The following is an 83,343-nucleotide window of genomic DNA, read 5'->3' on the forward strand; positions in this document are numbered from 1 at the left end:
AAAGCAGGTTAATCCGCAAGCAACGACAAGGAGGTGTGTCACAAGATTGACTTGAGAGTGATCTATGTCACTATCTGACAAGTGTGCTAATGATATATCGATACATTAATTAATATTATTTTACATAGTAGTGTGTTTTTTGTGCGGTTAGTCGGCCGGTTAATGGTAAATAGCGCTTGGCTTGCCATGATTAAATCAACAAGCGCTTCGAGGTTATCAAGCACAAACATACCCCATATAGCGATGAAAATCGGAGTATCACTTGTCTCAAAACCTTGCTACCGTCAGTCAACGAGCTTTGCTACCTGAACGTATAGCCAGCCTCATCAATGCGCTTTCTAGCGGCGTGTACGAACGCGAACATACTATCAAGATGTGTTTGTTGGCGGCGCTTGCCGGTGAAAGTATCTTCTTACTGGGTCCGCCAGGGATTGCGAAAAGTTATATCGCTAAACGATTGATTGAGGCATTTGATAACAGCCAGTTTTTTGAATACTTGATGACTCGATTTTCCACGCCGGAAGAAGTATTTGGCCCGCTCTCGATTCAGGCGCTGAAAGATGAAGGTAAATATGTACGCTTGACCGATGGCTATTTGCCCAATGCCGACGTGGTCTTCTTGGACGAAATATGGAAAGCAGGGCCGGCGATCCTCAACACCTTGCTGACCGTGGTCAACGAACGCACCTTCAAAAATGGCGAGCATGTTTATCCTGTTCCTATGCGTTTATTAGTGACCGCGTCCAACGAATTACCCGAGCCGGACAGTGGGCTCGATGCCTTGTACGATCGCATGTTGCTACGAGTGTTCGTCAATCGGATCCAAGAGAAGAAAAACTTCAAACTGATGCTTACCGAGCCCAGCCAGGATGAGGCAACGGTGGCCGATAAGTTGAAAATTAGCCATCAAGAATATCAGCATTGGCAGACTATTATTCCCACACTGGATCTGCCCGATGCGATATTCGAAAAACTCTACACCCTAAAACAACGGGTAGAAAATGCCGGCAGTGAGCAATCACAGTTTGATCCAAGTGAGCTTTATGTGTCGGATCGCCGGTGGAAAAAAGCAGTGCGTTTGCTAAAAGCGGCCGCTTTTTTCAATGGTCGTGACGAAGTCGCTCCACTGGACTTATTGTTACTGGAAGACTGTCTATGGCATAGCCCAGAATCGCGCGATGTAGTGCAAACCGTGATGCAGGCATTTGCCAAAGAGGTGCTGTTCGATCAACAAGAAGTACTCGCCTTGATCGATGACGTCAAAGTGGCGTTAGAAGAGATTGAGCAAGATACGGCTGAGGCGCTGACTTATAGACAAGAGACGGCCACCGCTGGACTCACGCGCAAAGCAATGATTGACGTGAGTCAGTCGCCTCGCTTCACGGTCAACCAAAGTCGAGACTTGGTGCGTTTTGTCCTACTTAGGGCCAACCCATCGGTGTCAGAGCAAGAAAAAGGTGACAGTCGCTGGGTGTATCTCGATGCGGCCGACATTGAGAAAAAGTTGAAAACAGGCAGCACAGACTTGTATGGCTATGTGAATAAAAACAATCACCTGTGCCGGCTCACGTTAGAGTGGGATGCGCAGCACGCCTTGGTCATTAAAGATATCGCTAATCGGCCGGTGCCGATGGCCTTGGTGGGGGTTAACGATCCCAGCGAATCGCAGCTAGCAGATTGGAAGCAACAAACCGATCAGGCGCTTGAGCAATTGCAACACGCACAGTTTTTAATTCGTCGCGCGCGCAGTCAACTCAATGCTGGGTTACCGCATTTATTTGCGCAACCGGATCTGCTGGAAATCGCGTCAGCGAGTTTGGTAGATGTTGAACATGAGGTTAAAACGCAGATCGATAACCTAGAGCGCCAAGTTAATCGTTTAGCGCGCTTAGGTGAGTTCTTCTCAGGGGCGAGCCATGCTGAGTGCTGAGAGCCTGAATATGGGGTTGATGCTCGCCGAGTCTGGGTTACTGGATGCGGCGATGACAGAGTTGATGTCTCACCCCCAGTTGCTGGTGTTGACGGAACGAAGCCCTGCGATTAAGCGAGCCGTAAAAAAACAGCTTCACCGCTGGCGAGGGCAAACAAAACGCAAGCTGGTGCAGCAAGGGTTGTCAGCCTCCCTGAAGCAAGAAATTCAATACTACGAGCAGGCCACCGAAAAAACCGCACGCGCGTTTGAAAAAGAGATTGATACCTTACTGAGTCAGTTAAAATCGGTCTCTTCGTTCTATCCGCAGGCGGAAAAGCTCGCCGCCCATCAAGCTCAGCACGCCGACCCGATGTTTCAGTCGTACTTTTGCAACAAATGGCATGCGCATTTAAAAGCGGAAATACAAAAAAATCAGTCCGACAGTGTTGAGGCGCAAAAACAAAAGCTACTTGAAGACTTGTATCGGCGAATAGCCACCTATCAGCAAATGGATGGTGTCGATCAGTCGGGCGATATCAGCAAAGTGGGACGGCTGTGGGATATGGCGGCAAGCTCTCTTTCTCAGCAAGACGTCACCTTGCTTAAACGGTTTATTGCGTTTCTAGAGAAAAACCCGGAGCTTCAAGCTATTGCGGAACAACTCGGGCGCATGGCCAATCAGGTGAATCTTTCTGGGCCCAGCCAACAGCCCACTGAAACCCTGAAAACCAAACCAGAGCGCCAGGTGGATGTGCCGGACGATATCACGGGGATTTGTCAAAGTGATCGGGTTGATCGCTTGTTGCCCAATGAAGCAGTGTTGCTCGCGGATCCGGCGCTTGAAGTGGTGTTTTACAAGCAACTGGTCGACAAACAGCTCCTTAATTATCAGTTTTCCGGCAAGGCTTATCGTCGAAAAAAAGTCGAGACACAGGCGCCGAGTCAATCTAAGCCGGAACAAAAGAAAGGGCCGTTTATCATTGCCGTGGATGCCTCAGGCTCAATGAGTGGTTTTCCAGAGCAGTGTGCTAAAGCCCTCGCGTACGTGCTGATGCGAATTGCCGCCACCGAGCACCGAGACTGCTACGTGATGCTGTTTTCCACTGACCATATTAGCTACGAGTTAACCGGTGAGCGTGGTTTGCAAGAAGCGATGAGCTTTCTCTCCTACCGTTTTCATGGCGGCACAGATATGACGCCAGTCATTGATAAAGCGCTCAATCTGATGGAAAGCGATCGCTATCAAAACGCCGATCTAGTGGTGGTGTCAGATTTTATCGCGCCTAAGCAATCGGATGCGATGATCAACAAGGTTGAGACACTGAAAGCCAACCACAATCGCTTTCATGCCGTCAGCCTGTCCAAATATGGCAATCCCAGCCTAATGGCTATGTTTGATTATTGCTGGCGGTATCAGCCGTCGTTGGGTGGCAGGTTGCTTAATCAGTGGTGGCCGAGTAAATCACTTACAGCGCAGAAGTAGGTCTGGCACGGGTTTTTAGTCCCAACCAGCGGCCAATGCGCCGACCTAATACTGACAGGCTCAAGCCAGTAACAATCAAGGCCGCCCCAATCCACTCGATCAGCGATAAGGATTCTCCCAACCCGATCGATGCGGCCGCCATACCGACAATCGGGATTAATAGCGCAAACGGGGTGACCGAGGCCGAGGTGTGCTGGTTGAGTAACCATCCCCAGATAGCGAACGCTACCAGTGTAGACAAGTAACCCACATAAGCAATTGATATCCATCCGGATAACGGTGTCGCTTGTAATAGCGCAAGAGGTTGATGACTCTCAAACCAGTACGAAAGGGCAAACAGTGGCAGCGGTGGGATTAAGCTGACCCAAACCATAAAGTGCATCAGGTTGACGCCTGGCATTTGTTTCATCACCATGTTGGCGATGGCCCAGAAAAAGCCAGCGGCAACGATCATTGCGACCCCTGTGAGTGTTGCGCTCCCCGTTGACGTGACGAAGAAGAGCCCAAAGCCGACAAAGGCAACAGCAAGTCCGATGCGTTGCGGCAAGGTAATATGTTCTTTAAGGAGCAGGGCGCTTAACGCAATGGTAAAAATCACTTGTGATTGTAATAGCAACGAGGCGATACCCGCTGAGGCATCGTCCTGCATGGCAATAAACAACAAACTAAATTTAATCACGCCCAGGCTTAGTCCTACCGCGAATAGTTGCCAAAGTTTTACCTTAGGACGCGGAATAAAAAATACCGCCGGCAAGGCGACGATAAAAAATCGTAACCCTGAAAACAAAATGGGTGGGAGGGTTTCCAGCCCAACTTTAATGACGGAAAAGTTGACGCCCCAGATCAGCACCACCAATAAAGCGAGCAGAACGCTTTTAATGTTCATAGCCAGTCCCTTACTAAGATACCGCTACCCTAGCATGGAAGACTGGCTATCACGAAAAATCTGGCAACCAGAATAGAAAATTGGGCGCTTATTCGGGAATAAGCGCCGTCTGTTGTCCTTGAAGTGAAAGACTGTGTCAGCCGAGCAGCAAGCTGTCGTCGGCAAGGGTTTCGCCACGCACTTTGTTGAACATTTCCAGCAGATGTGGGACATCCATATTCTTGCGTTCATCACCGTGTACGTCGAGGACGATATTGCCTTGGTGTAACATCACGGTGCGATCGCCACAGGCCAAGGCATCTTTCATTGAGTGAGTGACCATCATCGCCGTGAGGTTAAACTCATTGACGATGGTTTTGGTCAAATCAATCACGAACGCCGCCATACGTGGATCCAGGGCGGCAGTATGTTCATCAAGCAGTAAGAGCTTACTGTCTGATAGAGTGGCCATCACCAAACTGACCGCCTGGCGTTGGCCTCCTGAAAGCAGGCCGATGCTGTCACCGAGCCTATCTTCTAGCCCTAACCCCAAAATCGCAATGCGCTCTTGGAATAATTGACGCCGTTTACTGCCTAGCGCACGTGTCCAGCCACGCCCTTTTCCGCGCCGAAAGGCCAGGGCTAAGTTTTCTTCAATGGTTAATGAGGCACAGGTGCCTGCAAGTGGATCTTGAAACACGCGCGCGGCGAGGGTGGCTCGTTGGTGAACGGCTTTTTTCGTCACATCGATGTCGTCAATCATAACCTGACCACCAATCATCGGGGTTTCCCCTGTCACTGCCCCCAGCAAGGTCGATTTCCCCGCGCCATTGGAGCCAATAATGGTGACGAACTCTTTTTCAGGAATCGTGAGGTTGACGCCTCGTAACGCGCGGTTCTCCAGCACGGTCCCAGGATTAAAGGTGACTTGAATGTTGTTAAGCGTGATCATCCTGACACCTCCGCCTGCTTGGCACGTTTCGACTTTTGATATTGCTGGCGCATTTTGGGTGCAATCAATGCGATGGCAACCAGTACCGCGGTCACCAAGTTGAGATCAGAGGCTTGTAAGCCAAACATGCCACTCGATAAGGCGAATGCGACGGCGAGACGATAGAGGATAGAGCCTAAAATAACCGCGATAACGGCCACCCAGACTCTACGGCCAGGGATCAGCGTTTGTCCCAATATCACCGCGGCGAGCCCTACCACAATGGTGCCGACGCCAGAGGTGACATCAGCAAAGCTATTGGTTTGTGCAAATAACGCCCCGGCAAAGCCGACAAAGGCGTTGGATAACGCCAGGCCAAAGTAGGTATACATCGCGGTACTCCCACCTTGCGCCTTTACCATGCGTGCATTGACGCCAGTGGCGCGTAGCCCAAGGCCGAAATCACTGGCTAATAAGCGGATCACGAGGAGGCCACTAATAATCACCAAGACACCCACCACTAAGGGGCGAAGATACGCTGGAGCAATCCCCAGTGATTCAAATGGTGTGAGGATGGTTTCTTCCCCGAGTAAGGCGATATTGGGGCGCCCCATGATGCGGATGTTGATAGAGAAAGCGGCAATCATGGTCAAAATACTCGAGAGCAAATTGAGGATGCCGCATTTTACGGTCAAAAAGGCGGTGACGAGCCCTGTGATCCCCCCGGCCAAAATGGCCACGGCCGTCGCTAACCATGGGTTATAGCCGGCAACGATCATGGTTGCTGCCACGGCAGCGCCCATTGGGAAGCTGCCGTCAACGGTCAGATCGGGAAAATCCAAAACACGGAACGTTAGATAGACCCCGAGTGCGACCAAGCCATAGATCAGCCCAACCTCTAAGGTGCCGAAGAACGCAATTGCAGTCATTTACTACTCCAAGACTGATACAAACTAGTCTACGATGCGTGAGGCGCGATCTAAGAGAGACGCAGGCACCTCAAGGCCGAGTTTCTCAGCCGCTGCGCGATTGACAGCAAGGTCTGATCCTTCCGCCACTTTGGCTGGCAATGATGAAATCGGTTTGCCTTCCAACACCGCGGCAACATAATCTGCGGTTTGTACCCCAACCGAGTAGTAATCAAAGCCTAATGCCGCTACTGCGCCGTTGGGAATATAAGACGTCGAGCCACCGATAACTGGTGTGTCCGCTGCGTTAGCAGCGGCGACTAAGCCATCAATAGCGCTAGCGACTGTATTGTCTGTTGGGGCATAAATCACATCAGACTGTGTCGCCACGACCTGTGCGGCTGACTGGACGTCAGCACTTTTTAGTGCTGTCCCTTCGATCACTTTAATCCCATGTTGCTCAGCGGCTTCTTTTAGCAGCTCAACTAAGGTGACGGCGTTTGCTTCGCCTGGGTTGTACACCACGCCAATAGAAGAAAGGTTGGGTAAAAGTTCTTTGGCCAGTGCGACATGTTGTGCAACGGGAGAAAGATCAGACAGTCCTGTTACATTGCCGCTAGGGGCATCCATGTTTTTGACCAGCTTTGCGCCGACAGGATCGGTCACGGCGGTGAAAATCACTGGTACATCGCGGGTAGCGGCCGCGAGCGCTTGTGCAGAGGGGGTCGCAATCCCGACAAGGACATCCGGCTGTTCGCCGACATACTGGCGAGCAATTTGTACCGCAATCGCGGGGTTACCTTGCGCCGTTTGATATTTAAAATCGAGATTCTCGCCCTGGGTATAACCTTTGGCAATCAGGCCATCCAATAGACCATTGCGGGCGGCGTCAAGCGCAGGGTGCTCCACAATCTGAGAGACGGCGACACGCGCCGTTTCAGCCAGGGTGGAAGTGGTCGTTCCCACTGACAACGCAGCCGCGCAGACAACGGCCGCGAGTTTAGATGCTTTCATAGTGACTCCCTTCTTTGAACTGTGCATCCCAGCAAGATAGCAATGATGCGTTTGCGATGTTGTTTAAGTGTTATTTTTTGGTTTTTTCAATGAGGATGACTAAAATCATTCACTTTTTGTTTAAATCTAGTCGATTTTTGCCGACTATGACAGCGATTACCAACGAGTAAGTTGATATTATTAATCTTGACAGTAACCCATGTCACCTCTTTTTTACGGTTGAAACGTGCTTAGTAATAGACGTTAACGCCATATTTGTTAATATTATGTTCGTTTTTGTTCTGCGGTGTTCTATCCGTGCAAAATAAATAATTGATACATTGCACGATTGCCACAGAGCACGCTTTTTAAACTGTCTTTTAATGGTGAGAAAGGTGTCACTGCGCCGAGGCGACGCGATGTGTCTCTATGGTGGGTGGTCGGTCAATAAACAGTCGGAAACAGGCTGATTAACATGACGTAATTGTCATATCAGAAGTAAGGAAACAACATTTGGAGGCTCAAGGATGAAGCGTTTGGTTGCGGCGTTGGCGATGGTATCGCCAACGGCTTTTGCCGCTACAACAGGACAAGGGCTGGATTTAACTCAGTCCTGGGTGGGCTATGCGTCTTTGGCAATCTTTGCGGTTGCCTACAGCTTAGTGATGCTAGAGGAAAAGCTTCACTTGCGAAAATCGAAGCCTGTTTTGCTGGCGGCGGGCTTGATTTGGCTGCTCATTGGTTTTGCCTACTCTCAATGGGGCAATATGGCACCGGCGCATGCCGCGCTAGAGCACAATCTGTTGGAGTATGCCGAGCTATTGCTGTTCTTGTTGGTGGCCATGACCTACATCTCGGCGATGGAAGAACGGCGTTTATTCGATGGCTTGAAAGCGTGGATTTTGAGTAAAGGCTACGATTTGAGAAGCCTGTTTTGGATTACTGGGATCCTATCGTTCTTTATCTCGCCAGTGGCGGATAACCTTACCACTGCGCTGCTGATGTGTACCATTGTGCTAAAAATTGGCGGTGATAACCCTCGGTTTATTAATCTGGCTTGTATCAACATTGTTGTGGCGGCAAACGCCGGCGGTGCGTTTAGCCCCTTCGGCGATATCACTACCTTGATGGTGTGGCAGGCGGGCAAAGTCACCTTTGCCGAATTCGGCGCTTTGTTTATTCCGTCTGTGGTCAACTACGTGATCCCTGCCTTTATCATGTCGCTCTTTATCCCGCGGACGCAGCCGGATGTGATGCAAGAGCATGTTGAGCTAAAGCGGGGCGCGCGCCGCATCATGGTCTTGTTCTTGCTCACTATCGCTACGGCGGTTGCTTTCCATGGCTTTATCCATTTCCCGCCGGTGATGGGGATGATGATGGGATTGGCTTATCTGCAGTTTTTTGGTTTTTATCTGTGCCGCACCCTGCCGCGCTCGTTAGCGCGTAAACGTGCTATCGCTGAGGCGAAGAATGACGAAGCGGCATTACGTCGACTGGGGTCAGTGGTACCCTTTGATGTCTTCCGCCGCATTTCCCACGCTGAGTGGGATACCTTGCTCTTCTTCTACGGGGTCGTGATGTGTGTTGGCGGCCTTAGCTTGATTGGGTACTTATCGTTAGTCTCGAATGTGATGTATCTCGAGTGGAATCCTATTTGGGCGAATACACTGGTAGGGGTTTTATCTGCGGTAGTGGATAACATTCCGGTCATGTTTGCGGTATTAACCATGAGCCCTGAGATGTCCCACGGTAACTGGCTATTGGTGACGTTAACAGCGGGTGTGGGGGGGAGCTTGTTGTCCCTTGGCTCTGCGGCCGGTGTCGCGCTGATGGGGCAAGCCCACGGCAAATACACCTTTTTTGGCCATCTAAAATGGGCACCGGTGATTATGCTCGGTTACTTGGCCTCTATCGGTGTCCACCTGGTACTGAATAGTCATTATTTCCACATGCAATAAAAGCGCTGGAAACAGTGAAAAAAGGCCAGCATCTCTCGATGCTGGCCTTTTTCTTTTTGTGAGGACTGGGTGTGAACGACAACGTGTGAAAAAACGCCATCACAGGCGGTTAAACCACCATCGTAGGGCAATGTGCCCGCCCCGCCACACGATGGGAGACACTGCCAAGAAACATTCCGTCTTTGTCTGAGTGGGTGCCATGCGCGCCCATCACAATCAAATCAACCTCTTTGTTTTTGGCAAACTTAATAATGGTTTTGGAAGGGCGCCCGCCTTTGACAAACCCGCGTACACTTTCGCCACCGTTCTCTAGCGCATGTTGTTTGGCTTGCTCAACGATGTTGCGCGCGTATTCGCTCAGGGTCTGATCTGGGATTTGCAACCGATCGGGGCGAACCATCGATAGTGACGCCTCAAACAAACTGTGATGTTTAAACACACACAATAAGTAAAGTTCAGCATGAGTGAGTTGTTGCAACTCAATCGCTTTATCTAACGCATTTAACGCAGAATATGAGCCATCGACGGCAACCAATATTCGTTTAAACATCCAATTACTCCTGTTGTTTAGTTACCCAAACGCGATATCACGTAGGAATAACGCAATCTGCGGGAACATCACCAACAGCGCGGCTGATAGAAGCAGCATGGCGATAAATGGCCCCGTTCCTCGGATAACTTCCCAATAGGGTTTTTTGAAAATCGCAATAGCGGTGAAAATATCACAGCCAAACGGAGGCGTTGCTGAGCCGATCGCCACTTGCAAGGTGATCACAATCCCGACGTGCACAGGATCAAGACTAGTGGCTTCTATCGCAGGTGCAAATATAGGCGTGAGCACCAGGATCACCACAATCGGATCAACGAACATACAGGCGACAAAAAAGGCAATGGAAATAGAGGCTAGCACGCCCATCGGACCCATTTCACTTATCCCGACTGCCTCGAGAATAGTTTGCGGGATTTGCGCGAAAGAAATGATCCAAGAAAAACCGTTGCCCACGCCGACCAGAATAAAGACCACAGCCGTAATTAAGCCTGTTGAGCGTGCGATGGTGAACACATCTTTGCTGCTAAGTGAGCGAAAGACACCAAATTCCAAGATCATCGCATAAAGCACACACACCGCGGCCGCTTCTGTGGGACTAAAGACACCGCCATAAATCCCGCCGACGATGATCAGTGGGAACATCAGTGGCCACAAGGCTTTTCGAGTGGCGGTAATCCGCTCACTCCAGCTCGCTTTAGGCTCAGTCGGCACTTTGTGGACAGTGGCGTAATACAAGCAGTAGAGCGAGAAAAAGGTCAGAATCATCAATCCAGGGCCGATCCCAGCGATAAACAGTTCGGCGATAGAGGTTTCTGAGATCACCCCGTAAATGATCATCCCGATGCTGGGAGGAATCAAAAAGGCGATATCACTGGAGTTGATGATTAACGCGAGCGAAAAAGAGTCGCTATAGCCGGCTCGAAGCAGCTTTGGACGCAATGCCGAGCCAACGGCCACCACGGTTGCCTGTGTTGAGCCAGACACGGCACCAAACAGGGTACACGAGGTGGCGGTACTGATCGCCAACCCGCCGCGAATATGACCAATAAAGGTCATGACCATATCAATCAATCGGTTAGCGGATTGCCCCCGCGTCATAATGTCGGCGGCGAGAATAAACATAGGAACAGCAATCAGTGAGGCAGGGCGGATCCCTCCCAGCACTTGCTGAATAAACGTGTCCATTTGACCCACGCCGCCAAACATCATGTAAAAACCGGTTAGCGCGGCAGTAATCAAAGGGACCATCATTGGAAAGCCAAGCACAAGCAAGACAATCATGATGAACATTAACGTCATGGCCATAGTGGTAGGTGCCTATTTAAACTTCACTTTCTGTCTCAGCGTAACCATCGAGGACGCCAGCGGAGAGGTAAACATCGGGCGAGGTGAGATTTTTATAGACAGTCAACCCGTACTGAATGCCGGTGACGATAAAGCCCAGTGGTACCCAGATATAAATCCACCAAATCTCGAAGCCAAGTGCTGGCAAAATACGACCGCGGTCATAAACGGAGACAATGTATTGATAAGAAAAATACGCCAACACCAGCATGATAAGGCCTGTGATCAGCGCGATGCTTGTCATTAAGATTTTTCTGCCTTTGAAAGGCAGAGTGTCATACAGAGCAGACATACGAATGTGGCGACCATGTCGCGCCGCGTAGCCAATCCCTGCAAAGGTGATTAAAACAATTAAAATACGATTGATTTCGCCAGAAAAAAACAAGCCCTGCCCAAAACCAAAGCGTGCAATGACGTTAACACAGGTATTCAGGGCCATTAGGAGCACACCAGCGGCCAGCATGAAGGATTCGATTTTACAAATCAGGGTATCCAATTTGCCAAGAAGGCCAGGAAGCTCGGAGTGGTACGTGAGAGAGTCGGAATCGGTCATTACGCATTCCTCAGGTAAAACAGGCACCGTGTGACACGGTGCCTGAGTGATTAGCGACTAGTTAGTAACAGCGTCCAAGTCTTTCTTAAACTGGTTAAGAAGGGCTTTGCCGCTTTCGCCAGTCATTTCGTAGAAGGTTTCCTCTACCTGTGGCGCACGTGCTTTAAACTTCTCGATTTGCGCATCAGTCAAGCGAGTCACAGTGACTTCATCACTCGACGATTTGATTTTCTCGAGTGATTCATCAGCCAAGCCGCGGATGTGTTCAACGGTTTGGTTAAATGCATAGTCAGCGGCATCGCGGATCATCGCTTGCTCGTCGGACGACAAGCCGTCAAAGAAGTCCTTATTTGCCATTGAGGCGGTGGTAAACCAGCCGTGGTGCGTAAAGATTAAGTTAGGTGATACTTCATACAAACCGCCTGACTCAATCCAGAAAATTGGGTTTTCTTGACCTTGAATCATATTGGTTTGGAGTGCACCGTATACTTCACCCCATGGCAATGGCGTTGGCGTTGCACCAAAGGCTTCATACGTCGATGAAAGCAGTGGGTTAGTCATGACGCGAATTTTCTTACCTTGAAGATCGGCAGGCTCAGTCACAGGCTCGTCCGCTGTCATCACCATCTCGCCTTCAGGATACATTTTGAGCAGCTCGAGACCTTGCTCTTCATACAACTCTGGGAAGTCTTCATTCACCGCTTTACTCTGACGGAAGAACTCAATCACGGTTTCCATATCCGTCGGCATCAGGTAAGGGATAAAAAAGATTTGTGCTTCTGGGATCAACGAACCGGTAAAGCCAGGTGATTGGTTAACAAACTGAAGGATACCTGCCTGCGTTTGTTCCATGATGTCGTCGGATTCACCGAGTTCACCGAAACGATAAATTTGCAGCGTATGCTCAGAGTTGTCCTCAATATACTCCTTGAACTTGTGTGCATAGACGTCTTGCACGTCACCTTCGTACTCCTCGTGGGCATAACGCCAAGTGTCGGCATTGGCCATGGCTGAGAAGCCTAGCGCGGCGGCAACGCATGAAATTGCAGTCAATTGCTTAAGGTGGCTGTAAATGGACATCATGTCCCTCCGATATGTGGATTAGCTTTCACTCGTGGTTAACGAGAGTGTGATTGAGATCTGTTTCTCATCGAGTGAGGTGGCAGTACGTGCCTGTCTCTCCTATACCCGTAAAAGCATCTGCCGATGTTTTTAAACAAATAGCAGATAATACAGACAGCTTAACCATCAGAGGTGTAAATATTAAAGTCAGATGAATATCAATGTGCCAGCAGTGTGACTTAGATCTCTTTTTGATGCTTTTTGTGATGATAAACGCTGCTTTCTCCAATCTGTTTTTTTACATCAAAATGCGATCAAATCAGCGTTTTAAGGAATTTTTTAGCCATGGCGGCGGAAAGAAATTAAACGTACTTGGTTATGACGAAACTGAATAGAGCTGGCAGCGAAAAGGCCGGACAGGGGGAATTTTATCTATTTTATTCTTCCACCCCTAATGAATTTTCGCCGGCTTTTCGCGCAACGCCTCTCTCGCCTAGACTCACTCCCTCTGCATCGGTTGTGGTCGCCTTATTATGGCTGTTATCCAGTAACAGAAATCCGGTATACTGAGCGGCTTTAATTTGATGAGATAGCTCGATGGCCAAGAAAGCAGCAGCCCTTCATATACTGGTGAAGGATAAGTCGCAAGCAACCTCTTTGCTTGATCAGCTTAAAAAAGGGGCAAATTTTCAAACGCTCGCGAAGAAGCACTCGCAATGCCCGTCGGGTAAGCGAGGCGGTGATCTAGGCGAATTTCGCCGCGGTGACATGGCACCGCCTTTCGATAAAGCCGTTTTCAGTGGCGAGTTATTGCGCCCGCTTGGGCCGATAAAAACTAAATTCGGCTGGCATATCATTAAAGTCTTGTACCGCAACTAATCCTATCGCTCACGATCGGTGAATAGCGCAAGCGCGCCGAAACTGTCATAAAGATTAATCGCCATAAATTGAAGCCGCGCACATTGATTACCGGTAAACGGCCACGGATAAAGTGGTAAAATCGAAGTGCGCCCTAATTAACGTATCGCTGATGTTTAAACTTGATGCACCGACACTGCTCATTACGCTGACTGCAATCCAATGGCTGCTAGCGGGTTTTTTGTTGGTACAAAACCGTAAAGAACCTGGTATCAATGGGTGGGCAGTGTCCCTGTTTATCCATGGTTTTAGCAACCTATTCTTATTTGCCCGCCCGCACCTTCATCCTTACATCGGGATCGTTTTTTATAATGCTTGCGTGATAGTGGCCTTTTCGTTTAGCCATTGGGCGCTGGGACAAATTTTTGCGCGCGACGTACCGCGTTGGCAGTTGATGCTACCTGTTATCCTGTCCGTGATATTTATGGCATCGCACCTTGATGACATCGGGAGTCGCGTGGTTTACGCGAGCTTGATCGTCAGTATGCAGTTAGGGCTGATGACACAAACCATTGTGAGTAGTACGAACACCGGCGGCCAGCGCTTAAAACGTTGGCTGATGATGGTGATGGGGGGATTCAGTGCTGCTTATGTCGGCAGAGCGACATTTGCCCATCTCTATCCTGATCTATTTACGCAACTGCTGGGCACCTCGCTAATACAAGCAGGGCTGATTCTATCGGGCATCGCCTATAGCGTGATTAACACCCTGATTATCTTTCTGTATAAGCTGGAGCGCGTGCACGAGAAGCTCCAACGCGAAGCGACTCGAGATAGCTTAACCGGACTGTTTAATCGCCGCGCCTTTTTGGCGAGAGCGAAACGGCGTGTTGAGACCGCCGCTTTTCCAATCAGTGTGTTGATGATTGATTTGGATGACTTTAAAGCCATCAATGACTCATTTGGCCACTCGGTCGGCGACAAAGTACTGATACATTGTGCTGAGACTTTTGAGCAAGTCGTTGATGATAATGGGATTGTCGGACGCTTGGGGGGAGAAGAGTTTGCGGTCGTGGTGCCTTACTGTGATAGTGCTAGTGCGCAACAGTTATCGGCAGAACTGCTCCGCGCGGTTCAAAACAGTGGCTCAGCGCTTGAAATGACCCTCTCTGCCAGCATCGGGATGACCACCACCACCGAAGCGCTCGATATTGATTGCTTGTTAGCCCAAGCTGATGATGCGCTTTATCAGGCTAAGCATGGAGGAAAAAACACGTTCAAAGTGTTCCCCCTACGCTCTATTCCTTAGCCAAAGCGGGTTGCTAACCCACTTGAAGGCCCAACGCTGCTTTCCCCTAACCGCTATGAAGTCCGGTACACTGGGTAACGAGCGTGCCTGTCCCTTAGCTAAACACCCACTACGCCTTACTTATCATCCTTACACAAGCGGACAAAGGAGGAGGGCGGCACGTATATAGCGTTTATAATTTTGATCATTGAATAAGCCCATCTACAACGGAAACACGGTGATGCGCGAACGCGATAAGGAAGATATGAACGGTTTACAAGACACCCAATCATCAAGAGCCAACGTTATCTTGCATGCTTTTGATTGGAAGTACGCGGATATTGCCCAGCGCGCGGCGGAGATTAGGGCGTTAGGATATGGCTCGGTGCTGGTGTCCCCTCCGATGAAAAGCGAGCAAGATGAACGCTGGTGGCTTAGGTACCAGCCGCAAGATTATCGTGTAATTGAAAATGCGCTCGGAAACACAACGGATTTCAAAGCCATGGTGGCAGCGTTAAACCATGTTGGTGTGTTTACGTACGTCGATGTGATTTTCAATCATATGGCCAATGAAGCGCACGCTCGCACTGACTTGAATTATCCCAGCCAAACGGTGATGGCAACCTATCAAGCACATGAAGAGCGCTATCGCGAACTGACATTGTTCGGTGATTTATCTCAGCCACTGTTTACTGAGCAGGACTTCGTTGATGCGTTTGGCATACAAGATTGGAAGGACACCTGGCAAGTGCAAAATGGGCGTATTAGCGGCGGGCCTAGCGATCCAGGGTTACCAACACTGCGAGTGTGTGATCATGTGATCGCGCAGCAACGTGCTTACCTTAAGGCGTTGAAAGCAATTGGTGTCAAAGGGTTTCGGATTGATGCGGCCAAGCACATGACCTTAGAACACCTCAAACGCGTGTGGACCGATGATATTACCCATGATGCGCATATTTTTGGTGAAATCATCACCGACGGTGGCGCAAGCAAAGAAGAATATGAACTCTTTCTGGCCCCCTATTTACAAGAGACATGTTTAGGTGCCTACGACTTTCCGCTGTTCTCAACGCTTTATCAGGCGTTTTCCAACCAAGGCAGCCTCGAATCATTGATTGACCCTTATTGCTTCGGCCAAGCCTTATCGAAAGGGCGTGCAATCACGTTTGCCATTACCCATGACATTCCCAACAATGATGTATTCTTGGATTTGGTGATGGACGAAGCGAGCGAGTGGCTGGCTTACGCGTATATCTTGGGGCGTGATGGTGGCGTGCCACTGATTTATACCGATCTTGATACCAGTGGTATCAAAGGGGGAGACGGCCAACCACGATGGCAAAATGCGTGGCAAGATCCAAAGATGGTGCAAATGATCGCCTTCCATAATTTGACCCATGGTGAGCCCATGCGTGTCTTGGAGGCGACCGATGACTGGTTGGTGATTCAACGGGGAGAGGCAGGCATATTGGTGTTAAATAAATCCCTGGAGCCGCAATCACTCTCAGTGACGCTGGAAAATGATTGGCGCGATATGCTAACGGGCGTCACGGTCTCGAGCGGGCAGGGCATTGATGTCGCCGCCCAATCGGCAATGATGCTCGTGCCGGCGTAATGCTGTTGCGATCGGCCATTCTATTGGCGATAAAGTACTGATTCATTGTGCTGACGTGTTCGAACCAGTGATTGATGGTCAAGGTGTTGTTGGCCCAAGCCGATGATGCGCTTTATCAGGCGAAGCATGATGGAAAAAATACCTTTAAAGTGTACGTCTCGGCACTGGAAAGCGTCCCTCATGACGCAGAGCATATACCTAATATCGCTTGATGTGTGTATCAAGGCTGTATGTATAGGATTGACTTCACCTCCTCGGTTTATTACTCTCCGTCGCTCATGTTGATATTTCGACTCTCTATTATGGCTTATATTCTATTTAAGAACTTCGTAAGAAGGTTGGGCTTCGCGCAAATACACGATGAAGTGTTGCTCGGAGCTTAACATCAAATCTTCATCAGGTATTGTCATACGCCATCCGCGTAGGGCTCTCAGTATCTGATGTAAAGGCGCGATAGAGAGGTAGGCCGGTGATGCTTCATCACCGGCCTTTTTGCATTCTGATCACAGCAGAATGCATTCATTTTAATGATGACGAAAGGCCGGTACTTGTTACCGGCCTTTTTTTATGGAAAAGAAACATGAGTTTATTAGTGATTGAAAACATCTGTTTTCAAATTGAGGAAAAAGTGTTGTACCAAGGTGCGAGCGTGGTGCTACATCATGGTGAACATGTTGGCGTGACGGGTGCGAACGGTGTGGGGAAAAGTACCCTGTTAAAAATGCTGCAAGGGGAACTGCTGCCGGATAGTGGCGAGATTGTTTGGCAACCGAATATCCAAGTCGGTTATTTAGACCAGCATTTAACGATCGACCCAACACTGTCTATCTATGACTTTATGGCGTTGGCATATCGCGATCTTGTGGAGGTTGAGCGAGCGTTAAATGCTATCTACGCATCGATGTCGGTGGACACGTCAGACGCGGTGCTTGCCAAAGCGGCACGACTGCAAAGCCAATTAGAGGCACAAGATTTTTACCGTATCTCTCATCGTATTGAACAGGTAGCGGCTGGGCTGGGGATCGCGCCATTGGGCATGCAAACCGCAATGGGCCAGTTGAGTGGCGGTCAACGGCATAAAGTGATGTTGGCAAAACTACTGCTTGAACAAGCCGAGGTGATGTTACTCGACGAGCCGACGAACTTCCTCGACGCTGAGCACGTTGCTTGGTTGGCGGAGTTTCTGAACCACTATACGGGTACCTTTATGGTGGTGTCACATGATGAGGCTTTCCTTGAGTCGATCACGACAGCGATTGTTGATATCGACCAGAGCAAGATACGCAAATACAAAGGATCGTATCAGCAAGCGATGGCACAAAAAGCGCAGCAAAGTGAAACACAGCACAAGCAATACGTCGCACAGCAGAAAAAAATGGATAAGTTGGCCACGTATATTCGCAAGAACGGCGCAGGTGTGAATGCGCGTATTGCCAAGGGGCGCAAGAAACAGCTTGCGAAAATGGTGCCGATTGAAAAAAAACAGACGCGTGAGTCGATAAGCTTTGCGTTCCAATACAAACCATTAAGGTCGCAACATGTCTTGGCCGCCAAGGGCTTGCAGATTGGCTATCGAACGCCGCTTTTGCCTCCACTGTCACTTCAGATTCAACGGGGCGAAAAAGTCGCGATTATTGGCTTCAATGGCTTGGGCAAATCGACATTGTTAAAAACCTTATTGGGAAAAATCCCTGCACTACGGGGCCACATTGACACGGCAAACGGCATAAAGTGGGGGTATTTTGAGCAAGGCTTACAATGGCGCTATCCGGAAAGCTCTCCGGTTCAGGCCGTGTGTGGGGTGGGCGGCCAGCTCACAGATAAAACCGCGCGCCAGAAACTGGCTGAATTTGGTCTCAGTGGTAAAAAGGCGGTGCGGCCATTGCGTAGACTGAGCGGGGGTGAGCAAACCAAAGTAAAGCTTTGTTGTTTAGCCGTGATGGCAACCAATGTACTGGTGTTAGACGAGCCCACCACACACCTTGATGTCGATGCAAAAATGGCATTGCAACACGCGCTTAAAGCGTATGCAGGCACCGTGATTGTGGTGTCTCATGAGCCACAATTTATCGAGCACTGGCCGGATAAGGTGATCGATATGACCCAGCTCTAGTCGCTAACACGTCAGTAACGGCGAGGTCGCGTGATGCGGCCTCGCTTATCTTTTTGCTATTTATGGGTAAATTTGTATTTTTTGCCAAAAAAGGCTAAATTTGACGGGGTTGGTGAACAAGGATGAATGATGGTGACAGAAAGCAAGGCACCCATTGCGGTGATCAGTGGCGATCTGGTGGATTCGACTGCCTTAAATCGAGATGAGTATGAGCGAGTACTCGCGCAGATCAAAACCATACAAGCCCATATATCGCAAGCGCATCGCGCTAATCAGCACAGCATTATACGCGGTGATGAGTTTCAATCTGTGATCCATGATGTGGCGAACGTGCTTCATTATGTCGTGATGTATCGTGTTGCCATCAAAGCACTGGGAAAACCGTTTGATTGTCGCATCAGCTTTGCGATTGCTGAGCAAGCGGATTTGCGTGAGGTGGTGTCAGAGTCAATGGGGCAGGCGTTTGTGCTATCTGGTCGTGGCTTAAAAGCAATGAAACACCAGCAGCTGGTCTTTTTCTGCGCCAATACCGATCTTGAAGACAGATTTGCGTTGCTGATCCGTTATCTTGACCGGCAACTCAGCGATGTGACGTCTCGTCAATGCGAAATGATGTTGCCTTTGTTACAGCGCGATCGACCACTCCCGTACGGCGAGTTAGCGGCCGCGCTTGGGGTCGCGGATGCAACCGTGAGTAAGTCCCTTAAAGCGGCGGGCTGGGGGCTTATCGAGGCATTGTTGGCCGAGTTTCAGCAAGCCGTGGAGGCACACGTATGATGGCCTTCCTTTCCTTGCTGGTTCCCTTGTTACTGACCCACCTTATTTATGATTTCTATTTACAGCCTACGAGTTGGTGGACGAAATCGACACCACACGCGCGAATAATGGATTGGACGGTAGGACCGCTCCTCTACGGTTTATGTTTACTGGTGCCTGCGGTGTTTTGGACTCAAAACATCTCGCCGCTGTTGGGCGTATTGGCGGTGGGCATAATCACCAAGCGCCTAGTGGCCGTGCTTGATGGACAACTTGTCGCGCAGTCATCACTGGTCCGTTTCACGGTGAGCCAAGGCATACACCTTGTGGTACTGGGGCTAATTGCCGTGAGTTTTGTGGCGCAGCCGCCTTGGGTTGGACTGACCGAGATGCCTTTATTTAGCGAGATCGTCGTGATTGGTACGGGCTATTTATTGGTCTTAAAGCCGACATCGGTATTGATAAGTCACGTTTTACAGCGCTTTACGATCACGTTGGACTCACCTTCTGATCATCAACACGATTATCATGGCCTCGTGGCGGCGGGGGCGTTGATTGGCTATTTAGAGCGTATTTTGATCCTGACCTTTACCTTACTCGGCAGCTATACGGCCGTCGGTTTTGTCCTGGCAGCCAAGTCGATTTTCCGCTTTGGTGAGCTGACGCGTTCTGCCGATCGCAGCCTAACCGAATACGTTTTAATTGGTTCGTTATTGTCGGTAGTGATCACGACATTAGTGGGCGTTGTGATCACACAAAGCCTCACTTTGATCTAATTAGCCTTTTATAGCTAAAGTATAAAAATTAGCCTTTTTAAGCTTAAAAGATGGGCCGGTATTAAGAAACGATGCGTCAGCCAATCATTTGACGAACGATAAAAAGAAGATTGTTTATTGGAACTTGCTTGATGTCCTCAGGTCAGTAAAGAGATGCTTGTTTTTTAAATTACTGTTATGAATAAATAAACCTGAAGGAAAAGTATGTCCCGACACATTCTACTCACCGGAGCACTGGCGGTGTCTTTGCTCTCAGGGTGCAGTTTTCAAGGAGAGTCACACGTGAAAGCTTCCAGCCCAGGCGAACTGAGTGCGCCTGTCGCGAAAAAAATCCCTCATGAAATGACCATTCACGGCGACACGCGCGTGGATAACTACTATTGGATGCGTGACGATGCGCGCCAAGATCCCGATGTAATCGCCCATCTTAATCAAGAAAACGCTTATGCCGATCAGGTGCTCGCGCACACTGAGCCAATGCAGGCCAAACTATTCGATGAAATCAAAGGGCGTATTGTCAAAGACGATGCCTCGGTGCCCGTAAAAAAAGGCAGTTATTTCTATTCCAGTGAAGTGGAAGGCGACGATGAATATCGCACCTATGTGCGTGCGAAAGACTTTGCCGGCACCGACAAAACGGTAATTTTGGATGTCAATGCGCTCGCGAAAGGGCATGAGTTTTACAGTATTGGCCAACTGAGCGTCAGCCCAAACGAAAACCTATTAGCCTATGGGGAAGATACCCTCAGCCGCCGCGTTTATAGCATTCAAGTTAAAGACCTCACCACCGGTGAGTATTTCGATGATAAAATTGAAGGCGCCTCGAGCAGTATTGTGTGGCAGAACGACAACCAAGCCTTCTACTACATCAAAAAAGATCCGCAAACCTTGCTGGGGTATCAGGTTTATCGCCACCGTCTGGGCACGCCGCAATCCGCTGATCATTTAATTTACGAAGAAACGGATACCAGCTACTACACCGGCTTGAGCAAAAGCAAAGACGGTGAGCAAATCTTTATTTGGCACTCTAGCACTGAAACCAGCGGCGTATCGCTTGTGGATGCCAATGATCCGAATGCCACCGCCCAAGCGTTTTATCCGCGAGAAACCGGCATCGAATATGACGTGGCGAAGCGTGGCGAGTGGTATTACATTTATACCAACTACCAAGCGGTGAACTTCCGCTTGATGAAGGTTCATCAAAGCGAGCGTGACGATCGCAGCCAATGGCAAGATGTGATCGCGCCAAATGATAAAGTGCAGTTGGTTGATTTCACCTTGTTCGACAACCACTTGGTGTACGAGCAGCGCGAAAATGGCTTGCCGCGTACCACGGTGCGTAACCTCACCACTGGGGAGGAGTATCAGCTTACGTTTAATGACTCAGCTTATGCGTCCTACCTGACCGGCAATGCAGAGATGGATAACACCGCGGTGCGCGTCTATTACACCAGCTTGACTACGCCGGGCACCTATTACGAGTTTGACTTGGCGTCGGGCGAGCGTGAAATGCTCAAACAAAACCAAGTGCTGGGTGATTTTAATCCTAACAATTACCAATCAGAGCGTGTGATGATAACCGCGCGCGATGGTGCGCAAGTGCCTGTGTCTTTGGTGTATCGTAAAGACCGCTTCAAAAAAGATGGTACCAATCCGCTCTATCAATACGGTTACGGCTCCTACGGCGCCACTATGGAGCCCACTTTCTCCACCACGCGTTTAAGCTTGTTGGATCGCGGCTTTGTCTTTGCGATTGCGCATATTCGCGGCTCTGAAATGCTAGGACGCCCTTGGTATGACGATGGCAAAAAGCTTACCAAAAAGAATACCTTTAACGACTTTATTGATGTGACTAAAGCGCTGACCGCGAAAGGCTACGGCGATAAAGACAAGGTGTTTGCGGTCGGCGGCTCAGCCGGTGGCTTGTTAATGGGGGCGATCATCAACCAAGCGCCAGAGTTGTATTTAGGGGTGGCTGCGCATGTGCCATTTGTGGATATTGTCACCACCATGTTGGATGAGTCGATTCCACTGACCACCAACGAGTATGACGAGTGGGGCAACCCGAATGACAAAACCTACTATGAGTACATGCTCAGCTATTCACCGTACGACAATGTCAGCGCGCAAGACTACCCCAACTTGTTGGTCACCACAGGCCTGCATGACTCACAAGTGCAGTACTTTGAGCCAATGAAATGGGTCGCGAAATTGCGAGAGCTGAAAACCGATAACCATACGCTAGTGTTTAAAACCGACATGGAAGCCGGCCACGGCGGCGCATCGGGACGCTTTAAGCGTATTAAAGAAGACGCACTGGAATATGCCTTCTTCTTCGACTTGCTCGATAAGCAAGCAAAATAATCAAAGGGTAACCCCCTTAAACGAGAAAAGCGCCGATATCGGCGCTTTTTTTATGCGGGTAGAGACGCGATAAGCACGCTCACTGCAGGTGAAAAAAGGTGTTTAGGCCTACTGATTATTCTCCGCATCTTCACGCTTGATCACCTTGTGGCCTTCTTCGGTCACGCCATTTTTCCAATAGCTGCTGATGTAGATAAATTCACGCTCGACATCATGGTCATTGCGGAAGTATTGGCGCAGTGCGCGCATGCTTTCAAATTCACAGGCACACCACACGGACACTTGCCCGGCTAACCAAGGCTGTGCTTTTACTGTTTCGGCCAATGTCGGGGTGGTTAGCCAAATAATCTCCATGCCTGCGGGGGCGTCGAGTGGTTGGGCATCTTCCGCGGTATCGAGCTGGATCACCGCATAGCCTTTGGCATCGCGAGGTAGGGTTTTGATCTTGGCTGATAGTGCCGGCAACGCGGTCATGTCGGCAACCATAAAGAACCAATCCGCGTCGCGATTAATCGGCGCAATCGTTCCAGGGCCGGCAATGTTAATGGTATCACCCACTTGGGCATTCAGCGCCCAGCGCGCGGCAAAGCCACAGTCGGTTCGTTCGATTTGGTGGCGAACCATATCCACTTCAATTTGCTGCTGATCAGGCATAAAGCGGCGAATGGTGTATGTGCGCATCACGGGGCGCTCGCCCTCAGCTACGCTACTGAGTTCAGTGCGTCCCGCTTTATCAAACAGTAACTTGATATAGCCGCCTTCACAGTCAGCGGGGAAGTTCGCGAATGCGTCGCTTTGTAAGGTCAAGCGTTGCATATTGGGTGTGACGGTTTGGGTATCGATAACGTGAGTGAGGTGATAGTTTGGCTGTTTCATATTATCTAACTTAAAATCATTATCATTTACAATTAATCATACCATCTGGATGCGGGATGTGTAAGTGCTTTACATTGTTTTACGCTTCCATGCTAGGCAATGCGCCGAGAAGTGAGTAAGATACAGACGCATTATTATTACTAAAAAAACAATCACATGGAGCGAAAATGAAGAAAGTCATACTCACGGGCGCGATGGCGGTGCTGCTGTCGTTGAGCGTTTCAGCCTCTGAGCTTAAGCCGATCATGAAAGAAATGAAAATGACCTTCAAAGAAGCCGCCAGTGCACAAAGCATTGAAGCCATGCAAGCACCGGTCGCGAAATTAGAAACCTTGGTCGCGCAAGCCAAAGCCGGCAGCTACCCACCAGAAAAAGCGGATACCTTTATGGAAGGGTTCGATAAACTGGCGGTGACCCTGGATGAGATTGAGACGGCGCTGAGCCAAGGTGACCTCGACCAAGCAAAACAAGGCATGCGCCAAATCGATGCCTTGCGTGAAGAGTACCACGACAAACGCAACCCAAGCATTTGGCAGCGTTTATTCGGTTAATCGCGCAATTAGTGAACGAGACGACAGCGAGGGCATGACGGTGACTCAAAAAACGATTCTGCGCTATCCCTCGCTGTCGGTAGCATCTGCATTTGAGAAAGAGCAGGCGCTGATCCACCGAGTAGAGCAGAGCGAACTCAATGAGGCATTACTGCTTTGGCAGCCAGATGCGCAAACCTTGGTACTGCCAGCGGGCCAAAAATGGCCCCAAACGCCTGAATTACGCCGCGCATTATCGTCGTTAGGGTGGCAAGTGCAAAGCCGACGGACTGGCGGGGCACCGGTACCGCAATTGCCAGGGGTGATTAACGTGTCTTATCTGACGGTGTGGCCTGCTAACACGCCGTATCATATCCAGACGGCTTACCAGTATTTTTGCACCATTTTACAGTCTTTTTTCCATCAGTTAGGCATTGCAACGACGGTGGGCGACACGCCCGGTTCGTATTGTGATGGTGACTACAACCTCAATATTGCCGGCAAAAAAGTGGTGGGAACTGCCCAGCGTATCCTGCGTTTAGGTGCGGGCACAGGCGATGCCAAACAAACGGTGATGCTGGCGCAAGCGTGTTTGCTGATTGATGCGGATTGCCAACATATTGTTGCCCCTGTATCGCTGTGTAATCAGCTTTGTGGTCACCCCGATCGCATTGAGGCCGAGGTGCATACTCCATTAGCCGCGCACCTAGATGAACTGCCGGCAACCGAGCAGCTGTTTCAGTTGCTGACTCAAGCGTTTGTGGCGCGCCCGCCACTCGAGGTTGGCAAGGCTTGAGGCCGACGCTCAATATAGTATGCTTAGCCGCAATCGTGCGTAAAACAAATCCCAAGGAGTGAGGAATGCGCGTCCATCTTGTTATTCACGAGGCGTTTGAAGGCCCAGGTGCCATTTTAGATTGGTGTGACGAGCGAGCCTATCATGTGACCACCAGTCATTTGTATCGGGGCGAGCCGTTGCCAGAAAGCGGTGAAGGCATTGATCTACTGGTGGTACTCGGCGGGCCGCAAAGTCCAGATACGCCACAATCTGAATGCCCGCACTTTGATAGCCAGCGCGAGCAAGCGCTGATTAAGCAGTGTATCGAACAAGGCAGTGCGGTATTAGGGATTTGCCTCGGCGCGCAACTGATTGGTGAAGCCTTGGGCGCACCGTATCAGAAAAGTCTTGAGCCCGAGATTGGCTACTTCCCCATCCAGTTAAGCGAAGATGGCCATATCGACGAGCACATTCCACACTTCGCGCCGCAAGAAATTGTGGGCCATTGGCACAATGATATGCCGGGGCTGACACCAAATAGTCGTGTGTTGGCTAGCAGTGAAGGCTGTCCGCGCCAGATCGTGAAGTACGGACCAAGGGTGTATGGCTTTCAATGCCACCTTGAATTGACGCCGCTGGCGGTTGAAGGCTTACTGCAAGCCGCCTATCCAGAGGGCGAGGCCGCTAACAAGCGCTTTATTCAAGACCCTGCCTCCATTCGCGCCTTTGATACGGCTCCGATGAATGCGCACTTGTTTGCCTTTCTCGATAGCGTGCTGACTGACAACGATCTCGTCACTGAGTGGCTGTTTTAAGCAATTAGGTTAGGAGCACGGTAACCGCCACTGTGCTCCACCTACTAAGCGCCATTGTTTGAGCGTCATCGTCTGAGCGCCATCTACCGCGTCTTAGTGCAACATTCCTTCACACACGGCGGTGACATCATCATCCAATAAACTCAACTCGATGGCTATCTTCATCGCTGCCACCACATCAGCCACCGGCATGCTCGGGACGCGGTGTTTGGACGCTTGTGCTGGGCTGTAGGGAATATGAATAAAGCCGGCGCGTACCTCGGAATGATGAGCCAGCGCATGCATCAAGCCATAAAACACCTGGTTACACACAAAGGTGCCCGCGGTGTAAGAAATACTGGCAGGATGATGGGCTTCGTTTAACGCGTTCACTAAACGGTTGAGGGGCAAGGTAGAAAAATAGGCATTGGGCCCAGATGACACCACCGGCGTACCATGCGGCTGCTTACCGGCGTTGTCGGGAATGGGCGCGTCCTGATAATTGATCGCGACCTTCTCTAAGCTTATCTCGGCGCGGCCACCGGCTTGGCCAAGGGCGATCACCATCACCGGACTGAGCGATTCTAGCGCGCTGTGTAACGTCGGTAAGCTGTCTTCAAAGGTGCAGGGAAGACGCACGGCTTTAACGATGCACTCCTCATTAGGCTGCCAGCCTTCTAATGCTTTTGCCACTTGCCAAGACGGGTTATCGCTCTCGCCGCCGAAGGGTTCAAATCCGGTTATCAATATCGTATGCATCCAATGCCTCGCGTAAAAAAGCGGTAGAGCTGTACTCTACCGCAGGTTTCCAAGCCAATCACGCAAAGGTTGGTTTATTCAAACAGATAGAGATAATCTTCATAACCCGCCTCGGCCATTTTATCGACGGGCACAAAGCGCATCGCGGCTGAGTTCATGCAATAGCGCAAGCCGGTGGGGGCGGGGCCATCTTCAAACACATGGCCAAGGTGCGAATCGGCGACTTTGCTGCGGACCTCGGTGCGCGTGTAGAACAGGGAGTTATCCGGCTTGGTAACCACATACTGCTCATTAATGGGCTGGGTGAAGCTCGGCCAGCCAGTACCGGATTTGTATTTATGGGTGGAGGAGAACAGCGGCTCACCCGAAACGATATCCACATAAATTCCCGCTTGCTTGTTGTCCCAATACGGGTTTTGGAACGCAGGCTCAGTGCCGTCTTCTTGTGTGACTTCATATTCCATATCTGACAACATCGCGCGGATTTTCTCATCCGAGGGGCGCGAGTAGCGGGTGTTCGTTGATGTCATCTCTTCCGCTTTTTGCGCATCAATCATCTCACGCAAGGTGACCGGATTGTCTTTGCGATCATCACCAAAAATCTCGTCCAGATACTGGTCACGCCCTGATGCATAGCGGTAGTAGCTATAGCGAATGCTGTGGTTTTTGTAGTAATCCTGATGATAACTTTCTGCTGGCCAGAATTTTTCAAACGGGATCAACTCGGTTTTCAGCGGCTTTTTAAACACGCCTAACGCCTCAATCTCCGCCATAAAATCCGCGGCAATTTGCTTTTGTGTTTCAGAGCGATAAAAGATCGCGGGACGATATTGCGGGCCACGGTCAACGAACGAGCCTTGGTCATCGGTGGGGTCGATATGACGGAAAAACTGATCCAGCACCTGTTCATAATTCACGACGTTAGGATCATAGGTGACATCAATCACCTCAATATGCCCACTGGTGCCGGACGAAACCTCTTTATAGGTGGGGTTTTCAAGCTCACCGCCTGAGTAGCCAGACACCACATCAATCACGCCGTCGAGCTTTTCGAGATCAGATTCTGTACACCAAAAGCAGCCGCCAGCCAGGGTCGCCTTTTGGTAGCCTTGGGCTGAGGTGGCGGTATCTTTCACCGCCGCATAACTCGCTATCGATAGCAAACTGAATACTGTGAACGCGATGACTCGCCAAATTGACTTACGCTGTTTCATTATTGCCTCGTTATTAGAGTTTGTCTGTGTAAGACCTGCTTACTGCGCAGAAACTTTCATCAACTCACTCATTTTTTATTGATAGCAATAGATAGCGTACAAAGTCATACAAGGATCAATAAAGCGGTTAGGATCACCAAAGTAACTGGCCTAACACAGGTGCAAGCAGCACAGTGACCATGCCGGCAATCATCATCACCACGCTCGACACTACTCCTTCGGCATTACCGATTTGATAGGCTTTAGCGGTGCCCGCTCCGTGTGCCGACGCGCCCAAACTTGCGCCGCGTCCTAAGCGCGAGCGAATCGCAATCACGGTCAGAATACTTTCACCAATCGCCATGCCAATCACCCCAGTGAGAACCACAAATAGCGCGGTGAGATCGCTTTGCCCGCCAATCGCTTTGGTGGCTTCCACGGCAAAAGGGGTAGTAATTGAGCGCATCGCCAAACTACGTTGCAGCAGTTCAGACAGCTCAAACACCCGCGCTAGCACCACAGTACTGGTAATCGCGACTAGCACCGATACAGTCACGCCTATCGACAGTGACAACCAATGGCGGCGGATGAGCGCGCGGTTATCATACACAGGGATCGCAAACGCCACGGTCGCTGGGCCCAGCAGCCAAAGCAGCCAGTAAGATTGCGCCATGTAGTCTTGATACGGGATCTTAAACCCAACCACCACCGCGACAATCAGCAAGGGCGCGAGTAACAATGGCATCACCAGAATGGAGGGGTGGCGGCGATACAGCCATTTGCTCATGTAATAGAAGCCAAGGGTCATTAAAAAGCAAGTGACGCTCAATAACGAGGCATGAAGCCAAGTCGGTAAGGCAGACATCATGGCTTAGCACTCCGGTTTTAGATCAGGGTGGTGCGTGTGGTGGTGATTACTGCGGCGGCGCGCCATTTTAACCTCAAAACGATACACTTTATCGACCACCCAAGCGGTTGACGCAATCACCATCGCGGTGCTTAAAATCAGTACAACCATGATCTTACCGCCTTCTTGCAGCAATAAATCTTGGTAGTTGACCACCGCCACCACCGCCGGCACAAAAAACAGCAACATCTCGGCTAACAGCCACGCTGCCCCGCGGCGCAACCAATCGGCACGGACAATTTTCAACATTAATGCGCCTAACAACAGCAACATACCGGTGAGGTTGGCCGGTAGTGGAATAGCAAAGGTTGTGACCAACCAATCAGACAAAAACCAAATGCCTGCTAAAACAAAGACTTGCAGTAAGGTCAGTAAGGAGTTTTTAATCAATTGCATCGAAGGCGTGCCAAGAATCTGTGAGATGTCTCATATTTTACGTCTTGGCAGAGAGTGAATAAAGTGACTTTTTTTTATTTAAACTATGCCAAAATGGCATGATTTGTTGAGCGATAAAGCTGCGTTAGCGACGAACCAGTCCCGTGAGGAATCAGTTTTTCGTCATGCATGCCTAGCACTTAAAGTGAAACTATATTTTCATATATTTTCATAAAAATAATTTATAGTTTCATTTTATGGGAAGTCCGTCATGTTGGCTTCGGCAAAATCGAGTCCTAGCGGATTATCTTTGATTTCATTGTGATATGAAACTATAATTTCATAAATTTAATATTTATCGAGTTTTAGTATCATTATGATGAAGTATGATAAGGAAGCGCCGCCCAAGCGTGGCGCCACTGTGTTCCCGCGGCAGATGAAAATATTGCATCAATTGGGTGAAAACATCTTATTGGCGATGAAACGTCGAGGGATCAGTCAAGATAGAATGCATCAGCGCACAGGGATCTCGAAACCAACGCTACGAAAAATTACAAAAGGCGATCCGACAGTGTCGTTAGGCCATTATGTTAATGTGCTCGCCGTACTCGGTTTATTAGACGATCTGGGTAAAGTCGCGCTCGATGATGAGCTTGGTAGGAAGCTGCAAGATATCGAGTTGTTAAAAACGAGACGATAGGGCATCAAACGAATGGAAATCTTTGTCTACGCTGATTGGATTGAAGCTGAGCCGCCCTTGTTTATTGGGACATTGAGAGCATCGCGAATCCGTGGTAAAGAGCATTTCAGCTTTTGCTATGACAAGACCTGGCTTAAATCTAAGTATGCTTCTCAAATCGACCCTTGCCTTCATTTATATAGTGGCGAGCAGCACGCTGAAGATGACAAAAACTTCAAGGTATTCTTGGATTCTTGCCCTGATCGATGGGGACGCTTGCTGATGCAACGTCGAGAGGCTGTTATAGCCCGCATTGAGGGACGTAGAGCGAACACATTATACGAAACCGACTATCTCCTCGGTGTTCATGACTCTTTTAGAATGGGCGCTTTAAGGTTTTGCACCGAGCATGGTGGCAATTTTCTTGACGACAATGACGATCTGGCGGCTCCAGCTATGACTTCACTCGCGGAGCTAGAATGTGCAGCGCAAGGCATCGAGGACAAACCCGACTTTGATAATCCTGACTACCTCAAGTGGTTAAATATGCTTATCTCGCCAGGCTCATCGTTGGGCGGAGCTAGGCCGAAAGCTTCTGTAAGAGATATCGATGGTACTTTATGGCTGGCAAAGTTTCCAAGTCGGTATGACGATTATGATATTGGCCTGTGGGAATACTTGGTGTACCAAATGGCCTTGGACTCTGGGGTCAATATGGCTGAATGTAAAGTGCAGGCCATTGGTTCAGACCACCATATTTTCCTGACTAAGCGATTTGATCGTACCGATGACGGCAGGAGACTGCAATTTACGTCAGCAATGACACAGCTTGAATATTTCGATGGCAATGATGATGGAGCGAGCTACTTAGAGTTAGCGGAATTTCTTATCCAGAACGGCTCTAATACGCGGGCGGACTTGGCACAGCTTTGGAGGCGTATGCTGTTTAATATCATGGTTGCCAATAGTGACGATCACCTACGTAATCATGGCTTTATTTTTGACACGACAGGTTGGCGACTGTCACCCGCCTACGACATCAATTCAACACAACATGCCCACGGTCTGCACTTAAATATTGACGACAAAGATAACGCTTTAGATATTGACCTAGCGTTTGAGGTGGCAGAGTACTTTCAACTCGATGTGAAAACAGCTGACAAGATTTATCATCAAGTCGCCCAAGCCGTGTCGAAATGGGAGCGCTTGGCAAAAGAAGCAGGTATCAAACGCGGTGAGCGAGACTTAATGAGAGACTGCTTCATGCTGCCAAAGGTGTAACCAAGTGACGCATGGTAATAAGTGCCAGTTCCTCTGCTTTTTTCGCCATCAACTATGCCACAATGGCATGGTTAACGACTAGCTTTTAAGGGCCGTTTATGGATATTCGTGCGTTGCGCTATTTTATTGCCTTGGTGGAACAGCAGAGCTTTACTGCCGCATCGGCGTCGTTGCATGTGACGCAACCGACAATCAGTAAAATGGTGCGTAACCTTGAGCAAGATGTGGGTCAGCCGTTGTTGCACCGAGAGGGAAGGCGGTTTTGGTTAACCGATGCTGGCGAGGTGGTGTATCAGCGTGCGCAGAGCATTATTGCTGAGTTCGAGCAGCTAAATACCGAACTCGACGATCTCAACCAATTAGCGCGCGGCCAGCTTAGATTGGGGATGCCACCGATGATAGGGCCGCTGTATGCCAATGTGCTGCGTGAATACCGCCAACGCTACCCAAACGTGGCGCTTAGTATTGTCGAATACGGTGGGCGGCGCACCGAACAAGCGCTGATCAATGGTGAGATTGATGTGGCAATCACCATGCTCACCGACACCCAGCCTGAGTGCTTGCAAAGCTTACCCTTACAAACTCACCCCATCTATGCTGTGCTGCCTAATCAAGCCGCGTGGCGTGCGCAAAAAAGCCTGACATGGCAGGCTGTTAAAGACGAGCCGTTTTATCTATATAGCGCTGAATTTACCTTAAGCGATCGAATTATTGCCCGTTGTGAAGAGCATGGTTATCAACCCACCATTGCCGCGCGTAGCAGTCAGTGGGATTTTTTAGCCGCCTTGGTGAAAAGTGGTGCAGGGGTTGCGTTTCTACCCGCACCCTTATGCCAGCGCCTTAGTGCCAGCTTGGAAGACAGTGAGTTATTACTAGTGAAGCCGATAAGCCCAGCGATTGAATGGCAACTCGGCTTAGTCTGGCACGGCGAGCGTTATGTCTCACGCACCGCCGAGGCCTGGATGCAGTTGTGCCAGTCGACAGAGGTGCATCGATAGACTCAGTGCTTTGGTCCACAATGCCTTTTAGTACGCAATATGGTGGAGATCTTAAATTCGATGCATAGAGACGGCGTGATGTGGGATGAAAAAACTCGCTAGAATTTAGTGATTGAGGACATAGTTGATTGTTATACAACGCAATTCACACTAAATTGCCAGCTGCACACTTGAATTACATTATCTTATCCCTAACACTGCACACATTAGTTGGGCTGTTCTGTTTATCATTTGTCATTCCTTGCAAGCCAAGCACTAAATGATCTAGTATTCGCTGTAGAACAACATTGTTGAACAGAACATACGGCCTTTGGCGACTCCTCCCACCATACGGGATGTGACGACCCAGAGGCTTTTTCGTTTTATGAGGCTAAGATGTCCCGTCGTACTGTTGCAATTTTTGTTGATGCCGGTTTCTTTAATCGAATTTTTACATCGGCTGTTGATCCTGAAATGAAAATGGTTCCTGAAGATCTCGCAAAGAAAATGTGGCACTACTGGATAAAGCATGTCGACCGCAAAAATGGTGAAGATCTATACCGCATCTACTACTATGATTGCCCACCTCTAACGTTAAAGGCACACCATCCGATTACTAGCAAACAGATTGATTTTTCAAAAAGCGACATCACTAAATATAAAAATGATCTACATGAGGCTCTAACGCATCAACCGTATGTAGCATGTCGTATGGGCCATCTAAGTACCTCTGATAAGGAATGGGGTTTCATTCGTAAAGATAAGATACATAATTTCAATAAGCTTATCCGTGGTGAGGTTGATCCCAAAGATATAGACCCAAATAAAGTTTCTCTACGTCCTCGGCAAAAAGGGGTAGATATGAAGCTAGGTATCGATATTACCAGCGTAGTTTTAAAGAAACTCGCGAACAAGATAATCTTAATTTCAGGTGACAGTGACTTTGTCCCAGCAGCTAAATTAGCCAGAATAGAAGGTGCGCATTTCATCTTAGATGCAATGGGGCGAAAGGTAAAAGGCGATTTAGCGGAACATATAGATGGACTTAAAACCTTTATCTATCAAGTTACACCTCAAAAATAGCACCGGTAGCAGTCAGCCTAAAACCAAGTGTAAAGAAGCAGTTTAAACCAAACTCAATATGGTTCACGGATGCTTAACGAATAGAGGAATCCATGTGGCCCTGTTAAGGGATGGGTAACGCAGTACCAATTCCGCAGTGTACCACCTTAATTAATGAAACCAACGCACAGTATAAATGTCGCGCGTTGCGAACCCCTCTTGAACAGTTAAGCCTAAATTCCCACTAAGCTTTGCATTAATGCCCTCGTTGATTGTCTATAAAAATCACACGCAGATTCGATAATTTTTATTTCTTCTAAGGAAACTTCTAAATCATTAACTGATTTGGGATGTGTAAGTCGATTCCTTATACGGACAGCCTCTTTAAAAATACACCACTCATTACCAATGGTATTTAAGGGATTATCAATACATCTAGCTTTCGATGGAACTGAAAAAGAGAGCTTTACACTATCTAAAATCGAAGATTTAAGCGGCAGCTTCCTTCCATTCTCACCAAATTTATAACCATGAATTTTGTTTGTTTGCAGTTTCGTTAAAGCAAAAATCCCTGCTTGATGACAATCTAACCAAAGTTGATTTAATCGATAGGTATTGCCATCGATGAACGAGAAAACGGCTTTAACATAAGCTCTTCTAGAGTATGGCGTGCACTCTTTACCCCAAATTTCAGCGGCTTCACGGCAGTCAGCGACTAGAACATCGAAAAAGTCAGCATAATATCTAATATTCACGAATTCCCCATTTTAAAAAATTGATGCTTAATACCCAATTATAATAAATTTTCTATATGAATTTTAAAGCTATTTTTCTTCACGCAAGCTTTGTAAATCTCAACGTTACTATTCACAGTTTTAGCTGTTTCTATGAACATATCACGAAGTGACTCTGACTCAATTTTAGAACCAATAATTATTTTTTTCAAAGAGTTCGGGGTGTAAGAAACCAATCCAGATTTTTTAAGTAAAAATCTATATTCGTTTTCATAACTAAAGCAATTTGGCTTGTTAAAAATAAAGGTATTAATAGCCCGTTCAGTATTTCTATCTTGAAAACTAAAACCAGGTGCTTCTTCTATACCCATATGCTGACTAAATAGTTGATCAGTTGCGAGTAACTTTGGATAACCATACTCGACTTTTTGATGCGTCTTACAACCATGGTCTTCAAAACTTTTTTTAAAATTTCATCATCAAAAACCAGACAAATTCCTGACAATTCAGCCCCATAATGAGTCCACATTAAAAGATCAGACTCTAATATGAAATTTTCCGAGTCAGTACCCATACATAAAAGAGAACATTTTTGTAATTCATTGATATCAGGTATGACTCTAGGATCGATTTTTTCTTCGCTCGGCAAGATACCAAACATATTCTCTGTTGGATCGTTGAGATTCTCTAGCTTTGAAAAGAAAAGAGAATGTGTTCTCAAAGCAGTCAGAGAATTCATGTTTGCAGTTTGAAATTTATATAGTGCCATTGGATACTCCTAAGCTTATAACGAATGACATGGATTCCCCCTCTTGAAGATCTGCCACACTTAGGTGAGGCATTTAATAACGGAGGTAACCATGTCTACTCAATTCTTTTGTGGCATTGATCTCGCCAAGCACCACTTTTCTCTTCACGCGGTGGATGACCACGGAAAAGTCATTCTCCATAAATCTGTTTCACGCGCTAAGCTACTAGCTACATTAGCAAATATGCCTACGATGTGCATAGGTATTGAGGCCTGTAGTGGGGCACATTATTGGGCCAGAGAATTCAACAAGCTCGGCCACGATACCCGCATCATGGCCGCAAAGTATGTCGGTCCTTATCGCACAAAAGGAAAAAATGACCTGAACGATGCCGTTGCCATTTGTGACGCTGTTCAGCGTTCAAACAGCCGGTTCATTCCTGCTTAAGTCACCCGAACGCCAGGAGATTCTCGCGATTTATCGTGTACGAGAACATTGGCTCAATGAACGTACGCTTGGATTAACCGAATAATGTCTAAAGGCCCTGTCACATGATTGGCAGGCAGCGGTGAGACCACAGTAAGAGACCTTCTATATGTGTTTGCCGTAATCAATGCCTTAATGGCGGAAATGACAGAACGAAGTAGGCGACTTTGTTGTTCGAGAGCATTGGCTGCCGGCGCAGCCAAAAAATGCTATTGCCTATTGACCGGAGAAGGGCTCATAGGATTTGTGGGTTATTTAAGAATGAGGTTTTGTATTGACCACTAACACAGCCAATACTATTAATGATACTAGTGTAAAGAATAATTTCAAAATTGGCTTTGACTCAATGTAAACCAAGTATGCAGGCTTATAACTGTTACTTTCTGAACATAAAGAAAACCACCACACAAAAACATTTAAAAACAGGCTATAAGCTAAAAATATGCTTGCTAATATAGAGTGTCCCAACATACCCCACATGGAAATTGAGCCGCCACTCAAAGCAACTACAAACATGCCAACGAGTACCCCAAACATAAGTGCACCTACATCTGCTGCCATATTAAAAAGGCGGGTTGATGATGCTCCAGAAGCCTTAGCAATCGATTTGATCTTTAGTATGTCGCAAAGAGACGAAATCAATATTAGAATCGCGCCAAGAACAAACAGAACATTCCAAAACAACGGCGATACGGCTTGCTTTGTTGCGAAATATAGATAGTCATGACCAATTAAGTCGCGCGAATAGTAACTCACACATAGAGCGAAGAAACCGCAAAAGCTTGTTAGCCAATACTTAGATAGGTATTTCTTTAAAATTTCAAGGCTTCCGCACGGTGGAGCCATGGCGTTACCTTCTGAATCTAAACATGGTCCAAAAATATACTTTTTAATTTGATTCACCGAAATTACTCCTTTGAGCCACAACGCTCGTAGCACGGACGAATTTGGAGCACAGCGGAAATTTTTGTCCCAGTGCCTGCGCTTGTTATGTATATGCTTCGATGAGCCTTCTAGCATCGGCCGTTACCGAGTCTAATGAAATATCTTTGTGAGCTCTTATATCAACATCCCATGTATCTTGGCTCATCCAAAACTCACTTTTTGCATGTAGACGAACTGAAAGCTCCTTATCAATGCGTGAAATCAGAAAGGCTGCTTTTGACCATAAGTGAGCAATTTCCATCTCCTTTCCAAAGTTCCTTTCTTTACCTTGCGTACGATCATACAGATAAACATGTGTTTTCTCTGATGCTTTCAGGACTTCTTTTAGAGCTGCTACCGACTCATTGTTCTTGTTTGCTTTTTTAGCCTCCATGTAGGCTATGAAGGATGTGGCAAATGAAGCTATTGCTATCCAATCTGAAACTTCTATCTCCATGGCACTCTCCTGTATGCATAGCATTCTATTAGTACGCATGCGCGATTTCCCAAAACCGTTATACGCACTGTTTTTCATATAACTAACTGAAATAAAGAGATTTTATCGCCTCATGCATATCGCTTTTCCGAGAAAGCGTGCACGCCGCCTATCCCTACTCGGGCGTTCATACTATCCCCAAACGTTAAGCTGTAACCGATTAACTAATCGACGCTTTTAATCATCCATTCTGGGAAAGTGTGCACCTGTCACGGATAAAAACGACCGCTTTGCGTTTATCTAGCCGATAAACAGGTTAACCATCCTGTGTTTTTCCATGCTACCGCCAGTTAGTTGTCGGCACCTAACACGCTATTGAGTGGGTAGATTTGGGATTAGTCTATCAAGGGCTGTTTTGGTTTTCGTGTGCTATTGTCCAAAGTGTTAGATAAGCCATGTTTTGTGAGGTGGGTACAAGAAGTTGGTTAGAGCGCCAAGGAGCGAGTCGGGGAGGTGTGCGCGATTAGAACGAGGGCTCCGTTTCGCGCACTGCTCTGGTTGGGATGCGGTTATGTCCGTCGATAGAGAACATATAAGTGACTACAGTGGACTAAATACCCAACGCTGGATTTACGTCCATACTTTTATGCAGGATTCGAACGACTTTAATGTGATGATTACCCTTGGGTTGATAAAAAACAATATGGCTGCCAAGAGGAAATTTACGATATCCTGATCGGATGTCATCACATGGTTTCCCCATGTCTGGGTTTTCAGCTAATAACCAAAAGGTGTCATCGAACCGTTTTACATATAGATTGCGCTGTCCCTTTCCCCAACGACGTTGGGTAAACAACGCGATATTCCTTAAGTCCGTTTTAGCGGCGATAGTCAGCGTAAATGGCTTCATTGCGTATCTTCGGCATCGATTTCTTGGATAAAGTTATCGATGTCATACTCAGCATCGCCACTTTGTTCGCCCTCTACGAGAAGTTGACGCAGTGTATGCAGTTTTGTCTCTTGGTTTTCGAGTAAACGCAGTGCGGCGCGAACGACTTCACTTGTCGAGCTGTAACGCCCCGTTTCGATTTGGCTAGCGATAAATCCATCGAAGTGTTCACCTAGGGTAATACTTGTATTCTTTGCCATGGTTAGAACTCGTTGATACCAATATATACCTAATTATGGTATTTGGCGTGCGTGAAGGCAAGATGACGGCCATGGGCGATAAAACCTATGCGACGAGCAATGTGCGCGAGCTCTATCTCGCGCACTGCTGAGGTTGGGTGTTGCTGTGTCCGTCAATGCCGATCAGTGCGATTGCGCCGAATGGGTGGTGGTAGAGCGCGTTGCTTTTGTGGTTTGCTGCGTCGGCTGCGGGCGCTGTTGGTTGCGGTGGATTTGATATTGCTGCCATGCAAAGGTCACCACAAAACAGCCGGTGAGTAGCAATACAATAGTTGGGCCTGGCGCGCTGTCGAGATAAAAAGACAGGGTGACGCCACCCACGGCGGTGACTAAAGCGATCGCACAGGCAATCCATAACATGCGGCTAAATTGTTTGCTGAGCATAAAGGCGGTGACGCCCGGTGCAATTAACATCGCCACCACTAAGATGATCCCCACGGCATGTAAGCCCGCCACAATGGTAGCTATCATCACCGAGAGCAGGAGCCAATGAAGTTTCTGCACGGGGAGCCCAAGCACGCTGGCTTGTGCGGGATCGAACGAGAGCAGCATTAAATCTCGCCCTTTAAGCAACACCAGCGCAAGCACGACTAAGCCGGTAATGGCGGCGGTGAGCAACTGTTGGTGGTTAATCCCCAACAGGTTGCCAAATAGAATATGATCAAGGTGCAAATCAGACGGGAATTGGCCTTGCAAAATCAGCCCCAGCGCGAAAAAGCCAGAAAACACAATCCCCAGTAAGGTGTCTTCTTTCACACGACTATTTTGTTTGAGCCAATGCACACTGGTAGCGCATGCAGAACCGGCGGCAAAGGCACCGACAATCAGCGGCAGGCCAAATAAGTTTGCCAGTACCAATCCCGGTAGCACCGCGTGTGCCACGGCATCGCCAATTAATGACCAGCCTTTTAACACCAAATAGCAAGAAAGCAGCGCGCAGGGTAGTGCCACTAAGACAGCCATCAGCAGTGCATCTTGCATAAAAGTCAGTTGATACGGATTCATTGCAGTGCCTCCTGACGTTTGGCGCGCCGCGCGAGTAAACCGTGTTTGGGGCCAAATACAAAGGCGGCTAAGAAGAGTCCCACTTGGGCCAGCACAATCAGTGCGCCGGCGTTAAGGTTGGCGAAATAGCTGATATACACCCCAAACAGTGAGGTGAGTGTGCCGATGACACCGCTTAGCACCAACACGGGCCCGAAGCGATCACTCAGTAAATAGGCGGTGGCGCCGGGGGCGATCACCAAGCAAATCACCAAAAAGGCACCGACACTTTTAAGTGCCGCCATGGTGCAAGCGCTGAGCAGCGCAAAAAACAGCACCTTGAGCCCCACCACAGGTAAACCAATGCAGCGGGCGTGACTTTCATCAAAAAAGGTCAGCATAAAATCACGCCATTTCACCGCCAGTACGGTGAAGCTGACCAAGGCAATGATCAGCATTTGCGCTGCATCGAGTGGGGCAATGGCGAGCAAGTTGCCCAGCATAATTTGTTGAATATCGACCGCGACGGGCGAAATCGAGACTAAAAAGAGCCCGAAGGCGAAAAAGCTCGAGAAAATTAAACCGATGATCGCATCTTGTTTGATGTGGCTGCGTTGATGCAAAAACAGCATCACGCTCGCGGCCATGCCGCCGGCAGCAAAGGCACCGAGCGAAAAGGGCAAGCCCAGCATATAAGCGCCGGCAACGCCCGGTACAATCGCATGGGAGAGGGCATCGCCCATCAGCGACCAGCCTTTGAGCATCAAAAAGGCTGAGAGCAAGCCGCACACGCCGCCAATCAAGGTGGTGACCAGCAATGCCTTTTGCATGTATTGATAGGCGAGGGGGTCGAGTAAGCTCATTCGCGCCGCTCCTGCGCGCTTTGTTCGCGCTTGCCATATACCACCAAAGGTCGTTCATCGTCGGAAATGACCGACAGTTCGCGCGGATCGGCATCTTGATGGAGCTGATCGCTGGGCATCACATACTGGCGCAGTTTGCCGCCAAAAATGGCACTCAGGTTCTCGGTGGTAAACACATGCTCGGTGTGTCCGCCTGCCACCACTGCGCGATTGACCAACACGGTACGATCGCAAAAGTCGGGCACAGTGCCAAGGTTATGAGTGGCAATTAAAATGGTTTTGCCTTCGTCTTTGAGCTCGAGCAGCAAACGCATAATGGACTCTTCACTGGTAACATCTACGCCAGTAAAAGGCTCATCCAGTAAAATCAGCGGGCTGTGCTGAGCCAGAGCACGGGCGAGAAAAACGCGCTTTTTCTGTCCGCCGGACAGTTCACCAATTTGGCGCTGGCGAAAGGCTGTCATATCAACGCGGGCTAAGGCTTCATCCACCGCTTGATGATCCGCTGCTTTGGGGCGACGCATAAATGACATCTTACCGTAGCGGCCCATCATCACCACGTCTTCCACTAACACCGGAAACGACCAATCGATTTCTTCCGATTGAGGCACATAAGCGACTAAGCCTGCTTTTTGCGCTTGCTTAATGGGGGTCCCGTTCACCGCAATGCTGCCACTGCCGGGATTCACAAACCCCATAATCGCTTTAAATAAGGTGGATTTGCCGCTGCCATTGGCACCCACCAAGGCAGTGATGGTTTGCGCGGGCAGCGAGAAGCTGGCGTGTTCAAGGGCACACAAGCCGTTTCGATAGACGACACGTACCTCGTTGACATCTAACACACTGGGCGTGCCGTCGGTTAAATCATAGTGCGTCATGGCGCAACCCCGCTAACACGGTTTCTGTAGTCACTGTCAGTAAGGATAGATAGTCAGGCACGGGTCCGTCAGCTTGACTGAGCGAATCGACATATAAAATGCCGCCATAGTGTGCGTCGGTTTCCGCGGCGACTTGTTTGGCGGGCGCATCAGACACGGTGCTTTCAGAAAAGACAGCACGCACTTGGTGTTCTCGCACGGTATCAATCAGTGCGCGAACTTGTTGTGGTGTACCCTGGCGCTCGGCGTTAATCGGCCATAAATAGGCTTCGTTGAGGTTTAAATCACGTGCCAGATAAGAAAAAGCGCCTTCGCTGCTTACTAGCCAACGCTGTGATTCGGGAACTGCGGATAGCGCGTCTTGAGCACGCGCGAACACGGCCTGAATTTGTGCCTTGTAGGCTTTGGCATTGGCTTGGTAGTGCGTTTGATTGGCGGGATCGTACTTGATCAGGGCGCGCTCGATGTTATCAACGTATCGCATCGCATCCGATGGCGACATCCACGCGTGGGGGTTGGGTTTGCCACGATACGGGCCCGAGGCAATCACAATTGGCTCCACTCCCTCAGATAAGATCACATTCGGTACCTCATCAATGTGCTGGAAAAAACGTTCGAACCAACGCTCTAGGCCTAACCCGTTCCACATCACCACATCCGCACCTTGTGCACGCAGAATATCCCCTGGGGTGGGTTGGTAATTGTGGATCTCAGCGCCGGGTTTAGTGAGCGATACCACCTCGGCATGCTCGCCCGCCACGTTGGCGGCCATATCAGCGAGAATGGTAAAGCTGGTCACCACTTTTAACTTGTCCGCGTGTTTTGATTGGTCGGCGTGCGCCATCGGAGAGAGCAAGAGCGCGACGATAATGATGATGTTCTTCTTCATAAGCCTTTATCTCTTTTACTATGCGTGTGACTACGGCGTGAGGTCGCCAGCCGATCATACATTAAAGATAACGGTTATGATAATCATTCTCAAGTGAGTGTTAATAAAAAAGGCGCCGATAGCGCCCATTCATTGCGGCAATCGATCATTGCCACCGCCCATATAGGGTTGCTGACAGTGAGAATGCACACTCAATCACGAATGGTGTCGTGCCTGGCCCACTCCATTATAGTCCAATCTTTTTCTTGCGCATGCAGGCTTAAGTGTGGATCGGGGTTGACGGCAAATGCGTTATCAACTTGCTCGAGAAGCGGCACATCCCAGTGCGAATCACTGTAGCCGTAGGTGTGGCCAACGGTGTCATGGCGGTCAGATAGCCATGCCTGCATGTAGTCATGCTTGCCACGAAAATCGCGCACACAATGAGAAATGGAGCCGGTGTACACCCCATTTATGGTTTCCAGCTCAATCGCAATCACGGTGTCGAGCTTGAGTAGTTCGCCAATCGGTCTTGCCAGGTGTGCGGCGGTATTAGACACCAGCACACAGTGGTCACCACGGTTACGGTGCCATTCAATCCGCTCTAATGCTTGGGGGACCACTACTGGCGCGACCTGTCTATCGATAAAATCAGTGACCCAGCGCTCGACTGTTTGGGTCGATTGCCCCTTCACTGGCGTGAGCTGAACGTGCATGTATTGCTCAAGATTAATCCGCGCTTTTTTGAAATCGAGATAAGCTTGCCGTTCTTGTTCAACCACATTGTGTGGGGCGAGATCGCGCTGGCGAAGATACTCAAGCCACGCTTGCTTGGTGTCAGTGGCGATAAGGGTTTCGTCGAGATCGAAAAATGCGATGTTGATAGGTGCCGTCATAGCTACTTGCTGATTGTTTTTCATGCCGTCCATCCTAGCCAACAACTATGACGATTGGGTTTCACTCTGCAGTGGTATCGTCTGGTAAGATCAGCCCGTATTTCTTTTTCAAATCGTCAAATGTGCCATTTTGTTTGATTATTTCTAATCCGCGATTAAACGCTTGGATGTATTTGCTGGCGTTGGGGTTGGCTTTGGCGGCAGTGACATGGATGTGCTTTTTGATCATCGGCGTGGGTGAAAAGTGAAAATCATCAGCGTCGAGGTTTAACGGTTTGAGCTCTTGTAGCATCACAAAGCGATTGCCAATCGCAATATCAATACGATCGGCGGCGAGCATTTGTAAGCTCGACATCAGCGATGTTGTTTCCACTCGCTGAAAATATTCTGCGTCTAAAAACCATTGATCATAGCCGTAGTCACGTACACTGGCGATCCGTTTTCCCGTGAGGCTTTTAGGGCCGCTATAATCAAAAATTGTATCTTTTCGCATCATAATATCGATATTGGTTGCGAAATAGGGATCACTGTAAACGAGATATTCACTGCGTGCGTCGGTGTACCAGGTGGTGGTAATTAAGTCGATGCGTGCGTTTCTGACTTCGTGTAAGCCGCGCGCCCAAGGGAAGAGTAGAAATTCGATATCGTAGCCTTGCGTATGGAGTGCCGCGGTGACAACTTCAACAGAAAAGCCGGGTCTTGCATTATCGCGGGTGACGTAAGGTGGCCAGGCGTCGTTCACTGCGGTAATGATTTTCATCTTGCCATACGCAGAGAGAGTGAAGATACAGAGAGCAAAAACGAGGAAAAAACGCTTAAAAAAGGGGGGCCTCATAGACAGTCATCCTTATCGAACAATGGATATCATCGCCTGACCAAGGCGTCGCTTTTCATGAGTATAGTGAATGTTTTAGTGGTTGATAAAAAACACCCCAGCAGATGCCGGGGCGTTTGTATTCGGATGGTGAGAGACTCGCCGCCTATTGACGGACACCTTCGACGTGAAGCTCCATATCAACATAGGTGGCAGGGCCCATGGTAGGAATCCCGAAGTCTTCTAGCTCCAGGCGGGTGTTACCCATAAAGCCTGCGCGGTAGTTGCCCCAAGGATCCTCACCGTGACCAACCAGCTCTGCGTCGATTTCAATCGGCTTGGTTTGACCATGCAAGGTGAGATCGCCTGCAATGGTCATTGAGCCGTCGCCGTTGTCGGTGACCTTGGTGCTTTCAAAGGATGCTTGGCCATACTCGCCCACATCCAAGAAGTCACCGCTGCGAATGTGCTTATCACGTTCGGCGTGGTTAGAATCGACACTGGTGGTATCAATCGTCACCGACACGCTCGATGCGCCAATATTGTCTGGGTCGAATTCAAACTGGCCGTTAAACTGATTAAAGCGACCTTTGATAAAGCTGTAACCCAGGTGTGGCACTTTGAAGTTGACCGAGGCGTGTGCGCCCTTGGTGTCAATCATATAAGTGTCTGCCAGTGCAGGCCCAGATAAGAGTGTCGCGGCGCTCATTCCCATGGCTAACATGAGTTTTTTCATTTCGAGTTTCCTCCGATCATCTTCCGTAACGTGTTGTCTTTATCAATAAAGTGGTGTTTAAGTGCCATGAGTGCATGGCCAGCGGCCAACACAATCAAGGTAATGGCAACGTAGTAATGTACATCCCCAGCAATGTCTGACTGATTGGGGAAAAGCTCACCGGCGCTTGGCACGGTAAACCAGGTGAATACATCGATGCCTCGTCCATCTGATGTTGAGATCAGATAGCCGGAGACAAATAAAATAGCGAGCAACAAATAAATAGTATGATGCCCAGCCGTTGCCGCTTTACGCTCCCACGCTTTGCCCTCGACCGCCGGCATGGTGTGAGTGGCTTTCCACACCAATCTAACCAGCGTGGTGAGCGCAAGTAACAACCCGATTGATTTATGCCAATGCGGCGCCGTCTGGTACCAACTACTGTAATAACTGAGATCGACCATCCAGAGACCAACAGCGAAAAGGCCGATAATTACAATCGTTGATAGCCAGTGTAGCGTACGCATCACCAGATCGTAGCCCGTTTTCGTTGTCATCGTTGCTGCTCCTATTCACTATGCCAACACAGTATATAGGGTGAATGATAATTCAGAACCGTTTTCCCTTGAACAAGATGTTCGAATAATTCTAACGAACTCTTTGCTGGGTTACGACTCGTCGGCGGTCCAGCTTAAACTGAGTGAAACAGAATCGGCGAACCGGAGTGCGTGGGGTTTATCAATGGTGACTTGCGCATAACGCACCCAATGGTGATCACGCGCAATGTCTAGTACACCGGCGACAAGCTTCTCCAGCAATAAAAAACGACCATTTTCGACATAATCGATGATCGCTTTGGTGATCACTTTATAGTTAAGCGCATCATCCACGTTGTCTTCTTCACAGGCTTTGTGGCCGGGATAGTGGATCTCAACATTGATGACTACATCTTGTTTCTTCTCTTGCTCGTCAGGATTAAAACCAATGTAAGTACGCAGGCGCAGGTTGGTTACTTTAATAACAGCGTCGTTCATAATCTTTCCCTGGTCACAAAATTAAATGAGATGGCGTCCGCCATCCAACTTGATAGACTGGCCAGTCATATGCTGACTGGCGAGAATAAATTCGCAGGCGTTCACGACTTCCTGTTCACCCGGTACGGTACCCAAAATCGATTTACGGCGAGCTTTGTCACGATAGGCGTCATCATCTCCCTCGTTAAACATGATTAGCGCAGGTGAAATGCTGTTTACCTTGATATGTGGCGCTAGCTTTTGGGCGAACGAGAGTGTGAGATTTTCTAACGCGGCTTTGCTAGTCGCGTAGGCAGTATGTTTTGCGCTGCCCTTTTGTGCGACATAGTCGGTAAGGTGAATAATATCGCCCTGCTGCATCCAGCGCGACGCAGCCATATTTATGAGATAAGGTGTTTTGGCATGAATTTGCATCATGTTATCGAATAACGTGGCAATATCTTGGCTTTGCGTTTCGCTATCCCACGACGATGCGTTGTGTATCACGGTATCAAAGGTCGGATGCATCGCATCGAGCGACGTGATAAATGCGTAAACGCCCTCATCAGAGGAAAAGTCCGCTTGGAGGCAGTGTGCGCCGCGCGCCCGTAAGTCAGCTACTTGAGGCCGCTCGGTGCGATAAGATAGAGTTACTTGGTGGCCTTGATGAAGAAAGTGGCAGGCCAGTGCATAGCCGATACGCTGCCCGGCGCCGGTGATCAAGAAATGCTTTTTTGTCACGGGGTTTCCTTTCTGTTTATGAGTGTCATCAACAACACGGAGCAACTGGTTTATTACGTTTCAAAAACTTATCGCGATCAAAGATAGCGTGATCTTCCGAGAAACGATAGCCTTTACATGGTTAAGTCGCTGATTTCGTGCCACAAGCAACAAAACGTTGGCGTAAATTTGTATAACAAGGATGAGGTCAAAGATGGACATTTGCCAATGGGCACAACAAAGCGAGGCTGAGCGTGCGTACCACGATAGCGAGTGGGGCGTGCCAACGTTTGATGATCAAGCGATCTTTGAGTTTATTTGTTTAGAGGGCGCACAAGCAGGACTGAGTTGGCGTCTCATCCTACAAAAGCGTGCGGCTTATCGTGCCGCGTTCTCCGATTTCGACTTCTATCAACTCGCCAACGTGGCCGAGCCGAATATCGCGGCGATCATGGCCAACCACGAGATTGTCCGCAATCGCTTGAAAGTGGCCTCTGTGTTTACCAATGCTAAGGCGGCGGTGACGCTGGTGGAAGAGTATGGATCCCTAGCGAAGGCACTTTGGCAGTTTACCGGCGGTGTACCGATTGTTAATCAGCACCAATCGGATGCCGATGTGGCGACCGCGACCGACGAGTCCCACGCCATGAGCCGCTTTTTGAAAAAGCGCGGGTTTAAATTTGTAGGCGAGACGATTTGCTATTCGCTGATGCAAGCGCTTGGTATGGTCAATGATCATGTCGTCACGTGCCCGCGCTATCAACCCTGTTGCGAACTGGCGGATTCGGTAAAAGCACTATCTCAGAAATAACGGCGGAATTGCCAGAAGCGCGCTTGCCAATAGGGATTATCCAATCGTGACACTGTCACGCCTTTTGAGGCGGACGCATGCATAAACCGCTGTCCACCCAGAAATATGCCGACATGGCGAAGGCCAGGGCGAATATGAAAAAACACCAGATCGCCTTGGCGTGCAGATTGATAGTCAATGGCATAGCCGGTTTTTGCTTGGCCGTGGGTGGTGCGCGGTAGTGGCGTGGCGAGCGCGTCTTGATAAACGCGTTGCGTATACGCTGAGCAATCGATGCCTTGGCGTGAGGTGCCTCCCCACCGATAAGGTGTGCCTTGCCACTGACGATAAAGCTGATTGAGTACCTGGTCTAGCGCCTGATCGCGAATCGTTTTGTCCGAACTAGGCATGTCACCTGTCGTTGCCGCGTCACGCTGCGTCGCACAGCCTGCCAGAAAAACGGTAAAAACAAATATCACTAACCAATGTTTCATACACTGCCCTTAATGCAGTTACGCCCGGCCTCTTTGGCTTTGTACAAGGCTTTATCTGCCAACTGTAATACCTCGTCGGGGGTGTCGGCTTGCGAGGCATCAGCATAGCCAATGCTGACCGTTATATTGACCGGTTTGTTTTGGCTTGCATATCCGCGCTTTTGCCGGCCTTGTTTGTCATCATGGGGACGAGACGCATCACGTAGAACCAAGGGGTAATTGGCGATATCCTCACGCAGGGCGTCAAGAAACGGTAGGCAGTGTTCGGTGGTTTTTCCTTTAAACAACAACGTAAATTCTTCACCGCCGTAACGAAAGGCACTGGCGCCTCCTTCACAATGTGCCATATGTTTGGCGACGAGCTTAAGGACATCATCGCCTGTTTCGTGACCGTATTTATCATTAAATTTTTTAAAGTGGTCAACGTCGAGCATCGCGAGGGTATATTGGCGGCCCAGATGTTTGAGCTCGTCTTCAAGTGCGCGACGCCCCGCAATTTCGGTAAGCCCATCAATAAAGGCCAGTTGGTGGCTGAGCGATACCTGGTTGGCAATCAATAACACGCCCGCCAACGAAAATATCAGCGAAGAAATGAAAGGCACGTTAAAAAATACGAGGGTTGTGACACCGCATAACACGCTGACAAAAGCAGCATGATCCTCAATGCTATTTTTGCGCAACAGTCGAATGATACTGACACAGACCAAAATAGAAAGCAGCACGATCAGCAGCAGTGGCATGGGGCTCACTGACGTTACTCTGACTAATACCGGGTGTTGATGGAGAGAGATAGACAGCTCACCGAATTGCTGCACGAGAAGCGCACACCAGCCGATTTCCATACCAATGGCGAGGAAAAAGAACAGGCCAAATCGAGAGGTGAGTTTTTGATCGCGCACGATGATCATATACAGCAAGTTAATCGGTAGCGCGACCGTGAGCAGCAAGTACTCCATATAGGTCGTGCCATGATTGAGTGGCGATTGTAGTCGCGTGAGGATCACTGTGTATCCCACTAATAAGATCACCACCATCATACCGACGCGGGCGCTTTTGAATAAGTGGCTTAAAAGGAGCGCGGTGAATAACAGAAAATACGGCGCTGCGTAAATTAAGTTGTAATAGGGAGCTAGCGAGGCAATCAAGGGTTGATAGCTCGCGGCAAGCAGCAGCAGTAAAACAATGGGCGTCCCCATACGGACCACGGATGAACGCAAAAATCCCATGAAACCTCTTATTGGGTTGAGGTAACACCATTAACGTACCACGGATAGCTGCTTAGGGGGTGGCCTGACGCTGAGAATGTGATAACTGCAATGGTCTAGCGAGTCAGTTTATTTTAATGATTAGACTATCATTTTAGAGGCAAAAAGAAAGCCAAGCGATGCTTGGCTTTCTGCGGACATTTTGCACGACGGGCGTGGTTAGAGCGAGAACAGATTTATTCGCTCTGTGACGCCTCAGGCAGGGTAAATACTTGGGTTGGCTTAGCCACAATCGAGCGCGTTGTCTCTTTAATATCGGCGATAATGACTTCTAGGCTATCACCGAGCTTGAACTCAATATTCCCGTCGATAGTCACTGTGCCCGTCTCTTTATCACAAGCAATCCGCGTTTTGTTATCCATAATCAACGACGATGGAATAAAGGCAGGCGCGCCATTTTCCAGCAAGCGTACACGCATTCCGGCTCGGTTGATGTCAAAAATCTCCGCGGTGTAGCGGGTTTGCGCTTCAACTTCTGGCTTGAGCAAGCGGGTATAGAGCCAATCAGCGACATCGCGCTCGGCCATCCGGTGATGCTTACGATGGCCAGCAAGCTCTTCACCCACGGTATCGGCCGGGGCATTGGCCTCTGTTTCACCGCGAACAATCGCTTTAAGCAAGCGGTGGTTGATCATATCGCCGTATTTACGGATAGGTGATGTCCACGTGGCGTAGACATCTAGGCCCATCGCGTAGTGTGGTGCTGGCTCATGACCAATTTCGCTGTAGGCTTGGAAACGGCGCAAGCGATTATCGAGATAGGTGGTATCTAGGCTGTTTAACCAGCGACGGAGTGCGCTGAAGCCTTCGACGGTGGCTAGGCTTTCGCTGTCCGCCTCGCCGTCGTGCGCTTTCACCAGCTCGACCACATCGTCGAGCTTTTCACTGTTAAAGCCGGCGTGTGTGTTAAAGATACCAAACCCGAATGCGTCACGAAGCTTGCGGCCTGCGCAGATGTTGGCGCTGATCATCGACTCTTCCACGATCCGATTGGCAATGCGGCGCTGATCGGTGTGGATGGCAATCACATCGTTGTCTTCGCTGAGCTCAAAGCGATAATCAGGACGGTCGGGGAAGGTCACCGCATGCGTCTCACGCCACTCAATGCGAGCAAGTGCAAACTGGTGAAGCTGATGAATTTGGTCGGCGATGGCCGGTGTTTCTGGTTGCCATGCAGCCTGTTCGCCTTGTTCGATGTAGTCAGATACCTTGTCGTAGGCCAGCTGGCCATGTGACTGAATCCAAGCCGAGAAGAACTCTGCGTCATCAGCAATAGTGCCATCGGCAGCGATATTGAAGGTACAGCAAAGCGCCGGGCGCTTTTCGTTAGCTCGCAGTGAACATAAGTCATCACTCAGATCACGCGGCAGCATTGGTATATTGCGCCCAGGCAAATAAATGGTGAACCCGCGGTCACGCGCGACTTTATCGAGCGCCTCATCGGCATCAATGTATGCCGTTGGATCGGCAATGGCCACTGTCATGGTAAAGCCACCTTGTGCGTTGGCTTTGACGTACAGGGCGTCATCCATGTCTTTGGTGGATTCACTGTCGATGGTCACAAACGGTAAATCAGTCAGGTCGCGACGTTCGAGTCCTTGCTCCAGCAGTGGCCACTCATCTTTTGGGGCCGGCTCTTGGTTGGGCAAGTTATGTTTTGCCAGCGTGACCCACCAAGGCGCAATTTTATCGTCCGCATCGGTGATTTTTTCACTGGCCTGGCACATAAAGTTGTCGTCGCCTTTCAGTGGGTGGCGGATGAGGGACGCGACGACCCAGTCACCTTCTTTCAAGTTGTCTTGCGACAAGCCACGCTGCGTTTTTGCGCGCAGGGCGTCTTTCATTTGCGGGTGATCGGGGACCACGTTGAGACGATTACGGATCCACTGCACACGGCCAATAAAGCGATCTAAGCTGGCTTCTACCAGCGTATCCGGCTCAGCCACTTCGCGGTCTTTCTCGGTGCGAACAAAGGCTTCAACACGGTCACCGTGGAGCACTTTCTTCATATAAGGAGGCGGAATGAAAAGGCTGGTCTTGTCATCAACTTCGAGGAAGCCGAAGCCTTTTTCGGTGGCTTTTACCTGGCCTTCTTTTTTCGGCAAGGTTTCTTGGATTTGTTGCTTTAGCTGTGCTAGCAGGGGATTGTCTTGAAACATAACTCGGGTCTCGATAAACGGATCGCCACACTATACGGATTCACTGTTTCAAAACCAACCCGTGACACTAAAATCCTGTGACTCGATTTAAACGTATGGAAAGTGCGGAGAATTACCGCGACCTTTGTTGCCTCTATGTACAAATTGCTATAAACCTGCTCACATGCCGCAAATTTTGTGAACTTGTTCAACTTTTTCTGGCTTTTTTAGTGTAAATAGCGCAGAATGCACATCCTTAATGACCGAGGCCCATGGCGCTGGTGACTGACACTGTATGACAGACAGTGTTGCATGGTTGAGCAGAACGCTTGAGGGGCCCCGTTTCGCTACACTCTATAGATTGGGATCCCAATGCAAGAATCTGTAACCAAATTTCGCCAGTTAGATCTGGCCGACACCCTTTTGTCTGCGCTTGACTCAATGGGCTTTGAAACCCCCACACCTATCCAAGCCGCTTCTATCCCTGTACTCCTCGAAGGCCGTGATGCGCTCGGTAAAGCACAAACCGGTACGGGTAAAACCGCTGCATTCTCGCTGCCGCTGTTGAACAAAGTCGACTTAAGCCAGCGTAAGCCACAAGCTATCGTTATGGCACCAACGCGTGAGCTTGCCATCCAAGTCGCGGCGGAAATGAAGACGCTGGCACAAAACATCAAAGGCTTAAAAGTCCTTGAGATTTACGGCGGTGCGTCGATTGTTGACCAAATGAAAGCGCTGAAAAGCGGCGCGCACATCGTGGTCGGTACGCCAGGACGTGTGAAAGACTTGATCAACCGCGATCGCTTGAAACTCGACGAAGTGCATACCTTTATCCTCGACGAAGCGGATGAAATGCTCAAGATGGGCTTTGTGGACGATGTTACCTGGATCATGGAGCAAGCGCCTGAGAGTGCACAGCGCATCCTGTTCTCGGCAACCATGCCGCCTATCGTGAAACAAATCGTTGATCGCTTCTTGCGTGAGCCGGCGCGTATCGACGTCGCGGGTAGCAACCGTACGGTTGAGAAGGTTGAGCAGCAGTTCTGGGTGGTTAAAGGTGTTGAAAAAGACGAAGCGATGAGCCGTCTGCTAGAAACGCAAGACACTGATGCGTCTATCGTCTTTGTGCGCACCCGCCAAGACACCGAGCGTCTTGCCGACTGGTTGTCAGCGCGTGGTTTTAAATCGGCGGCACTGCACGGGGATATCCCACAGTCACTGCGTGAGCGCACGGTTGATCACTTAAAGCGTGGCGTGATTGATATTTTGGTCGCGACTGACGTCGTGGCACGTGGCCTTGATGTACCGCGCATCACTCACGTATTTAACTATGATATTCCGTTTGATGCGGAGTCTTACATTCACCGTATTGGTCGTACTGGCCGTGCTGGCCGCGCGGGTAAAGCGATTCTGTTGGTGCGTCCGAACCAAATGCGCATGCTGCGCACGGTTGAGCGTGTCACGCAGACCAAGATGGAAGAAATTCAGCTGCCAAACCGCGATAAAGTGGCGGAAGCACGTGTCGCTCAACTAGCCGGCGAGTTAGCTGAAAAGAAAGATGGCGATGCCATGGCACCTTTCGTTGAGCTGATTGAGCAACTGCAAAACGATATCGACGTGGATGCAACCACTTTGGCAGCGATGTTGCTACAACGCCAGCAAGGCAAGCGTCCATTGTTCTACAAGGGCCCAGACCCGATGATTGCGGCGATGGAGCGTGAGAAACAACGCCGCGAACGTCGTCGTGACGATCGTCAAAATGGCACTGACCGTCGTGACACCAACCCAGCTGATTGGGATACGTACCAATTGGACGTGGGTCGTGAGCAAGGTGTTCAGGTTAAAGATATCGTGGGCGCGATTGCTAATGAGCTTGGATTAAACAAGCAAAACATTGGCGCAATCAAGCTGGCCCCGGCACATACGTTTGTACAGCTGCCGAAAACCATGCCGAAAGACGTGTTTGCACAGTTGCAAAAACTGCGCATTCGCCAAAAAGAAACCAACGCACAGCGTGTTGAAGGTCAGATCATGCGCGAGCGTCGTGGTGGTGACCGCAATGGTGGCGGTCGTGGCCGTAATGAGCGTGGCCGTGGCGAACGTCGTTTCAACCGTGCGCGCGGCGAACGTCGTCAAGCACAGTAAAATTAGGAAGCCGGGCAGTGAAGCCCGGCTTTTTTGTAACGTGTCTGCGATGTAATGCCTTGTATGCAGGGTATTAACGACGTAGATATGAGGTCTTTAATCCACCATGACATTCAGGAATAAGACCGATATAGTTAAACGGTGAGGTGATAAGCGTCACGCCACTGTTTGTCGCTACGCGTGGTGGCGATGGATCGATAAACCACGAGCGTGTTAATGATGAGTTGCCTCTGTCATGATTAACTTTAAAAATACCCTGCGTCTGCTTGGCATGCCTATTTTATGGATGGGTGTTGTCCAATTTGTTTTTGGACTCTTATCGCTTTTTATTTTCCGCGATGGTGTCTCAACCGACTTCTTTTACCCTTCTTTGCTAATGATGATTTCATCATTGGCCATCTCGTGGCTTTTTCGGCAAAGCAAACTCAATCAGGTCACCTTTCGCGATGCGTTACTGTTTTCGACGCTGACCTGGATATTGGTGGGGTTGCTGGGCGGTATTCCGATAGAGTTGGTCACTGGGGTTAACTTTACTGATGCCACGTTTGAGTCGATCAGTGCTTTGAGTACGGCAGGGGCCACCATTTTAAGTGGCTTGGACAATATGCCTGCTTCGTTCTTGCTCTACCGCCAATTTTTGCAATGGATGGGAGGGCTTGGCGTGGTGATCTTCGTGGTCGCGGTATTGCCAATGCTCAACGTGGGTGGCATGCGGCTATTAAAAGCGGAAACGCCCGGGCCAATCAAAGACGAAAAACTCTCCCCCCGAATCTCAAAAACGGCGCACTATTTGTGGGGGGTATATGTGGTGATCACCCTTGTATGTGCGCTGGCCTATTACATGGCTGGCATGAGTGCGTATGATGCGATTGCCCATAGTTTTTCTACTGTCTCAACCGGTGGGTTTTCTACCCACGATGCCAGCATGTGGTATTTTCAAAGCCACCTTATTTTAATGATTTCTAATGTGTTTATGCTGCTGGGCGCGATCAATTTTGGTTTGCATTTTCGTATTTTCCGTATCGGTTGGCGCGGTTTAAAACTGTATATCGATGATGAAGAGTCACGGGTATTTTTGATTGTGGTGGCGTGCCTGTCTCTGATGTTGGGCTTTTACTTGTTCGGCGAAGCGCGTTATGAATCGCTCTGGGTATCACTAAGCTTTGCGGCGTTCCATGTGGTCTCTTTTATTACCAGTACCGGGTTTGGGGCCGCGGATCTTAGCTCGTGGCCAGCGGCAACCGCCTTATTCTTGGTGTTTTGCGCCTATCTTGGCGGCTGCTCAGGGTCGACTGCCGGCGGCAATAAAATGATCCGTGATATTGTCACTTTTAAAATCATTCGTCGCCAATTACACCAACTGGTACACCCCTCGGCCGTGATCCCGATTCGTTATCAAGACAAGGTGGTCTCGAACGATGTGACTCAAGCGGTGATGGCATTTATGTCGCTGGCAGCGCTGACTACCGGTGTGTTTACCCTATTAATGATGATGACCGGGCTCGATTTTTGGTCGGCATTTACTGCCGTGGTCGCTTGTATCAATGTGCTTGGGCCAGGTTTTGGTGAAGTAGGCAGTAACTTCCAGCCCGTGACAGATACGGGCATTTGGATCCTAAATATTGCCATGATCCTAGGGCGTTTGGAGTATTTCACCGTATTGGCGCTGTTTATGCCGCACTTTTGGCGTTGGTAACTAGACCAACTGTTCTGTGTATTCGGTGCATATCGAAGCGACAAACTCATCAATATGTGTGTAACGCGTGTACGGATTTAAAAAAACGGCTTTCTCACCGGGAATAAACAGGCATTGGCCATTGGAGTCAAATTCTGTGTGTGCAATGGACTCGACCCAATTGGTTTGTAGCTTTTTGCCTTGTCGGGCAAGAAAATGCTGACGGTGGAATAAGCTATGTTGGGTAATGCTGTCAATGCGCGCCCCGACCTGATGCAAGGTTTGTTCTTGTTGGAACATCGCATTCACATCCAGTGTCGGGGAGGGTTGATAGAGGCGAAACGCGACCGTCGGCCCCAAGTTGTCACCAGCGACGACCTTGCAATGGGGGAGTGCGTCTAGGTGCGCTTTTAAATACTCGGCATTTTGCAAGCTATGCGCAATCATGGTTTGATAGCCGCGTTTACCCAGCATATTGAGGGCGCAATAACTGCCATAAGCCCCTGCGGCGCCACGCGAGCATTCTATTGTCGACTGTAGATGGGTTTGTTGTGTTTTGCTGCTTTCAAAATAAGAAAAGTAATGCGGATCTTGCTTGAGATGCTCCATGTCTGTGTGTTGTTTGAACATTACCAGGCTGGCGGTATAGGGCACGAATCCCCACTTTTGAAAGTCGATAGTGATGGAATCGGCAAAGCGTAGCCCGCGGATGCGTGGTATTAATGCTTGAAGTTTGTTCAATGTCGCAGCGTTGATCCCGATGGGGTTGGCGGCGAAATCATAATCATTGAACATCACTAATGGCCAGCCCACTGCCGCATCAACATGGATATGTGGTTTTACGGACGTGTCAAAGCGCTGACAGGCTTGCGTCGTGATTTGATACACGCGCTCAATGTCGTCAATCGCGAAGGTATCTGTGGTACCAAAGGTCAGCAAAATGGTAGGCACCGGTATCTTCTCGGCTAAACAATGGTTGAGCGAGTAGGCAAAATCGTCCAGATCAAGTCGGTTGTTGGCATCCACTTTAATACGCAATACCTGGTTGGGGATATCTATGCCCAGTAAACCGAGGTTAGTCATATTTGAATAGTGGCCGGCGAGTGAGTTAATCATGCGAAAATCTTGTCCTTGCAACCCCCGCTGGCCTGATAGCGGGAACTGCTTTCTCAGTCCCATCAAGTAACCGTACAAATTGCCGAACGTCCCGCCTTGGGTAACAATTCCGGTTGCTTGGTCAGGATCATAGCCAATCAAATTAGCGACTTGGCGCACGAGTGTTTTTTCTAGCTCTACAGACATTCCCGCGTATTCGCTATACACGAGATTGGGGTTCGCCATGGTAGCAAGGAGAGCCCCATGTATCGCCGGATCGCAGGGGGCGGTGATCACGTTTTCCACCGCACGAGGTGATGTCCAATCTTTGGAGTAGGTGGCGGCTTGCCGTGCCAGATGAGGCAGTGTCGTGGCGCTAATGTCACTTTGTTCGGGAACATGCGTTTGTTGGCTCAATGGATTCGCCGTGTCGGCCACAACAGGATGCATGCCGTTCTCCAACCAATGAGCCAGCTCTGGCGTCCGATAGACGGGCCAGCGATCAGGGTCACGGTCGAAAAAGTGTTGGCGAATGGTTTGGTATTGTTGGGCAAACGTCGTGGTTAACGCGTGTGTTGGAAAAGAACGAGACATAGGTACAACCCTCGCCAATAGGAAGCAGGCAGTCATATACTGCCTAATCGGGTGAACGTCAGCCATAGTCGGCTTGTGTCGTGCTGAGCCGAGTTTTGCTTGGTACGGGATATGGCGCCGCGGCCTTGCAACGCCAATCCCGCTGAGCTACAGGGCTTTGCTGACTTATTGCAATTTAAAGTTGTGAACCATGCGGTCTAACTCTTCGTTCGAGTGAGTCAGCGACTTGGTGGCCGCGGTGGTTTGATTGCCACTGTCTACCAGCTTATTCACCATATCCCGAATCGACAGCATGTTTTTGCTCAGCTCTTCCGCGACAGAGCTTTGTTGCTCGGTGGCCGTGGCGATTTGGGTGCTCACATCGTCGATTTCGGTGACAGATGAGCTCATGATGGTCAAGCTGTTGGACACTTCTGAGGTTTTGTCTGCCGTGGTCTGACACTGCTCTTTGGTTTTCTCCATGGCTTCGACCACACTCGAGGTGCCATCGAGTAACGCGGTGAGCATCTCAGAAATTTCCGTGGTGCTGCTTTGCGTGCGAGCGGCGAGGGCACGCACTTCATCGGCAACCACTGCAAAACCTCGGCCTTGCTCGCCAGCGCGCGCCGCTTCAATGGCCGCGTTGAGCGCCAGCAAATTCGTTTGTTCGGAAATTTCGCCAATTACCGTCAGCACGTCACTAATCCGATTCGCATCTTTGTTCATGCTGGTGATTCGGCCAGACATTTCTTCCACTTCATCAACCAGTGCACTGACCGTGACGACAGCGTTATCAACCACTTTGAGTGACTGGTTGGCCTCTTTACTGGCTGAGGCGGTGATGCTGTTTGACTGAGAAACGTTTTCTGCAATGTTTCGCGCGCTCTCACTCATTTGAGTGATAGCGGTGACCACTTGCTCGGTTTCAGAGGAGTGCGCGTCGAGCACAGATTCGTTTTCGCTGGTCGTTTGGGAAAGCTGACTGATATTGGCGGAGATCGCCTGACTCGACTCGGCGACGCTCAATATCATGCCTTGTAAGTTCTCGACAAAGCGGTTGAAGCCGTCACTGATTTGCGCCAAATCATCATTGCCGTTCACGTCAAGGCGAGCGGTGAGATCCCCTTCGCCGCGCGACAGATCCAATACTGCTTCTTTGAGTTTGAGTAAGGGGCGATACGAAAACTGAATAATCGCATAAATGGCACCCAGGCTGGCGATAAGGAGGACAACACCGGTGCCAATCGATTCGAATTGGGCATCGCGAACTCCCGCCAGGGCGGTTTCTTGGTCAACAAAAACCATCAGGGTCCAATACCTGTTTTCGGTTAGGTTGACTCGCTGGAAATAGCCATCAAATTGAATGCCTAAATAGGGGAACGTGAGGTGACCTTGCTCGCTACTGCGGAACATGCTCTCCATTTGTGAAAAGTTAGGACTAATTTGAGAGGGGGTTTTACCGATATCATTGGGGTCATCACTGGCAAAAAACACCGCGTTTTGATCCGTCAATGTCGCGGCCCCACCGGCAAAGCGCATCTCACTGACTTGTGTGATGACATCTTCTAACGGAATATCACCAAGCAGCGCGCCGATAAACTGGCCGTTTTCAAACACTGGTGCCACGGCGCTGATCACTTTTCCACCGGTGACCTTGTCCGTGTAAATGTCAGTCAAGTGAATGGACTGATCGGATTTAACCGTACGGTACCAGTCTCGGTCTCGGAAGTTATATTCATTGGTGGTCACACCATTACCATTGTGATTAGACATGTACGACGTACCGTTTTCGTAGGTCATGATCACATTGGCGATGCCGGCGGTGTCCGCGAGCATACGGACTTGTGCGACATTCTCAGGCTCGGTCAAATTTCTCGAGAAGTGCCCGGCACCTTGCTCTACCGCAGTGAGCTGAGACTGCACCAGCTGCTCTAACGCGGTAACATGATGGTCAAGTTTATTTTGAGTTTGGGTGACCAAGGCACTGACCATCTTGTCACGTAATGACATCGCATTGATCGAACCGAGAACCACCAGAGAGAGGGTGACGAGCAGCCCCACCCCAAAAATGATACGAGATTTAAACCCTAAGGTCATGACAATTACCCCTTACTGAGCGCGTGTTTGCCTGTCTAAAAAGTAAGGGTGCTTCCTGTGCTTGGTGTGCGTGTATTGTCCGCTTTTTTATGCGGTTTTTTGTTGCCCAACAAGGAGTCACCCAGCCAACGTTTATTTGAAATTAGTGCTTCTATTGCCTTTATGCCAAATAAAAAAAGAAATTTTTGATAAGAATAACAATAGAGGGAGGGGGCGGTTTTTGCTAGTTGATAGATGAAAAGTGTATAACAATTTGGTGCTGTTTTGATGAAGGAATTATTAGGCAATAAAGACAGAGATTCGGGTTTTAAACGCCGTGTAAGAGGCTTACTGATATAAGCGCTTTATTTTCAGCATCTATCAGCAGCGAGTAAGATAAAACCAAACAGTGGTGAGGGGTTGAGACGTATGAAAGCTTGGCGTAATGATGTCGGCGATAAAAACCGTGTGGCGTACGCTGACTGACAGGTGCCAGCACCGATGCGAAGGTGCTGGTAAAACCTTATTCGGGGGAAGCGGCCTCAGGGATGATAAAGGCGTCAGGTTGTGCACGGTATTTTTCTACACTGGCGAGATACACCTCGCGCTGCCAATCGACTAAGGCGCTGGCCTCCTGCTGGTAAAGGGTTTGTGGCGCTTGGTTATTCACTACCTTCCATACGGCGTAGGCAGCTTGTTTATCGAGTTCAATTTTTTGTTTCTCGTCGGCAGGTAGATTCGCCAAGTTGACGTCCATAGCACATCTCTTATCTGATCAGGGCTCTTGGATCCTAACCGAGCTGCACGATTCCAGCAAGATTTACTCGCCGTTTACCCCGTGCTGACATTGTGGCGTACTGGGTTGCTAGGCTAGTGGCTTTTAAACGATAGCCAGTGGACACCGTGATGACGTTTAATGATCAAGACAGACAGGCTTTGTACGAGACATGGATGTCTTATAAAGCGAAAGCTCGGATTACCCAGATAGAAATGGCAAAAAAGCTTGAGATCAGCCACCTTAGCTTTTCGCGGTGCATTCACGGCGATGCCGTCCTTAACAGCCGGTTTGTGTTTGCGTTTTGCCAGGCGATGAGCGTTGAACCGAACAAGATTCTCCCCAGCTTGCGCGACCGCGAACAGGTCGAGCAAGACGTGCTCGTGACCAGTAAAGTGATCGTCGATGGGGCGATTGAAGCCGTGCATTATGAGGGCAGCACGGTGATTATCGAGTATCGCAAACCGCTTGCGCCTTCAGCCAGTACGGCGCTTGAACGGGTTTCGTGAGCGGCGAGGCGGGTCAGTAGGGCAAGGGTCTGGTCGATTTTCCAGCTCTAACATAATGGTTTCGCGCTCAGTGTCCGTCATTTTTCCCCAGCGGACAATTTCGTCAAGCGTGCGTTTGCAACCGAGGCAAATGTCTTCTTCACGCCGACAGTGACCAATGCAAGGTGTTAACACGCGACCTCCTCAAAACGACCAAACTAGCAGACAGACAGCTGATAGGCTGTCTGTCTGACTCGAACATGACGCGTTAGTATAGCGAGTTTGCTATCGCGTCACCATGCCACGTACCTGCTCGGCCCGTTCATCGTCTGTTGCCTCATCAGGCGCGGGAGTCAGTAATGCTTTTTGACAAGCAGGACGCGCGGCGAGTTTGTCTAGCCACGCTTGTAGCGCGTCTAATCCGCTAACATTGACACCGCTCCATTCATGGATCCTCGCCCACGGCCACGTGGCCATATCAGCAATGGTATAGCTATCTCCTGCCAAGTAAGGGTGCTGTTGCAGTTGCTTATCGACCACTTCAAGGAGGCGGCGGCCTTCTTTTTGATAGCGTTCAATCGCGGCGGGGATCGTCTCTGGGAAATAGCGATAGAAGACATTGGCTTGCCCCATCATTGGCCCCACGCCTCCCATTTGGAACATCAGCCACTGAATCGTCTGTGAGCGCGCCTTGGGATCGCTGGGTAAGAATTGTCCCGTTTTTTCGGCGAGATAAAGTAAAATTGCCCCTGACTCAAAGACAGGAAAGTCGCCATTGGCTCTATCGACAATCGCGGGAATACGACCGTTGGGGTTGATGGCTAAAAAATCGGGCTGTTTTTGCTCATTGGCCATGAGATCAACGCTGTGGAGTTGATAATCCAGCCCCATTTCTTCTAGCGCAATCGCCACTTTTTGCCCGTTAGGTGTCGCGGCAGAATAAAATTCAATCATATTGGCTCCTTGCTCGGGGGTGTCACGCGATGAGTGGTCCCGTAAAAAAACGGTCCCTTATCAATATAGGGCATTGTTAATCAGTATTGGGGCCAATCTGTTTAAGATCAATCAGTGTGCGATTGACTGTGTATTAGGCCATATAAGTGACAGCGTCACGCCATCTCCGTGTGGCCGGTTGGCAGCGACAAGCTCGGCTTGGTGAAAGTCGGCGATTAACCGTGCGATATACAGTCCTAAGCCAAGGTGAGGCTTATCCGCGCTCTGACCATCAGGGCGGACACTGACCATAGAGTTAAAGAGTTGTTCGCGCATATGCTCGGGGAGCAATGGGCCGCGATTACTGACGGTCATCGCGATCTGATGCGCATTTTGTGACAGCGATAAGGCAATGGGGGCGGTGCCGTTATCAAACTCCACGGCATTGGCGATAAGCTTGTCGAGTAATTGCGCCAGATAATCAGGAACACCGAATACCTTTACGGTGTGATGGGGCAGGCTTAAGGTAAAGGTCTTATCTGGGTAAGCGAATTGGTAGCCTTGGGTACAGCCTTCTAGTAGGGCATTGAGATCCACTGTCTCCTTGTCAGCGTTATCAAAGCTCTGCTCTAGGCGGGTGGCCTCGGTTAACGTCGATAAAATCCCCGCTAGGCGGTGAACCCCATCTTGCGCGCGATTAATGTAGGTTAAATGCTCTGGGTTTTCCTGGGTGTAGGCCATGTTTTCAAGCGAGGAGCGCACCACGGCAATCGGCGTGCGTAGCTCGTGGGATAACCGCGAACTCATGGCTTCCAAGTAGTGATTATACCCGGCAATTCGGCGGACCATGTCGGCCATGGTGCGTGACAGCCGGCCAATCTCGTCATGGCTATGCGTGGTGGTTATGGCGCCGGTGACTCGACCTTGGCTATCGATAGCGTGGTCGGCCTCGTGTTGGAGGCGGCGTAAGCGCTTGGCGATATGGGATCCAAATAACAGCAGCAACAACACACCGGTACAAATCACTGCCAGCATAACGGAAAACAGGGTTTCCAATGCTTCATTACGTAAACTGCGAATGCCGTTGGTGGTCTCTTCGACGATCACCGCACCGGCGACACGGTCGTCGAGCCAGATAGGATAGGCGGCGGATAAGATCATCGCTTGGTTATCGTCCGAGCTGCGCCAACCCGCATAAGGCCGTCCTTGCAACGCTTGCTGTGCCTGCACGCCTTGGTAAATAGAGGCTTGCTGCATGGCGTCGATGAAGTGATCGGGTGGCGTCACGAGCAAGCGGTCATACCAGGGGCGCAGTAGTGTGTCGGTTATCCAGGGGATCAACCCCTCTGGTTGGTCTGAAGGCGACTGAGGCTGCCAAACGCCATTGGAGGTTTGAATATCGCCATCTTTGGCGAGCACGCGACTGTGTTTGTCGACGATCCAAACCCGCGATGCGTCGTTATTCATTCGCTCAATCAGAGATTGGATAGCGGCCGAGGGCATCATAAAGCTGCCCAGTGTGGTGGGGGAGCGCGTTGAAGCACTGCCGATGATGGCGTTAAGTGGCCGCTCGAAACCATTGCCGCGATCATAATAGGCAAGCGCCAGCTGCTGACCAATCCAATTGGCGGGGAGTTTCACTTCAATGCTGTACCCTTTTTCTGTCGCTTGCCATTTTGCCGCGATGGGCAAGGGCTGAGCGGGGCCTTCCATCGTGGTCTCATCAGCCCGCTCAGGTAGTCCATTGGCGAGATGAGTGATATGGGCATTATCGCTGTTGCGGGCTTGGCTGAGCGCGACGCGATAAAACGCCCCTTGAGGGGATGTGAGCGCGATAATCAAGTGATCTTGGCTGGTTATATCCCCCTTTTTCTGAGCTGGGGTTGGCGTCGTATCGGTGACATTGAGACCGAAATAAACAGAATCGGTATTGCTGCCGGTGAGCACTGACAACGCCAATTGGTCACTGTGGTAGGGGACTTGGTTAAAAATCAGGCCATCACGCTGGTAAAGGCGTTGATGATGGCGATCTGGGTGCCAGTCGCTCAAGTCGCCATCCAACCTGATGGGGTGGTTAAGACGAAAAGCGTGGAGATCCTTTCCTGGTTCCAGCTTTGAGGGCGTTTGCCGATAAGCAAAGAGCGCCGGTCGGTCATTCATCCCCATGGCAAAGGCGCGAGCGGTGCCCATCAAGGTTTGCTCTTGCCCTTGTCGTAGTACGGTTTCCATCTCCCACACATATTGGTACCCCAGATAGGGCAACAGCAGCAAAAAGCTCGATAGCACCACTATTTTGGTACGGATCCCAGCCAGGTGTTGCCATATGCGACGCGCAAGCGGGTGTAACTTCGCGATCATTCGGGGGCCTCATCCCAACGGTAGCCCATGCCATAAACGGTACTGATGCAATCAAACTGCTTATCAACCACCATGAATTTCTTACGAATTCGTTTAATGTGTGAGGTGATAGTGCTGTCATCCACCACAGCATGTGCTTCATCCATGAGCGCTTGACGGCTTTTAACATGCCCGGGTCGTTTGACGAGGGCGTGTACCATCCAAAATTCGGTCACGGTGAGATCAATCAGTTGGTCATGCCAATAGACCCGCATCCGGTCCAGGTCGAGGTCAAGAGGGCCACACTGGAGACGCCTATCCGCTTTAGACGGGCTTTGTGCCAAAAGATCAGAGCGACGGAACAAGGCGGCAATACGTGCCATTAAATGCGGCAAAGACACATCCTTGGTGAGGTAATCATCCGCGCCCATCCGCAACCCAACCACGGTATCAATATCACTGTCACGCGCGGTGAGGAATATAATCGGCACCGTCGCCGACAAGGCGCGGAGGGATTGGCAAAGGGCAAACCCCCCATCGATTTCATTGCCTAAGCCTATATCGATGATCGCTAGGTCGGGCAATTGCCGCTCAAAGGCCGCCTGCGCGCTGGGCCGGTCTTGGTAGGTATGGACTTGGTAACCCTGGCGGCGAATAACATCGGCGTAGTTTTCTCGGATCGCCGCGTCATCTTCCACTATCGCGATGTGTTTCATAACTCTGTCTTCGTATCTTGCGTTGTGATGACTATACCCAAACTGTGTGCAGAGAAAACCCTCTTCGCGCATGAAACGTCAATTGCCATTTTTTTGCCACTATTGATCGCCAGATTGCCATTTTTACTCCCGCAAAATGCCTTAAGTGCTTGCTGTAATAACGTCATATCAAACAGCACGATTCACCGTAAGCGAGGATAAAATGGATATTAAAAAACAACTGACGCACTCTGTATTCGCGGTTTCAATGTTCGCGGTCGCCACGCCACAAGGGATGGCCGCCAGTGAGGTTGAACGCAATAAACAGCCTGAGTTGATCGGGATGGGAAGCGGTGCCATCGCGGGGGCGGTGGTGGCAGGCCCTGTCGGCGCGGTTGCAGGGGCCATTATTGGCACCGTGATGGGACAAAATGCCAGCTATGAAGATTTGGCCCACGAGCAGGGTGAGACGATTCAAACGATCCGAGACGAGAATCAATCACTGAGTCGGATTAGCCAAAAATACAATGAAGCGCAGCTTGAACTCGCGCGTTTGCGCAGTGCGCAGCATCAGGTGGACGATCTTGCCTTGGCGATGAATATTCAGTTTCGCACCAGCTCAGCGGATATCGAGCCGCACTTTATGATCCAGCTCGACGAGCTAGCCGGGTTTATTCAACAAATGCCAAATGCGCAATGGCAACTCGCAGGCTATGCCGATCCAAGAGGGCGTCAAGGCTATAACCAAGCACTGTCGGAACGCCGCGTGCAGGCAGTCAAAGATTATCTCGTCTCGGTAGGTGTGGATCCGCATCAGCTCAACACGGTGGCGTATGGGGACAGTCAGCCACTGGATAATCAAGCGGGAAATGAGGGCTTTTTCTTTGACCGCCGTGTGACGGTAAGCCGTATGGCGGATACGCCAACCGCTCAGCGTTAGTCACCCATCTCCGCGCTTTTTACAACATAACGCCTCATCGGTAGATTGAGCCAGCAGTCTGCGGGTGGGTAACCCAAACAAGGAAGACGATAATGATAAGACAAGCCATTGATAAAGACATCGATGTCATTAGCCAACTCTGCGCACTTTGCCAGTCAGATAACGTAGACAAGCGTCAGATGCATCGCCATATCAGGCACTTACTCAATCAAGACTTGGTGTCAGTCAGCGTGGCCGAGCTTTGCGGCTTGGTGGCGGGTGTGGTGGTCTGTCAGGTGATCCCACAATTAGGTTTATCAGGCCACATGGGGCGCATTAGCACCATTATTGTTGACGAACCATTCCGTGATATGACGTTGGGGCGTCAACTGCTCGTCGCTGCCGAGCAGGCGCTAATAGCAAGAGGGTGTGATCACATTGAAGTGGTTCCAAGTTACCACAAGGAAGATGCGCAGAGTTTTTATATGCATTGTGGTTTTCAGCTGACCCCAGAACGGTTGATCAAACCGCTGGCCGCGTGAGCAGATGCTAAGGCAGGGCGGGATCTGTGCTGCTCAGTTCGCTCGAAACAGCGTCGGGCCACTTGCCTGTTGCTTCCCAAGTCAGCAATGCGCGTTTGGCGGTTAATCCCCCTCCATAGCCGACCAACTGTCCTTGGCGGCCAATAATCCGATGACAAGGGATAATAATAGAAATCGGATTTTTGCCATTGGCACTGCCTACAGCTTGGTTGGCTTTTGGGTTACCGATCAGATGCGAGATCGCTTGGTAACTGGCCGTTTCACCAAAAGAGATCGATTGCAGTGCCTGCCATACGCGCTGCTGAAAGGCTGTCCCCTGCGGGGCAAGTGGCACCGAGAATAACTGTCGCGTGCCCGCAAAGTACTCATCAAGTTGTCGGCAGGCCAGCTCGAGAATAGCGGCGCTTTCCGGCGAACTGAGGTGATCAGTATGATTCGGTGCGCGGTTAGGGAGGTACAGAGCCGTTAATCCCTGGTTATTGGCTAGCAATGTTAATGGCCCCAGAGGGGAAGCGTAGGTTCTCTTGCTCATGGTACCTCCGTGTTCGGCACGTTATTTCTTGTCTTGATTACAATAGGCGCAAGCGGTAAGAAAGGCATTTTCCTGAAATTGCTTTAAGCCTAGCTCTTTTAAGTTTACATCGATGGGATGACGTTTTAGCGTTTGTTTCATCACATTGGAGGAGAAGACTTCGGCGTCAACGCCTTCGATCAGTTGCAAAACAGCTTCCATTTTAAAGCCCGCACTACTACCTGCAAATTTGCCTTTGGTCTGGCGCTCACGGATAACGATTTTATCCACTTGATAGTCTTCGATGAGCTTGCTCATGGTGCGATGGAAATGTTGAATACTCTCTTGGGCTTCTGGCGAGGGCAGCGTAATTTTCTTGGCTCGACACTCAGGCACCGAAAACAAATGATTGTCACTATCTAGCAAGACCAGGTTCGCTTCATTCGCTTTTAAATCAACCGCGCAAACTCTCATTTTTCTCTCTCTATCTTAAAGGCATTGTCACTGAGGGAGGGCAGTATACGCAAAAGCCTTCGCCTCGTCACAGGATTAACGAAATGCATCGACATTGATATCAAGCGCTTTCTCGCTGGTGGCGCGGGCGATACGCAAATCATGGCGCTTATCGAGATCAATATACTCGACGTCGCGAAACCGCTGACTCCGAACTGAATAGAACAACTTGACCACAGGGCGGGTCAACTCGTCGAGGTTTTCTTGCCATACCAAGCCGACACGTCCATCCGCCAACTCAACGAGAGAGCCTACAGGGTAAAAGCCAATACACTGAATAAAGGCGCGTAATAAAGTAGGATCCAAATGAAACGGCGTGAGTCCCATCATGATCTTAAAGGCTTCAGAGGGCGACATCGCCCGCTTGTAACAGCGATCAGCCGTCAGTGCGTCATAAATATCGACAATCCCACTCATGCGGCCAATGGTATGTAACGCTTCCCCTTTAAGCCCATTTGGATAACCATTGCCATCCAATTTCTCGTGATGCATCAAGCTTACATCGCGAGCGATTTGTGAGAGATCAGGGATACTATCCAGTACTGGCTGAGAAAAAACTTGGTGGAGTTTCATGTGGTCGAACTCTTCAGCGGTCAGTTTTCCCGGTTTATTGAGCACGTCATCGGCAACCAGCACTTTACCGATATCGTGCACTAATCCACCGACGGCAAGCTCTTGCAAAGTCGCGTGATCAAACCCCAGATGCCTGCCAAAACTCACCAACAAAAAGGCCACATTGAGCGAGTGCTCCATCAGGTAAGCACTCTTGTCGCGAATACCGCTGATCCAGGCAACCGCGTGCTGACGTTCAAAAATATTATCAACAATGTCACTGCCCAATGCCTCAAGGGGCGCGACATCAATGGGTTTATTGGCATAAATGTCATTTAGCAAGCGACTCAGCTGTTGCTTGGACGAATCGATGAGTGCGCGTGCTTTGTCGATATCTGCACCGGTTGAGGCGTATTTCCCTTGGTAGACGGCACCATTGTACTGGATTTCATTGATATCTAGGATCTGATCAGCATCTACCCAAACATAGCTCACGCCGCTTTGTTTCAGTTTTTGGATGGTCTCGGGACGGCGAACATAGCCAGGCTTAGCCATGCGTGTGCGGGCATGTTCAGTTTCTATTCGCTCAACATACATACCAAGGGTTAGCTGCTGTATGTCAATTTTTTGCAACATCCTAGACTGCCCTTCCTACATCATCATCCCGGTCTGCACACCAAAATCAGTATTACTTAAATCACGCGCCAAGGATATTTAAATGCGGCGAAAATTAAGTTTTTGTGCGCGCAAGATCATCCGCTCTGTAATGCGCTATGTGTGGTATCCTTGTGCGCCTTTTTTTTAATGACGCGAGTAACTATGCAAATCATAGCCAAACATACGGATGAGCGGGTGCTACCGCTGGAAGACAAAGCCATTATCAAGCGAAATGCTGCGCGAGCCATCGCGTTAGATGGTGATGAGATTTTGCTGATGTATACCGCACGCTATGATGATTACTCACTGCCAGGTGGCGGTATGGATGAGGGCGAAACGCCAGAGCAAGCTATGATCCGTGAGTTAGAAGAAGAGACAGGCGCGCAACAGATTCGAGATATTCGCCCGTTTGGCTGTTTTGAAGAGTACCGCCCTTGGTATCGTGATGGTGCGGATGTGATGCATATGCTGTCGTATTGTTTTTACTGCCGCGTTGATCGTGATCTCGGCACACCGACCTTTGAGCACTATGAAATCAATAACGGTATGCGGCCGGTGTGGGTGAGCATTGACCATGCAATTGCGCATAACAAAGCAGTGATGGCGAACAGCGAGAAAGCTGGCCAGTCGTTGGTGCGAGAAACCATGTTGCTTGAAATGATTGCTCAGCAGCGTGAGAACACCCAACAAGCCACGGCGTAATCGACAAGGTATGCTTCATGGACAAAGCGCAACTGATTAAACTGGCCAACATGCCCATGCCGTTTGGCAAGTACGCAGGCCGTGTATTGATTGATCTGCCTGAAGAATACTTACTGTGGTTTCAAAACAAAGCCGAGTTTCCAAAAGGCGAGTTAGGAGAACTGATGAAGCTGTGCCTGGCCCTCAAAGTGGAAGGGCTTGAGGAAGTGATTCACCCTCTCAAGAATTTTCGTCCCGCCCACTAGCGGTCGATGACCCACAGCCTGTCGTCGCCGTTGATCTTCTGACTGAGTGCATAAAGAAGTTGTGCGCGGGCGTCGTCGCTGGGGGCAATCAGATCATAAATACCGCTGACCGTTTGACCGTCTAACACTGTATCGACTCGCATGGCGGCGGCACAGGTTTCCCCGTTTTGAGTGCCGATGCATAGCGTTACCGTGGCGTCGTCAATTTCAACGCCATCTTCAAGCGCAAGCTGGGCAAAGTAGGCGAGCATATTGGCGCGATCAGATTCTGGCCACTGTTGCGCCTGAAGCTTGGCGTATTGAATCATCAGTGGGTGGTTGTTGACCCAATATAGCGTTAGCGGTTGCTTGTCCGGTACGCTGGGTGGCTCGAAAGGTTGAGGAGGCTGAGCGGCGGCGTGATAGATATCAAAGCCCGCGAGGCTTTCTTGGGTTGGGAATTGCGCTTTTTTTACGTGGCATGCCATCCAGCGTTGTTTAACATCAAAATGGGAAATAATTTCAGACGCGTCCATAAACACCACATGCGATAACAACAATCAACAGGCATCATAACGGAGTGAGCAGAAATAACAATCGCTGCGCTATAGCACGCGAAAATAAAGCCTGCCAGAGATCACAGCCTCGATCTGATTGCGTCCAAACTGGGCAGACGGAGCGGCCGTTGTCGCGTAAAATAGGAAGTATCGACAATGACTGATACTGCATTTAGGTTCCTCTTTTATGTCTGGACAGCGTCTACGCGCACAGTTCTCCCGCCTTTATCATCATTTCAATGGTGAAAGCACTGATACAACCTTGCAAGCTGTGGCGGATATTTTGGTCTGTACGCGGCGTAATGCGCGAATGGTGCTCAGCAAGCTAGAAGAGCAAGGGTGGCTGACCTGGCAGCCTTCCGTAGGGCGAGGGAAGCTCTCTCGTTTAGCGTTTTTGCGAAGTGAAATGGCACTGCGAGAAGAGCAGGCAGCACATTGGTTGGCGCAGGGCAAAATGGATCAAGCCTTGGCGTGCCTTGATCATGACTCCACCAAGCTCGCCGCCTTAATTCAAAAACAAATGGGGCCGAGTACGCAAAACGGGCGGCAAATTGTTCGCCTGCCCTATTACCGTCAACTCGAGACGCTGGATCCGCGCGAACCTTTGCGTCGTTCAGAGCAGCACTTGGTCGGGCAAATTTTTAATGGCTTGGTGCGTTATCGTGGTAGTGAACGTATCGTAACGCCGGACTTAGCCCACCATTGGGAGGCGTTGTCGCCGACTCATTGGCGGTTTTACCTGCGTCCTGGTGTCCGCTTCCATGATGGTCAGCTAATGCGCGAGCAGGATGTGATAGCGAGCCTATCTGCGCTTTCTACGCGGCGTTTTTTTGCTCATCTTTCGCGCGTTGACTCGCCGGGTCCGCGGATGATCGATGTGCACCTTTCGTCGCCCGACCCAAGGTTTGATCACGCGCTTACTTTGCCAGAGGCAGTCATTCGTCCTGCCGATCGCCACCAAGCTCAATCCAGTAGTTATCAACCGATTGGGACGGGCCCTTATCGCGTGGCAGAGAAACAGCCACACCGCTTAGTTCTCGAGGCATTTGATGATTATTTTGGTTATCGTGCCCTGACCGATGAGATCCAGATTATGGTGTTTGATGAGGCGGCAATGTGCTATCTCACTCCCAGTACCTCACTGACGCCGGAGCGATTAGCCAGCCATCAAACGACCTTGAGTCAAAAGTTAGAAATGGATCAGGGGGCCGGTTATTTATTGTTGAATTGTCGCGATGGATTAGCAAAGCAACCCGCATGGCGTGAATACCTGCATGCCAAGCTGTCGTCGCTGCAACTACTTCCACGCTTGGCGCATTGTGGCATGGGTGAATACCGATTGTTCAATGCATATGGACTGATGCCAGGTTGGATGCATCATGGCCTTTCGTCCATGTCACCAGTCGTGCCGTCGCCAACGTCATTGACCGTGGCGTATTTATCTGATCATCCTCTCTACCCGCTTATCGCCAAGGCAATACACGCGCACTTACTTGAGGATGGTATTCAAGTGAAAACCCTGGCATTGTCACCCACCGACTATTTTAGTGGTCAACATGGCCGCAAAATCGATATCTGGTTAGGGGCGATGAGCTTTGGAGAACGCGGACAGGCAGGGTTATTCAACTGGCTGGGGACGCATGATCTGGTATTGAGTGCCTGCACGGATCCCATGCTCAAAACCATTGAAAATCACACGCAGCGTTGGCGAGACACGCAAGATGATAGCTGTGCTGAGCACTTAGCCCGTTGTCTGGTTGAGCATCAAATGGTGCCGTTGTTTCATATTTGGATGGGTGTCATGGCAACGCCAGATCTCCAAGATGTGGCATCGAATGCTGTGGGTTGGTTTGATTTTAAATCCGTGTGGCACAAACCGCATTAAAGACTGTTATTGTCCTCTTCAACACCGAGCGGAAACGTGGCGGTGAGTAAAAGGTATTTGTGCAACGGTAAGCCATCTTTTTTGCGAAACAAAGGGTGAAAGATACGATATCGCCCCTCAGTTAACCCTAAGGGTGCGATGGTCTCAGCAAGGCTCGATGTCGCGCTGGTCAGGCGTATTCCTTGCGCGCGATAGGCGTCTGCGTGAATAGGCTGGTGTCCCAACCACCATGAAGGAACGGCCTTACTGGCGTTGGTGCGATCAATCCAGTGATCACTGACCACAATCACGCGTCCAGGCTCAGCCGGGTTGGTGATGCCATGATTCAGTAGCCAAGCAACGTCACGCACCAGGGCATCACGACAAGCGTTATTGCCGCTGAGTAGGCGATGGGCGAGTATGTATATCGCGCTGCCATCAAGTTGTAGTTGATAGACGGTTTGGCTATGTGGGCGGGTATCGTCGAGCAAATGAAACGTTGCGGGCTTGTCGTGTGCATCAAGCACTCGCATGAGTCGGCGTGCGAGTGCTTTGCCCATGTGGGGATCACGCATTCCCCGGTTGTGAACCGTCGGATAGTGATGCTCGCACAATTTGACACAATCTTGCTGAAACTGGCGCAGTGCCAGCGAGACCAGATCATCTAACAAAAACCCGTTACTCCTACCAAAAACGTCTTGAAAGCGGATGCCACCCTGTTGCGCGGACTCATCAGGGCACACAGCCTAAAGTATGCAGTATATCACTTAAATCGCCCAATAAATCAGGGAGAAACGCTACTTTGTGCGCACTTTCTCATCGCGGGGAGGAGCAGAATGGCGATCGGTACCATGTTGTGACCAATCAAGCGGCATGGTTTGTATGTTTTTATCTACCCTTATTGGCAGATTATTGCCTCCTTCGGTGGGGACGGGGTGATGCGTTGACCCAGTCACCTTGACGATCACCGGCTCATTGCCTTATTTGGAGACACACCTGTGCCTGTTCAATTGCTATCTCATATTGGCACTAAAATTGCTTTTGTCTGTGTGCATGTCACAGTAATACAACGGAATACCATGAATTTAAACCTTTGGCTTCGTGCAGCAGTCTGGTTGACGGTTGCCTCATTTCCCGTTTCTTCATACGCGGCTGATGGCCTTGCCGCGGGGGTTTTCCTTGGCTCGCCGATGTCGGGCGTGACCTTGAAACAAAACCAATTTAAAATTCAAGCGGGCATCGACAAGGTGGGCGTTGCCGTCGATGGGACTTGGAATTTGGGTGAATGGCTTGGGCGGATGGAATATGCGCCTATGTATGTCTATGCGGGGGGTCAGTGGGTAGATGATTCAACGCACCAGTGGGGACCACGCGCAGGGCTCGGCGTCACGCTTCCGGTGGGTACGGGGGATGTGGAACTGTTCGCCGAGGCGGGCACGACGTGGTATTGGGAGGAAAAAGGCGATATTGAGTTTGAAGGTGCCGCTGGGGCGCGGATTTATTTCTAGCCGACTCCCGTCTGTGATTAATAAAAAGGTTGCATCGCTGGGGTTAGCCTGTGCGATGCTTTGGGCGTTAGCGGTGCCAACAGCGTTTGCCACCCCGTATCCGTTACCCACCGACGGCAGTCGACTGGTTGGCTATCCAGAGGCGCACATCGTCAAAGAGGGCGAGCACTTAGAAGCCATTGCCAAACACTATGATGTGGGGTTTCTAGCGCTTTTAGCGCTCAACCCAGGAATGGATCCCTACTTGCCTGAGCCCGGCGCTTTGGTGCGCTTACCCAATCAGCTCTTGCTGCCCTCACCGCCTCACTCGGGGATCGTGATTAATCTTGCCGAGTTACGCCTTTACTATTTCCCTGAGCCAGCCGCTAGAGCAGGAGGGGAAACAACAGACGCTCAACGTGCTGTTCATGTATTCCCCATCGGGATTGGTAGAGTGGGGCGCGAAACCCCCACCATGAACACCTATATTAGCCAAAAGCGCGAACATCCGACGTGGACGCCACCGCAGAGCATTCGTGAGGAATATAAAAAACAGCGCGGCATCATTTTGCCTGATGTGGTGCCGGCAGGACCAAACAACCCCTTAGGTGAGCATGCGCTAAGGTTGGGCTTCGGTAACGGTGAGTATTTAATTCATGGCACGAATAAGTCGTTTGGTATTGGGCTGCGAGTCAGCGCGGGCTGTATCCGACTTCGTCCTGACGATGTGGCATGGCTGTTTGAGCAAGTGGATGTTCATACTCCCGTGAGGGTGATTAATCAACCCGCGAAGCTAAGCGTTGAGCCTGATGGGCGCGTGATGGTAGAAGCCCATCGTCCTTTGTCAAAAAATGAAAAAGAGACCAAAGCGCGTTTGTCGATTGAGCCTGATCCTCAGGTGTTAGCGATGTTAGCGCGATTGGAATTGTCACCTCAGCGGTACCGAGCGGCGTTATCGGTTCAGGAAGGCGTGCCGATAGAGATCGCGACACTGACCCCAGCACAGTTGAAAGCCTGGCAGCGTCTCGAGCGTGCGGACGTAGATGTCAAGCCAGTGAGGCGAACGAAGGAGTAAACGTCAGATAACAGCATGAAAACGGCGCATGGCGTTGCGCCGTTTTGTTTATTCAATGCGTCGTCGGTGATTAAGTCGATACGCTACTTGGTATACGACTGCGCCATATTATCAATGCGCTTGTTAGCACGTTTGGCTTCGTCATAGGCCATTTGAGAGGTATCTTTGGTATCACTCACGTCGCTTTTCATCATAGAAACGTCGTTAGAGAGCGCATCGACTTTCGCGGATAAATCATCAACACTTTGTTGTAGTGCGGTGTTGCTAGTACAGCCGACGAGCAACACGGTTGAAGCTATTGCTGCTAGCGCCATTGGACGGATTTTCATAGAGAACCTCGCTATTGTTGTTGGAGATAGCAATCACGTCAAAAGGGTCACGCGCAAGCGCGACTACCTTTTACCATAGACGCTGATAGGGGATTTTGCTGCTGAATCCTCAACTTGGCGGCCATACCTTGACACAGTTAACATTTAACGCGCTGTTCGACCCATCCATCGAGACACGTTAAAGACTATTCGTGGTGATGATTTCCTTCATCGCTATGGTGCTGCATACCATCCATGACCGATTTTACTGGGATCTGCTTGGTCAGAGAATGACCGTCTGCGGTGTTTAAGGTCAACGAAATGTGCTCGCCTACTTTGAGTGGCTGGGTAAGATCAAATAGCATCACATGCAGGCCTCCTGGCTTTAATGTGACTTGCTCGCCTTCAGGCACCAGGATTTGCGCAATTTGTCGCATTTCCATCATGCCATCTACCATGGCATGCTCATGCAACTCTACCCGTTTCGCCGCCGGTGTACTCGCACTCACCACCCGTTTTAGCACCTTGCTTTGATTATCGAGCACCATGAAAGCGGCGCTATTTGGTGCGCCAGGTGCAGTGGCACGCGCGTAGGCATCATGAATAAAAAACTCACCATGGGCATGCACCAATGGAGCAACCATAAAAGCGATAGCGGCAATAAAAGATTTGAATGATGTCATTGTTATTCCTTGTTTTGACCAGTCACCCGTTCAATCGCTGCGATCAGCATCTCAGGGTTTAAGGTGTGAGGGACTTTCTCTACGAGTTCACCGTTCGGTGAGAGAAAATAAAAAAAGGAGCTATGGTCAACGGCATAGTCCATGGCGGAGTCTTCCAGCTCGGTGATGCGATATAAAACTCCGTAGCGCTTTGCCAGCTGGGCGATTTGTGCTTCTGAACCACTGACGCCGGTGATGGCCGGATGGAAAAAATGGGCATACTCCGCGGCTTTTTCGCTGGTATCACGCTTTGGGTCGAGAGTGATAAAGACTGGCGATACCGCGTTTCGTGTCGACTCAGGGAGCGACTTTAACGCAGCAGATAGTACGGCGAGCGAGGTGGGACAAACATCAGGACAATGGGTATAACCGAAGTAAACAATACGCGGACGTGGGTCATCGGTATTGTAAAGGTTAAACGGTTGCCCTTGTGATTGTAATGCACCCGCTTGTGCCTGCTTTTGTGACGTTTGATAGTGATCAAATAGCGCGCGGGCACCCAAGCCAAAACAAACGGCAATAATGGCGACAAGCCAAGCTTTCTTACTCATAGTCGCTCCATGCTTACTTTAATGGGGAATAGCGTGTTTGCATCATCATTAAGTGTAATGGTTCCCGCCCAGGTCATGCTGTCTTCAGTGCAAACGGGCAGCATCAATTGCCCTTGGTAAGTCAGTTTATCGGTTTGTTTAAGCACCAGCCGATATTCCCCCATATTCATTTCGACGCCTTGGAGCTTCACGAGCAAGGTATCCGTGTTAAGCGCCTGGGGGGCGGTTACCGTGAGGGTATTGGCGTGTAGTGGATGAACCATTGGATTGCCTAAGTGGGCTTGATAACCCTTGTATTGGCACGTTTGCTGATTGAGCGAACAGTAGGCGGCTGGCGCGACGGTTGAACTCGAAGCGGTCGAGAAAAAGCCAGATAGCCAAGAAGGAAGAAAAAAAGCCATCACTGCCAGCATTAAGAGACCGACAGTGATAAACAATGGGCGACTCACGGGTGATTGTGAGGGTGATATATGCATTATTTAGTCCTGCTTAGGCGAGAAACGCTCCAGCAATAATACCAGCACAAAGCCACCTATCATGGCAATGATGGCCAAGCTAACTTGTGCCGGGTGTCCCACGATTGCCTCGTACGCGCCCGGTAGAAGGTTATCTTGCATCAGAGGCACTTGCTCACCGGATGAGTTGGTACGCCATGTAAGCGTGTGTTTCCACGGCCAGATTTTACCTAGCGTGCCCAACATCAGGCCGGTCAGAAACGCGAGCGTTAGCGCGTAGTAGCGGCGCAGCAGCCATGACAACAGGTGCGAAAAGGTCAATAAGCCAGTCACCGCGCCCATCGCAAATAATCCCAGTAAGCCAAACTGCGTTTGATGAACCGCATCTAGGATCGGACTGTACATTCCCAGCAACAGCAGAATAAAACTGCCAGAGATCCCTGGCAAAATCATAGCGCAAATCGCGATGGCGCCGGCGAGAAAGACGGTGAGCGGCGAGGCGGTGAGCTGCAAGGGGTTCGCAATAGTAATCCAGTAGGCAAACCCGATCCCTAGCAGTGCCGCGAGAACGGTTTTAGGGCTTATTCTGGGGGCGGGCAATTGTTTGGCAATATGCAACGCTGAAGCGATGATCAAGCCAAAGAAAAACGACCACAGTGGGATCGGGTGATGGGTGAGCATCCAGCTTATCCCTTTGGCCAAACTGGCAATACTGGTCAGAATGCCGGCTAAGAGCACACAAAGAAAGGTGCCGTTGATATGGTGCCAGACGGCCTTGAAACCCTCCTTGCGCCAGAGTGTGAAAAGGCGAGGTGTGATACGCCGAATACTCTCAAGTAACTGCGTGTAGATACCAGTAATAAATGCGATGGTGCCGCCAGAGACACCAGGAACCACATCTGCAGCCCCCATCGCCATGCCTTTGAGGTAAGTTGAGACCAGGTTCTTGATCATAATGCTATTCATCGATAAAAAGCTGAAACGCGCATTATACCGAGATAAATGAGCAGCGATAGGTTTAGCTATTTTTCCCTTGCTTAACTGCCCTCTTCATTGAGGTTTTGAAGCGCATCGGCTAATGCGCGAACGCGCTCGTTGGTTTGGTCGACCAGCCGGCGGATCTCTGCTGCAGACTCTCCCGAGCGCTGAGCCAGTTGACGTACTTCATCTGCAACGACGGCAAATCCTCGGCCTGACTCGCCTGCACGTGCAGCCTCAATGGCGGCATTTAACGCGAGAAGGTTGGTTTGATCCGCGAGCCCATTAATAACGCCAATAATCTGCTGAATTTCATTGCTGGATGTTTCCACTTTATTCATTTCCTGTTCCGTTACTTCGACGGCTTGGGCTCGATTCGTGACATCGATTCCGTAGGAGACGAGGTATAAAGGATTGCCTTCTGAATCAAAAATCGGGGCAACCACGGTGTCAAAGCGGCGTTCACTGCCATCGGCGGCTTTAAAAGGAAGGACGTCTTTGATCTGAGAGCCCGCAATCACTTTTTGGAAGGTTTGTTCACCCAGCATTGTTTTCAGGTTGTTAGTCGCGATCTGGGCGTTGGTCGAGGTATCAGCGCGTAAACGTGTGAGCATATAGGAGTTAAATGATTCAGGTGTCCCGTCAAGCCGCCATTGCATAATCCCGTTACTAACACTGATGGCTTCGAAGCGTCTTTCTGCTTCCAATGAGCGTTGCTTGGCTTCGGTGATATCGGCTTGAATAGAAATAAAGCTAGATAAGTGCCCGTTGTCATCAAAAATCGGATTGATAGACACAGAAATCCAATAGGCCTCACCCTGTTTGTTATAGTTGAGCAGTTCGTCGTAAAAGGGCTCGCGATTTTTTAGTTTCTGTGAAATTTTTGCGACCGTTTCTGCGTCGGTGCCTGGCCCTTGCAACATGGTGCCTGGCTTTTTGCCGCGCATGTCTGACATCGTGTAACCGGTGAGCTTTTCGAACCCTTGGTTTACATAGCGTGTACAGCCGTCGGCATCGGTGATGATGACTGAGTTATCGGTCTCATCCGCTACCATCGACAGCATTTTGAATTCTTCTCGACGCTCTACTTCTTCTGTCACGTCTTTCACAAATGCGGTGTATTGGATTTCGTTGTCGAGTTCTATTTTTGAAATAGAAAAGCTGCCCCAACGGTGCTCACCATTTTTACGCACTACAGGCACTTCTCGCGTTGAACCCACTATTTTATTGATGCCTGTCCGACGGTTTTTATTGACCAGTTCATCGTGCTCATGACGGTGTTGCTCTGGTACCAGCATCTTGACATTGTTTCCTAACATCTCGTCACGTGTGTATCCCCACAAGCGCTCCGCAGAGCGGTTGGCGAAGGTAACAATGTTGTTACCGTCAATGGTCACCACGGCATCTAATGCTTGGTCGAGCGTTTGATTGACTATTTCTTGGGCTTGTTTTTGAGCCGAAATATCGTGCACAAAGGCGGTATAAGTGGACTTGCCCCGATGTTTAATCTGGTTGAGTGAGATATTAACCCAAACGCGTGAGCCGTCTTTCCGTTCGAGCTGGACGTCGCGAGATGTCCCCACGATACGATCTTGGTTAGTGGTACGATGATGTTCAATGAAGCTATCATGACTGGCGCGAATTTCGCTTGGAACGAGCATTTTCACGTTATTGCCCATTACTTCACTACGTTGATAACCCCACAGTGATTCCGCAGCGTCGTTGAAGTAGATAACTTGATTTTGCTCATCGATAGTGATGATGGCGTGTATCGACTGATCCAGCGTTTTTTTATAGCGCCCGTCAACGACCAAATCTTTTAACATTAACTTATTCCTTGTTGACCGCTCACTTTCATCGTTAACGGCCAGTGAAGTGTGATTCCGGTTCCAATTGAAGATAAATACCGTACCACATCCTGTACTCGGGTGTTGAGTGAACCGATCAGCATTTATACCAATAGCAATACAAAAAACGAGGAAACACTGTCAAAACGTGTTCAAGTACTGATATCACTATGAATAACGCGAGCGCGGAGCAGAAAACTCGTGTATTTAACGGCTTTTTAAAGGAAGGCTAGGTTGATGATGATGGCGTTAAGCCTGTATGTCCGGGCGGCAAGTGGGGTGGGGGAGCCGCACTCCCCCAATGAGGGTTAAGGTTGGTGAGGTTTCTCGAACACGGCGACGGACCAAGCGGGTACGGTGAGTTTGCCGTTGGTTATGTGAGCGGCCTGTTGGCTATAAGCGATCGAGCTGTTGCCCGCATTGGCTTGCAAGCTGTGAAGCTGATAGCCGGTGGCGTTGATGTTATCAAAGTCATTGACGGCCGTGCCCGAGGCATTGATCGCGACGATAATGCCGTCACGCGTTGCATCAATTGTGCTGTCGTGCAGACTGCCACTGTTATCAATTTGCATCACAATTAGCCCCGGCTTTTGTGAGACGCCGGTGTTGTGAAAGCTGACACGTTGGTTGATCACACTGCCTTGGCCTAAGTGAAACAGCCCTGATGACATACGTAGTGCCACCAGCTCATTAAAGTAGCTGTCCATGTTGCTGATTGCCTGTGGTGTTGGTTTGGCCTCGCTGTTGTGGTTGGCAATCACGGTTTCAATCATCGGCCAGTTGTAGCCGTCTTTATCTTCACGCGGCAGCCCTTGATCCCACTGCGTGGTTTGTTGGCTAAAATCGACGCGATTATACCAATCGCCCGAGTCGTACGAGTCACGCTGCATGGATTTTGAACGAAGCAGTTCGCTGCCCATGTGAATAAAAGGCACCCCTTGTCCCAGCAGTGCAGTGGAGAGTGATACGGCTTGGGCGCGGACGCGTGTCGCAAGCGGCATGGCGTAAGGGAATTTGTATTGATTGTTATCCCACAGAGTTTGGTTGTCGTGCTTGGAGACATAGTTTTGAACCTCCCAAGCATCTTGCGCGTAGCCAGCCGGTTGACCGTTGTAATCGACCTCGTCGCCTCGGACCGTATCTCCATTGGCAATTTGTAACTGAAAATCTTTTAAGTTACCCGCCATACCCAAACGGACTAAATCGGCGTTATGCAGGGCACTGGCTCTTTCCCCGTTGCTGTGCTGTTGCAGATCATTGGGCGCGACCCATTGACCATTACCAAAGCCTTGGTTTTTGCGCAGATACTCGCCGCCATCGAACGGACCGCCGCCACGAACCGCATCCCGAAGTCGGTCAGAAAATGAGCCAATACCTGTGCCTGCCAGGTTTGCTTGGGTGGCTTGGACAAACTGGCGATCGTTGGCGACTTCACCGAAGTTCCAGCCTTCACCATAGAAATACACATCTGAGTTGATGCCACGGGCAACGGCAAGTGTGTGCTCGATCTGTGCCAGCGGATGATGTCCCATCAAATCCCAACGGAAGGCATCGATTTTGTAGTCTTTCACCCAAGTGGCAATCGAGTCATCGATCAGTTTGGCAAACATGCGATGCTCAGGTGCGGTGTTGGAGCAGCAAGTAGATTGCTCAACGTCACCAGTGACGGGGTTAAGGCGCTGATAATACCAAGGCACGACTTTATCTAGCACAGAATAGGGTCCTAAGCCTGCTTGGTGCGTGTGGTTGTAGACCACGTCCATCACCACATTCATGCCGATATTCTGTTTGATGGCCATGATCATTTTACGAAACTCAAGGATACGCGCGGTGCCTTCAGGCTCGGTGGCATAACTGCCTTCGGGTACAGTGTAATGGAAAGGATCGTAACCCCAGTTAAAGCTGTCGTACTGACGCATCGCCGCCATCACCGTTTGCACATAGGGGGTGTCTGCACTGTCTTGGGTGGCTAAATCCGTTAACGCTGCTTGGATGGTTTGATGGTTGTCGCACTCACTGGCCAGTCTGGGCGTCTCTTTCAGTGAGGGGGCTTTGTCACATAGCGTGGAGAAGCGGTCGGTTACATCGATACGCTGCGCCGCGTCCTCGTTGATGGAGGCAATATCAAACACGGGGAGCAGATGTAAATGGGTGACCCCGGATTGCGCAAGCGCGGTTAAATGCTTGACCGGCTCAGTGGTGTTTTGTGTAAAAGCCAGGTACTTACCGCGAAGGTTTGGTGGTGTAGATTGATCGAGCGCGGAAAAATCACGCACGTGCGCCTCATAAATCACACTGTTGGCGGGATTTTGCTGCGAGTGAGGCGTACTCAGCGTATCCCAGCCACTGGGTTTAAGCGCAGGCGCATTCAGATCGACCACCTGTGAATAGCTGGAGTTGGTCGACAAGCTATGTGAATAAGGGTCCGTGACTTCGAGACGCTCGATGCGATGTGTTTCAGGGTGATAGACCGACAGTTGATAACGGTAATAGTCGCCATGATTCAGCGCCGTGGTGGCGACATGCCAGCTTCCTGACTCGGCGTCGAAGTCCATTGTAATGGGCGTTTGGCGCTGTTTTGGCGCGCCTTCTTCGCTCGCAGATTGATAAGGCACCAGCGAGACTTGCTGTGCGGTAGGGGCCCATAGACGAAACTCAGTGTGTCCAGCGTCAGGGATGGCACCAAAGTTAAGTTTTTCGGCGTGTTCGGCATACAAGGCGTCGAGCGCGCGGGCCGGTTGCACATCGGTCGCGGTTAATACGGTATCACCGTCTTTGGCGATAGCGAGAAGCTGCCCTTTGAGCCATTGCTTCAGGGCAATATCGGTGCTAGCAAAGTCAAAATCGAACCCTTTGACGTCGTCTTGCAAATGAGGGAATGATAGTTGCCAATGATCTTGCGTGGCAAGGGTGGACTCGACACTCGCAGTGGCGTTTTCCACCTGCTGTGTGTCCGGGTTATAGCGCATGGTGCCATCAGCGGAGTAATACAAGGTGAGCGAGGTAGCGTTGGTTTGATGGGTGAGCAGGGTATCGGCGTCAGCAAATAGCACACTGGCATCTGTGGTACCGATGTCTCTTGGGGGGAGCTTGGTTTCTTTATCGGTATTACATCCCGTTAACGCCATGATAGTCGCGATGGCAACCGATGCGCCGAGCGGTTGCAAAAAGTGAGTGCGCTTCATTGATTATTCCTCATATGTCAATACTGAGGCGCAGCATACTGAAGGGCGACACCTACCATGCGTGATCGGGTTAAAACTCAGCGTGTTATGGCAGAAAAGATGATGGAATTCAGTAAAGTATCACGAAAGGTAGGGGGAGAGCGAAAGGCCACTACGCCCCCACGAAAAGTCTGGGGGCGTAGGCATGGCTGACTAGTTACCCATAAGTTGAAGGAGGTTTTCGGCGGTGACGACCGCTTCTTTACGGTTAGCAATATTGAGCTTTTGGTAAAGGTTACGGATATGGGTTTTGATGGTGGTGCCGGCGACATCCAGTTCATGAGCAATTTGCTCGTTACTAAACCCGGAATAAATCAAGCCGAGCACTTGCCATTCGCGTTGTGTCAGTGAGCTGGTTCGCACCAGCTCTGGCACGTTAGGGTGTTTGACCAGTTTTTCGACAAAGGCTTCATCAAAGTGGGTGGAGCGTGAGCGCTGATGGCTGGCGATTTCTTTTAAGAGCTGCTGTGCCCGGTGTCGCTCTAATGCGCCGAGCGCTTGTTGTTCAATCAACGCGTGCAGCAATGATGAGAGCGCATCACCTTCGATTAAAAAGTTACCCATCATCCCGGTTTGATTGGTTAGGATCAGGGCATCTTGCAAGAGACTTTTGGCGTATTCCGTCTCTTGCACTTTACTGGCGAGCACGGCCTCGACGATGAGATTGCGGTTTTTATCCGTCACTAAGTTGGCCCGGTTCGCTTCGCGGCGCAGAAAATCGACCGCTTGACGTGCTTGATCATACTGACCCAAATGCAGGTGCGCGCGGGCAATGTTTCGCCACTGAAGCTGGCTAAAGTGGTTGCAGGCGGTCGCGGGGCGAACGGCTTGATGTAACCACTCATCCATATTGGTCAGTTCGTTTTTGGCGTGCCAATAGAGCAATAGCGAGAGTGACGCGTTAGCGGTCCAATCAACATGATAAACTGATTCTCGTAGAAGGTGCTCTATGTGCTCAATGCTTTTGGCCGCTTTATCTAACTCACCGCGACTAACAGCCACGCGCGCGAGCATAGAGTAACTATGCAAATGCTTGCTCGGCGGTTGGTTTTCCAAAACCTGTAGCCCCTTATACGCACAGGCTTCAGCTTCATCCAGACGGTTCCAACACCAGAGTATTTGGGCGCGAAGCCGTAGAGCAAATTCATGTAAAGGAACTTGATGCAATTGCTGATCTTCAATGAGCTGATCGGCGCTGTCGAGCAACTCAAACGCGGCTTGCACATAGCCTTGTGCCAGGAGAATTTCACTTTGCTGTAAAATGGCCCACAGCGCTTGGTGATATACCTGATGCTGGCGCGCTAACTTTTCCGTTTGTTGCATCATGGATAAAGCGCGATCCAGTTCGCCGAGCACATGATTCACCTCGCCAACCACGGAAGTCGCGACAATACGTCCTCGGTAATTGGCGCTATCGAGTTGCTCGAGTGCTTTTTCTGCCAGCTGCATCGCTTGCTCAGGCTCATTCGCATTAATGGCTACTTGGGCAAGCAGGGCATTGGCATTGCCTTGGTAATCAATATCCAGTGGAATGTCGCGGGCTTGATACGCCTTTTCGGCACTGGCCAATAACTCGCCAACTTCGTGATACCTGTGTTGGCTTTGTGCTAACCAAGCACGCAGTAAGCTCAAATTGGGGTATTGATATAAAAGCTCATCACTGAGCTTGATAATCGCGGATTCGAGTGTGGATAGTTCGCCACGATTGAACATACGCCAGCCGTGTTGATTGAGAATATCGGCCAGCAACGCGTCGTCTTTGGCATAGCGTGCGTGGCGCAGGGCTTGATGAGGGGACTGCAGCTTTAGCCAAGCCAGTGCCGCGTGTCGATGCAAGGTTTGTTGCTGGTGGGGGATCCTGGCTTGGCGCTCGTGGGCCAAAAACTCCGCGAATAAATGGTGAAACCGGAACCAATTGTTATCCCCCTCCAGCGCATAGATAAACAAACCATAGCGATTCAGTGACTCAAGCATGCCCAGGGCGTCTTCTCGCTCGGTCAAGGCGAAAACCAGTTCATCATTGAACATTTCTAACACTGAGACTTTCATCAGAAACTGACGTGTCTCCGTGTCAAGCAAGTCGAAGACTTCTTCCGCTAGATAGTCCCAAAGGTGGGCATGGTTAAATTCTGCACACGAGGCGGCGCTTTGCATTAGCGTGCGTTTTTGGTGCTGCGCTTGAATGGCGATCAGTTGCAGCGCGGATGGCCAACCTTCGACGTAGGTACATAAGGCATTCGCGGTCGATTCATCGACGCCATCGTCGATACGTTGGTTGAAAAACCGGGTTGTCTCTTCGTTATCGAACGCGAGAAGCTCGTTGCCTATCTCGATCATCAGGTCTCGCACGCGTAAGTTCGCGGTGCCCAGTGGTGGGTTAGCGCGTGACGTCACCACTAACGTGAGGTTCTCTGGCATGTGCTTGATGAAAAAGCGCATCGCTTCATGGATTTCTTCGTTATCAACCAGTTGATAGTCGTCCAGCACCAAATAGCTGGTGGCGTGAAACCCGGCCAGTTCGGCAAAAACATCAGACAAGAGCGCACGAAGTGATGAGAATTGGCGTTTTTCCGCCAGTTTTATCGTATTGGCGCAGCCTTCTTGGGTGGCTTGGTGCAACGCTTGTAACAAATAGTTTATGAAGCGAAAGCTGTCGTTATCACTGTCATCAATGCTAAACCAACCGACATTGGGTTGATCGGCTAGCCACTGGGCAGCCATGGTGGTTTTGCCATAACCGGCCGGAGAGCGAAACAGCACCAGCTTATAGTGGGGGGCTTGTTGTAAAATATCGAGCACTCGCGGGCGCAATATCGCGTTATAAAGCCGTCCAGGCCGAGTCAGCTTTGATGGGATCCACATAAGACACTGTCCTTCACTACAAATGCGGTGCGTCATCTTTGGTGCGCACCTCTGTCCTGATTGCAGTGTATGTAACTTCAAAGACACAAACTATGATCTATCCCTGATCTCTTAACGGGTGCCCTAATTTAGTGCAACTACGCCTTATAGTTGTGATATATATCACTTAATTGCCTTATTATTGGCTTTTTTTATCGTCGGTGTACACATTGATGTTGGTTTGTAAGGGGTTAATTTGCGCTATCGCACAAAAATCACCAAAGGCTAGACGGTTTTTTTCATCGCCGGCTTAGACAGGCTTTTGTCTCATAGCGTGATGAAGATCACCAGTCAGTGGGCTGTGCTTCACTTTGATGAGAGCCCGCTCACTGTTGATGTGTGACCTGGCTCTCTACGCCCTGTGGTCTCCTCCTTTGATGAGAACGACGTGGGAGGATGTTTGCCGTGCTCGGGTTGGGCAGGATGACTAACCATCAAGGTTTCATTCCATTATCGAGAGCAACGAC

The 83,343-nt window shown here is 49.9% G+C and carries 83 protein-coding genes and 1 pseudogene (1 of these 84 cut by a window edge); 31 read left to right on the forward strand and 53 right to left on the reverse strand.

Annotated elements, in window-relative coordinates; translation table 11 throughout:
• The 3 genes from FCN78_RS15400 to viaA all read left to right on the forward strand — a co-directional run.
• On the forward strand, positions 1-12 hold the final stretch of the coding sequence (locus FCN78_RS15400; protein ID WP_077659736.1) for a sulfurtransferase. It extends 819 nt beyond the left edge of the window; only the last 12 of its 831 coding nucleotides appear in the window; its start codon lies beyond the left edge, outside the window; the stop codon is at positions 10-12.
• A 250-nt stretch (positions 13-262) separates the two neighbouring features.
• A complete protein-coding gene (locus FCN78_RS15405; protein ID WP_069362859.1) occupies positions 263-1,930 on the forward strand; it encodes an AAA family ATPase in 1,668 nt (555 codons plus the stop codon).
• Positions 1,917-3,395 carry an ATPase RavA stimulator ViaA gene (viaA, locus tag FCN78_RS15410; protein WP_077599694.1) on the forward strand — a complete coding sequence of 493 codons (1,479 nt, stop codon included), beginning with the start codon at positions 1,917-1,919 and terminating at the stop codon, positions 3,393-3,395. Before FCN78_RS15405 ends, viaA begins: the two co-directional genes overlap by 14 nt.
• On the opposite strand, the gene FCN78_RS15415 is transcribed toward viaA, so the two are convergent.
• The 4 genes from FCN78_RS15415 to FCN78_RS15430 form a co-directional block, all read right to left on the reverse strand.
• A complete protein-coding gene (locus FCN78_RS15415) occupies positions 3,379-4,281 on the reverse strand; it encodes an EamA family transporter (RefSeq protein WP_069362861.1) in 903 nt (300 codons plus the stop codon). The two genes, viaA and FCN78_RS15415, sit on opposite strands and share 17 nt — an antisense overlap.
• Positions 4,282-4,417: 136 nt before the next feature.
• The gene (locus tag FCN78_RS15420; protein WP_069362862.1) at positions 4,418-5,212 is read right to left on the reverse strand and encodes an ABC transporter ATP-binding protein; all 795 of its coding nucleotides are present in this window, start codon (positions 5,210-5,212) and stop codon (positions 4,418-4,420) included.
• Positions 5,209-6,120, reverse strand: a complete 912-nt coding sequence (locus FCN78_RS15425) for an ABC transporter permease (protein WP_069362863.1) — start codon at positions 6,118-6,120, stop codon at positions 5,209-5,211. Before FCN78_RS15425 ends, FCN78_RS15420 begins: the two co-directional genes overlap by 4 nt.
• 24 nt (positions 6,121-6,144) lie before the next feature.
• Positions 6,145-7,113 carry an ABC transporter substrate-binding protein gene (locus FCN78_RS15430; RefSeq protein ID WP_077649764.1) on the reverse strand — a complete coding sequence of 323 codons (969 nt, stop codon included), beginning with the start codon at positions 7,111-7,113 and terminating at the stop codon, positions 6,145-6,147.
• Between the two features lie 506 nt (positions 7,114-7,619).
• On the opposite strand from FCN78_RS15430, the gene nhaD reads away from it, so the two are divergent.
• Positions 7,620-9,050 (forward strand): sodium:proton antiporter NhaD, encoded by a 1,431-nt coding sequence (gene nhaD / locus FCN78_RS15435; RefSeq protein WP_077659737.1) that lies wholly within the window; start codon positions 7,620-7,622, stop codon positions 9,048-9,050.
• Between the two features lie 109 nt (positions 9,051-9,159).
• On the opposite strand, the gene FCN78_RS15440 is transcribed toward nhaD, so the two are convergent.
• The 4 genes from FCN78_RS15440 to FCN78_RS15455 are packed head-to-tail and all read right to left on the reverse strand — an operon-like array spanning position 9,160 to position 12,580.
• A complete protein-coding gene (locus FCN78_RS15440) occupies positions 9,160-9,600 on the reverse strand; it encodes a universal stress protein (RefSeq protein ID WP_069362866.1) in 441 nt (146 codons plus the stop codon).
• Positions 9,601-9,621: 21 nt separating this feature from the next.
• Complete coding sequence (locus FCN78_RS15445) at positions 9,622-10,905, reverse strand: TRAP transporter large permease (protein ID WP_069362867.1); 1,284 nt, start codon at positions 10,903-10,905, stop codon at positions 9,622-9,624.
• A gap of 16 nt (positions 10,906-10,921) precedes the next feature.
• Positions 10,922-11,497: a TRAP transporter small permease gene (locus FCN78_RS15450; protein ID WP_069362868.1), complete on the reverse strand. Its 576-nt coding sequence runs from the start codon at positions 11,495-11,497 to the stop codon at positions 10,922-10,924.
• A gap of 57 nt (positions 11,498-11,554) precedes the next feature.
• A complete protein-coding gene (locus FCN78_RS15455) occupies positions 11,555-12,580 on the reverse strand; it encodes a TRAP transporter substrate-binding protein (protein ID WP_198533047.1) in 1,026 nt (341 codons plus the stop codon).
• 576 nt (positions 12,581-13,156) lie between these two features.
• Between FCN78_RS15455 and ppiC the strand changes: the two genes are divergently transcribed.
• From ppiC to FCN78_RS15490, 8 genes are all read left to right on the forward strand, one after another.
• Complete coding sequence (ppiC, locus tag FCN78_RS15460; protein WP_069362870.1) at positions 13,157-13,438, forward strand: peptidylprolyl isomerase PpiC; 282 nt, start codon at positions 13,157-13,159, stop codon at positions 13,436-13,438.
• Positions 13,439-13,589: 151 nt separating this feature from the next.
• Complete coding sequence (locus tag FCN78_RS15465) at positions 13,590-14,726, forward strand: GGDEF domain-containing protein (protein WP_077659738.1); 1,137 nt, start codon at positions 13,590-13,592, stop codon at positions 14,724-14,726.
• A 244-nt stretch (positions 14,727-14,970) separates the two neighbouring features.
• Complete coding sequence (locus FCN78_RS15470) at positions 14,971-16,320, forward strand: alpha-amylase family protein (RefSeq protein ID WP_077659748.1); 1,350 nt, start codon at positions 14,971-14,973, stop codon at positions 16,318-16,320.
• A gap of 74 nt (positions 16,321-16,394) precedes the next feature.
• Entirely contained in the window at positions 16,395-16,532 is a 138-nt protein-coding gene (locus FCN78_RS15910) for a hypothetical protein (protein ID WP_158014724.1), read from the forward strand.
• 368 nt (positions 16,533-16,900) lie between these two features.
• Positions 16,901-18,433, forward strand: coding sequence for an ABC-F family ATP-binding cassette domain-containing protein (locus tag FCN78_RS15475; protein ID WP_069362872.1), 1,533 nt, complete (start codon positions 16,901-16,903; stop codon positions 18,431-18,433).
• A 126-nt stretch (positions 18,434-18,559) separates the two neighbouring features.
• Positions 18,560-19,210: a SatD family protein gene (locus FCN78_RS15480; protein ID WP_235607611.1), complete on the forward strand. Its 651-nt coding sequence runs from the start codon at positions 18,560-18,562 to the stop codon at positions 19,208-19,210.
• Positions 19,207-19,965, forward strand: coding sequence for a DUF3307 domain-containing protein (locus tag FCN78_RS15485; RefSeq protein ID WP_077659740.1), 759 nt, complete (start codon positions 19,207-19,209; stop codon positions 19,963-19,965). Before FCN78_RS15480 ends, FCN78_RS15485 begins: the two co-directional genes overlap by 4 nt.
• 204 nt (positions 19,966-20,169) lie before the next feature.
• A complete protein-coding gene (locus FCN78_RS15490) occupies positions 20,170-22,329 on the forward strand; it encodes a S9 family peptidase (protein WP_077659741.1) in 2,160 nt (719 codons plus the stop codon).
• A gap of 108 nt (positions 22,330-22,437) precedes the next feature.
• Here FCN78_RS15490 and FCN78_RS15495 read toward each other — a convergent pair whose 3' ends face one another.
• Positions 22,438-23,205: a siderophore-interacting protein gene (locus tag FCN78_RS15495; protein ID WP_077659742.1), complete on the reverse strand. Its 768-nt coding sequence runs from the start codon at positions 23,203-23,205 to the stop codon at positions 22,438-22,440.
• A 167-nt stretch (positions 23,206-23,372) separates the two neighbouring features.
• Between FCN78_RS15495 and FCN78_RS15500 the strand changes: the two genes are divergently transcribed.
• From FCN78_RS15500 to FCN78_RS15510, 3 genes are all read left to right on the forward strand, one after another.
• A complete protein-coding gene (locus FCN78_RS15500; protein WP_069362878.1) occupies positions 23,373-23,756 on the forward strand; it encodes a cytochrome b562 in 384 nt (127 codons plus the stop codon).
• 34 nt (positions 23,757-23,790) lie between these two features.
• Positions 23,791-24,531 carry a lipoate--protein ligase family protein gene (locus tag FCN78_RS15505; RefSeq protein ID WP_077659743.1) on the forward strand — a complete coding sequence of 247 codons (741 nt, stop codon included), beginning with the start codon at positions 23,791-23,793 and terminating at the stop codon, positions 24,529-24,531.
• 65 nt (positions 24,532-24,596) lie between these two features.
• Positions 24,597-25,328 carry a glutamine amidotransferase-related protein gene (locus tag FCN78_RS15510; RefSeq protein WP_077659744.1) on the forward strand — a complete coding sequence of 244 codons (732 nt, stop codon included), beginning with the start codon at positions 24,597-24,599 and terminating at the stop codon, positions 25,326-25,328.
• Between the two features lie 93 nt (positions 25,329-25,421).
• Here the strand turns inward: FCN78_RS15510 and pcp are convergent, their stop codons facing one another.
• From pcp to FCN78_RS15530, 4 genes are all read right to left on the reverse strand, one after another.
• A complete protein-coding gene (pcp, locus tag FCN78_RS15515) occupies positions 25,422-26,066 on the reverse strand; it encodes a pyroglutamyl-peptidase I (RefSeq protein ID WP_077659745.1) in 645 nt (214 codons plus the stop codon).
• Positions 26,067-26,140: 74 nt separating this feature from the next.
• Entirely contained in the window at positions 26,141-27,280 is a 1,140-nt protein-coding gene (msrB, locus tag FCN78_RS15520; RefSeq protein ID WP_077521778.1) for a peptide-methionine (R)-S-oxide reductase MsrB, read from the reverse strand.
• A gap of 133 nt (positions 27,281-27,413) precedes the next feature.
• Positions 27,414-28,124: an LrgB family protein gene (locus FCN78_RS15525; RefSeq protein ID WP_077521910.1), complete on the reverse strand. Its 711-nt coding sequence runs from the start codon at positions 28,122-28,124 to the stop codon at positions 27,414-27,416.
• A gap of 6 nt (positions 28,125-28,130) precedes the next feature.
• Positions 28,131-28,562, reverse strand: coding sequence for a CidA/LrgA family protein (locus FCN78_RS15530; RefSeq protein ID WP_077521780.1), 432 nt, complete (start codon positions 28,560-28,562; stop codon positions 28,131-28,133).
• 415 nt (positions 28,563-28,977) lie between these two features.
• On the opposite strand from FCN78_RS15530, the gene FCN78_RS15535 reads away from it, so the two are divergent.
• The 4 genes from FCN78_RS15535 to FCN78_RS15550 all read left to right on the forward strand — a co-directional run bounded on the left by FCN78_RS15535 (position 28,978) and on the right by FCN78_RS15550 (position 32,561).
• The gene (locus FCN78_RS15535) at positions 28,978-29,241 is read left to right on the forward strand and encodes a helix-turn-helix domain-containing protein (RefSeq protein ID WP_051503382.1); all 264 of its coding nucleotides are present in this window, start codon (positions 28,978-28,980) and stop codon (positions 29,239-29,241) included.
• A gap of 12 nt (positions 29,242-29,253) precedes the next feature.
• Positions 29,254-30,501, forward strand: a complete 1,248-nt coding sequence (locus tag FCN78_RS15540) for a type II toxin-antitoxin system HipA family toxin (RefSeq protein WP_077521781.1) — start codon at positions 29,254-29,256, stop codon at positions 30,499-30,501.
• A gap of 98 nt (positions 30,502-30,599) precedes the next feature.
• Positions 30,600-31,499, forward strand: a complete 900-nt coding sequence (locus tag FCN78_RS15545) for a LysR family transcriptional regulator (protein WP_077459586.1) — start codon at positions 30,600-30,602, stop codon at positions 31,497-31,499.
• A gap of 375 nt (positions 31,500-31,874) precedes the next feature.
• Complete coding sequence (locus FCN78_RS15550; RefSeq protein ID WP_077521783.1) at positions 31,875-32,561, forward strand: NYN domain-containing protein; 687 nt, start codon at positions 31,875-31,877, stop codon at positions 32,559-32,561.
• A gap of 212 nt (positions 32,562-32,773) precedes the next feature.
• On the opposite strand, the gene FCN78_RS15560 is transcribed toward FCN78_RS15550, so the two are convergent.
• From FCN78_RS15560 to FCN78_RS15570, 3 genes are read right to left on the reverse strand one after another with little or no spacing between them, the layout of a single operon-like run.
• Positions 32,774-33,295, reverse strand: a complete 522-nt coding sequence (locus tag FCN78_RS15560) for a hypothetical protein (RefSeq protein ID WP_131825420.1) — start codon at positions 33,293-33,295, stop codon at positions 32,774-32,776.
• Positions 33,296-33,333: 38 nt separating this feature from the next.
• Entirely contained in the window at positions 33,334-33,645 is a 312-nt protein-coding gene (locus tag FCN78_RS15565; RefSeq protein WP_077659746.1) for a hypothetical protein, read from the reverse strand.
• The gene (locus FCN78_RS15570) at positions 33,636-34,043 is read right to left on the reverse strand and encodes a DUF2971 domain-containing protein (protein ID WP_077659747.1); all 408 of its coding nucleotides are present in this window, start codon (positions 34,041-34,043) and stop codon (positions 33,636-33,638) included. The genes FCN78_RS15565 and FCN78_RS15570 overlap by 10 nt, the downstream gene beginning before the upstream one ends.
• Positions 34,044-34,134: 91 nt before the next feature.
• Here FCN78_RS15570 and FCN78_RS15575 point away from each other — a divergent pair.
• A pseudogene (locus FCN78_RS15575) lies at positions 34,135-34,537 on the forward strand (IS110 family transposase); the annotation flags it as partial.
• Positions 34,538-34,764: 227 nt separating this feature from the next.
• On the opposite strand, the gene FCN78_RS15580 reads toward FCN78_RS15575, so the two are convergent.
• The 14 genes from FCN78_RS15580 to folM form a co-directional block, all read right to left on the reverse strand.
• On the reverse strand, positions 34,765-35,412 hold the full coding sequence (locus FCN78_RS15580) for a hypothetical protein (RefSeq protein WP_077521789.1): 648 nt from the start codon (positions 35,410-35,412) through the stop codon (positions 34,765-34,767).
• An 85-nt stretch (positions 35,413-35,497) separates the two neighbouring features.
• Positions 35,498-35,890 carry a hypothetical protein gene (locus FCN78_RS15585; RefSeq protein WP_077521791.1) on the reverse strand — a complete coding sequence of 131 codons (393 nt, stop codon included), beginning with the start codon at positions 35,888-35,890 and terminating at the stop codon, positions 35,498-35,500.
• Positions 35,891-36,479: 589 nt separating this feature from the next.
• Positions 36,480-36,779 (reverse strand): type II toxin-antitoxin system RelE/ParE family toxin, encoded by a 300-nt coding sequence (locus FCN78_RS15590; protein WP_077659184.1) that lies wholly within the window; start codon positions 36,777-36,779, stop codon positions 36,480-36,482.
• Complete coding sequence (locus FCN78_RS15595) at positions 36,776-37,018, reverse strand: type II toxin-antitoxin system ParD family antitoxin (RefSeq protein WP_069588744.1); 243 nt, start codon at positions 37,016-37,018, stop codon at positions 36,776-36,778. The genes FCN78_RS15590 and FCN78_RS15595 overlap by 4 nt, the downstream gene beginning before the upstream one ends.
• A 162-nt stretch (positions 37,019-37,180) precedes the next feature.
• Positions 37,181-38,062, reverse strand: coding sequence for a metal ABC transporter permease (locus tag FCN78_RS15600; protein ID WP_077659185.1), 882 nt, complete (start codon positions 38,060-38,062; stop codon positions 37,181-37,183).
• A complete protein-coding gene (locus tag FCN78_RS15605) occupies positions 38,059-38,904 on the reverse strand; it encodes a metal ABC transporter permease (protein WP_077659186.1) in 846 nt (281 codons plus the stop codon). The genes FCN78_RS15600 and FCN78_RS15605 overlap by 4 nt, the downstream gene beginning before the upstream one ends.
• Positions 38,901-39,782: an ATP-binding cassette domain-containing protein gene (locus tag FCN78_RS15610; RefSeq protein ID WP_077459579.1), complete on the reverse strand. Its 882-nt coding sequence runs from the start codon at positions 39,780-39,782 to the stop codon at positions 38,901-38,903. Before FCN78_RS15610 ends, FCN78_RS15605 begins: the two co-directional genes overlap by 4 nt.
• Entirely contained in the window at positions 39,769-40,671 is a 903-nt protein-coding gene (locus tag FCN78_RS15615) for a metal ABC transporter substrate-binding protein (protein WP_077459578.1), read from the reverse strand. The genes FCN78_RS15610 and FCN78_RS15615 overlap by 14 nt, the downstream gene beginning before the upstream one ends.
• Positions 40,672-40,862: 191 nt before the next feature.
• A complete protein-coding gene (locus FCN78_RS15620; protein WP_158014697.1) occupies positions 40,863-41,570 on the reverse strand; it encodes an HAD family hydrolase in 708 nt (235 codons plus the stop codon).
• Between the two features lie 37 nt (positions 41,571-41,607).
• The gene (locus FCN78_RS15625) at positions 41,608-42,381 is read right to left on the reverse strand and encodes a transporter substrate-binding domain-containing protein (protein ID WP_077459576.1); all 774 of its coding nucleotides are present in this window, start codon (positions 42,379-42,381) and stop codon (positions 41,608-41,610) included.
• A gap of 145 nt (positions 42,382-42,526) precedes the next feature.
• Positions 42,527-43,096, reverse strand: a complete 570-nt coding sequence (locus FCN78_RS15630; RefSeq protein WP_077659188.1) for a YceI family protein — start codon at positions 43,094-43,096, stop codon at positions 42,527-42,529.
• Complete coding sequence (locus tag FCN78_RS15635; protein WP_077521805.1) at positions 43,093-43,632, reverse strand: cytochrome b; 540 nt, start codon at positions 43,630-43,632, stop codon at positions 43,093-43,095. The genes FCN78_RS15630 and FCN78_RS15635 overlap by 4 nt, the downstream gene beginning before the upstream one ends.
• A 111-nt stretch (positions 43,633-43,743) precedes the next feature.
• A complete protein-coding gene (gene folX, locus FCN78_RS15640) occupies positions 43,744-44,109 on the reverse strand; it encodes a dihydroneopterin triphosphate 2'-epimerase (protein WP_046075930.1) in 366 nt (121 codons plus the stop codon).
• A 21-nt stretch (positions 44,110-44,130) separates the two neighbouring features.
• Complete coding sequence (gene folM, locus FCN78_RS15645) at positions 44,131-44,829, reverse strand: dihydromonapterin reductase (RefSeq protein WP_077459573.1); 699 nt, start codon at positions 44,827-44,829, stop codon at positions 44,131-44,133.
• A 193-nt stretch (positions 44,830-45,022) separates the two neighbouring features.
• Here folM and FCN78_RS15650 point away from each other — a divergent pair, with 193 nt between their 5' ends.
• Positions 45,023-45,619 (forward strand): DNA-3-methyladenine glycosylase I, encoded by a 597-nt coding sequence (locus tag FCN78_RS15650; protein WP_077659189.1) that lies wholly within the window; start codon positions 45,023-45,025, stop codon positions 45,617-45,619.
• Here FCN78_RS15650 and FCN78_RS15655 read toward each other — a convergent pair.
• From FCN78_RS15655 to FCN78_RS15665, 3 genes are all read right to left on the reverse strand, one after another.
• Positions 45,610-46,092 (reverse strand): C40 family peptidase, encoded by a 483-nt coding sequence (locus FCN78_RS15655; protein ID WP_235607566.1) that lies wholly within the window; start codon positions 46,090-46,092, stop codon positions 45,610-45,612. The two genes, FCN78_RS15650 and FCN78_RS15655, sit on opposite strands and share 10 nt — an antisense overlap.
• Entirely contained in the window at positions 46,089-47,318 is a 1,230-nt protein-coding gene (locus FCN78_RS15660; protein ID WP_077659190.1) for a GGDEF domain-containing protein, read from the reverse strand. The genes FCN78_RS15655 and FCN78_RS15660 overlap by 4 nt, the downstream gene beginning before the upstream one ends.
• A 215-nt stretch (positions 47,319-47,533) precedes the next feature.
• Positions 47,534-49,516 carry an exoribonuclease II gene (locus FCN78_RS15665; protein ID WP_077659191.1) on the reverse strand — a complete coding sequence of 661 codons (1,983 nt, stop codon included), beginning with the start codon at positions 49,514-49,516 and terminating at the stop codon, positions 47,534-47,536.
• A 351-nt stretch (positions 49,517-49,867) separates the two neighbouring features.
• On the opposite strand from FCN78_RS15665, the gene FCN78_RS15670 reads away from it, so the two are divergent.
• The gene (locus FCN78_RS15670) at positions 49,868-51,640 is read left to right on the forward strand and encodes a DEAD/DEAH box helicase (RefSeq protein ID WP_077659192.1); all 1,773 of its coding nucleotides are present in this window, start codon (positions 49,868-49,870) and stop codon (positions 51,638-51,640) included.
• A gap of 235 nt (positions 51,641-51,875) precedes the next feature.
• On the forward strand, positions 51,876-53,336 hold the full coding sequence (locus tag FCN78_RS15675) for a TrkH family potassium uptake protein (protein WP_077659193.1): 1,461 nt from the start codon (positions 51,876-51,878) through the stop codon (positions 53,334-53,336).
• On the opposite strand, the gene FCN78_RS15680 is transcribed toward FCN78_RS15675, so the two are convergent.
• The 3 genes from FCN78_RS15680 to FCN78_RS15690 all read right to left on the reverse strand — a co-directional run bounded on the left by FCN78_RS15680 (position 53,337) and on the right by FCN78_RS15690 (position 57,816).
• Positions 53,337-55,004, reverse strand: a complete 1,668-nt coding sequence (locus tag FCN78_RS15680; protein WP_077659194.1) for a pyridoxal phosphate-dependent decarboxylase family protein — start codon at positions 55,002-55,004, stop codon at positions 53,337-53,339.
• Between the two features lie 165 nt (positions 55,005-55,169).
• The gene (locus FCN78_RS15685) at positions 55,170-57,080 is read right to left on the reverse strand and encodes a methyl-accepting chemotaxis protein (RefSeq protein ID WP_077457859.1); all 1,911 of its coding nucleotides are present in this window, start codon (positions 57,078-57,080) and stop codon (positions 55,170-55,172) included.
• A 502-nt stretch (positions 57,081-57,582) separates the two neighbouring features.
• Complete coding sequence (locus tag FCN78_RS15690) at positions 57,583-57,816, reverse strand: DUF3283 family protein (RefSeq protein ID WP_077457857.1); 234 nt, start codon at positions 57,814-57,816, stop codon at positions 57,583-57,585.
• A 149-nt stretch (positions 57,817-57,965) separates the two neighbouring features.
• On the opposite strand from FCN78_RS15690, the gene FCN78_RS15695 reads away from it, so the two are divergent.
• The gene (locus FCN78_RS15695) at positions 57,966-58,343 is read left to right on the forward strand and encodes a hypothetical protein (RefSeq protein ID WP_077659258.1); all 378 of its coding nucleotides are present in this window, start codon (positions 57,966-57,968) and stop codon (positions 58,341-58,343) included.
• Here FCN78_RS15695 and FCN78_RS16170 read toward each other — a convergent pair.
• The 4 genes from FCN78_RS16170 to pdsR all read right to left on the reverse strand — a co-directional run bounded on the left by FCN78_RS16170 (position 58,311) and on the right by pdsR (position 62,308).
• A complete protein-coding gene (locus tag FCN78_RS16170) occupies positions 58,311-58,517 on the reverse strand; it encodes a DUF1289 domain-containing protein (protein WP_077457855.1) in 207 nt (68 codons plus the stop codon). The genes FCN78_RS15695 and FCN78_RS16170 overlap by 33 nt on opposite strands.
• Before the next feature lie 90 nt (positions 58,518-58,607).
• A complete protein-coding gene (locus FCN78_RS15705; RefSeq protein ID WP_077659195.1) occupies positions 58,608-59,276 on the reverse strand; it encodes a glutathione S-transferase family protein in 669 nt (222 codons plus the stop codon).
• Positions 59,277-59,387: 111 nt separating this feature from the next.
• A complete protein-coding gene (gene pdsS, locus FCN78_RS15710; protein ID WP_077659196.1) occupies positions 59,388-61,613 on the reverse strand; it encodes a proteobacterial dedicated sortase system histidine kinase in 2,226 nt (741 codons plus the stop codon).
• Complete coding sequence (gene pdsR / locus FCN78_RS15715; protein WP_077659197.1) at positions 61,610-62,308, reverse strand: proteobacterial dedicated sortase system response regulator; 699 nt, start codon at positions 62,306-62,308, stop codon at positions 61,610-61,612. The genes pdsS and pdsR overlap by 4 nt, the downstream gene beginning before the upstream one ends.
• 202 nt (positions 62,309-62,510) lie before the next feature.
• On the opposite strand from pdsR, the gene pdsO reads away from it, so the two are divergent.
• Both pdsO and FCN78_RS15725 read left to right on the forward strand, forming a co-directional pair.
• Positions 62,511-63,227, forward strand: coding sequence for a sortase-associated OmpA-like protein PdsO (pdsO, locus tag FCN78_RS15720; RefSeq protein ID WP_077659198.1), 717 nt, complete (start codon positions 62,511-62,513; stop codon positions 63,225-63,227).
• A gap of 92 nt (positions 63,228-63,319) precedes the next feature.
• A complete protein-coding gene (locus FCN78_RS15725; protein WP_077521865.1) occupies positions 63,320-63,748 on the forward strand; it encodes a GNAT family N-acetyltransferase in 429 nt (142 codons plus the stop codon).
• A 7-nt stretch (positions 63,749-63,755) separates the two neighbouring features.
• Here FCN78_RS15725 and FCN78_RS15730 read toward each other — a convergent pair whose 3' ends face one another.
• From FCN78_RS15730 to FCN78_RS15740, 3 genes are all read right to left on the reverse strand, one after another.
• Positions 63,756-64,280, reverse strand: coding sequence for a methylated-DNA--[protein]-cysteine S-methyltransferase (locus tag FCN78_RS15730; protein WP_077521867.1), 525 nt, complete (start codon positions 64,278-64,280; stop codon positions 63,756-63,758).
• A gap of 21 nt (positions 64,281-64,301) precedes the next feature.
• Positions 64,302-64,733, reverse strand: a complete 432-nt coding sequence (locus tag FCN78_RS15735) for a DUF3010 family protein (protein ID WP_077457841.1) — start codon at positions 64,731-64,733, stop codon at positions 64,302-64,304.
• A gap of 75 nt (positions 64,734-64,808) precedes the next feature.
• Positions 64,809-65,960: a cyclic di-GMP phosphodiesterase gene (locus tag FCN78_RS15740; protein ID WP_077457839.1), complete on the reverse strand. Its 1,152-nt coding sequence runs from the start codon at positions 65,958-65,960 to the stop codon at positions 64,809-64,811.
• A 183-nt stretch (positions 65,961-66,143) separates the two neighbouring features.
• Here FCN78_RS15740 and FCN78_RS15745 point away from each other — a divergent pair, with 183 nt between their 5' ends.
• Positions 66,144-66,683: an NUDIX hydrolase gene (locus FCN78_RS15745; RefSeq protein ID WP_069362915.1), complete on the forward strand. Its 540-nt coding sequence runs from the start codon at positions 66,144-66,146 to the stop codon at positions 66,681-66,683.
• Positions 66,684-66,700: 17 nt separating this feature from the next.
• Positions 66,701-66,928 carry a DUF3820 family protein gene (locus FCN78_RS15750; RefSeq protein WP_077659199.1) on the forward strand — a complete coding sequence of 76 codons (228 nt, stop codon included), beginning with the start codon at positions 66,701-66,703 and terminating at the stop codon, positions 66,926-66,928.
• On the opposite strand, the gene FCN78_RS15755 is transcribed toward FCN78_RS15750, so the two are convergent.
• On the reverse strand, positions 66,925-67,443 hold the full coding sequence (locus FCN78_RS15755) for a hypothetical protein (RefSeq protein WP_077659200.1): 519 nt from the start codon (positions 67,441-67,443) through the stop codon (positions 66,925-66,927). The genes FCN78_RS15750 and FCN78_RS15755 overlap by 4 nt on opposite strands.
• A 208-nt stretch (positions 67,444-67,651) precedes the next feature.
• Between FCN78_RS15755 and FCN78_RS15760 the strand changes: the two genes are divergently transcribed.
• Positions 67,652-69,349 (forward strand): SgrR family transcriptional regulator, encoded by a 1,698-nt coding sequence (locus FCN78_RS15760; RefSeq protein ID WP_077659201.1) that lies wholly within the window; start codon positions 67,652-67,654, stop codon positions 69,347-69,349.
• On the opposite strand, the gene FCN78_RS15765 is transcribed toward FCN78_RS15760, so the two are convergent.
• A complete protein-coding gene (locus FCN78_RS15765) occupies positions 69,346-69,999 on the reverse strand; it encodes a hypothetical protein (RefSeq protein ID WP_069362919.1) in 654 nt (217 codons plus the stop codon). The genes FCN78_RS15760 and FCN78_RS15765 overlap by 4 nt on opposite strands.
• A gap of 408 nt (positions 70,000-70,407) precedes the next feature.
• Here FCN78_RS15765 and FCN78_RS15770 point away from each other — a divergent pair, with 408 nt between their 5' ends.
• Together FCN78_RS15770 and FCN78_RS15775 are read left to right on the forward strand one after the other, a co-directional pair.
• Entirely contained in the window at positions 70,408-70,836 is a 429-nt protein-coding gene (locus tag FCN78_RS15770; protein ID WP_077457829.1) for a hypothetical protein, read from the forward strand.
• 55 nt (positions 70,837-70,891) lie between these two features.
• Entirely contained in the window at positions 70,892-71,890 is a 999-nt protein-coding gene (locus tag FCN78_RS15775; protein WP_077659259.1) for a L,D-transpeptidase family protein, read from the forward strand.
• Positions 71,891-71,973: 83 nt separating this feature from the next.
• On the opposite strand, the gene FCN78_RS15780 is transcribed toward FCN78_RS15775, so the two are convergent.
• The 8 genes from FCN78_RS15780 to malT all read right to left on the reverse strand — a co-directional run bounded on the left by FCN78_RS15780 (position 71,974) and on the right by malT (position 82,837).
• Positions 71,974-72,219: an Lpp/OprI family alanine-zipper lipoprotein gene (locus tag FCN78_RS15780; protein ID WP_077457827.1), complete on the reverse strand. Its 246-nt coding sequence runs from the start codon at positions 72,217-72,219 to the stop codon at positions 71,974-71,976.
• A gap of 185 nt (positions 72,220-72,404) precedes the next feature.
• Complete coding sequence (locus tag FCN78_RS15785) at positions 72,405-72,881, reverse strand: copper chaperone PCu(A)C (RefSeq protein ID WP_069362923.1); 477 nt, start codon at positions 72,879-72,881, stop codon at positions 72,405-72,407.
• 2 nt (positions 72,882-72,883) lie between these two features.
• Entirely contained in the window at positions 72,884-73,471 is a 588-nt protein-coding gene (locus FCN78_RS15790) for an SCO family protein (RefSeq protein ID WP_077457823.1), read from the reverse strand.
• Complete coding sequence (locus FCN78_RS15795; protein WP_077457821.1) at positions 73,468-73,947, reverse strand: hypothetical protein; 480 nt, start codon at positions 73,945-73,947, stop codon at positions 73,468-73,470. Before FCN78_RS15795 ends, FCN78_RS15790 begins: the two co-directional genes overlap by 4 nt.
• Positions 73,948-73,950: 3 nt before the next feature.
• A complete protein-coding gene (locus tag FCN78_RS15800) occupies positions 73,951-74,880 on the reverse strand; it encodes a polyprenyl-phosphate transporter (protein WP_077659260.1) in 930 nt (309 codons plus the stop codon).
• Positions 74,881-74,963: 83 nt separating this feature from the next.
• Positions 74,964-76,730, reverse strand: coding sequence for a PAS domain S-box protein (locus FCN78_RS16110; RefSeq protein ID WP_077659202.1), 1,767 nt, complete (start codon positions 76,728-76,730; stop codon positions 74,964-74,966).
• A 329-nt stretch (positions 76,731-77,059) separates the two neighbouring features.
• Positions 77,060-79,936: a pullulanase-type alpha-1,6-glucosidase gene (gene pulA / locus FCN78_RS15810; protein WP_077659203.1), complete on the reverse strand. Its 2,877-nt coding sequence runs from the start codon at positions 79,934-79,936 to the stop codon at positions 77,060-77,062.
• 192 nt (positions 79,937-80,128) lie between these two features.
• Positions 80,129-82,837, reverse strand: a complete 2,709-nt coding sequence (gene malT / locus FCN78_RS15815) for an HTH-type transcriptional regulator MalT (RefSeq protein WP_077521888.1) — start codon at positions 82,835-82,837, stop codon at positions 80,129-80,131.
• Positions 82,838-83,343 lie beyond the last annotated feature (506 nt).

The sequence above is a fragment of the Salinivibrio kushneri genome (assembly GCF_005280275.1).
GTDB classification, from domain to species: Bacteria; Pseudomonadota; Gammaproteobacteria; order Enterobacterales; family Vibrionaceae; genus Salinivibrio; species Salinivibrio kushneri.

Bases quoted from the DNA above. Each gene is read 5' to 3' on its own strand.
- viaA (WP_077599694.1), top strand. From the start codon at position 1,917: ATGCTGAGTGCTGAGAGCCTGAATATGGGGTTGATGCTCGCCGAGTCT.
- FCN78_RS15415 (WP_069362861.1), bottom strand. From the start codon at position 4,281: ATGAACATTAAAAGCGTTCTGCTCGCTTTATTGGTGGTGCTGATCTGG.
- FCN78_RS15420 (WP_069362862.1), bottom strand. From the start codon at position 5,212: ATGATCACGCTTAACAACATTCAAGTCACCTTTAATCCTGGGACCGTG.
- FCN78_RS15425 (WP_069362863.1), bottom strand. From the start codon at position 6,120: ATGACTGCAATTGCGTTCTTCGGCACCTTAGAGGTTGGGCTGATCTAT.
- FCN78_RS15430 (WP_077649764.1), bottom strand. From the start codon at position 7,113: ATGAAAGCATCTAAACTCGCGGCCGTTGTCTGCGCGGCTGCGTTGTCA.
- nhaD (WP_077659737.1), top strand. From the start codon at position 7,620: ATGAAGCGTTTGGTTGCGGCGTTGGCGATGGTATCGCCAACGGCTTTT.
- FCN78_RS15440 (WP_069362866.1), bottom strand. From the start codon at position 9,600: ATGTTTAAACGAATATTGGTTGCCGTCGATGGCTCATATTCTGCGTTA.
- FCN78_RS15445 (WP_069362867.1), bottom strand. From the start codon at position 10,905: ATGGCCATGACGTTAATGTTCATCATGATTGTCTTGCTTGTGCTTGGC.
- FCN78_RS15450 (WP_069362868.1), bottom strand. From the start codon at position 11,497: ATGACCGATTCCGACTCTCTCACGTACCACTCCGAGCTTCCTGGCCTT.
- FCN78_RS15455 (WP_198533047.1), bottom strand. From the start codon at position 12,580: ATGATGTCCATTTACAGCCACCTTAAGCAATTGACTGCAATTTCATGC.
- ppiC (WP_069362870.1), top strand. From the start codon at position 13,157: ATGGCCAAGAAAGCAGCAGCCCTTCATATACTGGTGAAGGATAAGTCG.
- FCN78_RS15465 (WP_077659738.1), top strand. From the start codon at position 13,590: ATGTTTAAACTTGATGCACCGACACTGCTCATTACGCTGACTGCAATC.
- FCN78_RS15470 (WP_077659748.1), top strand. From the start codon at position 14,971: ATGAACGGTTTACAAGACACCCAATCATCAAGAGCCAACGTTATCTTG.
- FCN78_RS15910 (WP_158014724.1), top strand. From the start codon at position 16,395: ATGGTCAAGGTGTTGTTGGCCCAAGCCGATGATGCGCTTTATCAGGCG.
- FCN78_RS15475 (WP_069362872.1), top strand. From the start codon at position 16,901: ATGAGTTTATTAGTGATTGAAAACATCTGTTTTCAAATTGAGGAAAAA.
- FCN78_RS15480 (WP_235607611.1), top strand. From the start codon at position 18,560: ATGATGGTGACAGAAAGCAAGGCACCCATTGCGGTGATCAGTGGCGAT.
- FCN78_RS15485 (WP_077659740.1), top strand. From the start codon at position 19,207: ATGATGGCCTTCCTTTCCTTGCTGGTTCCCTTGTTACTGACCCACCTT.
- FCN78_RS15490 (WP_077659741.1), top strand. From the start codon at position 20,170: ATGTCCCGACACATTCTACTCACCGGAGCACTGGCGGTGTCTTTGCTC.
- FCN78_RS15495 (WP_077659742.1), bottom strand. From the start codon at position 23,205: ATGAAACAGCCAAACTATCACCTCACTCACGTTATCGATACCCAAACC.
- FCN78_RS15500 (WP_069362878.1), top strand. From the start codon at position 23,373: ATGAAGAAAGTCATACTCACGGGCGCGATGGCGGTGCTGCTGTCGTTG.
- FCN78_RS15505 (WP_077659743.1), top strand. From the start codon at position 23,791: ATGACGGTGACTCAAAAAACGATTCTGCGCTATCCCTCGCTGTCGGTA.
- FCN78_RS15510 (WP_077659744.1), top strand. From the start codon at position 24,597: ATGCGCGTCCATCTTGTTATTCACGAGGCGTTTGAAGGCCCAGGTGCC.
- pcp (WP_077659745.1), bottom strand. From the start codon at position 26,066: ATGCATACGATATTGATAACCGGATTTGAACCCTTCGGCGGCGAGAGC.
- msrB (WP_077521778.1), bottom strand. From the start codon at position 27,280: ATGAAACAGCGTAAGTCAATTTGGCGAGTCATCGCGTTCACAGTATTC.
- FCN78_RS15525 (WP_077521910.1), bottom strand. From the start codon at position 28,124: ATGTCTGCCTTACCGACTTGGCTTCATGCCTCGTTATTGAGCGTCACT.
- FCN78_RS15530 (WP_077521780.1), bottom strand. From the start codon at position 28,562: ATGCAATTGATTAAAAACTCCTTACTGACCTTACTGCAAGTCTTTGTT.
- FCN78_RS15535 (WP_051503382.1), top strand. From the start codon at position 28,978: ATGAAAATATTGCATCAATTGGGTGAAAACATCTTATTGGCGATGAAA.
- FCN78_RS15540 (WP_077521781.1), top strand. From the start codon at position 29,254: ATGGAAATCTTTGTCTACGCTGATTGGATTGAAGCTGAGCCGCCCTTG.
- FCN78_RS15545 (WP_077459586.1), top strand. From the start codon at position 30,600: ATGGATATTCGTGCGTTGCGCTATTTTATTGCCTTGGTGGAACAGCAG.
- FCN78_RS15550 (WP_077521783.1), top strand. From the start codon at position 31,875: ATGTCCCGTCGTACTGTTGCAATTTTTGTTGATGCCGGTTTCTTTAAT.
- FCN78_RS15565 (WP_077659746.1), bottom strand. From the start codon at position 33,645: ATGGGTATAGAAGAAGCACCTGGTTTTAGTTTTCAAGATAGAAATACT.
- FCN78_RS15570 (WP_077659747.1), bottom strand. From the start codon at position 34,043: ATGGCACTATATAAATTTCAAACTGCAAACATGAATTCTCTGACTGCT.
- FCN78_RS15585 (WP_077521791.1), bottom strand. From the start codon at position 35,890: ATGGAGATAGAAGTTTCAGATTGGATAGCAATAGCTTCATTTGCCACA.
- FCN78_RS15590 (WP_077659184.1), bottom strand. From the start codon at position 36,779: ATGAAGCCATTTACGCTGACTATCGCCGCTAAAACGGACTTAAGGAAT.
- FCN78_RS15595 (WP_069588744.1), bottom strand. From the start codon at position 37,018: ATGGCAAAGAATACAAGTATTACCCTAGGTGAACACTTCGATGGATTT.
- FCN78_RS15600 (WP_077659185.1), bottom strand. From the start codon at position 38,062: ATGAATCCGTATCAACTGACTTTTATGCAAGATGCACTGCTGATGGCT.
- FCN78_RS15605 (WP_077659186.1), bottom strand. From the start codon at position 38,904: ATGAGCTTACTCGACCCCCTCGCCTATCAATACATGCAAAAGGCATTG.
- FCN78_RS15610 (WP_077459579.1), bottom strand. From the start codon at position 39,782: ATGACGCACTATGATTTAACCGACGGCACGCCCAGTGTGTTAGATGTC.
- FCN78_RS15615 (WP_077459578.1), bottom strand. From the start codon at position 40,671: ATGAAGAAGAACATCATCATTATCGTCGCGCTCTTGCTCTCTCCGATG.
- FCN78_RS15620 (WP_158014697.1), bottom strand. From the start codon at position 41,570: ATGAAAAACAATCAGCAAGTAGCTATGACGGCACCTATCAACATCGCA.
- FCN78_RS15625 (WP_077459576.1), bottom strand. From the start codon at position 42,381: ATGAGGCCCCCCTTTTTTAAGCGTTTTTTCCTCGTTTTTGCTCTCTGT.
- FCN78_RS15630 (WP_077659188.1), bottom strand. From the start codon at position 43,096: ATGAAAAAACTCATGTTAGCCATGGGAATGAGCGCCGCGACACTCTTA.
- FCN78_RS15635 (WP_077521805.1), bottom strand. From the start codon at position 43,632: ATGACAACGAAAACGGGCTACGATCTGGTGATGCGTACGCTACACTGG.
- folX (WP_046075930.1), bottom strand. From the start codon at position 44,109: ATGAACGACGCTGTTATTAAAGTAACCAACCTGCGCCTGCGTACTTAC.
- FCN78_RS15650 (WP_077659189.1), top strand. From the start codon at position 45,023: ATGGACATTTGCCAATGGGCACAACAAAGCGAGGCTGAGCGTGCGTAC.
- FCN78_RS15655 (WP_235607566.1), bottom strand. From the start codon at position 46,092: ATGAAACATTGGTTAGTGATATTTGTTTTTACCGTTTTTCTGGCAGGC.
- FCN78_RS15660 (WP_077659190.1), bottom strand. From the start codon at position 47,318: ATGGGATTTTTGCGTTCATCCGTGGTCCGTATGGGGACGCCCATTGTT.
- FCN78_RS15665 (WP_077659191.1), bottom strand. From the start codon at position 49,516: ATGTTTCAAGACAATCCCCTGCTAGCACAGCTAAAGCAACAAATCCAA.
- FCN78_RS15670 (WP_077659192.1), top strand. From the start codon at position 49,868: ATGCAAGAATCTGTAACCAAATTTCGCCAGTTAGATCTGGCCGACACC.
- FCN78_RS15675 (WP_077659193.1), top strand. From the start codon at position 51,876: ATGATTAACTTTAAAAATACCCTGCGTCTGCTTGGCATGCCTATTTTA.
- FCN78_RS15680 (WP_077659194.1), bottom strand. From the start codon at position 55,004: ATGTCTCGTTCTTTTCCAACACACGCGTTAACCACGACGTTTGCCCAA.
- FCN78_RS15685 (WP_077457859.1), bottom strand. From the start codon at position 57,080: ATGACCTTAGGGTTTAAATCTCGTATCATTTTTGGGGTGGGGCTGCTC.
- FCN78_RS15690 (WP_077457857.1), bottom strand. From the start codon at position 57,816: ATGGACGTCAACTTGGCGAATCTACCTGCCGACGAGAAACAAAAAATT.
- FCN78_RS15695 (WP_077659258.1), top strand. From the start codon at position 57,966: ATGACGTTTAATGATCAAGACAGACAGGCTTTGTACGAGACATGGATG.
- FCN78_RS15705 (WP_077659195.1), bottom strand. From the start codon at position 59,276: ATGATTGAATTTTATTCTGCCGCGACACCTAACGGGCAAAAAGTGGCG.
- pdsS (WP_077659196.1), bottom strand. From the start codon at position 61,613: ATGATCGCGAAGTTACACCCGCTTGCGCGTCGCATATGGCAACACCTG.
- pdsR (WP_077659197.1), bottom strand. From the start codon at position 62,308: ATGAAACACATCGCGATAGTGGAAGATGACGCGGCGATCCGAGAAAAC.
- pdsO (WP_077659198.1), top strand. From the start codon at position 62,511: ATGGATATTAAAAAACAACTGACGCACTCTGTATTCGCGGTTTCAATG.
- FCN78_RS15725 (WP_077521865.1), top strand. From the start codon at position 63,320: ATGATAAGACAAGCCATTGATAAAGACATCGATGTCATTAGCCAACTC.
- FCN78_RS15730 (WP_077521867.1), bottom strand. From the start codon at position 64,280: ATGAGCAAGAGAACCTACGCTTCCCCTCTGGGGCCATTAACATTGCTA.
- FCN78_RS15735 (WP_077457841.1), bottom strand. From the start codon at position 64,733: ATGAGAGTTTGCGCGGTTGATTTAAAAGCGAATGAAGCGAACCTGGTC.
- FCN78_RS15740 (WP_077457839.1), bottom strand. From the start codon at position 65,960: ATGTTGCAAAAAATTGACATACAGCAGCTAACCCTTGGTATGTATGTT.
- FCN78_RS15745 (WP_069362915.1), top strand. From the start codon at position 66,144: ATGCAAATCATAGCCAAACATACGGATGAGCGGGTGCTACCGCTGGAA.
- FCN78_RS15750 (WP_077659199.1), top strand. From the start codon at position 66,701: ATGGACAAAGCGCAACTGATTAAACTGGCCAACATGCCCATGCCGTTT.
- FCN78_RS15755 (WP_077659200.1), bottom strand. From the start codon at position 67,443: ATGGACGCGTCTGAAATTATTTCCCATTTTGATGTTAAACAACGCTGG.
- FCN78_RS15760 (WP_077659201.1), top strand. From the start codon at position 67,652: ATGTCTGGACAGCGTCTACGCGCACAGTTCTCCCGCCTTTATCATCAT.
- FCN78_RS15770 (WP_077457829.1), top strand. From the start codon at position 70,408: ATGAATTTAAACCTTTGGCTTCGTGCAGCAGTCTGGTTGACGGTTGCC.
- FCN78_RS15775 (WP_077659259.1), top strand. From the start codon at position 70,892: ATGCTTTGGGCGTTAGCGGTGCCAACAGCGTTTGCCACCCCGTATCCG.
- FCN78_RS15780 (WP_077457827.1), bottom strand. From the start codon at position 72,219: ATGAAAATCCGTCCAATGGCGCTAGCAGCAATAGCTTCAACCGTGTTG.
- FCN78_RS15785 (WP_069362923.1), bottom strand. From the start codon at position 72,881: ATGACATCATTCAAATCTTTTATTGCCGCTATCGCTTTTATGGTTGCT.
- FCN78_RS15790 (WP_077457823.1), bottom strand. From the start codon at position 73,471: ATGAGTAAGAAAGCTTGGCTTGTCGCCATTATTGCCGTTTGTTTTGGC.
- FCN78_RS15795 (WP_077457821.1), bottom strand. From the start codon at position 73,947: ATGCATATATCACCCTCACAATCACCCGTGAGTCGCCCATTGTTTATC.
- FCN78_RS15800 (WP_077659260.1), bottom strand. From the start codon at position 74,880: ATGATCAAGAACCTGGTCTCAACTTACCTCAAAGGCATGGCGATGGGG.
- FCN78_RS16110 (WP_077659202.1), bottom strand. From the start codon at position 76,730: ATGTTAAAAGATTTGGTCGTTGACGGGCGCTATAAAAAAACGCTGGAT.
- pulA (WP_077659203.1), bottom strand. From the start codon at position 79,936: ATGAAGCGCACTCACTTTTTGCAACCGCTCGGCGCATCGGTTGCCATC.
- malT (WP_077521888.1), bottom strand. From the start codon at position 82,837: ATGTGGATCCCATCAAAGCTGACTCGGCCTGGACGGCTTTATAACGCG.